Annotated in this window: 70 protein-coding genes and 3 pseudogenes (1 of these 73 running past the window's edge); 23 read left to right on the top strand and 50 right to left on the bottom strand. The window is 43.5% G+C overall.

The window, feature by feature from the left end:
- The 3 genes from JMX07_RS07100 to JMX07_RS07110 form a co-directional block, all read right to left on the bottom strand.
- On the bottom strand, positions 1-478 hold the 5' end (the start) of the coding sequence (locus JMX07_RS07100; RefSeq protein WP_201607102.1) for a DUF3482 domain-containing protein. The gene continues 1,193 nt to the left of window position 1, outside the view; the window shows 478 of its 1,671 coding nt (coding positions 1-478); it begins with the start codon at positions 476-478; its stop codon lies beyond the left edge, outside the window.
- Positions 479-729: 251 nt separating this feature from the next.
- Positions 730-1,713, bottom strand: a complete 984-nt coding sequence (locus tag JMX07_RS07105) for a sterol desaturase family protein (RefSeq protein WP_201607105.1) — start codon at positions 1,711-1,713, stop codon at positions 730-732.
- Positions 1,714-1,919: 206 nt separating this feature from the next.
- Complete coding sequence (locus tag JMX07_RS07110; RefSeq protein ID WP_201607106.1) at positions 1,920-3,326, bottom strand: DUF2868 domain-containing protein; 1,407 nt, start codon at positions 3,324-3,326, stop codon at positions 1,920-1,922.
- Positions 3,327-3,545: 219 nt separating this feature from the next.
- On the opposite strand from JMX07_RS07110, the gene JMX07_RS07115 reads away from it, so the two are divergent.
- Complete coding sequence (locus tag JMX07_RS07115) at positions 3,546-4,337, top strand: SDR family oxidoreductase (RefSeq protein WP_265088355.1); 792 nt, start codon at positions 3,546-3,548, stop codon at positions 4,335-4,337.
- 38 nt (positions 4,338-4,375) lie between these two features.
- Here JMX07_RS07115 and JMX07_RS07120 read toward each other — a convergent pair whose 3' ends face one another.
- The 13 genes and pseudogenes from JMX07_RS07120 to JMX07_RS07180 form a co-directional block, all read right to left on the bottom strand.
- The gene (locus tag JMX07_RS07120) at positions 4,376-5,902 is read right to left on the bottom strand and encodes a bifunctional 2-methylcitrate dehydratase/aconitate hydratase (protein ID WP_201607107.1); all 1,527 of its coding nucleotides are present in this window, start codon (positions 5,900-5,902) and stop codon (positions 4,376-4,378) included.
- Positions 5,903-6,056: 154 nt separating this feature from the next.
- Positions 6,057-6,683, bottom strand: a complete 627-nt coding sequence (locus JMX07_RS07125; RefSeq protein WP_057760177.1) for a GNAT family N-acetyltransferase — start codon at positions 6,681-6,683, stop codon at positions 6,057-6,059.
- Positions 6,684-6,754: 71 nt separating this feature from the next.
- Positions 6,755-8,608 carry an ABC transporter ATP-binding protein gene (locus tag JMX07_RS07130; protein WP_227684688.1) on the bottom strand — a complete coding sequence of 618 codons (1,854 nt, stop codon included), beginning with the start codon at positions 8,606-8,608 and terminating at the stop codon, positions 6,755-6,757.
- Positions 8,609-8,646: 38 nt separating this feature from the next.
- On the bottom strand, positions 8,647-9,891 hold the full coding sequence (gene prpF, locus JMX07_RS07135) for a 2-methylaconitate cis-trans isomerase PrpF (protein WP_201607109.1): 1,245 nt from the start codon (positions 9,889-9,891) through the stop codon (positions 8,647-8,649).
- 11 nt (positions 9,892-9,902) lie between these two features.
- Positions 9,903-11,582, bottom strand: a complete 1,680-nt coding sequence (locus JMX07_RS07140; RefSeq protein ID WP_201607110.1) for a hypothetical protein — start codon at positions 11,580-11,582, stop codon at positions 9,903-9,905.
- Between the two features lie 32 nt (positions 11,583-11,614).
- The gene (locus tag JMX07_RS07145; RefSeq protein WP_037025847.1) at positions 11,615-11,875 is read right to left on the bottom strand and encodes a Txe/YoeB family addiction module toxin; all 261 of its coding nucleotides are present in this window, start codon (positions 11,873-11,875) and stop codon (positions 11,615-11,617) included.
- 113 nt (positions 11,876-11,988) lie between these two features.
- Positions 11,989-12,237: pseudogene (locus JMX07_RS07150) on the bottom strand (type II toxin-antitoxin system Phd/YefM family antitoxin); the annotation flags it as partial.
- 232 nt (positions 12,238-12,469) lie between these two features.
- Positions 12,470-15,127, bottom strand: a complete 2,658-nt coding sequence (gene acnD / locus JMX07_RS07155) for a Fe/S-dependent 2-methylisocitrate dehydratase AcnD (protein WP_227684690.1) — start codon at positions 15,125-15,127, stop codon at positions 12,470-12,472.
- Between the two features lie 280 nt (positions 15,128-15,407).
- Positions 15,408-16,535 carry a 2-methylcitrate synthase gene (prpC, locus tag JMX07_RS07160; RefSeq protein WP_201607111.1) on the bottom strand — a complete coding sequence of 376 codons (1,128 nt, stop codon included), beginning with the start codon at positions 16,533-16,535 and terminating at the stop codon, positions 15,408-15,410.
- Between the two features lie 96 nt (positions 16,536-16,631).
- Positions 16,632-17,288, bottom strand: a complete 657-nt coding sequence (locus JMX07_RS07165; protein WP_201607112.1) for a DUF2059 domain-containing protein — start codon at positions 17,286-17,288, stop codon at positions 16,632-16,634.
- A gap of 100 nt (positions 17,289-17,388) precedes the next feature.
- Positions 17,389-18,282, bottom strand: a complete 894-nt coding sequence (gene prpB, locus JMX07_RS07170; RefSeq protein ID WP_114700000.1) for a methylisocitrate lyase — start codon at positions 18,280-18,282, stop codon at positions 17,389-17,391.
- 372 nt (positions 18,283-18,654) lie between these two features.
- Positions 18,655-19,941, bottom strand: coding sequence for an NRAMP family divalent metal transporter (locus JMX07_RS07175; RefSeq protein ID WP_379544368.1), 1,287 nt, complete (start codon positions 19,939-19,941; stop codon positions 18,655-18,657).
- A 284-nt stretch (positions 19,942-20,225) separates the two neighbouring features.
- Entirely contained in the window at positions 20,226-21,251 is a 1,026-nt protein-coding gene (locus JMX07_RS07180; RefSeq protein ID WP_179799186.1) for a LysR family transcriptional regulator, read from the bottom strand.
- A gap of 234 nt (positions 21,252-21,485) precedes the next feature.
- Here JMX07_RS07180 and JMX07_RS07185 point away from each other — a divergent pair, with 234 nt between their 5' ends.
- Together JMX07_RS07185 and JMX07_RS07190 are read left to right on the top strand one after the other, a co-directional pair.
- Positions 21,486-22,505, top strand: coding sequence for a hypothetical protein (locus JMX07_RS07185; protein ID WP_201607113.1), 1,020 nt, complete (start codon positions 21,486-21,488; stop codon positions 22,503-22,505).
- Positions 22,506-22,667: 162 nt separating this feature from the next.
- Positions 22,668-23,120 (top strand): hypothetical protein, encoded by a 453-nt coding sequence (locus JMX07_RS07190; protein WP_201607114.1) that lies wholly within the window; start codon positions 22,668-22,670, stop codon positions 23,118-23,120.
- 154 nt (positions 23,121-23,274) lie between these two features.
- On the opposite strand, the gene JMX07_RS07195 is transcribed toward JMX07_RS07190, so the two are convergent.
- From JMX07_RS07195 to JMX07_RS07230, 8 genes are all read right to left on the bottom strand, one after another.
- Positions 23,275-24,108, bottom strand: coding sequence for a TauD/TfdA family dioxygenase (locus JMX07_RS07195; RefSeq protein ID WP_201607122.1), 834 nt, complete (start codon positions 24,106-24,108; stop codon positions 23,275-23,277).
- A gap of 77 nt (positions 24,109-24,185) precedes the next feature.
- Positions 24,186-24,434 (bottom strand): gamma-butyrobetaine hydroxylase-like domain-containing protein, encoded by a 249-nt coding sequence (locus JMX07_RS07200; protein ID WP_201607123.1) that lies wholly within the window; start codon positions 24,432-24,434, stop codon positions 24,186-24,188.
- Between the two features lie 257 nt (positions 24,435-24,691).
- Entirely contained in the window at positions 24,692-27,472 is a 2,781-nt protein-coding gene (ppc, locus tag JMX07_RS07205; protein ID WP_201607124.1) for a phosphoenolpyruvate carboxylase, read from the bottom strand.
- 160 nt (positions 27,473-27,632) lie between these two features.
- Positions 27,633-29,090, bottom strand: a complete 1,458-nt coding sequence (locus JMX07_RS07210) for an alanine/glycine:cation symporter family protein (RefSeq protein ID WP_201607125.1) — start codon at positions 29,088-29,090, stop codon at positions 27,633-27,635.
- A gap of 67 nt (positions 29,091-29,157) precedes the next feature.
- Positions 29,158-30,645 carry an aldehyde dehydrogenase gene (locus JMX07_RS07215; RefSeq protein WP_201607126.1) on the bottom strand — a complete coding sequence of 496 codons (1,488 nt, stop codon included), beginning with the start codon at positions 30,643-30,645 and terminating at the stop codon, positions 29,158-29,160.
- 52 nt (positions 30,646-30,697) lie between these two features.
- A complete protein-coding gene (gene dapA, locus JMX07_RS07220; protein WP_201607127.1) occupies positions 30,698-31,561 on the bottom strand; it encodes a 4-hydroxy-tetrahydrodipicolinate synthase in 864 nt (287 codons plus the stop codon).
- A 100-nt stretch (positions 31,562-31,661) separates the two neighbouring features.
- Complete coding sequence (locus JMX07_RS07225; RefSeq protein ID WP_201607128.1) at positions 31,662-32,924, bottom strand: NAD(P)/FAD-dependent oxidoreductase; 1,263 nt, start codon at positions 32,922-32,924, stop codon at positions 31,662-31,664.
- Positions 32,925-32,996: 72 nt separating this feature from the next.
- A complete protein-coding gene (locus JMX07_RS07230) occupies positions 32,997-33,986 on the bottom strand; it encodes a proline racemase family protein (protein WP_201607131.1) in 990 nt (329 codons plus the stop codon).
- A gap of 234 nt (positions 33,987-34,220) precedes the next feature.
- On the opposite strand from JMX07_RS07230, the gene JMX07_RS07235 reads away from it, so the two are divergent.
- The gene (locus tag JMX07_RS07235; protein WP_201607134.1) at positions 34,221-35,045 is read left to right on the top strand and encodes a helix-turn-helix domain-containing protein; all 825 of its coding nucleotides are present in this window, start codon (positions 34,221-34,223) and stop codon (positions 35,043-35,045) included.
- A 15-nt stretch (positions 35,046-35,060) separates the two neighbouring features.
- Here the strand turns inward: JMX07_RS07235 and JMX07_RS07240 are convergent, their stop codons facing one another.
- Both JMX07_RS07240 and JMX07_RS07245 read right to left on the bottom strand, forming a co-directional pair.
- Complete coding sequence (locus JMX07_RS07240) at positions 35,061-36,326, bottom strand: tyrosine-type recombinase/integrase (protein ID WP_201607137.1); 1,266 nt, start codon at positions 36,324-36,326, stop codon at positions 35,061-35,063.
- A gap of 1,242 nt (positions 36,327-37,568) precedes the next feature.
- On the bottom strand, positions 37,569-38,060 hold the full coding sequence (locus JMX07_RS07245; RefSeq protein ID WP_227684692.1) for a hypothetical protein: 492 nt from the start codon (positions 38,058-38,060) through the stop codon (positions 37,569-37,571).
- Positions 38,061-38,262: 202 nt separating this feature from the next.
- Between JMX07_RS07245 and JMX07_RS07250 the strand changes: the two genes are divergently transcribed.
- Complete coding sequence (locus tag JMX07_RS07250) at positions 38,263-38,931, top strand: hypothetical protein (RefSeq protein ID WP_201607140.1); 669 nt, start codon at positions 38,263-38,265, stop codon at positions 38,929-38,931.
- Between the two features lie 224 nt (positions 38,932-39,155).
- On the opposite strand, the gene rhuM is transcribed toward JMX07_RS07250, so the two are convergent.
- From rhuM to JMX07_RS07265, 3 genes are all read right to left on the bottom strand, one after another.
- On the bottom strand, positions 39,156-39,293 hold the full coding sequence (rhuM, locus tag JMX07_RS13670) for a RhuM family protein (protein ID WP_320158004.1): 138 nt from the start codon (positions 39,291-39,293) through the stop codon (positions 39,156-39,158).
- Positions 39,294-39,367: 74 nt separating this feature from the next.
- A complete protein-coding gene (locus JMX07_RS07260; RefSeq protein WP_201607142.1) occupies positions 39,368-40,111 on the bottom strand; it encodes a zinc-dependent peptidase in 744 nt (247 codons plus the stop codon).
- 82 nt (positions 40,112-40,193) lie between these two features.
- Entirely contained in the window at positions 40,194-40,766 is a 573-nt protein-coding gene (locus JMX07_RS07265; RefSeq protein ID WP_201607143.1) for a TetR/AcrR family transcriptional regulator, read from the bottom strand.
- 118 nt (positions 40,767-40,884) lie between these two features.
- Here JMX07_RS07265 and JMX07_RS07270 point away from each other — a divergent pair, with 118 nt between their 5' ends.
- Together JMX07_RS07270 and JMX07_RS07275 are read left to right on the top strand one after the other, a co-directional pair.
- Complete coding sequence (locus JMX07_RS07270) at positions 40,885-42,324, top strand: NAD(P)-binding protein (protein WP_201607144.1); 1,440 nt, start codon at positions 40,885-40,887, stop codon at positions 42,322-42,324.
- Positions 42,325-42,357: 33 nt separating this feature from the next.
- The gene (locus tag JMX07_RS07275) at positions 42,358-43,458 is read left to right on the top strand and encodes a DUF2855 family protein (protein WP_201607145.1); all 1,101 of its coding nucleotides are present in this window, start codon (positions 42,358-42,360) and stop codon (positions 43,456-43,458) included.
- A 173-nt stretch (positions 43,459-43,631) separates the two neighbouring features.
- Here the strand turns inward: JMX07_RS07275 and JMX07_RS07280 are convergent, their stop codons facing one another.
- Entirely contained in the window at positions 43,632-43,901 is a 270-nt protein-coding gene (locus JMX07_RS07280) for a hypothetical protein (RefSeq protein WP_201607146.1), read from the bottom strand.
- A gap of 221 nt (positions 43,902-44,122) precedes the next feature.
- On the opposite strand from JMX07_RS07280, the pseudogene JMX07_RS13725 reads away from it, so the two are divergent.
- The 3 genes and pseudogenes from JMX07_RS13725 to JMX07_RS07295 all read left to right on the top strand — a co-directional run.
- Positions 44,123-45,700: pseudogene (locus tag JMX07_RS13725) on the top strand (circularly permuted type 2 ATP-grasp protein); the annotation flags it as partial.
- Between the two features lie 854 nt (positions 45,701-46,554).
- The gene (locus JMX07_RS07290; RefSeq protein ID WP_201607149.1) at positions 46,555-47,340 is read left to right on the top strand and encodes a transglutaminase family protein; all 786 of its coding nucleotides are present in this window, start codon (positions 46,555-46,557) and stop codon (positions 47,338-47,340) included.
- Between the two features lie 42 nt (positions 47,341-47,382).
- Positions 47,383-48,123, top strand: coding sequence for a peptidase (locus JMX07_RS07295; protein ID WP_160021730.1), 741 nt, complete (start codon positions 47,383-47,385; stop codon positions 48,121-48,123).
- A gap of 50 nt (positions 48,124-48,173) precedes the next feature.
- Here JMX07_RS07295 and uvrA read toward each other — a convergent pair whose 3' ends face one another.
- The 5 genes from uvrA to yghU form a co-directional block, all read right to left on the bottom strand.
- The gene (gene uvrA / locus JMX07_RS07300) at positions 48,174-50,741 is read right to left on the bottom strand and encodes an excinuclease ABC subunit UvrA (RefSeq protein ID WP_201607152.1); all 2,568 of its coding nucleotides are present in this window, start codon (positions 50,739-50,741) and stop codon (positions 48,174-48,176) included.
- 195 nt (positions 50,742-50,936) lie between these two features.
- Positions 50,937-52,181, bottom strand: coding sequence for a DUF819 domain-containing protein (locus tag JMX07_RS07305; RefSeq protein ID WP_201607155.1), 1,245 nt, complete (start codon positions 52,179-52,181; stop codon positions 50,937-50,939).
- Positions 52,182-52,458: 277 nt separating this feature from the next.
- Entirely contained in the window at positions 52,459-54,129 is a 1,671-nt protein-coding gene (locus JMX07_RS07310) for a DEAD/DEAH box helicase (protein ID WP_201607158.1), read from the bottom strand.
- A gap of 604 nt (positions 54,130-54,733) precedes the next feature.
- A complete protein-coding gene (locus JMX07_RS07315) occupies positions 54,734-56,026 on the bottom strand; it encodes a DUF1176 domain-containing protein (protein ID WP_227684693.1) in 1,293 nt (430 codons plus the stop codon).
- 279 nt (positions 56,027-56,305) lie between these two features.
- A complete protein-coding gene (gene yghU / locus JMX07_RS07320) occupies positions 56,306-57,127 on the bottom strand; it encodes a glutathione-dependent disulfide-bond oxidoreductase (protein ID WP_201607162.1) in 822 nt (273 codons plus the stop codon).
- A gap of 342 nt (positions 57,128-57,469) precedes the next feature.
- Here yghU and JMX07_RS07325 point away from each other — a divergent pair, with 342 nt between their 5' ends.
- A complete protein-coding gene (locus JMX07_RS07325) occupies positions 57,470-58,846 on the top strand; it encodes a DHA2 family efflux MFS transporter permease subunit (RefSeq protein WP_201607164.1) in 1,377 nt (458 codons plus the stop codon).
- A gap of 181 nt (positions 58,847-59,027) precedes the next feature.
- Here JMX07_RS07325 and bfr (JMX07_RS07330) read toward each other — a convergent pair whose 3' ends face one another.
- The 3 genes from bfr (JMX07_RS07330) to JMX07_RS07340 all read right to left on the bottom strand — a co-directional run bounded on the left by bfr (JMX07_RS07330) (position 59,028) and on the right by JMX07_RS07340 (position 60,638).
- Positions 59,028-59,507 (bottom strand): bacterioferritin, encoded by a 480-nt coding sequence (gene bfr, locus JMX07_RS07330; RefSeq protein ID WP_057760255.1) that lies wholly within the window; start codon positions 59,505-59,507, stop codon positions 59,028-59,030.
- Positions 59,508-59,575: 68 nt separating this feature from the next.
- Entirely contained in the window at positions 59,576-60,064 is a 489-nt protein-coding gene (bfr, locus tag JMX07_RS07335; RefSeq protein WP_201607172.1) for a bacterioferritin, read from the bottom strand.
- A gap of 382 nt (positions 60,065-60,446) precedes the next feature.
- Positions 60,447-60,638, bottom strand: a complete 192-nt coding sequence (locus JMX07_RS07340) for a bacterioferritin-associated ferredoxin (protein WP_101205900.1) — start codon at positions 60,636-60,638, stop codon at positions 60,447-60,449.
- A 388-nt stretch (positions 60,639-61,026) separates the two neighbouring features.
- On the opposite strand from JMX07_RS07340, the gene JMX07_RS07345 reads away from it, so the two are divergent.
- A complete protein-coding gene (locus tag JMX07_RS07345; RefSeq protein WP_057760261.1) occupies positions 61,027-61,356 on the top strand; it encodes an ArsR/SmtB family transcription factor in 330 nt (109 codons plus the stop codon).
- Positions 61,357-61,522: 166 nt separating this feature from the next.
- On the opposite strand, the gene JMX07_RS07350 is transcribed toward JMX07_RS07345, so the two are convergent.
- From JMX07_RS07350 to JMX07_RS07370, 5 genes are all read right to left on the bottom strand, one after another.
- Positions 61,523-62,245 (bottom strand): sulfate/molybdate ABC transporter ATP-binding protein, encoded by a 723-nt coding sequence (locus JMX07_RS07350; RefSeq protein WP_082624600.1) that lies wholly within the window; start codon positions 62,243-62,245, stop codon positions 61,523-61,525.
- A gap of 96 nt (positions 62,246-62,341) precedes the next feature.
- Positions 62,342-63,292, bottom strand: a complete 951-nt coding sequence (gene cysW / locus JMX07_RS07355) for a sulfate ABC transporter permease subunit CysW (protein ID WP_201607174.1) — start codon at positions 63,290-63,292, stop codon at positions 62,342-62,344.
- A gap of 1 nt (position 63,293) precedes the next feature.
- Positions 63,294-64,178, bottom strand: a complete 885-nt coding sequence (gene cysT / locus JMX07_RS07360) for a sulfate ABC transporter permease subunit CysT (RefSeq protein ID WP_201607176.1) — start codon at positions 64,176-64,178, stop codon at positions 63,294-63,296.
- Between the two features lie 223 nt (positions 64,179-64,401).
- Complete coding sequence (locus tag JMX07_RS07365; RefSeq protein ID WP_201607177.1) at positions 64,402-65,493, bottom strand: sulfate ABC transporter substrate-binding protein; 1,092 nt, start codon at positions 65,491-65,493, stop codon at positions 64,402-64,404.
- Positions 65,494-65,761: 268 nt separating this feature from the next.
- Positions 65,762-66,889: a sulfate ABC transporter substrate-binding protein gene (locus JMX07_RS07370; protein WP_201607178.1), complete on the bottom strand. Its 1,128-nt coding sequence runs from the start codon at positions 66,887-66,889 to the stop codon at positions 65,762-65,764.
- 672 nt (positions 66,890-67,561) lie between these two features.
- On the opposite strand from JMX07_RS07370, the gene JMX07_RS07375 reads away from it, so the two are divergent.
- The gene (locus tag JMX07_RS07375; RefSeq protein WP_201607179.1) at positions 67,562-68,092 is read left to right on the top strand and encodes a hypothetical protein; all 531 of its coding nucleotides are present in this window, start codon (positions 67,562-67,564) and stop codon (positions 68,090-68,092) included.
- Positions 68,093-68,226: 134 nt separating this feature from the next.
- Here JMX07_RS07375 and sat read toward each other — a convergent pair whose 3' ends face one another.
- Positions 68,227-69,489, bottom strand: a complete 1,263-nt coding sequence (sat, locus tag JMX07_RS07380; RefSeq protein WP_101205906.1) for a sulfate adenylyltransferase — start codon at positions 69,487-69,489, stop codon at positions 68,227-68,229.
- A gap of 343 nt (positions 69,490-69,832) precedes the next feature.
- Between sat and JMX07_RS07385 the strand changes: the two genes are divergently transcribed.
- Genes JMX07_RS07385 through JMX07_RS07395 form a run of 3 tightly spaced genes read left to right on the top strand, consistent with a single transcriptional unit; the run spans position 69,833 to position 72,798 of the window.
- Positions 69,833-71,518 carry a nitrite/sulfite reductase gene (locus tag JMX07_RS07385; protein ID WP_201607180.1) on the top strand — a complete coding sequence of 562 codons (1,686 nt, stop codon included), beginning with the start codon at positions 69,833-69,835 and terminating at the stop codon, positions 71,516-71,518.
- A complete protein-coding gene (locus tag JMX07_RS07390; protein WP_201607181.1) occupies positions 71,511-72,101 on the top strand; it encodes a DUF934 domain-containing protein in 591 nt (196 codons plus the stop codon). The genes JMX07_RS07385 and JMX07_RS07390 overlap by 8 nt, the downstream gene beginning before the upstream one ends.
- Before the next feature lie 58 nt (positions 72,102-72,159).
- Complete coding sequence (locus JMX07_RS07395) at positions 72,160-72,798, top strand: phosphoadenosine phosphosulfate reductase family protein (protein WP_101205909.1); 639 nt, start codon at positions 72,160-72,162, stop codon at positions 72,796-72,798.
- A 73-nt stretch (positions 72,799-72,871) separates the two neighbouring features.
- Here JMX07_RS07395 and JMX07_RS13675 read toward each other — a convergent pair whose 3' ends face one another.
- Positions 72,872-73,300, bottom strand: a complete 429-nt coding sequence (locus JMX07_RS13675) for a WG repeat-containing protein (protein WP_201607182.1) — start codon at positions 73,298-73,300, stop codon at positions 72,872-72,874.
- Entirely contained in the window at positions 73,248-73,844 is a 597-nt protein-coding gene (locus JMX07_RS07405) for a WG repeat-containing protein (RefSeq protein WP_201607184.1), read from the bottom strand. Before JMX07_RS07405 ends, JMX07_RS13675 begins: the two co-directional genes overlap by 53 nt.
- Before the next feature lie 246 nt (positions 73,845-74,090).
- Here JMX07_RS07405 and cysG point away from each other — a divergent pair, with 246 nt between their 5' ends.
- The 3 genes from cysG (at position 74,091) to JMX07_RS07420 (ending at position 81,483) form a co-directional block, all read left to right on the top strand.
- Complete coding sequence (cysG, locus tag JMX07_RS07410; protein WP_201607186.1) at positions 74,091-75,731, top strand: siroheme synthase CysG; 1,641 nt, start codon at positions 74,091-74,093, stop codon at positions 75,729-75,731.
- 152 nt (positions 75,732-75,883) lie between these two features.
- Positions 75,884-77,509 (top strand): exonuclease SbcCD subunit D C-terminal domain-containing protein, encoded by a 1,626-nt coding sequence (locus tag JMX07_RS07415; protein WP_201607188.1) that lies wholly within the window; start codon positions 75,884-75,886, stop codon positions 77,507-77,509.
- An 83-nt stretch (positions 77,510-77,592) separates the two neighbouring features.
- Positions 77,593-81,483, top strand: a complete 3,891-nt coding sequence (locus JMX07_RS07420) for an AAA family ATPase (RefSeq protein ID WP_201607189.1) — start codon at positions 77,593-77,595, stop codon at positions 81,481-81,483.
- A gap of 119 nt (positions 81,484-81,602) precedes the next feature.
- Here JMX07_RS07420 and JMX07_RS07425 read toward each other — a convergent pair whose 3' ends face one another.
- Positions 81,603-86,450 (bottom strand): NAD-glutamate dehydrogenase, encoded by a 4,848-nt coding sequence (locus tag JMX07_RS07425; protein WP_201607190.1) that lies wholly within the window; start codon positions 86,448-86,450, stop codon positions 81,603-81,605.
- A 458-nt stretch (positions 86,451-86,908) separates the two neighbouring features.
- Between JMX07_RS07425 and purD the strand changes: the two genes are divergently transcribed.
- Both purD and JMX07_RS07435 read left to right on the top strand, forming a co-directional pair.
- The gene (purD, locus tag JMX07_RS07430) at positions 86,909-88,225 is read left to right on the top strand and encodes a phosphoribosylamine--glycine ligase (protein WP_201607202.1); all 1,317 of its coding nucleotides are present in this window, start codon (positions 86,909-86,911) and stop codon (positions 88,223-88,225) included.
- A gap of 449 nt (positions 88,226-88,674) precedes the next feature.
- Positions 88,675-90,069, top strand: coding sequence for an ABC1 kinase family protein (locus JMX07_RS07435; RefSeq protein ID WP_201572515.1), 1,395 nt, complete (start codon positions 88,675-88,677; stop codon positions 90,067-90,069).
- 136 nt (positions 90,070-90,205) lie between these two features.
- Here JMX07_RS07435 and JMX07_RS07440 read toward each other — a convergent pair whose 3' ends face one another.
- Positions 90,206-90,880, bottom strand: coding sequence for a DUF938 domain-containing protein (locus JMX07_RS07440; RefSeq protein WP_201607191.1), 675 nt, complete (start codon positions 90,878-90,880; stop codon positions 90,206-90,208).
- 189 nt (positions 90,881-91,069) lie between these two features.
- Between JMX07_RS07440 and JMX07_RS07445 the strand changes: the two genes are divergently transcribed.
- On the top strand, positions 91,070-91,261 hold the full coding sequence (locus JMX07_RS07445; protein ID WP_201607192.1) for a DNA gyrase inhibitor YacG: 192 nt from the start codon (positions 91,070-91,072) through the stop codon (positions 91,259-91,261).
- Between the two features lie 40 nt (positions 91,262-91,301).
- Positions 91,302-92,483 carry an aspartate aminotransferase family protein gene (locus JMX07_RS07450; RefSeq protein ID WP_201607193.1) on the top strand — a complete coding sequence of 394 codons (1,182 nt, stop codon included), beginning with the start codon at positions 91,302-91,304 and terminating at the stop codon, positions 92,481-92,483.
- Positions 92,484-92,638: 155 nt separating this feature from the next.
- On the opposite strand, the gene JMX07_RS07455 is transcribed toward JMX07_RS07450, so the two are convergent.
- Together JMX07_RS07455 and JMX07_RS07460 are read right to left on the bottom strand one after the other, a co-directional pair.
- The gene (locus tag JMX07_RS07455) at positions 92,639-93,538 is read right to left on the bottom strand and encodes a LysR family transcriptional regulator (RefSeq protein ID WP_201607194.1); all 900 of its coding nucleotides are present in this window, start codon (positions 93,536-93,538) and stop codon (positions 92,639-92,641) included.
- Positions 93,539-93,771: 233 nt separating this feature from the next.
- Positions 93,772-94,396: pseudogene (locus JMX07_RS07460) on the bottom strand (DNA polymerase III subunit gamma/tau); the annotation flags it as partial.

A 94,396-nucleotide genomic window follows, 5' to 3' on the forward strand; every position in this document is an offset into this window, starting at 1 on the left:
CATCACGGCGACTGGCAGTGTTGTCCTCTAGCCAATCCATAAGCCCTGAAGCATCTTCCAGACCAGGTGTATCGTATAGTGCAACTAAGACTTCGCCAGTTTGGCTATCTGTCAATTGAGCCTGCTCGACATGCCGTGTGGTCGCAGCTTCGTTTTTGACTTCACCAAAATATACGTCTCGCAATAACGTGCGCAGTATAGAGGTTTTACCCGTATTGGTATGACCGACGACCGCCAATTTAAGCGGTTCACCACTGGTGATGGTTTTTTTTGTCATCTTTGACGCTGGTGCTGTCGTTGCTGATGCTTCGGTTGATACAGGTTGATTATCCTGAGTAGCTATTGACTGAGCTACTGTGTATTTTGATGTATTGTCTGAAGGAGTGCTTGAAACATCAGGGGTCGTCTCATAAGCTTTGTCCGCAAAGAGCCCCACAGGCTTGTTCTTCTCATGATCATTTTTATTGTCGTTATTCATAATATAGTAGCGTCTTATATTTATTTATGGCAGAAACACACAGTAGCCATTTATTGTAAAACAAATCTGATTGGGTATCGATTATGAATGCGTATTGTCCATATCATAGATCGTAATCTACGCATTTTTGATCATGATATAGTCGGTTCAATATACTTTGGATACAAGGAAAAGGAAGACGAATGAAAGCACTACAAATAGTAGGCTAAGCGAGACTGACACCGTATCCAATTTATAGAGAATTGACTATATTAGACAGCACTAGGTGGACGCAGTAGTACTTTTAGCTTTTTCTTGAACCCTTTGGCACGAAAAAACCGCTGCCACATACGGTAAAAGACGCCAAATATCAGGCTGATGATATTGTCATGGCTGGCTTCACCAACCGCACCGTATTTGACAGGATTGTTGATAGTATCTTCTTCTACATAAGTGCCGAACCAACGATCAAAAATAATGAGAACGCCGCCGTAATTTTGGTCAATATATTCGTTATTGGTGCCATGGTGGGCGCGGTGATTGGATGGGGTATCAAAGACATACTCCACCCATTTGGGAAATTTACCAACGGTTTCGGTATGGATAAAGAATTGATAAATCAAATCTAACGCATAGAAGAAAAATACCCAGACAGGATGCACGCCCAACATCATCAGTGGGACAAAGAATAACCACCAACCCGTCACTGAGTACAGCAGGCTTTGACGCATGGCAGTGGATAGATTCATATGGTCATCTGAATGGTGCACGACATGCGCTGACCAAAACCAACTCATACGGTGTGACGCGCGATGGAACCAATAATAGCTAAACTCAACCGCGACGAATATAGGTATGGCGGTAAGCCATGTCACCTCAATAGTAAATAAGCGATATTGATATAACCATAAGCAGATAGGTATGACGATAAGCGCTTGGACAATCAATTCAAACCCTAGATAAGAGCCGCCCAAACTAAAATTGGTCATCGCACGGCGCCAACTAAAGCTTTTACTATTGCCACGCTTGGACTGATACAGCCATTCTGCTAAAAATAACAAGAAAAATGGGCCACCAGCCAGCGGTAGCAGCCACTCCTGCCAATACGCAGGTAGAATGCTTGCCAGCATTGGCTGCCACGACTCTGGCGCAGCCGTTAAGATACTTTGGTTTAACGCCTCTCGGTAACCATCCAATAGTTGACCATACTGACCTAGGGTCATAAGGGGGCTGTCTAAAGAGATATCTGCTGCCATCTTGGGCTCCTAGCCACTATAAAACATCCTTGTCGTCTTGATATGACGTCACAGCTATCAAAAAACTGCTTTAACCGCTGTCATATGAATGACTCTACTCATTGATGATAAATAGAACCACTCATCTATGATATTTATTTATTGTATATCATGCTAGTCATAATGATAAGTTTAAGAAATATTATAGGATTACACCTTAAAATTTATTAAGCATCAATATCAACCAAGCCAATCTTTCGTGCAGAAAGAGCCGTTTGCCACTGTTGATAGCGAACGGCTTGTTTGTCTAATGGCTCATCATCGTTACGTGCGTCATTCAAGTCAGCAGCAGATGCAGATTTGGTATCGCTAAGCAGCTGTACAATAAGACCATCTTTTGCGTGAGCAGCGATTTGATCGAGTTTGCGTAGCGTACCGCGGTCGGGTAATGCGTTGCTATGAATGCCAAGTAAAACTTGCACCGGATGCGCATCTAAGTAGTTTTTAAGCCGTGTCATATCATCACGGTCATCGACGATACCAAAATCCTCAACTTCGCTTGATTGTTCAAAACCATGGTTGCTGCCATCAAGCCCTGACTGCCACCATTCGTCCTGATTTGCAGGGTATTCAAGCAGCGCAACTAACTTTTTGCCCATACTGACCGTCGCTTTTGGGGCGATAGGGGCTAGCGCTTCTATAAAGTCATCAGCATCTACCACGTGCCGCTGCCAAAAGTTTAGGATTTTTTGATAATACGGCTGTTTGATATCCAAACGCATTTTTTTGCGGCGGAACATCAATGCACAGAACGCCCATGCTATCGCTCGCGGTACAATACCGTACATCAGCAAGCTACCGACCAGTAATCCTGCCCATTGCCTTGCAACAGACAGTGGCATGGCTTCAGTGACAAGCCTGCTCTGTGCGATTGCCGTACTGTCTGGCACACCAAATCCTACCATACTCGGTAGCCAGCCTAATACTTGAGTCAAGCTCACCAGTGCCTGATCAGAGAGTAATGTTGACTCCCAGCTAAAGCTATACTGACGTACAACCAGCAAAAATATAATCGCAAGCAGCATACCGGTCAATGTCGCAAGCCATAACTGATGGCTAAACCGTCCCAAATACCAACGCATACCGCTGTGCTGCAACTGGCGCTCATACAGATCGACGGCAGCCTTAGTCACATCATCTTTACCACGTATGAGATAACTCGGACTGACAAAGCTCGCAAACCAACTGGGCGCTTGCTGATCTCGATTGATAAGGGTCATGACGAGCCAGCCACCAAGCATAATGGTATGAAAACCAAGTAGACAGACCAACACGTAAAAGAAATTCACAACATTAGACTGCAATAACGTAAACAACCCCAAAAAACCTGAGATACACCACACCACGCTCATAATGATCATGATGCCCTTTATACGGCCGTCAATCTTACCCAGTACATGCGCAAGCGCCCCGTTACTGTCTATACGTGATGCACGTCGATGCAGTTTTTGTATAGGCGTACCATCCTCGCCCTGTAGCTTTTCTGTTATTAATAACGGGTCAGTGGCAAAAACGTGCTGATCGGTCTCTAAAGCACGTACCAGCTCGGTCAGTTGGTCTTGGGGTGATAGCATAATGCGATAATATCCGTATGAAGGCGTCAATATAAGAGATAGCAATCTAAAAACACGCGTTTTAATCGTTATAGATTATTGTAGCGTATATAGAATGAGGATGACTTGTATTATTTTTACCACAGTAAACGCTCATAATATCGGCCAAAATAAATATACAACACCAAATCTTGTCAAAAAGCGTATTAAAGAGACATATCAAAAAAGGGAAGGTGCCATATGAATAACGAAATGAATAATAAAACCTATCTTATCATCGGTGGAACAGGCGGCATTGGTCAAGCCATGGTGCAGCAGCTAATACAAGGAGCGGCGGCTAATCAAACGGACAGTCAATCTAATCAAAGCCATCGCAGACAAGTCTTCGCCACTTATCATCGCAATGAGCCAAACATTGAAGCAGAAAACCTGCACTGGCTCCCGATGAACGTCAGTGATGAGGACAGCATTAAAAAAGCTGCCGATACCATCAAACAGACAGTCGGTCACGTGGATTGGGTAATCAACTGCGTAGGATTATTGCATACAGAGACAGCGCAGCCAGAAAAGGCCTTGCGACAGATGGAAACGGAGTTCTTTTTGCAAAATATGCAAATCAATGCCCTAGCAAGTTTGCTGATAGCCAAACACATCAAACCATTACTCGCCAAGGCTAATCGCAGCGCCAATCATCCTGCTGTTTTTGCGACCGTATCAGCCCGCGTCGGTAGCATCACTGACAATCAGCTAGGCGGCTGGTATAGCTATAGAATGAGTAAGGCGGCTCTTAATATGGGGATGAAAAACTTAAGTATCGAATGGAGCAGATCACTTAAAGATATGTGCGTGGTGGTCATGCAACCAGGCACTGTCAACACTCAGCTGTCCGCGCCGTTTCAAGGCAATGTCGCTGATGGACATCTGTTCTCGCCAGCGTATAGCGCGGAGTGCTTATTGGAAGTGCTCTCAGGTATGACTGCTACCCAGTCAGGCAGTTTTGTCGATTGGGCTGGAGAGTCAATACCTTGGTAGCCGTTAAACTGACGCTAGCGTACTAGTAAGCCATCAATCTAATACGCTTCAAACAGTGACATAAACTCATTCACAGGCGTCTGCTCCAGTTTTTCTTGATCGTCGCACAACTCAATGATCTGCTGACAGCGACTTTCAATAAAGCGAGTGGCCAGACTGGCGCGGAATTTAGCTTCCAGCACAGGGATGCCCTCAGCGCGGCGGCGTTTATGGCCAATAGGATACTCTACAGCCACTTTTTCTGTACTGCTGCCATCGTTAAAAAATACTTGAATGGCGTTGGCAATAGAACGCTTACTTGGGTCATGATAATCTTTTGAATACTGCGCGTTTTCTTCTACAAACATCTTGCTGCGTAGCTCATCGATTGACAAATGCTGTTCGTGATAGTCATCCTCGTAGTTCTCTGCCATCAGATCGCCTGTCAACAACGGCACAGCCACCATATACTGTAAGCAATGATCTCGATCGGCTGGATTGGCAAGGGCGCCTTCTTTTGAGATGATGCGAATCGCTGAGTCATGGGTGGTCAGGACGATTTTTTCGATATCGTCAATTCTGTCTTTGATGTGTGGGTGTAGAATGACCGCGGCTTCACAAGCGGTCTGAGCATGAAACTCAGCCGGAAAGCTTATTTTAAATAAGATATTTTCCATCACGTAACTACCAAAATCCCGCTGGAATTTAAAGCGACGATCGCCTTCAGGCTTGGTCGCTAGATCCTTATTGGTATGACTAAATAGCACATCATAGAATCCCCACTGCGGTGCGGTTAATGCGCCAGGAATACCCATTTCACCGCGCGCCGTTATATCTACCAGACGTACCGCACGACTGGTTGCATCACCTGCCGCCCATGATTTTCGGCTGCCAGCATTGGGTGCATGCCGATAGGTGCGCAGTGCCTGACCATCGACGATGGCTTGTGAAATCGCTGCCATGATGCGCTCACGTGGCAGCTGATAAAGTTTTGCGACGATGGCAGTTGATGCTAACTTGACCAAAAATACATGATCGAGCCCCACACGATTGAATGAGTTTTCGAGTGCCAGTATACCTTGAATCTCATGTGCCATGATCATGGCTTCAAGCACTGCTCTCATGGTCAATGGTGCTTGTCCTTGGCTGATATTTTTCTGACTAATATAGTCGGCGACCGCCAAGATACCACCCAAGTTATCAGAAGGATGGCCCCATTCTGCAGCAAGCCACGTATCGTTATAGTCAAGCCAGCGCACCATGCAGCCAATATCAAAAGCGGCTTTGATGGGGTCTAGTCTATAGAAGGTGCCAGGGACGCGAGCGCCATGCGGCGTTATTTGATCGGGGCAATCAGGCCCCAAGTGCTTGGTGCACTCAGGGAAGCGCAGCGCCAATAGACCGCAGCCAAGTGTGTCCATCAGACAGTGGCGTGCAGTATTCCACGCATCAGTAGGGTTTGGGGACTGCTCGTCTATTGAATAGTTGAGAACGTAATCGGCAATTTTTTGAATTTCATCGTCATATTCTGGACGGACGTTACTCTCTACCGTCACATCATTTTTATTTGAATTAGTATTTGACATGGTTGGTTCCTCATCCTGAGTGTGCTACTTCCTTGACTGAGACTGAGCTGATTATCTCAGCCATCCTTTTAAAGGAATCATCATTTAAAAGTAGCATACTCAATATGGAACAACCAATTTGAATTATGTTAAGAATTAATACCTTACAAGCGGTCTAAATCATTAAGTACAACAGACCTAAAACAAACAAAGCGGCCATGATAAACAGCAGGAAACTTAAAACTTTGGTCGTAGTTGACGCAGTATCCGTACTCTCTTTTTTGATTTTGTTTTTCTTAGCAACGTATAGCACCATTTTTACATGTTCGATATTGTCCTCGAGGTAGTGCTCGCCTTCAGGCACAAAACCTAACGACTCATAAAAACTAAGTAAGTAAACCTGTGCCGAGATGATAATCGGACGCTTTTTACCGTACTTTTTTCGGCACTGTGCAATAGCCTGATTCATCATTTGCCGTGCTAGACCATCACCTCTATGCTCCGATAGTACAAGCACTCTACCGATGGCAGGCATCGCGGTGTGGTTGGTCTTAATCGCAGGATCAGCTACTGATAGGTTGGATTTTAGCTTATTAAACTCAGGTGGAATGATACGGCAATAGCCAACCAATGCTGCATTTTGATGAGCGATTAGGTGCAAACAATCAAAATCAACTTCATCCATATCTTGATAGGCACAGTTTTGTTCGACGACAAACACTTGCGAGCGCGCCTTTAAAATATGATAAAGATCAACTGAGGTCAGCTCGTCAAAGGTTTTTAAAGAAAATTCACAAGTCATAGTGGGCTAGCTTCTGGCAATAGGCAGTAAAAGATTGGCATTATAACGATTTAGGCAGTCATTAACCATTCCTAACCGTTTAGGGTCTGGCTGATTTTATCTAAGTTTAGGCTATCAGACATAGCGCTAAAGATTTCAAAGTATTTGCCGCGTTGAGCATAAAGTACCTCATGTGTACCTGTCTCAACCACTTCGCCATTTTCTATCACTACGAGATCGTCGGCATCGATAATTTGAGCGATATTGTGCGAGACCATAATAACGGTACGGTCTTTTTTGATCAGATCTAGGCTTTTTTTGACCTGTTGGCTGGCAATGGCATCGAGGCTGGCTGTCGGCTCGTCCAAAAACACAATAGGTGGGTCTTTTAAAAACATCCTTGCCAGCGCAATCCGCTGCTGCTGACCGCCTGACAAGGACTTGGCAGTGCTCTCATAGCCATCAGCTAACCCTATGATCTGCTCGTGGATAGAGGCTTTTTTTGCAGCCACGATGATGTCATCTTCGCTGGCATTCATATCCCCATAGCGGATGTTTTCACTAATCGTACCCGAAAAAATATGATTGCTCTGTAGTACTAGGCCGATGCGCTGACGCAATTCGTGGGTATCACAGTCAGCCAAATCATGCCCATCTAGACAAATCGTACCAGCGTCTGGCGCGTAAAACTTGACTAATAGATTGATAATCGTGCTCTTGCCAGCGCCAGAAAGGCCAACCAACGCGGTGATACGATTGGGCTTGATAGTGAAGCTGACGTTTTTTAGCGCTTGCGTTCCATTAGGATAGGTAAAATCAACGTTTTTAAGCTCGATATGACCTTTGAGGTTTTCGCTACTGATGCCATCGATGTTTTCGACTTGTTTATCGTCTTCTAAAATATCGAAAAAACCTTCGGCATAGGTCAATGCATTATTAATCTGGTCGTAGATGCGGTGTAATTGACGGATAGGAGCGGCGACATTTTGAAATAGCATGACATGAAATAAAATCATGCCAATGGTCATCTCACCTTGTAGCACAAAATAAGCGGTGAGAAGGATGATAACCACCACACCAATCTGCTCGATAAAGGTTTTGATGGCATCATAAATAAAGCCAATACTACGAATGCGTAATTGGTTGTCAGTCATTTCTTTTTGAATGGCTAGGTGTTTCTCAGCCTCGATAGATTCACGGACAAAGGATTTCACCACGCTGATCGAATTAATCAAAGAGATCACCAAACCGCTTTTTGCTTCTCGAAACCCGCGCATCTGCCGACGAAAACCTTGCAGACGGCGTGCTTGTTTTTGGCTGATAAAGAAGTAAATGGGTATGATAATAAGACCCACCATGCCAACCCAAAAATTGGTCGAAAACATGATGATAAGTGCCACGATTGCGTTGGCAAATAGCGGTAGCATGTCGATAAAGAAGTTTTGCACTAGGCTGGTTAAACTGCTGACCCCGTAATCAATACGGGTTTGCAGTTTGCCACTGTCATTTTCCCTACTGGTATAAAACGCCATCCGATAGGTAAGGATGCGCTCAATGATTTTTTGAGACAGGTCGCGAGACAAGTTGATACGAATTTTTTCACCAAAAAAACGCTGACCAAAAGAGATGAATATCGACAGTATCTCTTTGGTCAGGAGGACCGCACTAATAATCCCTAGCATGCGCAGACCAGCCTGCCATGGATCAGCAAGCGTGGAAATTTCGGTCAAGGTATCGACGGTATAACGTAGTACAAACGCATTAACCTGAGCGGTAAAGGAGCCTAGGACGGTCAGCACTAAGGTAGCAATGATAAGTACGCGGTAAGGTTTAGCAAATACCGCCAGTTTTTTTAGAATATCCCACAGTAGCGCCCGCCGTTCTTTTTTTTCGACGGGAGGCTTTTTATCTAGCTGTACACGGCGGGGTTGGGGAGATGTTGGCATAAAACTCTATCGCAAATTAAAATACGCCATAACTACGCTTAAAACGCATCCGCTGGCACAAAAACTTCACCAACCATGATACGCCTTGCTGAGCGGCTCATCGATACTTTTTTGGCTTGCCAGCGTCCATCGACCAGTTCAGTCTTACCACCTACGAGTAATGTACCTGATGGATGGCCAAAACGTACCTCTGTCAGCTCGCCAGCGCCTGCTGCTTGATTGACGAGTGTGCCTTGTGTGGTTGCCGCAGCGGCGATAGCAACTGCTGCTGTACCCATCATGGCGTGATGCAATTGACCCATACTCATGGCACGTACGACTAAGTCAATCTCTTCTGCATCGACCGACTTACCACTAGAGGCGGTATAGCTCTGTGCTGCACCTACCCAAGCGACCTTAGGAATATGCTGGCTGGTCTGTGCCTCGCTCACGTCTTTGAATAATCCCATCGCAACGCCGCCTGTGGCACGGATTTTCTCAAGTTTGGCAAGTAGCTCACCATCGCTATTGATGTCGCCTTGTAATTCAGTACCCGTAAAGCCTAAATCTTCTGCTTTCATAAAGATGGTTGGGATACCTGCGCTAATGAAAGTAGCTTTGACGCTATCAGCCTCTAGACCGCAGCCTGACACATCAAAGTCATCGACCAAGTTACCAGTAGGGAACATGTCGCTGGTGGCATCTACAGGATCGATAAACTCAATTTTGACTTCAGCCGCTGGGAAGGTTACACCATCTAATTCAAAGTTGCCCGTCTCTTGAACTTGTACTTTATCATTCGCGTCTTTATAGACTGGAACATGCGCAATAATCGTTTTACCGATATTTTCTTGCCAAATGCGCACTTCACAAATACCGCTATCTGCATTGTCATCGATGCTATGAGCAATTTTGTCAGCATCGACCAGACCCATATTAATGGCGCAAGCACCAACCGCTGCGGTTAAGTTGCCACAGTTACCCGCCCAATCAATCATAGGCTTGGCGATATTAACTTGTCCGAACAGATAATTCACATCATGGTCTGGTCTGTCAGAGGTTGATAAAATAACCGTCTTTGAGGTACTAGAGCTACCATTGCCGAGACCATCGATTTGCTTGCCGTAAGGATCTGGGCTGCCGATGACCCGTAATAGGAAGTTATCACGTGACTTGCCAGTGACTTGGCAACGCTCAGGTAAATCAGATAACTTAAAGAACGTACCTTTGGAGGTACCACCGCGCATATAGGTAGCAGGAACGGATATTTGCGTGGCGAAAGAGAGTTTTGATTGGGAAGTCATTTTTATTCCTTTTATTGATCTTTTTTACTTACTTTAAATAATAACCCGACAGGTGATTTTTTAACCGCTTCATCCTCAGCTGAAATGTCTTTATATGTTTTTGGTATGTCTTTTAGCTTAGGTGGATCTAGAAATTGACCTGCTATAATTGCACCCATTCCCCATGACTCAGTTCCAGTTAAAGCTGCTGCTACTTCAATTCCTCCCATCACAACCCATGAACCGATATCGTGACCTGCAAACTTCCATTTTTTTTGTCTAAGTTCTTCTAGCTTTTTTCTATGCATACTTAAAGAATTATCGATATTCTTATGCAATTGATCACGAGTTGCATTGAAATTCGCTGGGTTGGTTTCAATAAGCTCATGAATACTATCACCCAATATATCTCGTATCTCAGACAAAGCATCTTGCTTTCTTAACTCTATCAATGATTCCGGCGGTATATTTCCAATCCAAGGCATATCAGTATGAGATAAATCGTTTAAGCCTTTTAGAATGTGCAAGCCATCAATTGAATAATGATTTTCAGCTCTAACAGCATCGTACTTTAGTTTCCAGTCAAAGTACTGCCAAGATGTTGGAGCTTCGATTATAGGTACTCCTGAAAGTTGACTAGATTTGATCAATAGCTCATTACTAATCGCCATTCTACTAAATATTTGAGAGTGAAGGATTTCGCCAGGAGTTATACTCTCAACAATGCTTGTAGGTAATGTATCTCTATACTTACTAAAATTATCCTTAAAAGAACCGTTCCAATCAGTATCGAAAAGAATAAGGTCTTTCTGTTTGATATAGTTTTCTAGTTTCTCTATGGTATCCAAACTCTTGGAGAATTCTGCAAGGTCTTCTTGATTATCGAAATTAAAATCAAATATTTCTTGAGCATGAATTAGTGTATCAGCTTGTCCTAATGTTCTAATTACCTCTCTTCCATCATCTTCAAGATTTTGCATATCTGGTAAAATAGCAACTATAGGATATATTAAATCTATACATGCTAGTTCTTTGTATTTCAGAACATTTAAACCATGTTTGATAAAATAATACACCCTAGTTGAATTGTCAGAAGTTTCGAATACATACTTAGATCGTACGAAAGGATCTGGTAAAACAAGGGTATCTGTGTAAATGCCACATTTGGAAGCTATATTTTCGTTATATGAGGGAAATAGATCACCACCGTATATTCCATTCAAATTATCAATACTATCCTCCAGATGCCAACAACCAACATCACCAATATTTTTCCAGAATTCATATATATTATTAGTAAAGTCATTGATCTGTGGTGCTACATTGTTGATAAGTTGATCATTGGATGAGTAAAACGAAGCCACTTGATGTGCATTTACATTTTCTTCAATCATTTTATTGAAAATAGGCTTAAACCAATTTTCTATTATTTGGAAATAAGTATTTTGAATATCGAATAATGAAAATTGCTTTTTTAGTTTATCTCTTTCATCGAAATGACTTATCATTAACGCCATAGATCTTATACGACTGTCAACAGTATCTAGTAAAATGTCACCATTCTCTGAATATTGGATATTCGCAATACTGTTTTGGAAACCGTCAACTAAATGAGGAGCAATTTTAATCTTACCATCGTTTAGTTTTTTCCTAAGTACATCTAGTCTAGCTTTTAAATTACTCTCATAATCTTCTTTGCTATGATCATTCATATTTATGCTACTCTTTAAACATTTTGAGCTTATCAATAATGATAGCGACAAGAGATAATCGTCAGATAATTATCATCGACGGCATATACCAATCGATTGGCGTCATCGATGCGTCTTGACCAAAATCCAGATAGATTTTCTTTTAGGGGTTCAGGTTTGCCAATGCCTTCAAACGGATTTCGCTTACATTCGGTGATGAGTTTGTTAATACGTTTGAGTGTTTTTTTGTCTTGTGTTTGCCAGTACAGGTAGTCTTTCCACGCAGCGTCTGTCCATGCTAGTTGTTCACTCATTGTTAGACCCTTTGTATTGATTAAAGCCTTTGAGTTCAAGCACTTTCAATATCGCCATCCGTATGCTCATTATTATCGCTGCTACCATCACCTTTATCACTATCTTCTGCTGTATCTATTAGCTCACGCGTAACCGTCTTGCCAGCTTTGTACTGGGCAATAGAGTCCGCTAAGTGCGCCGCATTGGCAGGAGATTTTAATAAATAAACGGTTTCCATCAGGCTATTGTAATAGTCTAGCGACATCACAACCGCATCATCGGCGTCACGGCGGGTTACGATAGTGGCGTTGGCATCATCGTTTACCGTATCTAGGACGGATTTTAGGTGCTTTCTGGCTTCTGAAAAACTAACGACTCTCATAGCTTACTCCTTTTATGACACTCTGCATAACTTGTACAATATATAGTACATATTACGCCATTGGTGAAGTAAACTCAATATTTAGCTACTATCTAACTAATACTTAGGAGTAAGTGACAAAACTCAGTGTATAGAACGCAAAAGCAAATAAAAGCCGATGTCATATAAAGTTATACAACATCGGCGATTTTTATACTTTACTGCTTATCACGCTGAAACCTACAGGATAGCCTTAGACGATATCAAGCGTACCTTCGATAAACTCTTTAGCAAAGCGTTGTAGCATACCGCCAGCATTGTACATTTTCACTTCATCAGCCGTATCTAAGCGGCAGATAATAGGCGTCTCAGTAATACTACCATCGGCACGATGAATTACTAAGGTCATCAATCCGCCGGCCGAGACTTCACCTGTGACATCAAAGGTTTCCGTGCCATCGATATTTAGCGTGTGGCGAGTCACGCCTTCCTCGAACTGTAGCGGCAGCGCGCCCATGCCCACTAAGTTTTGACGATGGATACGCTCAAAATCTTCAGCGACAACGGCTTCCACACCAGCGAGACGGACGCCTTTGGCCGCCCAGTCACGGCTTGAGCCTTGACCATAGCCATCACCTGCGATGATGATCAGCGGCTGCTCACGGTTCATGTAGGTTTCAATCGCTTCCCACATGCGCATGACTTGACCTTCTGGCTCAACACGCGCCAGTGAGCCTTGGATAACTTCACCATCTTCATCGCGTACCATCTCGTTCAATAGTTTAGGGTTGGCAAAGGTGGCACGTTGCGCGGTTAAATGGTCGCCGCGATGGGTCGCGTATGAGTTGTAGTCCTCAGCAGGCAAGCCCATAGTGTCCAAATACTCGCCAGCTGCGGACGTACCAAGAATAGCATTTGATGGCGACATATGATCGGTTGTGATGTTATCACCTAATACGGCAAGCGGACGCATACCTTTTAGTTTGTTCATCGCTGCCATTTGACCTTCCCAATACGGCGGACGGCGAATATATGTGGTCATTTCACGCCAGTCATACAATGGGCTTAACGCTTTGCCCGTATCTTTTTTGGCCTCATCAAACATTGGGATATATACGGCATTAAACTGCTCAGGCTTAACAGCAGAAGCAACAATGGCATCCACTTCTTCATCATCAAACCAGATGTCTTTTAGATACACATCATTGCCGTCTTGGTCTTTGCCCAATGAGTCTTTTTCGATATCAAAACGAATGTTACCAGCGATGGCATAAGCGATAACCAGTGGCGGCGATGCCAAAAATGCTTGCTTGGCGTATGGGTGAATACGACCGTCGAAGTTACGGTTACCAGATAGCACTGCCGTGGTGAACAAATCATTGTCGATGATTTCTTTTTCGATGTCAGGATCAAGTGCACCGCTCATGCCGTTACACGTCGTACAGGCAAAGCCAACCACGTCAAAGCCAATCTCTTGCAACTCTGGCATCAGGCCTGCTTCTTCTAAGTACATCTTGACCGTTTTTGATCCGGGTGCGAGTGACGATTTTACCCAAGGCTTGCGTAATAGTCCCTTGGCATTGGCGTTACGAGCGACAAGACCTGCGGCCACCATGTTGCGAGGGTTTGATGTATTGGTACAGCTGGTAATAGCAGCGATAATAACCGCGCCATCCGGCATCAGACCGTCTTTTGGTTCAGGTAGCTTTTGATCAGGCGCGTGGGCGATGCCTTTGGCTACCAAATCCGTAGTTGATACACGGGCATGTGGACGCGACGGACCTGCCATATTACGACCAACTGATGACAAATCAAACTCAAGGACGCGTGCGTATTCGGCTTTTTCCATACCGTCAGCCCACAGGCCCGTTTGTTTGGCATACTGCTCAACCAGTTTAATCTGTTCCTCAGAGCGACCCGTCAGACGCAGATAGTCAATGGTTTGCTCATCGATATAGAACATCGCAGCAGTTGCGCCATATTCAGGCGTCATGTTTGAGATAGAGGCGCGGTCACCGACACTTAGCTGGCGTGCACCGTCACCGAAGAATTCGATATAAGTAGAGACCACGCCTGCATCACGTAAAAATTCCGTCATCGCCAGTACGAGATCCGTACCAGTAATGCCTTTTTGCAGTTTGCCTGTTAATTTGACCCCAACGTAATCAGGTAGGCGCATATAAGAGGGGTTACCTAGCATGACGCTTTCGGCTTCTAGACCGCCCACACCGATTGAGATCACACCTAGGGCATCGACCATCGGCGTGTGACTATCCGTACCGACCAACGTATCGGCAAACGCGACTTCTTCACCCGCTTTATTGTGTACGACTTGTACAACAGGTGACATTTTCTCTAGGTTAATCTGATGCATGATGCCGTTACCAGGCGGTACGACGTTGACATTGTCAAAGGCATACTGGCACCAGTTGATAAAGTGAAAACGGTCATCGTTGCGGCGCTCTTCAATCGCACGGTTCTTCTCAAAGGCGTCGTCTTCGAAGCCTGCGTGCTCAACGGCCAATGAATGGTCAACAATAAGCTGAGTGGGCACGATAGGGTTTACCTTGGACGGATCACCGCCTTGCTCAGCGATAGCATCACGCAAACCTGCCAAATCAACAAAGGCCGTCTGACCCAATATATCATGACAAACGACGCGGGCAGGGTACCACGGAAAATCAAGATCTTGCTTGCCTTCGATATGCTGCTTTAGTGCTGCCGTTAAATCCTCAGGTGGGCAACGGCGCACAAGGTTTTCGCACAATACTTTTGAGCAGAATGGTAGCTTGTCATAAGCACCCGCTTCGATACTCTCGACAGCTTCGCGGGTGTCGAAGTAGTAAAGGTCAGTATCAGGAAGTGGTTTTTTGAATTTGTCATTCATGGGTTGTACTAGGGCGTTGTCCATAAGTCACCTTTGGCGGTTGGCTAATTATAATAAGTAGTTAAGCGTTGATACTGGGTAAAAATTCATTCCTTTAGCAAAATCATCGTTTGCTTTTGTAGGCTTTGCTAAAGAAGCGATATTGAAAAGGTATGGTTTATATAAAGGGTAATAAGCGTATGACGATTAAACCTAAAAAACTCATAGCAAGGCTCAATCATCATACCTGTATCAGCTAGCACTGCCGCTAGCTGATAAGATTACTTAGCAAAAATCATCTTAATAATTGCTAAATAACAGCCGTTTAACGCGCACTCATCTCTGGTACTGGGCGTAAGTCTTCACCGGTATATTCCGCACTTGGGCGAATGATACGGTTGTTAGCACGTTGCTCAAACACGTGAGCTGCCCAACCAGTCAGACGTGAACAGACAAAGATAGGGGTGAATAGCTTGGTTGGAATACCCATGAAATGATAGGCAGAAGCATGGAAAAAGTCAGCATTACAGAATAGCTTCTTCTCACGCCACATCACTTCTTCACAGCGTACCGATACTGGATATAGCACTTCATCACCAACGTCCGCAGCTAGCTTCTCAGCCCAGCCTTTAATCACCACGTTACGTGGATCTGACTCGCTATAGATCGCATGACCAAAGCCCATGATTTTGTCTTTACGAGCCAGCATACCCATCATCTCTTCTTCAGCTTCATCAGGTGAGTTAAAGCCTTCAATCATATCCATCGCCGCTTCATTCGCTCCACCATGCAATGGACCGCGTAGTGAACCGATGGCACCAGTAATACAAGAATGAATGTCAGATAAGGTAGATGCACACACACGAGCGGTAAAAGTCGAAGCGTTAAACTCATGCTCTGCATAAAGGATAAGCGAAACGTTCATTACTTTTTCGTGCAGCTCGTTTGGTTTTTCGCCTTTGAGCAAATGCAAGAAATGACCGCCAATAGTGGCATCATCTGTATCGGTCTCGATACGTACATTGTCATGGGTAAAGCGATACCAATAGTTGATAATCGACGGGAAGGCAGCCAGCATACGGTCAGTTTGATCGTTTTGCTGAGCAAAATCCGTTTCGGTCTCAAGGTTGCCAAGCATAGAGCAGCCAGTACGTAGCACGTCCATTGGATGCGCATCAGCTGGGATACGTTCAAGCACATCTTTTAACGCTTGTGGTAGGCCGCGCAGGCTTTTGAGTTTGGCTTGATAGGCGTCAAGCTCGCTTTGAGTAGGCAAGTTGCCGTATAACAGCAAATACGCCACTTCTTCAAAAATACATTTATCTGCCAGCTCTGATACATCATAACCGCGATAGGTCAGACCAGAGCCTGATTTGCCAACGGTAGATAGAGAGGTTTTACCAGCGACTTGTCCACGTAGACCTGCGCCTGAAAGTTCTTTCTGTGCTGCCATGTTTACATTCCTTTTGTTGGTAGCTTTTTTGAGTGAAAACGGTGTTTCTGATAATAAATTTATTGGTTAATGACTGACTATAGCGCCAGTTTAGCGTTATGCAGGCTGTTCAGGTTGTGGACCGTCTAAATCGACGTTACAACGCTCAAATTCAGCTTCAATTGGGCCATTTAAGACTTCCATTGCGCTGCCTTCGCCTTCTGCATTATTGATTTTCATATACTTGGCACCCAGTGGTGACTCCATAAATGTCTGAATCTCAGTCATTTCTTCTGGGGTAGGGTCAGCCATTGGCGTTGTCACTTCTTCGCCATTCATGACGCGTAGTTGCTCATTGCCAAAAGCAAGCAGTTTTTTCCCTACATCCGACGTATAAAAATCATCTAGCTCTTTTAACTCTGCATCGGTAAACTGACTCTTATAAAAACGATCGACCTCGGCTTTACCCAAATCTTTGTCGCGTGATTCAAGGCAGCTGACTTGCTCTTCACTGAGCGCGCCACTATTGATGATTGGTGCAAACAATAGGCTGTTGACGGTATCTAACGTAATCGTCGTCATGATCAAGTCGTTTTGAGCATCAGTCTCTGATGGTGAAGCCTCGCTTTCACTAACAACAGTTTCGCTCGTATCACTGGCAGTATCGTCGACGGTTTCTGGTGTTTTATCACAGCCCGTCATGAATAACAGCGCCGCAAGCGTGCTACTAAGTAGTGAGGATTTGACAACCGTATGAGCAGTAAAAAATGGCATAAATAACCTAAAAGTAGATAAAGACGGATTTTGAAACGATAAAGTCCACAGAGGTGGTTTACCGTTTCGGCGTTGCTAATTGCCAGTTATTAGTTGTTAACTACTTATTATCAGCAAATAGCTTGTCTAGTGTCTGCTCAAACTCATGATAGTTCAAGAAATCATAGAGCTCCATACGAGTCTGCATGGTATCGACGACTTTGTCTTGCGTGCCATCGTCTAACAAATGCTGATATACATTCAATGCCGCTTTATTCATAGCGCGGAAAGCAGATAGTGGATATAGCACCATCTCGACACCCACACTATACAACTGGTCAGTGGTATATAGATCTGTCTGACCAAACTCTGTCATGTTTGCTAGTACCGGAATATCCAACACATCAGTGAACTTACGATACATCTCGATATCGGTCAGCGCTTCTGCAAAGATCATATCTGCGCCCGCTTCTTGGAAGGCAACGGCACGTTCAACAGCAGCGTCCAAACCTTCTACTGATAGGGCATCTGTACGAGCCATCACTACAAAGTCAGGGTCAGTTTTTGCGTCCAACGCCGCTTTTAGACGATCAACCATCTCTGAGATACTAACGATTTCTTTGTTGGGGCGATGACCACAACGTTTCTGCGCCACTTGGTCTTCGATATGTACTGCCGCGACGCCTGCTTTTTCCATTTTTCTGATGGTTTGAGCGATGTTAAATGCGCCACCAAAGCCCGTATCGATATCGACAAGCAGTGGGGTATCGACTGCATCAGTGATACGGCGAGCATCTTCTAGTACGTTATCAAGGCTGGTCATACCAAGATCAGGCAAGCCAAATGACGCATTGGCCACGCCAGCACCAGAGAGATACAACGCTTGATGACCAACTTGGGTCGCCATCATCGCTGTATAGGCATTGATAGCGCCTGCAATCTGTAATGGCTGGTTGTTATCATTTTTTTGAGTGAGAGCACTGCGAAAGCGCGCGCCTGCTGAAGATGAAGTCATATGATTGTCCTTACATGGAGGGAAAATATTCTAATTGTTGTAGCTGATTATACTCAATTATTCGTGCCTGAAAAGTTTGAGTTCTCAATTAATATTTAATTTAAATAATAATTGTATGTAGTATTTTTAATAGTATTCATAATTCAAATAGCATTATGCATTTATTGGTAATTTCTTATGATAAGTATTCATATTGCTTAAAATCACAGCTTTTAGAACCTTCTATTTTTTTACATTTAGTTACAATTACTAAAGCTACCTTGCCTTATTGATATAATTACACTCATTAAAAAGCCCCAATATCTAGGCTATTAGGGCTTTATTCTATTCGAATAGAATGATTAAGCGATGAGTCTTATATTAATCAAAAGGTTAAGCAAATAAACCTGCCATATTGGCCAAGAACAATAACGCGAAGCCTGCCAAGAATATTAGACCCGCGATAGACAGAGCATTCATACCTGCTGACAGTTTCTTATGCTTTTTAACCAATGAGTAGTTTAACCAACCAAAAATAGGCGCAGAGACGAACGCCGATATCATGGCAAACTTAAGCATAGCGCCTAGTTGTCCTGTGAAGAAAGTGATAATTACTAGACCACCACCGATGGCATAGGTCGTCCAAAAAGCGATTTGCTTTTTATTGATCTCGCTTTCACCTTTTAGCAGGCGCCAGCATTCAGCATTAGCGCGTCCATAGCCATCAGCACAGGTAATGGTCGTGCCGAACATACACATAAAGGCGACGAAAGCGACCAGCAATCTCGACCATTCACCAATGGTTGCGGTATACATATTGATCAACTGGTTGATATAAGCACCGCCGACCAACTCAATCTCTTGTCCTGATCCGTACTGGACAAACACGCCTAACGATAAGAAGAACAAGGCCAATATCGCTGAGACTGCATAGCCAACATTAAAATCTAACAAGCCTTGGCTATGCGTGGTGTGATCCGCTTTGACTTTGGCAGAGGTCCACATAGAGGTAATTGCAGCAAACTCAAGCGGTGCTGGCATCCAGCCCATGAGTGCTACGATGAATCCCAACGTGGCTAAATTCCAAGGAGAAGCCGCCACAAAATCTACTGCCATAACGGTTGGCTTGCCAGCTGCAATGATAACTGCAGCAACGGTAGCCGTGGTAAGCGCAATCATAATCCACTTAGTCACGCCATCGAGCAACTTATAATGCCCTGCAATCAAAAAGAACCAAGAGACCGCGACGATAATGAGAGATAACGCCATTGTCGACAGACCAAGTGAGGCTGGCAACATAAAGCCCAAAATTACGGCCGCAATAAGTGAAACCGCACCCGTACTAATAACCGCTGACAAGATAGAAAGAATAAAATATACCCAAAGATATACCTTTGAGCGTTTGGCATAGCCTGCAATCAAACTCTCGCCAGTATCGTAGACGTAGTCAGTTGCAAAGCGAAAAAACGGGTACTTAAACACGTTGGCCAATACAATCATAATAGCCAATTGCCAGCCATAGATAGCACCCGCCTGTGTTGATGAAATCAAATGCGAACCACCAATGGCAGCAGTCGCCATCAAAATACCTGGGCCAAAGATGCGCCAGCTAAAGCCCTCTTGTTGCGAGGCAACGCTATCGTCAGGGGCGCTTGGGTTATTGAGTTGTTGTGTGGACATGAATACCTCGAAATGGTTAAAACAGCAAATTATCACTTACCTGTGTCAGCTTGCCAATGATCATGAAAGAACGTCCTATAAACCGTCTGAATATAAAACGATTTACATCGTATCGACTTTATCACACCAACACTGTCTAGGAGAATGATTATTCTAGTTAGTATTACTATTTGTTTGCATTGCTATTCTTGTTAGTTAGCATACTTATAAAATAATATCAATATTTAAAATGAATTATTTTTGGCGGTTCTTTATAACACAATATTCAACGGATATCTGCCCATTTAGGCCTGTGAGACAAAATTTTGCTGCCGATAAGTAATGCCGCGCTGTTCGTAGACGTGATAAATGGCTGTGAGCAAGTCAGGTATTTTGGGATGTACAAAGTCTTTGAGGGTGTGTAAATAAATAGGGGAGGTGACATTTTCATGAACCAAACGTTGGTAGCTGATCTGTTCCGTACGTACGGTTTGCAAGCTGGCAGGCACCAATGTAATGCCTTCTCCTGCCGCGACCAGTCCCAATGCGACCTGCAAATCACTGACTGTCGTGGTCATAAAAGGTGAGATGCCATACTGGGCAAAAAGATGTAGTAAAGGCTCAGTAATAGGCTCGCTAGATGCTGCTTCATGAGTAGCAGCACGGTTGACTCTATTTGTAGATAACTTGTCGTTCGCTTGGGTCACTGCCTCTGTCGTCACCGTGGACGATACTGGCAAATGTGTTTGATGATATAAAATTAAGCGATTGTTCGCTAGGTCTATCAAGCGTTGCTTACGTACATTGGCAAGCGGGTGTGATTTTGGTAATGCCACCACGTAGCGTTCATGACGTAGCAGAATCTGCTGAATCCATGGATCTTGGTGTGCAAATCGGCCAAAACCAACATCAATCTCACCAGACTTGAGGGCATCCATTTGTTGATATGAGCTAATGTCTTTTAAATTAACGTCGATATCAGGGCTGAACTGTTTAAGCGTGGCAATGATTTCAGGCAACAGGCCATATAGCACTGAGGGCACAAAACCTATATTTAAAACGCTGCTGGGTGCTGATAGACGCTGAGTCATACTAGTCACCGTATCAATCTCGGTCAGTATGGTGCTTATTTTATCGTAGAAAAAACTGCCCGCTTCAGTCAGATGTAGTGGCCTGTGGTAGCGATCAATAAGCACCACGCCCATGTCAGTCTCTAGCTGTTTTAGCAAGCGACTCAGGGTCGGCTGTGACAGTCCTGTCTTGGTGGCGGCAGCGCTAAAGCTGCACAAATCTGCAACCGCGATAAATGCATTGAGCTGTTTTAAATCCATACTATTGAGCCTGTCATAGTCTATGCTATCTCTACATAGAACAGTTCTTAAGATTGGTTTATCATATTATTTAGAATAGTTCTTATCAATATTAGCGCTATCCCATAAATTGTGCTTGAAGATAATAGGTCGAGCAACTATATTGTTGGCTAATAACACTGTTACACTATAGTAAGAAAATTCATTCTAGCAATCATTTAACACCAGTAGAGAAAACTGGTTTGGTATTATTCTATGAGCGACGAAAAAGAAGACGCTGGCACCGATTTTGAAGGAAAATTGGATAGAATTATTGACCAAAAGTCGCGTAAGCGTAATAACAATGATATCTATGAACGCTTTATTAATCGAGTTCATGGTTCTGAAGAGAACGATCAGGCTGCGTTTGAAACACTAGAAAGTGCAAAGAACCTTGCCGCTTTCGAACCCTTGAGCACAGAAGAGTTGCAGCTGTTTGAAGATCAAAGCAGTGAACAAGAATTATTACTAGAAACAGAAGATGCTACAGCAGAAAACACCACCTCTAAAGCCTCAAATACAAGTACATTATTTGAAAATGTATCTGAAAATCATGTGCTGAATATCGCTAATGATAGCGACAGTATTAGTATTGATGTCAATGATGTCAGTTCAGATACAGAGGCCCCAGAATATATAGATCGCAACAATATAGATAGTAGTAATCAAACAGAGTCACCCTCTACGATTGACCATAGTGAATCTGTCATAACTGAGATATCAGATGATGATTCTTTAAACATCCCTTTAAAAATTGAGGATGTGTCTGAATCAGCTATCGAAGAGCCAGTCATAGACAATAAAGTGATCAAAAGCAAGAAATCTCTCATGATGGCTATGGCAATTGGTTTAATCGTATTGGTTGCTATTGCATTAATGCTTGTATTTTCAGGAGTCTTATCTACTTCTGCGGTTGATAGTATAGACAACAGCACTGATGGTAATGTAGAGATAGACAGTACACCAGCTGTTAGTGCTGATCCAGTACTGTCTACTGACAGTCAAACAACTACGGATGGCGTTGACCCTGTAAGTACGCAACCAGCCACTACTCAGCAAGATACTTTGGGCAACAATAGACAGGACCTGCCAGCTGTTAGTGAATCAGTGTCAACTTCTGAAGCTCCTACATCAGAGAATGATGCCGCAGTTATAGCTACTGAAGAAGCTGCCATAACTTATGAAGATTTTAGACAAGAGTCGCAGACTACCTTGTACCGCGAAACCAATGATTAAATGGTTTACGTTTTATACCATTTCAGACAGTTAGATAACCGTCTATCAATTTATTCGAGGCGTTCGTACTAGAAATTGTTGCAACACAATATCAAATTCGTATCATTATGTAAAAGGCATGGTTCTGTGCCATTGATGATATGAATTATATGGTACGTAACTATGAACGACTCAGAAAACGTGAATAATGATATCGAGCCAAAAAGCATCAGACCCCGTAGTCTTGTTCTTGCTATTATCAGTGTCATCTGTATTGTTCTAATATCTGCCTTCTATATGTCTAACCGTATCTCTTCCACGCTATCTCAAGCGTCGACGACTAATAACGGTTTAACAGTCAGCAATATTACTAAAGAAGCTAATGCTAATCAGACTGTACAACAGCATTCGAATAGCCAAAATCAACCTAGCAGACCTATAGTTATTGACGGTCATGAAGATGACACCGCCATTAGCTATCATGACTTCAAGCAAGAAGCGCAAAATGTGCTGTTTCGTGAGGAAGAAAAGATCATACAAGCTAAGTACAGTACACATGGTCTTACGCCTGCTGTCAGCGCTGCAGATTTTAAGATAGAAGCACATAAAACCTTATATCGTGAATCCAGTTATTAGAGCTGCTATTAGCGCTATAAAATTATATTAACAGCTATAAATCAGTAAGTGACTAACATTAAGCCCCATTACTCTTCTCTCATGTTTAGAGAAGAGTAATGGGGCTTTTTTTGTGGGCTTAATGCTCCATGCTTTAGCTAGCTTGCAGGTCGTGTTAAGCCAGTTGCTTTTTAAGCGTTCGTAAACGGCTTTTAAATTCTGAGCGGTCAACATAACAGCCTTTGAGACGACGCTCGCCCACATTTTCATCAAATGCGTTACGCCCATGCAGGACTCGGCGGTTATCAAAAACGACCATTTGACCCGCTGCTAATTTTAATTCAATCTTATAGCGACTGTCTTTTAGTCGGGCCATTAGCTCTCGATAAGCAAGGTAGTAGTCGTACATAACGTCACTTGGTAAATCGAAAACATCTGCAAGATGGGCGTTGTATTTGATTTCTACAATATTGCCAAAGTTGTCTAGATTGATGACAGGGGGGTGCTCACGGATATCATGGGCAGTGTCATGAAAACGAAAGGGGATGGCATATTCGGCCAGCAAGCGAAAATATTCAGGCTGCTCTTCTCGTAACCCTTCTAACACCTTTAACCCATCTACGAAAGTAGATTCGCCGCCTATGCTTTCATTACTCAAAAAATGCAAAAATTGATAGCCTGGAGGCAGTTCCTGATTTGGCAAGTCGGTATGCAAAGGTAATGAGAGCGAGGTATAAGCCAAATTAATCGGCGACTTTTCTGATATCACATCGAATGTCATACCGAAATTAGTCTGCCGCAGATAATCGACTCGCATGGCGGTCTGTACGCCAGCATCAGAGTCATCTGGCATATTATCAATGATAGTAAGCCCATATTTATCCAGCGCACTCATCCACTCATATAAAGCACTGTCACTGGCCATGATGCTCTGTTGGTCATACATCGGAATGTGGTCAATAAACGTGCCATCCCAACTTTCATAAGGACTGCTATGGTCCTTGGCCAATGCACTAGAATACCCAAACTCACGTAACCAGTTTTGTTCAAAGTGGCTGATATGTGCTTGTTCTGACCATTCAATCGTTAGCGTTGTCTCATCAAAAGAGACAGAGAGTGGATGGATATCTTTTGAGACACTTCAAAACTACGCTCGCCAGTGTGCGGATGAAAAGCCGATGGGCAGTTATCACGCAGCCAAATATAGTGATACGTACTATTAATACCATCATTCCAGCGTATTTGAATAGCGCGGTCAATGAGCGCAACGGACTCTATTTGGTAGTCATTTTCTATTGAGACGTCTAGAGATGGTGTTGATTGAGGCGTTTCCATTGGAGCAGACCCTACATATACATGAAGTAAAAATATATTTTACGGTATCTTGTTCGGATCGGTTATTCAAACAATGAATTACGAATCACCTAATAGGCAATATCAATCAACGCAGTACTAAACTGCGATTGATATCTGGCGAGATATTTTTTGAAGGGTTTTGAATAATATTAAGGCTTCGCGAACGAAGCCTTAATATTTGCGACAATTGGTATAAGCTTTTTATTTATCCGAAAGCTAATTATCGAAAAGCTACCTTAACCAGTATTTCGTAACCCTGCAGCTAGCGCATTGATACTACGGATTAATGGATCTTCTACATTAAGGTCGCCATGTGCCGAATCGTTCGGGGTGTCCTGTTGTCTAGCACGCTTCAACAGCTCAATCTGGATATAGTTAATCGGGTCTAGATAAGCGTCGCGCCATTGCAGAGATGAGGCAAGGTTTTGCTGATTGGATAATAAAGAGTCTTGCTCAAGCAGAGAGTTTAATCCTGAATTGGTCAGCGTATATTCATCGGTGACCGCTGTCATGATCTTTTCGCGTAACGGCTCATCATCACACAGTTGACTATAAGCCTCGGCAATATTCATATTGGCTTTGGTAAAGGCCATCTCGATATTACTGATAAATACGCTAAAAAACGGCCAGTGCTTGTTCATCTCTTTCATCAATGCTTCGTCTTTTTTGACACTGTCTAATGCACTGCCTACACCGTACCAAGCAGGTAAGGTAAAGCGTGCCAATGACCAGCCAAATACCCAAGGAATCGCGCGTAATGTGGTTTTACTTGGTAGACCTTTTTTGCGATGGGCAGGACGCGAGCCAATGTTTAGTAAAGAAATTTCTTGTACTGGGGTGACCTCGGAGTAGAATTTATAAAACCCTTCGGTATGATCGGTCAGCTCGCGATAACGTTGCTCACCCTCATTTGCTAAGCGTGCAAACAGCGCTTCATAATCTGGCAGCTCAGCAGGTTGCACCACAAACCTTGATGAGCAGGCCTTGAGTGTACCCGTGATGCCCATAGTGAGCTCAAATACAGCGGTATCCGTATTGGCGTATTTGGCATAGAGCACTTCACCTTGCTCGGTCACTTTAACCTGACCATGTAGCGTGCCAGCTGGCTGTGCAGCAATGGCTTTATGCGTTGACCCGCCACCACGGCTTACAGAACCACCGCGACCATGGAACAATCGTGTTTTGATACCATATTGCTCAGCAATGTTATTGATGGTTTGCTGTGCGCTATAAAGCTGCCATGCCGAGGTAATAATGCCGCCATCTTTTGATGAATCTGAATAACCTAGCATGATCTCTTGTGTGTTATCGGTATTTTGTAGCAATCCGCGATACAGTGGATTATCTAACACGGCAGGCAAGATTTTATCAATATTTTTGAGATCTTCGATGGTTTCAAACAACGGTGCGACTGGTAAATCAGCAGATAACTGTCCTTCGTCATCAATGCTGCATAGGCCTGCAAACCGCATGAGTAGCAACACTTCTAGTAGCTGACTAGCATTGTTGGTCATTGAGATCACATAGCTACCAAAAGTAGCCTGTCCCACCAGTTTGCGTAGTGTAGCGACCGAATTCATCAGTGACAATTGCTCACGCGTTTTATCTGTCAGATTATCAGTATAGATGAGCGGTGTACCTGGTTTTTCTAGCAAGCGTGTCAACCACTCTTGGCGTTCGGCTTCGCTTAGCGTTTGATAATCAGGCAGGTTGGAGGCACTGGCAAAGATATCGGCAATGACTTCGCTATGGTATGACGACTCTTGACGGATATCGAGAGCAGCTAGATGAAAGCCGCAAGTTTTGACCAAACGAATGACATCTAGTAGTAATCCTTCGGCGTGTGCCGTATCGTGTGTATTGACACTTTGACGGATAATGCGCAGGTCTTCTAGTAATTCTTCTGGATTGGCATAGGCATCTTTTTCAGCTTCGATATCCGTGCCTTTGCTTTGGATGCGGCGATTAGTGGCTTTAACTTTAGTCAGAATGATAGAGAGCAGGCGACGATATGGCTCATTGCCATAGTCATCGAGGTTATAGTCAAACACACGCTGATCAAGCTCATCATAACTTTTGATTTTGGTATAGACGTCAGGTGAAACGGTGACAATGGTGTCACTATGAATCAGCTGTCGACGCAGTTTTTTGAGTAGCACTTGATAGTGACGCAGCACGGTATCAGCATGCATCAATACAGCAAGTTCTGTGGTCTCAAAAGTCACAAAAGGATTGCCATCTCTATCGCCGCCAATCCATGAGCCAAAGCTCATAAATGCGGGTAGTGGATAGTCTGTGAGCTCTGGATAGATATCGACAATGGCTTTTTTGATATTACGATATACTTTAGGAATCGCATTGAACAAACTGGCATTAAAGTAATGTAGACCATTGTTAATTTCATCATATACCAATGGCTTACGAGTGCGCACTTCATCTGATGACCATAACAGATCAATCGTTTGTGCAGTTTGCTCTTTGGCTTGCTCGTAAGCAAAGCTGTTTTCAGTTAGGTCATTTAAAGCATCGCTGTGAGTGAATAGACTTTGTAAGATATTCATCGTTGTACGGCGACGCGCTTCGGTAGGATGTGCGGTAAACACAGGCGTAAACTTTAGCTGATCAATCAGCTCTTGCATTTGAGCAGGCTCGATATTGCGCTCACGACACTCGAGCAACGTACGACGAAATGATCCTTCCCAGCTTTGCTCAGATTGCATACGCTGCGCATGACGCTGCTCACGCAAATAATTCTCTTCACTTAGATTGGCTAGGAAAAAATAGATAGAAAAGCCGCGTATGACATTTTTTAAGGTTTGATTGTCCAAAGAAGCAATAAAATCGATAAGCTGCTGTTTGTGTGCCTCATTCGGCTCACGACGCTGTTGAATAAATCCCTTACGTAGCTTCTCAATCGTATCTAGCGTTTGTTCACCAGATTGGCGAGAAATAGCATCGCCTAGCAATGAACCTAACAAGCTGGTGCGTTTACGTAGTACGTTGTTATCTAGTGTCATCTTCAACCTTCCTATCAAATAAATGGATACAATACTATGGCTATCTGATACATAATATCCTTATAGTTTTTTGCAATTTAACATAAATAGGTGAGGCCTGCTTGATGTTGATAACAACTTTTTTACTAGTAGATACTGGCAGACCTCTAATGCACTATTATTAGAGCGATTTTTTGTGACCATGCTCATTGCTATATTCTATCCAAAAGTCCGCATTATCCACTCCAGCCTTTCTAGGGTCAAAGACAGGGTTTATACCTAATTTCATCTGCTCGTCGTAGTCTTTTAGAACTTTTAGAGCAACTTTACTTAGCAGTAAAATGGCAATGAAATTCAGGTAGCACATACTGCCAAACCCTATGTCACCTAACGCCCACATCATACCGATTGACTGAACACTACCAGTGAAACAAACGATTAAAAATACCAGTTTGAGTACATGCTTGAGAATGGGGTAGCGCAGTTTATTGTCCAAATAGACCAACGTAGTTTCGGCGATATAGTAATAAGCAACCAAACAGGTGAAGGCGAATAAAAAGATAGCAATCGCAACAAAACCACTTCCATACTGGTTAAAGACAGTGGAGACAGCCGCTTGGGTAAATGCCGTGCCAGCTTCAACACCAGGCATATTATCAACTAGGGTTACACCTTCGGGGGTCACCACGTTATACATGCCAGTTGATAGGATCATCAACGCTGTTGCAGTACAGACAAGCACCGTATCGATGTAGATAGAGAAGCTTTGCACTAAGCCTTGTTTAGCAGGATGTGATACTTCGGCTGCCGCTGAGCTAAAGGTCGCCTCACCAGCACCCGCAACGTTTGAGAAAACAGCACGGCGTACGCCCCAAGAGATTGCGGTCCCAACCATACCACCAAACACTGCATCCATGCCAAAAGCACTCTTAAAGATAAGTGCAAACATTGCAGGGATATTTTGAGCGTTAAATGCCAATACAATCACCATCATGAGGATATAACCGATTGCCATGACAGGTACGACTTTTCCTGCAAAATTAGCAATACGCTTTACACCGCCAAAAATAATGATACCTAAGAGTACGACTAGGATAATTCCTGTTACAACGGGCGGTATATTAAATGCTGTATTAAAAGAGTCCGCAATGGTATTGGCCTGAACACCAGGCACTAACACGCCGTAAGATAGACAGGTCACGATAGCGACGATGATAGCAAAAGGTTTTAGCTTTAATCCTCTTTCAATATAGAACGGGGAGCCGCCACGATATTGATCACCGACCTTATGTTTGTATACCTGCGCTAAGGTAGACTCAATAAAAGCGCTAGCACCACCTAACACACCCATGAAAATCATCCAAAATACCGCGCCAGGGCCACCTGCTGCAATGGCTGTTGCAACCCCAGCGATATTACCCACACCAATACGTCCTGATAGCGCCATACAGAAAGCTTGGAAGGAGCTAATCCCTGCTGATGAACTTTGTTTGTCGAACAACAGCCTAATCATTTCTTTGAAATAACGGATTTGCACGGCACGAGTCATAATCGTAAAATATATGCCGATACCTAACGCAAGATAGACCAGGGCGTCACTCCAAATATACCCGACGATAGTATTGATGATATTTTCCATAACTTTACTTCCTTGTAGTGTTTTCGGTTATGCTGACTTGGGCGTGGATAGCGGACAATGTCAGTTTTTAGTTCACCAACCAGATAGTTTTGGTTTGGGTATACTGGGACAACGCCTCTAAGCCATTGTCACGACCGCCGAAGCCAGATTGTTTATAACCACCAAAAGGTGTCGTAATATCGCCCTCAGAAAAGCCATTAATCGAGACGGTACCAGCTTTAATAGCGGATGCCACGCGGAATGCGCGATGGATATTTTGTGTATAGAAGGATGCAGCAAGCCCATAATTACTCTGATTGGCGAGCTGAATAGCTTCCTCTTCGGTTTCAAAACTAGTGACAGCTAAAAGCGGACCAAAAACCTCTTCTTTAAACAGCGTCATGTCTGGGCTGACATTATCAAAGACGGTAGGCTCGATATACCAGCCACTACCGAGTTCATCGTGGATACGTCCACCTGCGATCAAACGAGCACCCTCCGTTTTTGCAGTATTGAGATGTGATATTACTTTCTCAAAATGCGCTTTTTCGATCATTGGGCCAATAGCGACCTCGGGATCATAAGGATGACCAACCTTCCAAGACTGAAGACCTTCTTTTAATAGCGTTAACAACACTTCTTTTTGGCTAGAATGGACAAGTAGGCGTGAACCACAGCTACAGTTTTCGCTCATATTCCAAAAGGCAGCGGATAAAATATGCTCGATGGTTTGTTCATTGATAAGGGCATCTGCAAAGACGATTTGAGGGCTTTTGCCACCACACTCTAAGACCACTTCCTTGAGATTGCTTTGTGCAGAGTACTGTAGAAACAGTCGACCGACTTCGGTTGATCCTGTAAAAGAAACCATATCAACATCCATATGCTGACCGAGTGCCGCACCTACTTCTTCACCAAGCCCACAGACTAACTGCAACGCCGCTTTTGGCACGCCAGCCTCGTACGCCAATTGTGTTAATCGATATGCTGAGAGCGAGGTCAATTCAGCAGGTTTAACAATGACTGAGTTGCCGGTTATTAATGCGGGTGCAACTTTCCATGCATACATTTGTGCTGGGAAATTCCATGGTAGTACCGTACCCACTACACCGATAGGCTCTTGCACGACCAGACCTAGTGAGTCACTTCCCGTCGGAGCAACTTTACCAAAAACCTTATCAGCCGTTTCGGCGTACCATTCAAAGGTTTCAATCGTAGCGGGCAGGTCAGTGTTGAGACATTCCGTAATAGGCTTGCCTGCATCGACGCAATCTAAGGCAGCTAACTCATCCATATGCTCATGCATTAACTGACACCAGCGCTGCATGATAGCTTTGCGCTCTGCAGGAGACATCCGTCGCCACTCACCATGTTCAAAAGCGTCTCGGGCTGCCGCGACCGCCGTATTAACATCTTGCCGACTCCCATTAGCAATGCTACCTATGCAGGTATTATCAATAGGGCTGTAGTTAGGAAGTGTTGTCTCGGATACTGGTGCTGTGGTATCTATTAAATGGCCTGCCCAAAGCTTTTGGTTGCTGGCGAGTTCGAAGACTTGCGCTGTGGTCATACTCATTAGATTATCCTTTTCTATACAATGGTAGGAACGATAAGAATGGTGCGATGTATCAAGACAGAAGTGCTAAAAATGCCTGAGCCTCTTCTTTTGACATATCAGTCAAAGGTAGTCGTACTGACCCAACATTAATGCTCCCGTTAATGCAGCCTGCTTTGGCTTTTTGGTTATAGTTTCCAGACTCCATAGAGTGGATAGCAGGATACATGGCTGTCATCAGCTCCTTAGCATGGTTCCAATCGCCTTTTTGTGTGGCTTCAAACAATGCGACTTGTTCTGCTGGAAATACGTTAGCCGCACCAGCAATCCAGCTCTTAGCACCCCAAAAGAAGAAATCTACTGGTTGGTCATCACAACCACAAACCACTTCAAAGTTTTCAAAATCAGCCTGTAGCATACGTAATGCATGGCTAAAATCGCCGCTGCTTTCTTTGACACCTACAATATTTGGATGTTTGGATAAATGCGCGACGGTTTCAAACTCAATGCTTACACCGACGCGTGCTGGAAAATTGTACATAATGATAGGTAGGTCAGTGGCATCAGCGACGGTTTCAAAATGCGCAATAATACCGTCTTGGTCTGGTAGGCTATACGGATTGGCTGATAACATTAAGCCGTTGTAACCCAAGTTTTTGGCTTGATGAGCAAGTTCGATAGAATGATTGGTCGATAAACTGTTGATACCTGCAATCAGAGTGACTTTGCCTTTGGCAGCATCAGCGATAGTGGTCAAAACCAGTTCACGCTCTGCAGGCGAGAACGTGTAGTATTCACCCGTTGTACCGCAAGCTACGATTCCGGTAACGCCTTTTTCTACGAATACATTGACCAGTTCGGTTAACTTTTGAGTATCGATATCTCCATTAATATCAAAAGGAGTAACGATAGGGACTAAAACGCCATGAATGTTCATATAAATATCCTTATTTGGAAGTAAAAGCCGTTAGTCAGCCATGAGCTGTTAGCGACATTGTTGGTTCTATGAGTTGTCATAGAGATAAGATGTTCGATTATTATTTAAAAGACTTACGTTTGAAGCGATTTAGACGATAGGCAGTAGGATCTACCATGGCAGTATCGCCAAAATACAAAGCCGCGACCATCTGTGCGCTTACGACAGCTTGGGTCAGACCTAGATGCTGATGACCAAAGTTTAAAAAGACTGAGTTATGTCTATCTATGATGGGTAGCGAGTCTGCTGTAGAAGGTCTAAACCCCATCCATTGCGTATTGCTGTCACTATCTAGCGGGGTGTTTAGCATTGCTTGAGCTTGTTTTAACAGCATATTCGCACGGTTCATGTTTGCTGGCGCCTCAAGTCCTGCATACTCAACAGTGCCAGCCAAGCGCAGCCCTTTTTCCATCGGCGTCATAATAAAGCGGCGATCCATGCTAGAAACAGGAATGTTGAGACGCTGGCTTTCGTTAGGAAGCATCAGGTGATAGCCTCGCTCTGTATCCATTGGTACTGAGACACCTGTTAGCTGTTTGGCTAAGGCTTTGGAATGAGCTCCTGCGGCGAGCATAACCTTGTTGGCGTGAAGCTGCTTTTGTGTCGTCGTCAGACGAATACCATCAGTTATTACTTCCGCGCTCAGAACACGGCAGTTTTCATAAATTTGACCGCCAAGCGATCTAAAAATAGTGCTTAATTTATGGGTAATGGCTTCTATATTGGTGATATGACCTGTCTCTGGAAAAAACAAAGCACCCAGTTGATTGTCTTTTAACGCAGGCTCAAGATCTGTCAGTGCTGATTGTGAGAGTAGGTTGTTAGAAACCCCTAAACTATTTAAACGTTGACCGTGCTCAGTCAGTACTTTTAGACTGTTGGGCGTCTCTGCGGTTAATACAGATCCTTGTATTTGTACCCAAGAATGTAATTGCCACTCTTTGGCAAAATCTTGCCAAGCTTGAAGGCTCTGTGCATTTAATGCCAAAAGCGCTTGGTGACTGCGTGCAAATGGTTCGGTACGCATATTAAGTAATAACTTGAATGCCCATGGTGCTAAGCGTGGAAGGTAGCGCCAATCTATACGCAGAGGCCCTTCAGGGTTGAGTAGCATGGCAGGAACATGTCGTAAGATACTGGCATCAGCAATAGGGAAAACCTGTTCAGTGGCAATGTGACCTGCGTTGCCATAAGTTGCACCGCGCGCAATTTTATCGGCTTCCAAAATTGCAACTTTTACCCCACGAGACTGTAGGGTAACCGCAGCACATAGTCCGATAATGCCACCACCGATGATATGTATATCAAACACTTGTGTGTCCATGATAGTCTCGCTTTTTTGACCTTACTGAGCAGTGATTGGTTGCTTCCTACTAGAATCCATACAAACTGGTATTTATAAAGAAATACCCCATTTGAACGGATCGCTGTCTTGAACGATGAGAGAGGTCTCTGCACATACGTAGGCGTACCCTCGAATCGTGGGGATAATAGTATTGATAGGGTAGTTATGAAGAGGGCTATGATTACTAAGCACATCAATAGGCTGATAGCTGGCACTAAAGACACTGCCAATGATGCTTTGCTGATACCAAGTCTCACCAGGTGCGAGTACATTATCTGCGGCTAAGCAAGCCAATTTGGCACTGGTTCCAGTACCACAAGGAGAGCGATCGTAGGCAGATCCAGGGCATAATACGAAGTTTTTGCTGTTAGTGCCGGCGAGATCGCTCTTGCCAAACAGTTCTATATGATCAATTTCGCCATTGTCAGCACCCGTGATTCCAGACTTATGAAGTGCCTCCTTAATCTGTATGCTAAATTGAGTAAGCGCCTCAACATTATTGGCTTCAATAGCTTGCTTATGATCGTTGACTAAGAAAAACCAATTACCACCCCAAGCGATATCTCCATAGATAGGACCGATATTGGGTACTTGAACTTCTACTTGTTTTTGGTAGCGATAAGAGGGGACGTTCTGGACGCTACAACTACCATCATCATGCAAGGTTGCTTTAACTAGGCCTACGCTTGTTTCTAGATAGTGATCACCAGCGGTTATTTTTTGTTGATAAGCTAGAGATGCAATAACGCCGATAGTGCCATGGCCACACATACCTAAATAGCCATGATTATTAAAGAAGATCACGCCAGCCGTGGCACGAGGATCAGAAGGCGGGCACAAAAGCGCTCCGACAAGCACATCATTACCACGAGGTTCTAAAATAATGCTTTGACGCAAATGATCGAAATTCTGTCTGAAGTCTTGAAGTTTTTCTTGAATAGTTTGTCCACTAAGCTCAGGAAATCCTGCATATACCATACGAGTAGGTTCACCGCCAGTATGCGAATCAATAATCTTAAGAGTGAAAAGCGTATCAAACATGACTGCCTACCTGATTCATCCGTGAGTTAATATACTGTTAGCGTTATTCATAAATGAACAAGGCGTAAATATAGAATGACGTTTTTCAGAAAAGCAGTCTTGATGTTTTTATATGAATAAATGCGCATTTCTGCACAGGTTATAAAGATATTTAGGAGTATAAATATTGTGTAGCACCCTAAAATACCTGAAAAGCTCAACGACAAGCTTGAGATGCTATATGGGAATATACCGATGCGGCCGTTAGTATTAGAAACACCTACAAAACAACTGTCAAAACACCTACAGGCTTATCAACCAGCCAATTTCGATGAGTTTGTTGGCAATATATCATTATTGATGCCTTTGTTTGATACTATGAAAAATGTGGTTTTTTTTGTTAAAGATGACCAAGCATGCTATCGACTAGTCAGTAAAACGCTCATTAGACGTAGCGGGCTTAAAAACAAAAAAGCACTAATAGGACTGACTACAGAGCAAGTATTTTTGAAATCTCAAGGCAAGGATTATCTCAATCAGGATCTGAGAGTGTTAAAGGAAGGCAGGGAGATTATTGATAAACTAGAACTTCATAGCTATGCATCAGGACAGCTAGGATGGTGTATCACGCAAAAAATCCCCGTCTATGATGTAAAAAATCATATTGTAGCAATGGTAGGTATATCAGTAGATATTGATGAAGATAACGAGCGGATATTACGCAAACACGCTCGATTGGCAAGCGTAGATCAATACGTACGAGACAATCTTGATCAAAAGATTAATATTGGTCAATTGGCGAAATTGGCAAATCTTAGTCAATCGCAATTGGAGCGTACCTTCAAAGCAGTGCTCAATATGTCACCCATTCAGTTTGTACAAAAAATGCGCCTAGAGCATGCCATTCGACTACTAGCGAATCATAAGCTAACAGTAACTCAAGTCTCCTTAAACTGTGGATACGGTGATCATAGTGCCTTTAGTCGACAATTTAAGCAGTTTACTGGGATGTCTCCTGTGAACTTCCGTAAAATACATTTCAAAGAAGCACAAATAAGTGCAAAAAAATATGGTTTTTGACTCTAAAATAGTTCTCTAACGACTCCGAAGCTCATCTATATAATCTGCCCAATCTTGCATCATCTGCACCCTAGTGTCGATTTCATCAAGTCTGTTGTAAGCCCCGCCATGTGTGTCTTTTATCCTGTGACCTAGCTGTAACTCTGTGACGATGTCAGAATAGCGTAGCTCAGGCTGTTCCATGAGCAAAGTTTTAGCGGATGCTCGAAATCCATGCGCACATTGCACGTCTTTATATCCAAGTCGGTGGAATATCTGCACCAACGTCGCCTTACTGATATAGGCGTTGCTTGAACCGCGCATCGACGCAAATACATATTCCTTATGCCCAGTAATTGATTGGATGTTTCGTAATCGCGTAATCACTTGCGTGGCCAAGGGAACAACTAAGTGCGAGACCATATCGTCACGACCTTCGCCTTTAGTCGGGGAGAATGCCCATGTATTGTTGTCCCAATCGATGTCACCCCAACGCATTGAGCGCAGATCGATGCTACGTACAAACACGTAAGGTAATAAGTTCATCGCCTCTAATGTAATCTTACTTGCACCTCTAAAATTCGACATATCCTTTAAGAGAGTCGCAAATTGGTCTGGCTTGGTGATGGCAGGCAAGTGATTGCCTGAATTGGCAGGTGCAAGCTCACCACGGGTATCAATTGCCACATTTCTATCGCACAACCCTCGAGCAACAGCGAATGAAAATACCTTTTCAGTATACAGACGAGTGCTTGCACCAACGAAAGTTGCTTGGTTTTTATTGTTTTGAATCGACTCACACACACTCAGTATCATCTCGCTAGTGATATCGTCCATTCTTAAATCACCAATTTCTTGGCACATATATCCTAGACATAAATCCCAGAACTTAAGGGTTGACTCACTGTATGACGGTTTTTTAGATTTACTTTGAGTGCGACCTGCTGTTTTGTGTTCTCGCCATGCTTTGGCAATTTCAGAAAATGGTGCGTTTTTTAGGTGAGTATATTTATTGGTTTGCTCTTTTTGCTGGATAGCTTTAGGGTCAGAGCCTTTTGCGACCATATCAAGAATGGTGTCTGCTTTATATTTAACCTCATGGAGACTGACATCCTCAATCTTACCCAACATCATCCTAGGACGTTTGCCCTCGATATGCGGATGGGAATAACGTAAGTAGTATTCCTTTTTGCCATTTGGATAAATACGCAGACTTAAGCCAGCTACACCTGAGACACTGACAGAATAATCTTTGTCTCGGCATTCGAGCTTATTGATATCGTTTGCAGTGTCGATAGCCATAATATATATCCGTCATATGATAATTAAAGTTAATGATAGGTTTATGGTTGATGACTTATAAAAAGTCTATTCTGTAGAAAAACATAGAAGTATTGGACACTGTCATGGACACTGGTATTCATTAGTGTTTTTAGTAAAACCTTATAGAGTAATAGTTTTAACACTTAATCATCCCCAAGGTTCACTTGGGGATGATTATAGTATAGAATAAAGAGAGGGAGTAAGCCATGTGTTTATTGATATATATGGCGTTTGAGGCAATAAACCTCAGATAGATTAAAAGCAAAAACTCTGTTTACTATGGTTGATAGAGTTCTTCAGTTTATTTACACAAAAAACCATGCTCCTGTACGTGCACAGAATATAAAAATCAGGGTCATAGTACTGTTCTGTGCAAATTTGGAGGTAGCAACTTAATGCTTTAGATTAAGATATTTCAGTAAGAACGAGAGATGTTAGAAAATACCAATGAATGTCTCACTAACCAGGAAGGCTCTTTTGGTGACTCTAAATGAAAACGTATTACAACGTAGTTAGCTATGATAATAGCAGCTATAAGGTGTATATAGACTTGGACTTACTGAGATGCCAAATAGGAGCATTGTCAAAGCTCGTATACGTTCTTATCAATGATATAGAGTAATAGGCATCCAGAAGGGTTTTTGCTTTTACTTTGAGCTGATTGTCATTTGGTGGCGAATACTTCTGTACCTAATGTAGTTCAAGCACATTCGCATTAATAAGGAAGTCGGCTAAGCTACCAACACTCGATTGATGAGTAATTTGGTTATTAGGTGATGATTAGGAATGACAGATTATTCAGAGGGATTGTTGTGCCGTATGAAGGTAGTAAACTTAGCAATGATGAGTAGAACAAGTTTATCAAACAGTTTAACTAGCGACATGGTTTAATACGTTAAGCTCAATTACAAATACAATAGGGTCAGTGATAGCTCTGTACATTGACTCCTTAAGATAGCTTAGCTAGTAAATGTATTAGTGTTACTGAAGGTGATTTTATGAATAGGCAGTACGTATGAGAATTAATAGATCATCAACCAATCTTGATAAAGATTTATCATATAATCATAATCCCATGAACTTATTGTACGGTAGCCTTAGTTTAACATAATATACATTATGCGAAAACAAACCAACGGTTTTAGTGGTTAGGCGTAAAATAATTTAAACTATGTAATTCTTATACCTTAACTCAGATTTGATATTAGCTATAGACTTTTACTAACGACAAGTTTCAAGTAAATGCTTCCGCAACGTTTTGCCATCCTGATCTAAAACCACATCTGCGACTTGGCAAGTTTTATCATTATTATCACATGACAACTCATAATAAACATCGCTACCTTGCGCCAAGCTAACCTGAACCAATCCTTGAGCAGTGATTGAAAACTTTTTGTCTTGCGTATAGTCAGGATCTTGCGAGTTCCAAAGTACATCGTAATCTATATTGCAGGACGTCTGAGTTTTATCAAAATATGCTTGCTCAAGTTGCATCGCTGCTTGCAAATCAGCATCGGCGTATTGCTGCAGCACTACAGGATGACTCATACCTTGGTCATCAATATCTTGTTGGTACATTTTCGTGATGGTCGCAATCTTCATATCAGCCATGGCATTTTGTTTCTGATCTACTTTTGATACATCCGCTATAGCGTGACCGACAGGCATCAGTCCTATGGTCAATAGTAATGTCAGCGATTTATATGTTGGCATGGTGTTCTCTGCGAGCTTTTGTCCTATAAGTGTTACCGACTATTACATCATACCTATATTCGGACTCTGCTGTATTATCGTATCATTCAGGTTTACTTACCAAAATATCGATTACATAGCATTTTTATGGTATTTTTTACTGGTTCCCATGACAATTTATAGTGATGTTTCTTTCGCTAATAACTGTGCTAAGGATGATTTTATGATGACATTACCTGCTTTTTTTAAGGAAAAATCTGCAACATTAGTCTCTAGCAGCCTTCTGTTATTCACGCTAGCTGCTACGGGTTGTCAGTCTGCTTCTGAGTCCAGTGAAGCCATTGTATCTCAGCCAACCAGTAGCTCATCAACACCTAGTAATGCTGATATCAGCCAGCAAACCCTTAGGCAGCAAGCGTTACGTATACAGCGCGCACTGGCAAATAAGGACTTTTCTAGAATCACTAATGATATCCATCCAACACGTGGCGTTCGTTTTTCGATGTACGCTTATGTACGGCCTGAGTCAGATAAATTCTTTAGCCGCGGGCAATTTGCACAGTATTTACAGCAGTCCAACATCCAATTCACTTGGGGCGAAAAAGACGGTACTGGCGATCTGTTGGTCATGCCGTTGCCTACTTATTTGGATACTTGGGTGGATGGCAAAAAGTTTAATAACGCTAGCATCAATGTCAATGAATTAAAAAATAATGGTAATTCTATCAATAACTTAAAAGAAACATACCCAACATCAGATGTTGTAGAGTTTTATTATAAAGGCACTGATGAATATGATGGTATGGACTGGCGGGTATTGCGCTTAGTATTTGATGAGTATCAAGGCAAGCGGTATCTAGTCGCCATTATTAATGACCAATGGACGGTTTAAGGCGTAGAGAAAGATTGCCCGACAACTTTTATAAGACTTGTTTAAATGGGCAGCCTACTCTATCTGGTGATAAATGCTATATATATTCGAGAAAATATATATAGCAGCTTGTGTTACGTGATCTTTGGTATGGTTTTTAATGACAAGCTTCGTCAGTTTTAAGCTCGGTGCTTTGGGCAATTTTTTTGATTAATTTTAGCGCTTGTTGTAGCTCGCTTGAGTTTTTATAGAAGCGCTGTTGATTGAGCGTATAGCCTTGTACTAAGTAGTCGCTGAGTTGCCCAACGCCTAAATTGCACGCCTTGAGGAGATTTGATTCGATAGCCTACTGATATAACCACGTCTAAGTCATAAAAAGTCACCGGACGGTCTGAATTTGCAATATGCTTATGCTGTCTTAAATACAGTTTACTGTCACCATCTCTATAAATATCATTTATAACGGCGTCTGCCGAAAGAATTTCACCATAATCTGATAAATATCCGGATAAGCATCAACCAGCTTTTGCGGTGTTTCAAAAAACACTTCACTCAAAACCGCAAAAAACTCAGCAGGATTGGTTGCGCCATAACGATCAAGTCCTGACTTGCGATGTGTCTGAAAGTCCTCAAAATCGCGGCTCATAATCTGTGTCCAGTTTGCAGGATCCATATTAGGTTGCATGGGCGGAAAGCCATTGGCACGGCCATTCATCATATCGAGCTTATGAACAAACTCATGAATGACAACGTTATGCCCGTCACGTTCGCCTGAGTGCTTGGCATCTCTCCATGAAAGAATAACAGGCCCTCTCAGCCATGCTTCTCCGCTACGGTGTTGACTGCCTTCGTGGACGATACCAAACTCATCTACCGTGGTGCTGTTACTTTTGTACGAGCCAGGATAAATGATGATGGATGACCAACCAGCATACCAATCAAGGCCTAAGTTTAAGATCGGCAAACATGCTTGCAGTGCAATCGACTGTCTGACAGCATTCGTAATTTCAAAGCCTTGTGCACCAGTGATAGATTTATCAGCTAAAAATAATGTTGCTAACTCAAATAAATGTTTCATCTCGTCAACATTTAATCTATCAAGTATCACGATACGCTCAGCCGCTTGCATCCAGTCAGCCTGAGTAAATTCACTGTTGTCTAGTATGCGCTGTTCACGCCAGTCTTTTATGATGCCAAACATAATTTGCTATCCTTAACCTTACGATATTGAAATAACTCAGCCTAGCATGCACTCACTTGCCACAAATATGCCAATATCGTTACTAAGAAGACTTTATGGCATCTAACTGCACTTCTACCACTCGTAGCGCCATTGATTTCCAGTCCAAATTTATATCATCAGTAAACACCATGTGGTGACTGATACTCACGTACCCATGTACGATTGCCCAAATATCTAGCGCTATTTGTCTGCGCTCCTCAATAGTCGCACCATCTGGTAGATACGAGCCAGCCACCCGTACCAGTTTTGAAAATGCACTGTCTCTGGCTGCAACTGCTTCTTCAGAGGGCTGATATCCTGCATCAGATTCCCCAAAAATCAGCCGATAGTGTGCCTCGTGTTGCTCGCCTACATTGAGATACCCTAGGCACGCCTCTAGCACTTGCTCTTTGTTTGCCTTACCTTCTGGAATGACATCCATGGCTTCACGGACGAGATTAAATCCTTCTATGTACAGCGCATCTAGTATGCCTTGCTTACCTTGGAAGTGACTGTATATACCGATGGTGGACAGTCCTGCCCGCTTGGATATGGCGCGTACACTCAAGGCGTCCCCACCCCCTTCTAAGAAAAGCTCAGATGCAGCGTTTAGTATTTTGGTTCTGGCATCCATTAGATTCTCACTATGTCTTGACAATTATAACAGTGTTATTCTAGTATATAACACTGTTATGCACAAACAATTATGAATTGATTGTGTTGATAGAAACTCAACTTAGAGTAAGGACACTATGAGTATTCAACAGCTAGAAACGGATTATCTAATCATTGGTAGTGGCGCGGTGGGCATGGCTTTTGCCGATGTGCTGCTCACAGAAACAGATGCTAATATTATTATCGTCGATAAACATCATAAGCCAGGTGGTCATTGGAACGATGCCTATTCGTTTGTCACCTTACATCAGCCGTCATCTTTTTATGGCGTTAGCTCACGTGAGCTTTGCGGCGGTATGATTGATAAAATTGGCTTAAACAAAGGCTTATCTGAGCTGGCGTCAGGCGCAGAAGTCATGGCGTACTTTGATAAAGTCATGAAGCACACGTTTTTACCAAGTGGCCGCGTGAAGTACTTCCCGATGTGTGAGTACCAAGGCGACGGCAAGTTTTCATCATTACTGTCTGATACCAACTATGAGGTTAAGGTCAACAAGAAAATCATTGATGGCACTTATTTTAAAACCTCAGTACCAGCTACCCATACCCCAAACTTTGAGATTGCTGAAGGTGTTAAGTTTGGCCCGTTAAATGACTTGCCGAGTCTAACCAAACCCCGTGATGGTTACGTGATTATCGGCGGTGGAAAAACAGGTATTGATGCGGTTTTATGGCTACTAGAGAATCAAATTGACCCAGACAATATCACGTGGATTATGCCAAGAGATGCTTGGCTGATCGATCGTAAAAATACCCAACCCTCTCGTGATTTTTTCACCCATACTATTGGAGCACAGGCTACTCAGGCAGAAGCGATTGCTGAGGCAGAAAACATCGAAAACCTGTTTGATCGTTTAGAAAAAGGCGGCGTATTAATGCGCATTGATCCAAATGTGCGCCCGAAAATGTTCCATGGCGCTACCATTAGCAGTGAAGAGCTCAAGCAGTTACGCCGTGTTAAAAACATTGTACGTAAAGGTCGCGTGACCCGCTTAGATACTGACAAGATTTATTTTGGTGAGGACAGCATTTCTACCACCCCCAACACCATGCATATCGACTGCTCTGCACGGGCAGTACCAGTGACAGAGACGTACGATGTATTCAAAGGTGATACCGTGGTGGTGCAAACCGTACGTACCTATCAACCTGTATTTAGTGCCGCATTTATCGCCCACATCGAGGCTAATTATGATGATGAAACTATCAAAAATGAGTTGTGCCAAGTGGTGCCAATTCCAAATCATGATACGGACTTTTTGGTTGGCCTTGTTAAACAAATGCAGAATCAGATGCGTTGGTCAAAGGAGCCTGTGCTACGTGAATGGATGATCAACAATCGCTTAGATGGCTTCACCAAATTGGTACGAGCCAGCGAAGACATGCCACCTGAAGAGCTTGCTATTCTTAAGCTTCTAAAAGAAGCAGGACCAAAAGCCGCTGCAAACATGCCTAAGCTCATGAGTGAAATCATGCAAATTACGGCAGCGCGTCAAGCCAAAACTGCTAATGCTTAATCTGATAACTATAAAATAAAAAAGGAAATAACCATGCAAGAATTTCAGACCAATAAAGCAAACTTAACCCAAGCTCGCCTGCAAGAGACGCCTGCACATACCCTAGGCAATGGCGAAGTACGTGTCAAAGTCGACCGCTTTGCCTTTACCGCCAACAACATTACTTATGCAGTCATGGGTGACCAATTACGCTATTGGCAGTTTTTTCCGCCAAATGGTGACGAGCCTGAAAAATGGGGTATTATTCCAGTATGGGGTTTTGGCGATGTTGTTGAGTCCAATAGTGATGCACTACCTATCGGTGAGCGCTTATTCGGTTACTTCCCGCCCGCCAATGAGTTAATCATAACACCCAAGCGAGTCACCCAAACCAGTTTACTTGATGATAGTGTCCATCGTGCCGAGCTACCACCTGGCTACAATATATATCAGCGCGTCAATCATGAACCTGGTTATGATCGTGCCAATGACGATCAGCGCATGCTGTTGTTTGTCTTGCATCTTACCTCATTCTGCTTGCATGATTTATTGAAGCGCAATGACTGGTTTGGTGCAGAGCAAGTATTGATTATCAGTGCCTCTAGCAAGACCAGTACTGGCTTAGCATATGGTCTAGCTGATGATAAAAATACACCGCACGTTATCGGTCTCACCTCAAACCGTAATATAGATTTTGTTCAGTCAATTGACGCTTATAACAGTGTGCTTAGCTATGATACCCTTGAGCAAATTGATGCAACTAAGCCGACGGTTATTGTAGATATGTCAGCCAATACTGACGTGCTTAGTCGTCTACATAGACACTTAGGCGATAACATGCGTTACACCAGCAATGTCGGTATCACACACTGGGACGAACCACGTCATGCTGAAGGTATCATTCAAGCGCGTAGCCAGCAGTTTTTTGCGCCCAGTCATGTACAGCAACGTATGAAAGAATGGGGCCCTGAAGAGTTCAATAAACGCTCTATGCACTACATCATGAATAGCACCACAAAAACTAGTGCGTGGTTAAAGATTCAAGAGCTTGATGGAGTCAATGGCTTACTAGAGGTTTATAAAGATATCTGCGAAGGTAAGATAGCCGCTGATGAAGGTTTGGTAGTCGTCATGGGTGATAATGAAAAAGACTAGGCTATAAAACTGGCTATAAAATTTATCGACTATTTGTCATTAGCAAAATAAAAATAAAAAAGCAGAGAGCCTAGTCAATAAGCTCTCTGCTTTTTTTGAGCGTTATATACTGACTACAGACATACACCTTACTCATAATTTTTAAACCTAAAAACTGTGGTTTACATTGCGGTTTAACGTACCCACCCTTCGTCTTTTAGATAATCATGCAGCCCTTCAGCGAACTGTCTATAGCCTGCAGCATTGGCATGAATTTTATCAGATTTCAATGCATCATCTGACAGTACAGTGGACCAGCCATCAGAATACAGAGGTATGCCTTCAGCTTCCGCAATATCTTCATACAGTGGATTATCACTTGCCTTACCAAACAAAGCACTGGTACTGATAGTAACTGACAACCCTATACCTGCCAGCATTAAAAACCTACTACGTAGCTTCACGTCTTCTCTCCTACTGTTTCTATTGAGTTAAACTTATTGGAATTAGGTTCAAGTTTTTAAAAATCTATTATTTAACTCTTGTTGTATATTGCTCAGTAACCGTTGTATAGTCCATACAGGAGATAGACTACCTGTTGGGCGCAGTACAAGTGCTACTCTACTTAGCATAGACAGTGTATTCATCATAAAGTATAACTTTACCAAGGATACGTGAGGTATTTATGAATAAAACAGCATCTCAAAGTCAGTCTAAGGATGGAAACCCAGACAAAGAAAAATCTGCAAATCAGAGTCAGTCCATTAAAGCAACCAGTACCGATACCACAAGTCCTGTGTCAACACCGATCGAAAATACCTTAACAAAAGACACTTTAGAAAAACCTGAGAAAAAACCACAAATTTTCGATGAATTGCAGATAAGTAAGGGTAAGTATCGCCCAGTGGCACAAGCTGTTGGCCATTGGCTTGATAACATCAACATGGATGCCCTCAATTATCTAAACGAACAAGCAGAAAATATCTTTTACCGTAAAGGGGTTACCTTTACCGTCTATAGCGATGCCAAAAACATCGAGCGTATGATTCCGTTTGATATCATTCCACGCATTATTGCCGCGAGCGAATGGAAACAAATAGAAGCAGGCTGTAAACAGCGTATCACCGCTCTCAATGCATTCTTACATGATATTTACCATGACCAAGCCATCATGAAGGCGGATATTGTCCCTGCCAGCTACGTCTATGCCAGTGGCTGTTATGAGCCATGGATGATGGGCATTGAGCTCGACAAACCTATCTATTCGCACATCAGCGGTATTGATTTGATTCGAGACGAGACAGGTAAATTTTGTGTGTTAGAGGATAACTTGCGTACCCCATCAGGCGTCTCATATATGCTTGAGAGTCGCAATATATCAGAGACACTATTAGCTGATATATTTTCTGACACCCCTATTATGGGTATTAGTGATTACCCTAGCCGTCTCAAAGCCTGTCTTGCCAGCTCAACATCCAAATATGATCCACAAGTCGTCATTTTAACGCCAGGTCGCTTTAATAGTGCCTATTATGAGCATGCTTTCTTGGCGCATGAGATGAATGTGCCACTCGTCCATGGGTATGATTTGGTCGTTGAGGACAGCAAAGTCTATATGCAAGGAATTCGCGGCAAGGTACAAGTCGATGTGATCTACCGCCGCATTGATGATCCCTATATTGACCCGTTAGCCTTTAAATCTGACTCCATATTAGGTGTATCAGGGCTCATGAGTGCTTATCGCGCTGGCAACGTGGTGATCGTTAACGCCCCAGGTACGGGCGTGGCCGATGATAAGAGTCTCTATCCTTTTGTACCAGATATGATCAAATTCTACTTAAATGAAGAGCCTATCTTACCTAATATCGAGACATACCAGTGCCGTAAGCCTGATGATCTCAAATATGTGCTCGATAATCTAGACAAGCTGGTGGTAAAAGAAACGCAAGGCTCAGGCGGCTACGGGATGCTTATTGGTCCAACGTCGACCAAAAAAGAAATCGAAGAATATCGCCTGCGCTTGCTTGAAAACCCAGCCGGTTTTATTGCTCAACCGACTATCTCACTATCTACCAATCCTACTGCCGTAAGCGATGGTATCGCACCGCGTCATATTGACTTGCGCCCCTTTATCCTCAGTCATGGTGATGGCACAGTAGATATTGTACCCGGTGGTCTGACACGAGTGGCCATGGTTGAAGGCTCTTTGGTCGTCAATTCATCACAAGGCGGTGGTATCAAGGACACTTGGATTATTGATGACAGTGATTTAGACAACCAGCAAACCGACAAGTGCTCGCCTTTATCCTCAATAGGTGTCAATGCTTCAGGGCACGCGAACTACTATGATCGCGTCCAACCCTTAGAAACAGGTTACGAGAGTTTAGATGATGCGCCCATGATACTGCTACTCTCTACCGCCAGCCACTTGATATGGCTAGGCCGATATAGTGAGCGTCTGTATTACTACGACGATGTTATGAAACAACTCGTCAAAGGCGATCTAAAAAAATCACAGATCAGACATTTAATTAGCCATTTAGGGTTTGCCGTTGATGGTGAAGTGTCACTTACCACCATGAAAGCACAAATGATGGCTGATTTGGAACAAAACATCATACCCAATATCGTGCAATCGATTGAGGATAATGTCCAAGAGGCCAAAGGTGTCATTGGTAAAGATACTGCTGAGTTATACAACTTGATCAAGCGTTTATCGAGTGCTGGCACGTATCGAGCGGCGACCTTGCAGCTACACGCGTGTAACGCTGCGATGAAACAAGAGAATCCGACAGTGACTTGCTTCTGGCAATTGGGGCGTCACTTTGAGCAGCTTGAGCGTGCCGTCTTGTTGGGAGAGGATTCAACAGAGATCAGTTTTGAATTCAGACATTGGATTAATGAGTTGCCGGAGAATACGCGCTGGCGTGAGCTTATCCGCTTGACCAACCAGATGATCAGGTCAAAGAAATTTAGTGATTTTGCGCTGATTAGCAAGGAGTTCAATCTCATATTGCGTCAAGGTGTATAGAAGGTGTCTAGCCAAAAACCAATAACAACGGCTCATGAGACATATGGAATAAACAGAAAGTAGAAAGATGCTATAAGGAAAATGCCATGAAACTTCAAATCAGTCACCAAACCAACTATTATTACGATGAGCTAGCGCAGCGCAGTGTACAGTATATACGCATGACCCCCATGCAAATGCCGCATCAGACCATTCATAAATGGGATGTCATGCTCCCTAAAGTGGCGACTAACCAAAAGGACGGCTTTGGTAATGCATGGCTCACGCTCAGTCGTAACGAGGCACATAACAACTTACAAATGCAGGCGTCGGGTATCGTTGAGATCAACACCGAAACCGAACGTTTAGAGGATATGGATCATGTCCCCTACCTGCTATTTACCGTACAAACCCCGTTGACCAAATGCTCACAAGAGATGCGAGAATTTGCAGCACCATATCTGAAAACCCCTACTCATGACAGCTTAAAGGCGATGGCGAATGCCCTTATTATGAAAATGCCTTTTGTTAAAGACGTCACACATGTGGGCACAACTGCTGCTAAGGCGTTTGCGACAAGTGCCGGTGTGTGCCAAGACCATACGCATGTATTTTTAGGTATCTTGCGCGATCAACAGATTCCAGCGCGTTATGTGTCCGGTTATCTGTATGACGATACCGAAAATCACATGGCCAGTCATGCATGGGCTGAGGTTTGGCTGGATGGTTACTGGTATACTTTTGATATCTCAAATCAGGCATTTACCCCAAACTCACATGTGTATGTGGCTATTGGACGAGATTATCTAGATACGGCGCCTGTTCGCGGCGTGCGTATGGGCGGCGGTTACGAAAATCTTTACAGTTTGGTATTAGTCAAAAAGCTATCATAGCGTTTGCTATTTTTTATTACGTTTATTCATCAAGGGTATTTTATGACTTATTGTGCTGCCATTCGTCTAAAAGACGGTATGGTCTTTGCCAGTGACACGCGCACGAATGCCGGTGTTGATCACATATCGACATTCAGAAAGTTGTATCAATACGGCGTTGAAGGCGAGCGCTTTATGGTGCTACAGACAGCTGGTAGCTTAGCGACATCGCAGGCAGTGTTCAATAAACTACAAAGCGACATTGACCAGCGTGCTGAGAGTAACCTCAATACAGTAGCGACGTTGTTTGATGCCGCGCAAATGGTTGGTGAATGTATGCGTGATGTTATGAACCATGCAAAAGCAGTCGCTAACTCTACTCGCGATGGTGCATTTACCAGCTCGTTTATGCTTGGTGGTCAAATAAAAGGACAGCCACCTGAGCTATACCTGATTTATCCTGAAGGCAATTGCATCAAAGCCACTGAAGATACGCCCTTCTTTCAGTTAGGTGAAAGCAAATATGGCAAACCTATTTTGGATCGTTCTGTCAGCTACAACACGGATGTAAGACACGCGGCACGTGCGCTGATGCTGTCATTTGATTCTACGATTCACTCAAATCTATCAGTCGGTATGCCGATAGATTTTGTACTTTATGACAATGACAGCCTAGCTCTGCCCAACGGCCGACGTATTGATGAGCGTGATGAGTACTTTAATACGATTCGTCATCAGTGGTCAGATGCGTTACGTCGCACGTTAGTTGAATTGCCTAAATGTCCTGATGGTTATTGGGGATAGTCCTTCCACCTTCGAACCCAATTTGAAGACTTGTCTTCACTTCAATAAAATCATACCAATAAAAACGGTGCGGTGCGACTGTCTTTTGATTGGGCCACGTCATGTGGTGTACCTTGAGCGACGATTACCCCGCCCGCACCCCCTGCCCCTGGTCCGATATCAATGATCCAGTCACTATTGCTCGCCACTTGCATGTCATGCTCAACCATAATAACGGTATTGCCCGCATCAACGAGACCGTTCAGCTGCGTCATAAGCATAGACACGTCAGCAGGGTGTAGGCCGGTGGTTGGCTCATCCAATATGTATAGTGTGTCGCCTCGCTGCGTGCGTTGCAGCTCGGTGGCAAGTTTAATACGTTGCGCTTCACCACCCGACAATTCGGTGGCAGGCTGACCCAGACGTAAGTAACCAAGTCCAACTTGTAGCAACGCTTCTAATGCACGCAAAATAGGTGCTTCATCAGCAAAAAACTCATGTGCCGCTTCAACTGTTAAATTCAAAACTTCAGCGATGTTTTTGTCTCGATAAGTGATTGCTAACGTTTCCTCATCATAGCGTTGACCATGACATACCTGACAAGGTGCATAGACGCTTGGTAAGAATAATAATTCAACACTGACAAACCCTAAACCTTCGCAATTTGGGCAGCGGCCTTTAGTCGTATTAAATGAGAACCTGCCAGCATCATAGCCTTGCGCTTTTGCTTGCTTGGTCGCTGCAAACAGCTTGCGTACATCGTCAAACAAGCCCGTATAGGTTGCCAAGTTAGATCGCGGTGTACGACCAATTGCTTTTTGATTGATATTAATAAGCCGACGGACGTGCTCCATGCCAGCGACGATCTCACCGCCAGTTACTGACTCAAGCTCCTGCTCAAGTAAGTCCGCCTCACCGACAGGCGCTTCTGTAACTGTCTTCTGCCCCAACGCTTCACTGACAAGCTCTACCAATGCTTGGCTGACGAGACTTGATTTGCCTGAGCCTGAGACCCCTGTGACGCTGGTCATCACCCCAAGCGGAAACTCAACATCTAATCCTGTAATATTATTTCGCTCAATGTTGGCAAGCTTAAGCCAGGCTGCCGGCTGCCTTGTGTTAGATTTTGACTGTGCGTTAGACGTAGCATTGGCAAATAGATATTGACCAGTATGCGACTGCGTAACTTTACGAAGTCCATCTACAGGGCCACTATAGACAATCTCGCCACCATGCGTGCCTGCCTTTGGCCCGACATCGACTACCCAGTCGGCATGTCTGATGACACTCACATCATGCTCAACGACAAACACCGAATTACCAGTGGTAATCAGCTCATCCAACGCACCTAGCAATGCTTGAGTATCAGCAGGATGAAGACCTGCCGATGGCTCATCAAGGACATATACCACGCCAAACAACTGCGAGCGAATCTGGGTTGCCAGCCGTAGTCGCTGTAGCTCACCAGGAGAGAGAGTCGGTGTGGTACGCTCAAGCGAGAGATAGCCTAACCCTAACCTTGTCAGCGCTTCAACACGAGAGAGAATATCACTGGCGATACGCTGGGCGACGATGGCTTTTTCGCGGTTTGGTGTGTTATCGCCTACCTTAGTACGAGCGGTTGCTTCTAATTTTTCCGCCATTTCAGTCAGTGTTAACTGTGATAGCTCACCGATATCGAGTCCTGCAAACTTAACCGATAGCGATTCTTTCTTTAGTTTCTTGCCATGACATTCAGGGCACTCAGATATCTGCATAAACTGCGAGACGCGTTTTTTGGTACGCGGGCTCTGAGTGGTAGCAAAAGAGTGCAAAATGAAGTTTTTGGCACTGGTAAAAGTACCCATATAGTTTGGCTTTTCGCCCTTCTCAATCGCATCGCGTGTTTGTTCGATGTTGTATTCAGGATAGACAGGTACCGTCGGTGTATCATCTGTAAACAAAATCCAATCACGTGTTTTTTTCGGCAGTGTGTGCCATGGTTTATCGATATCATAGCCTAATGTGGTCAATATACGACTGAGGTTTTGTCCTTGCCACGCTGGTGGCCAAGCCGCAATTGCCCGCTCGCGTATACTCTTAGTGTTATCTGGCACCAACAGCTCTTCAGTGACCTCAAATACGCGGCCGATACCTGAGCAAGTCGGACAAGCGCCATCTGGCGTATTGGGAGAGAATGCATCGGCATATAGTATTCCTTGACCCGCCGGATACTCTCCTGCGCGTGAGTAGAGCATACGCAGACCATTGGATATCGTCGTTACACTACCCACAGATGAGCGCACTGAAGGCGTACCCCGCTTCTGCTGCAAAGCAACGGCTGGTGGCAACCCCTCTATAGAATCAACATCTGGCTCATCGACCTGATCAATGAGCCGTCTTGCATAAGGGGATACCGAATCAAGATAGCGGCGTTGTGACTCGGCAAACAACGTACCAAATGCTAATGACGACTTTCCTGAGCCTGAGATACCGGTAAAGACCACCAAAGCATTGCGAGGTAAATCAACATCAACGTTCTTCAAATTGTGTACACGCGCGCCTCTGACCTGAATATTGTCTTGATCAGGGTTATAAAGGGCATTTTTTACTGTGTTTGTTTTACTTGTTTTTTCTTCTAATTTTTTTGGGTTCGCCATAGCGTTATTGTTCCTATGAATCGTTGTTTATTCCTAATTAGCAGAAAGGTTAACACGTACTTATGCAAGGCTGTGGCTAGGCTTACGTATCAATAGCATAGATAGACAAAACGATAACTCAAGTCATCCAATCATTAATAATAAAAAACCCGCATCAAGGCGGGTTTTGTTTAGCAAGAACTGAAAATTTAGACATTAAGACACAACCAAGCGCATCAATTGGGTGCTGATATAACCACCAAATGTCCCTACTGCGTAACCTAAAATACCCAAGAACACGCCAACAGGCGCTAGCGATGGATGAAAAGCTGTGGCGACAATCGGTGCAGAAGAAGCACCGCCCGTATTGGCATTAGAGCCAACTGCCAAAAAGAAGAACGGTGCTCGAATGATTCTAGCAACGGCAAATATGATAACGACATGGATGCTCATCCATAGTAAACCGATAAGCAATAGTCGCCACTGTGAGACGATTCCAGCCAGATTGATTTGCATACCAATCGCGGCGATTAATACAAAGATAAATACCGTGCCGATTTTTGATGCGCCAACATGATCTAACCTACGTATCTTAGTAAACGAAAATATAACACCTATTACCGTAATAATTACCACCATCCAAAAGAACGAGCTGGCAAAGCTATATTGAACGGCCCAACTATAAGGGGCAAAGAAATCTGCAATCTGGCCACCGACAAAGTGCGCCACTCCGACCATCGCAAAGCATAAGCCAAACATCACCATCAAATCATTGATAGTGGCTGGGCGGGCATGATCACGCTCATAGCTCTCGACTGCTTTGACGACTTTATCAATACTACTCGTATCAGCTCGCAAAAAGCGGTCTATCTTATCGCTATGTTTTGCCATTACTAAGATAGCTAACAGCCACAGCGAGGCATTGGTGGTATCGACCAAAATCATCATACCAAACAAATCATCACTGACCCCAAACAGCTCCTTCATCGCTGCTTGGTTGGCCGCGCCGCCAATCCAACTACCTGCTACAGCAGAAAACCCACGCCATAAAGTATCATCGGTAAACATGGCAGGCGATACCCACTTAGCGACTCCCAAACTGATTGGACCACTGATGACAATGGCAATACTGGCAGCAAAAAACATCGCGATTGCTTTCCAGCCTAAGCCCAGTATTTTAGGCACATCCATGGACAAGGTCATCAACAGCAAACTTGCTGGCAGTAAGTAAGTGGCAGTAAAACCATAAATCTGCGAACCAATACCATCGGCAAACACGCCTAAGCTATTTAGAGTGGCTGGTATAAAGCAGCAAAGCACAATACCAGGCAATATGGCATAAAATCGACGCCAAAATTTACCCGGTAAGCCTTGGGTATAAAAAACCAGACCAATAATGGCCATGATGATGCCAAAGGCTAATGGCAAATTATCAATTGCTAAGTTTGAGGTGGCAGGCATCAAGGCGCTCCAAGAGTTACAACGGGCAAAAGTAAATCAGTATAGACAAGGCAAAAAACTCCTGCAAGCAGCCATCGACTATTAGCTAGGATTTGCCGAGTAGTATTTGACGGAATAAATAGCAAGGTAACGGTTAGGCAAGTAAGGGCATAAAGTAATCATGGCGCAATATAAAACAGGTAAACACAAAAAAGCCAGATAACAAGTATCTGGCTTTTTCAATGCTATCTTTAGACGATTAATGAATCAATGATTTTAATCGTCAAATATAGCTGTATTACGAGTTGTTACCACGGTTGCCGCCGTTTGGACGACCTTGGCCACGGCTGTCAGAACGACCAGCTGGACGACCTTGGCTGCCGCTTGGACGACCGCGACCAGTTGCAGCACGCTCACCACGTGGAACGCCATTGCTATCACCGCGGCTTGGGCCACCAGTGCGCTTGCCTTGATACGGCTTGCCACCTGAACGCTCATTTGGTTTGCCTGACGTGTCACGTGGCTTACCTTGATAACCGCTGTCATTGCTAGCGCGTTGACCAGTTGGAGCGCTGTCGCTTGAACGACCACGACCTTGACCACCACCGCTAGATTTACCAGCATAGCCACCGCCTGAACGACCACGGCCTTGACCGCCACCGCCGTTAGAACGACCACGACCACGACCACGACCATTACCTTTGTTTTCGCTAGGTACGTAAGTTTTCTTAGGCTCCATACCTTCGATGATACATACTTCCATTTTGCGATCTAGATAACGGTTGATAGCGTTAAGCTGTGGACGATCATCCATGCTACATAGGCTGATAGCAACACCAGTACGACCAGCACGACCACAACGACCGATACGATGGACGTAATCTTCAGTCTGACGCGGCAAGTCATAGTTGATAACGTGCGAGATAGCTGGGATATCTAGACCACGAGCAGCAACGTCAGTCGCTACTAGGATTTTTACTTTACCATTACGCAAGTCTTGAACGATACGGTTACGCTTGCTCTGTGGCAAGTCACCATGTAGGAAGCTTGCTTTATGGCCTGCTTCTTGTAACTGTTTAGCCAGTTTTTCAGTGCTACGTTTGGTAGCAGCAAAGATAATGATTTGTTCCATATCTTGTTGGCAAACGATTTTGTCAAGTAAACGGTTTTTGTGATCAAAATCATCACAGTAGTACACTTTTTCTTCGATGTGTGCAGATTCTACTTTGATTGATACGCGCTCAGGGTTCTTAGTGAAACTGGCAGCGATTTTACCTACTGGGCCATCCCAAGTTGCTGAACACATGATCGTTTGACGATCGATTGGCGCTGCACGAAGGATGTCACTGATGTCATCAGCAAAACCCATGTCTAGCATACGGTCAGCTTCGTCAAGTACCAATACTTCTAGGTTTGACAAATCAACGCGACCTGCATTGATATGGTCAAGTAGACGACCAGGAGTTGCAACGATTACTTGAACGCCCTTTTTCAAAGCAGTGATCTGACCGTTGTATGGTGCGCCGCCAACTAGTGGTACACAAAATAGACCGCGCATATCTTTAGAATAAGTGCGAACGCTGTCATGTACTTGCTGAGCAAGTTCACGCGTTGGCGTTAGGATAAGTGCTTTGGTTAGTTTGTCAAAGCTAGTAGCACGGCTCAAACGGTCAAGTACAGGGATAACGAAAGCCGCTGTTTTACCACTACCCGTTTGCGCTGACAATAAAAGGTCACGACCGGCTAGAGCAAAAGGAATGGCTTGTTCTTGAATAGGGGTTGGATTGGTATAGCCACTGCGATCAAGGGCAGTAAGAATTGGCTTAGCAATGCCAAGATCAGTAAAAGTGATTTTGTTTTCTTCAGTGGCGTCAGTAGCAGCCGCTTGAGTATTGTTATCAGTATTTGGAGTGTCAGTGCTTTCGATGATGCCGTTTTCAGCGGCGATTGCAGATAAGATGTCAGTCATAAGAATCCTTGGTAAGTATAAGTTGCTGTAAATTCAGCAAACTTGATGCATACCACTGATAACCGTTCACCACGCTGCTCTTATTAGCATTACCGAGCAATATAAAATTGTCGATAATTAGAAACCAAGCCAATAGAGCTTAGCGTCTTTATAATAAATGCGTTCGTGCTGTCTGACGTATTTTGGTGGTAGTGCCGAGTGTCTTATCCTTGCTTGATATACGCTCATTATCAATGCTTTGTCCAAAGCAGATAAAGGCAAACAGCAACCAATCTAGACCCTAGTTATAGGCCAGTAGATAAGATATGAGTCAAAAATAACGGATATTTTTAAAGGTTATTTAAGTACACAAAATCATCGGCAACAATTACTTATGGTCATCCTAGACCCAAAATCGCAGGCGATGTTATCAATCTCATAATTCACGAAAGCCTAAGCTAACGTGGCGACGCAGTATAGCACAATAAAAAAAAATATGTACCTATTTCTTCAATTACGGAGTAAATAAGCACTAACAGTGTTGATAATAAACAAGTTTAGTTGTTTTATTTAATAACTACAGCAGAATTGAATAACTAAAGCAAATGAGCTACTCACTATTTATCTATCGTACTACTTTGACTTCTGTTACATAAGTAGGTAGCTGCCATGCCCCGCCCGCCTCGATTAAGCGGCAAAGTCCAGTGGTGCTTTCATGGCTCTTTTCAAATGCACGGCCCGTCCATAGCCAATCGGTTTTGCTCATGCAATCACCGATGCCGCGACCTTTTTGTACAGAGGTAAGCTTGCCTTTATCGTAGCCAGTAGCATTGGTCGTAACCAACGTTGGCTTATAAGGTTTACTGTCATTGATCACCCAAACTCCTGCTCCAGCGTTATAAGCGCCTGTCCAGCACTCATGCTGTGCCAACAGCTGAGAGCCATTTAGACGACTGATACGCCAAGGTGATTTGTCTGAAAGATTGGGACAAACGCTGTCTGCATCTTTCATTGTGCCTTTTACCAACGCTGCCAACTGAGAGGACCTCATTACAAACTTTTTGTCATTACCATCGTCCGCTTTGGCGCTTGGAACGATGAACTGCAGTACTGGCGCGGCTTTGGGAGGTAATATACCGCCACTAGATTTAGCAGCATCGTCATTTTTGATAAAAGCACTGGATGTACCAACGCGACCTTGGAACTCATCGGCTTTTAGCATAGCAGCACTGGCACCTTTGTCAGAGAGCTGCCAACGTGAATTGCGCAAGGCCAACGTAATCTTGCTAGATTTGGTCAAAGCTTCTAACAATGCAGTTACCTGCGCTTGAGTAAGCTCAGCGTTACCTGCAGCGGCTGAATATGGCTTCGTCTCACCATAATCCTTGTCATTAATAAACAACGAGATGCGATGACGATTACCAAGCTGCATTAAGGCTTTAGACGAGCTGTCCTTTGCTCCGCCAAGCTTTACTTTACCATCCACGCCAGCATTTGCACCTGCACGGCGTACGAGCAATATAGAAACCGGAAACTCACTGTTATTCTCTGCTTGATACCCTGCCAGCCGGCACGTACGCGTATTATCACAAGCGACTTGCCAGTCTTGACTAGTAAACTCAGTCGATGTATTGGCCATACTGGTGGTACTAAATAAAGCGGTACTAAGCGCTGCAAGTACAGGCAGTAATATTTTATTTTTTATCATATAGGTGGATTGTTCTTTTATTTTTTTAGGTATGTTTTCTGAATAATACTCTACAGTGATGTTTTTGGGATTTTTATTAGACTGGGCACTGTTTTTATAGCTATTGTCATCATACTTATTATCGTCATAGATAATGCCTGACCTACTAACACCAGTTAAATCAGCGCCTCTTGATAGCGACATATCGTTTATATAATTATTGTCTTTCATAATCATCACCTTTCAGTAGAAGAAGTATAAACACCTGTCTATTGTAATGGTGCTCGGCTATCTTAACGCACTAGTGTTTCTATCTGTTGTACTAATGTATCATTGTGTAAAGACAAAGGGAAGACCTAGCATACATTATATTCATTTTTATGAATATAAGTAAAAAGGCTGATAAGCTAAAGGCTGATAAGCTATTTGCTTATCAGCCTTGCTGCTCTGTTTAAGGTTTATTTATGCTTAAACTGTACTGTTAGATCTAAGCTTTACTGAGTACTTAGTTTAGTCGATTGGTTTTAGCTCTAGCGCTACTGCACGTTTGACCGCAGGACGTTCGGCGATTTTCTTAGCCCAACGCTGCAAGTGTTTGTAGTCTTCTACTTGTAAAAATTCTTCCGCGTCATAGAGCTTACCTAGTGCCAACTGACCATACCAAGACCAGACAATCATATCCGCAATGTTGTAATCAGATTCATCATTGCCGCACAGGTACTCATTATCTTTTAAATGCGTATCTAATACATCGAGCTGACGCTTGGTTTCCATCGTATAGCGGTTGATTGGGTACTCTAGAGGTTCAGGCGCATACGCATAAAAGTGTCCAAAGCCGCCACCTAAGAAAGGCGCGCTACCCATTTGCCACATAATCCAAGACAAACAATCTGCTCGCGCTTTGCCAGTAGCCAGTGGTAGGAACTTATCAAACTTTTCTGCTAGATACATTAAGATAGCACCCGACTCAAAGAGTGCTATCGGCCCCTCTGTTGTATCAGTAGAATGATCGACCAAGGCTGGAATCTTTGAATTGGGGTTTATCTCTACGAACCCTGAGCCAAACTGCTCACCTTTAGAAATATCGATTTTATAGGCATCATATGCTGCCCCATCAATACCAAGTTCGGCCAGCTCTTCTAATAGTATGTTTACCTTAACACCATTTGGTGTATTTAACGAGTACAGCTGTAACGGAGCATCACCAACGGGCAGCTCTTTATCATAGCGAGCTCCAGACGTTGGACTATTAATACTAGCAAACTTGCCGCCGTTGTCTTTATCTTGCGTCCAAACTTTTGGTGGTACGTATTTATTATTATCTTGACTCATAATTTATCCTCGGTTTGTATTTATGACTGCCGCGAAGGTTTACTATAGCGAGAACTCATAACGATATTAAAGTCCTCTCTTGTAATCAATGTTGTGTTTCTAATGCTAAAGTAAAAGAAAATAAGCTGTTAGCACTGAGCAGCTTTTTTGTCTTGTTTCGCCTCTTTAGCTGTCTGTTAGCTACCCTTTGCATCGTTGCTTTTATATAAGTTATCTTATATCAGTTACTTTGAGTCACTTTTATTATAAGCCAGGCTTTCTTATACTACTCAGCTTGCATAGTGATCTGCTCGCAAATACGCTATTTTCTTACTTCATAACGAGACGTTCAATGGGACTCACATGGTAACGCTCACCCCGACTCAAGATAAATATCTGCCTTATGTACTAGCGGTAGCGCTATTTATGCAAATTTTGGACGCCACTATTTTAAACACGTCCTTACCGCAAATGGCACAGGCGTTGGGTGAGTCGCCACTAAAGATGCAGTGGGCTGTCATCAGCTATGCATTGACCTTGGCGATTTTTATCCCTATCAGTGGTTTTTTAGCGGATAAATATGGCACACGCCGCGTATTTTTATCAGCGGTCATCATTTTTTGTATTGGCTCATTACTGTGTGCTACATCGCAAACGCTAGATTTTTTGGTTGCCTCACGTGTGGTACAGGGTATCGGCGGTGCCATGATGACGCCTGTCGCTCGTTTGATATTGGTTAAGTCTTATCCGCGCAATAAGCTGCTCACTGTGATGAATTTCGCTGTGATACCAGCGTTGGTTGCACCGCTAGTCGGTCCAGTATTAGGCGGCTATATCGTGCAGTATGCCAGCTGGCATTGGATATTCTTGATCAATATACCGATGGGCGTGGCAGGTTTTATCATGGGCAAAAAACTGGTTCCAGCGCTATTTGAAGATACCAAGCGCCTTGACTGGACAGGGTTTGTATTGTTTGCCGCCGCTGCTTGCGGGTTCACACTGGCTGTCGAGTTTGGTTCACAGATAGGTCGCGGGGTTTATGGGTTGTTGCTTGGGTTGGCCGCAAGTCTATTGATCGGCGCGTATGTCTGGCATGCCAAACGGCGAGCAGCTCCCCTGTTTCCACTCAGCTTGTTTGATATTCGCACCTTTCGAATCGGTATTACAGGCAACTTGTTTACGCGGCTTGGTATCAGTGCCGTGCCCTTTTTGCTGCCCTTATTACTACAAGTGGTGTTTGAGTACTCACCTTCGCAGGCAGGTTGGCTACTTGCCCCGATTGCGGTTGGTGCTATAGGTATTAAACCTTGGGTTAGCAAGATTATTCAGCGGTTTAGCTATCGTAAGGTGCTGGTCTACAATACCTTGTTTATGGGTTCGCTTATCATTGTGCTAGCGCAGTTTAATGATGCCTCGCAGTGGCTATGGTTTATACCTATTCTGACCATCATGGGTGCCTGTAACTCCATGCAGTTCAGTGCGATGAATACGATTACGATTGGCGATTTACAGGGCACACAAACCAGTAGTGGTAACAGCTTAATGGCAGTTAATCAGCAGCTAGCGATTAGCTTTGGTATTGCGTTCGGTGCTGCTGTATTGAATTTATTACGTGAGCGTCTACAGATGGATACGTTAGTGGCGTTCCAAACCACTTATTGGATATTGGGCATTTTGACCATTCTCTCGGGGCTGTATTTTTTACGTTTAAAACCTGAGGATGGCCGCGGTTTATACTAGAGCGTGTCTCCAATCAAGATAAGCTTTCTATTGAGTGAGACTTTACGTACAACACGTCTCTATTCTATATAGCCGAAACGTTAAAAATAGCTTATCTATAGACAGAAAAAAGCCAGTAAGCGATTGGATTATCAATCTCATACTGGCTTTTTCTTATGACTGACATTAATAATTAATACTATTATGCGTCATCATCACTCATTTGCGATTGGATGTAGCGCTCTACACCAATACTCTCGATTAAGTCCTGCTGCGTCTCTAACCAATCTTCATACTCTTCATTGCCATCTTTTAGCGTGACTAATAGCTGGCGAGAGACATAGTCAGACTTTGTCTCACATAAGGTGACAGCATCAGTAATAATATCGAACTTTTGTCTCTCAAGACGTAAGTTGCACTCGATGATTTCTGGTACATCTTCGCCAACCAATACCTTGCCCAGTTCCTGCAAGTTTGGCAAGCCGCCTAACAGCAAAATACGAGCGATTAGGTCGTCTGACCATTTCATCTCAGCAATAGATTGCTTATATAATGAGTCATTAAGCGCCTCTAGACCCCAATGACGTGCAATACGTGCATGCAAAAAATACTGGTTGATAGCAATCAATGACTGCCCAAGTACTTTATTTAACGCGCGAATAACTTCTTTATCCCCTGTCATTACCTTTCTCCCTTAATCTCTATTATTTATGCTAAATACTGTGAATGCTATTCATACGTAGGATGATATCAGACAATATTAGGAGTAACTTCAGCCACTTGGCTTTGTAGGTAATTCGGTAGACCAATCATGTCGATGAGACGGAGCTGCTGCTCAAGCCAGTGCGCATGATCTTCTTCGGTGTCTTTCAACTGCTCAACCAACATCTCACGCGTGACATAGTCATGCTCTGCTTCGCAAAGTGCGATGCCTTCTTTTAGATGCTTTTGTACTTGATACTCTAAATCTAGGTCAAACTGCAACATCTCAGGGACAGTCGCACCGATATGGATAGCGTCGACCGACATCTTTGGCGTGCCACTCAACATCAAGATACGGCGAATGATATTTTGCGCGTGTAGCGTTTCGTCTTCCATTTCATGATGGATACGGTCGTATAACTTGCCATAGTGCCACTCAGCATACATCTCTGAATGGATAAAATATTGGTCACGGGCGGCAAGCTCACCACCTAGTAAGAAATTCAAATAATCAATGACTTTCTGGCTACCTATCATAACGCGTACTCCCCTATTTATTTTTACCGATCACCATACATCCACAATTTATTATATAAGGATAGCATAATTGGCAAACTGATCAGTAAAAATCAAAATCAATAAAATGGCTTCTAATCTCAGGTAAATATAGTAGCATACAGGCGCAGTATAGGGTGTAACGTTATGAACTAAGAATAAGATGCTAATTGAGAATCATAATTAGCTACAACTGGCATGAGACTATTTAATATAGTTCGTGTTGGTGTATGACTGAGGTTATACGGACGCTTGCACCCTGCTCCTTATGTATAATAAATAGAGTTAGATGCAAAATACTGAATATAATTTATCGTGTTAGGTCTTATTGCACTAGATAACGAGAATATGTGATTAACAGTGTTTAAACGGCGTACGCTAGATTATCGAGTTTTGCATGGTGTTCATCTAGGTAGTCATTAACCATCGGCTCACAACAGCCACAGCACGTTGCTACATCGAGCGTATCTTTTAGACCATCGAGCGTATCAACACCTGCAGCAATAGCTGCTTTGATTTGCTTTTCTTTTACGTTGTTGCAGATACATACGTACATGGATTGGCTCCTCGGAATACCACTATTCGATAATGACGGCATACGACACTTATATAAAAACTTTTGTGATAAGTGTCATTGATAGACGGATAATTTACTGTTTTCTAGCAATTAAAACTTAGTCGTTAAAATCACGTTTATCGCTTGCAGTATAATAACGATAATTATTATCATTTTCAATCACATTCGATATATTTATTCGTTGAGACAGTATCCTTGTATTACAGGCAGTTCATTTATGTAAGTGGATATAAGTGTGCGTGTAACCGAATATTGTCAAAGGTAGTGAATTGACGATGAACTGTAAATTTGCTTATTTTTTAATCGATTTTGTAGATAACTGCTGTTATATTGAACCCCTATTAACGAAGCCCATTGGAATTCACCTATGTCTGATAATAACTTTACGATACGACCTATCGATTTATTCAAAGTCCTATCTGATCCGACACGTCTAAAAATATTTCAAATTCTTTTTAAAAAAGAAGCACGTTGCGTGGGTGATTTGGTAGATATGCTTGACCAGCCACAGCCAACGATATCACGCCACCTAAACCATTTGAAAAAACTGGGTATTCTGAGCTGTGTACGTGACGGTACTTGGATGTGGTATGAGGTCGCTGATGATTTACCAGATTGGTGTCAAGATATCTTAGACATCACCTACGAGCAAATCACTCCTAGAGGCACTAGTAGAGATGTATCGGATCTTGCTTAGATACGATTGTCCGCTTAGATTTTTGGTTCTTTGACTGTACTTTATAAAAAGCGTTTAAGACCATAGATCTGCGGCAATGCTCCAGACCAAAAAAGACCTACTTTCGTAGGTCTTTTTTTTTGCTCAACTATTGGTAATTCGACCTAAATGGCGCTAGGTCAAATACTTATACAAGATCTAAGAAATCGCTGATAAAGGCGTTGGCTGGCTGGTGTATCAGCTCCTCTGACGTGCCTACCTGCTCTACTCGGCCCTGATTCATCACGACGATCTCATCTGATACCGCACGCGCTTCTTCTTGATCATGCGTCACCATGATACTGGTGATACCAAGCTCGTGGTGGATGTTTTTTAGCCATGTGCGCAGCTCTTTACGGACTTTGGCATCTAGTGCACCAAACGGCTCATCTAGCAGCAACAGCTTCGGTTTGACAGCAAGTGCACGTGCTAATGCAATGCGCTGGCGCTGACCACCTGATAGCTGATGCGGATAAGCATTGGCAACTTGTGGTAGCTGTACGAGGTCTAAGAGCTCTGCCACGCGCTTATTGATATCAGCTTTGCTTGGGCGTTCGTTTTTTGGCAATAAGGTCAATCCAAACGCCACATTGTCCGCGATGTTCTTATGGCGAAACAGTGCATAATGCTGAAACATAAAGCCAATATGGCGCTTTTGAACTGGGGTATTGGTCACATCCAGCTCATCGAACAATACCTGCCCAGAGTCAGCATACTCTAGACCTGCGATAATACGTAGCAAGGTAGTCTTACCACAGCCTGATGGACCTAGCAACGTCGTCAGCTTGCCAGTCGGCACCGTGATATTGATATTGTCTAAAGCGGTAAAATTGCCGAATTTTTTATTAACGTTGCGAATCTCAATGCTCATAATCGTATCTCTTATTATATCTTTTGTCGTATCGTGGCAAGTAGCTGAGTAGCGACTGCATCCGTAGTATTAACATCATTTATCAGATAATGGCAGTTATACCTTGCCAGTACTGTCCGCACTCGTCGATTCAGTATTGACCGTTGCGTTAGCACTCACTGGCAGCTCAGGTGCGCTGGCAAGCCGCTCAGAATTAGCAAATTTACGCTCTTGTATCTTGGTCATGACTTGCTGAATCAGTAGCGTCACTAAGGCAAGTGCAGCCAATATGCTCGATAAGGCAAACGCAGCGGTAAAGTTATAATCGTTATAGGCAATCTCAACCAATAGCGGCATGGTGTTGGTCTCGCCGCGAATGTGACCAGATACCACGCTGACCGCACCAAACTCACCCATCGCGCGGGCATTGGTCAGAATCAAACCATATAGCAGCGCCCATTTGATATTAGGCAATGTCACATGCCAAAATGTCTGCCAACCAGTCGCACCTAATGTTAGCGCTGCTTGCTCTTCAGAGTCGCCTTGAGTCTGCATCAATGGGATCAGCTCACGTGCAACAAACGGAAAGGTCACAAACAACGTCGCCAAAATGATACCAGGTACTGCATATATGACCTGAAAACCCATACTCTCAAGCCAGCCGCCGATAGTAGAGTTCAGTCCAAACAGCAGCACAAACATCAAACCTGCAACCACTGGCGATACCGAAAATGGTAAATCTAGCAAAGTAGTGACCAGCTGCTTACCTTTAAACTGGTAACGCGTGACAAGCCATGCAATTGCGATGCCCATTACCATATTAATTGGTAAGACAATTCCTGCCGTGATGAGCGTCAGCTTGATGGCTTGTAAAGCTTCAGGGTCTACTAATGAAGCAATATATAACTGCCAACCATTTTTAAAGGCTTCGTAAAACACAGCCAGTAATGGAATGACCAACATGACAATCATGAATAACACTGCAATGGCAATAAAGGTGCGACGTATCCATGGGGTATCTTTGGTCGCAGCGTTGCTTTGGTAGTCGTAGCTATTAGATATTTGCATATTAGCGAGCTCCTACACGGCGCGACAGTTTCCACTGCATGATATTAATGGTGAGCAAGATGACAAATGATATGAGTAGCATAAATAATGCCACCGCAGAAGCTCCTTGAATATCAAACTGCTCAAGTTTACTGATAATAATGAGCGGCAAAATCTCAGACTGCATCGGAATATTACCCGCGATAAAGATAACTGAGCCATACTCACCAGTGGCACGGGCAAACATCATACCTGCGCCCATCAGCAAGGCTGGCAATAGCTCTGGCAAAATCACTTTACGAAAAGTCGTTAATCGATTGGCGCCCAATACCGCAGCGGCTTCTTCAAACTCAACCGACAGCTCAGCGAGTACTGGCTGTACTGCACGGACGATAAAGGGGAAGCTCACCACAACTAAAGCTAGCCAAATACCTATTGGCGTAAAGGCAACCTGAATATCGAACTTGGCAAACCATTGACCGATCAAGCCATTAGGCGCATATAAAGTGGCAAGCGAGATACCTGTAACAGCCGTTGGTAGTGCAAATGGTAAATCGACCAAAGCATTAATCAGTGACTTGCCCCAAAACTCATAGCGGACAAGTACCCATGCGACCAGTGTGCCAAATACCATATTGGTCAGCATCGCCAAAAACGACATCCATAAGCTCAGCTTAATAGCGGCAGTGACTTGTGGCTGGGTAATGGTTTCCCAAAAGCCCGTCCAACCCATCTGCGTCGTGGTATAGGCCATCATGGCAAACGGTAGTACCACCAATAACGACAAGCTAAAGACAGTAATACCCATGCTCAGACCGAACCCGGGTAGCACATTGCGCTGACGCAAGCGGGTCAGCCAACTTTTTTTATTGCCGGGCTTACTGGCAGAAGAAGATGTTGCACTCATAGTGATGTCCTATTGCCTAACTGATGGTACTTAGCGAGGGTGCTCACTGTAAGACCATTATTACCATTGTTATCAAAATTATTATTGGTCGGCTTATGATATAAAGGACATAGTGCGTACGACCATGTCCTTTATGGGGTGCTTCATGACTGACTGTACGATTAACTGAGTTAATCTGTTGCAGTGTTTAGCGCAGTAGCTGCTCTAACTACTCAGCTAGCAATTACTGTGGCGCGTTAATTGCTAATTGGTCAAACACACCGCCATCACTGAAGTAAGTGCTCATGATCTCATCCCATGTGCCAAAGGCATCGTTCGGGCGGAAAGTCTCAACTGGCGGTAATTTGTCACCGTTTTTGTCAAGCACGCTCTTAACGCTAGGACGTAGATATAGATTGGCCGCTAGTTGCTGAGCAGGCTCACTCCATAAGTAATCAAGATACGCTTTGGCAGCGTCTGTAGTGCCTTTTTTGTCTGTTACCGTCTTCACAACTGCCACAGGGCTCTCTGACTTGATAGAGTATTTTGGATAAACGATGTCTACTTGACCCGCGCCAAAATCAGTTGCTGCAAGGTTGGCTTCGTTTTCAAAAGTGACCAATACATCACCAATACCGCGCTGTACGAAAGTCGTTGTCGCGGCACGTCCGCCGTTTTCATAGACTTTGACATTTTTTAGCATGTCTTTTACGTAGCCTTTAGCTTTTGTTTCATCTTTATTAAAAGCATGTAGACCATAACCGTATGCACCTAAGAACGCATAACGACCGTTACCCGTCACCTTTGGATTGGCCATGACAATCTCAACACCGTCTTTGGTCAAGTCTTCCCAGTCTTTGATATTTTTTGGATTATCTTTACGTACCAAAAATACGATCGTGCTGGTAAACGGCACTGCGTTGTCTGGGAATTTGCTTTCCCAATCTGACTCAACCAAGCCTTTTTTCTCAAGCAGCTCAATATCAGACCCTTGGTTCATGGTGGCAACATCGGCTTGTAGACCGTTGGCAACAGACAATGCCTGTTTGCTTGAGCCGCCATGTGACTGTTTGATTAGGATATTGCTGTCTGGATTTTCAGCTTTGTAGTGTTCCACAAACAATGGGTTGTAGTCTTTATAGAAGTCGCGTGCCACATCGTATGAGACATTAAGCAGCTCGATATTTTGCCCTTCTGTCGTCGCTGAACCATCAGCTGAGGCCTCAGTAGTCTCACTGTTGCTACAGCCAGCTAAACCCAATGTCAAAGCAACGCCAGCAATACTCAAGGCACTAAGAGTCTTACTTTTCTGTTGATAACGAGCTACGTCTGTCATAAATACCTCAAAGATGTCTGTTGTGTAATGCAAGTATGCTAACAGCGCCATCTTATTATGTTTAATGATGAATATGCGTATGTTATTGCCAAAAGGGAATAACCAGTAAACAAAGCCAGATATATCAATAAGTTGTTAAAATAATCTACATGTATAACTGACTGTTTGTTTATTGATGGTTTTAATGCTGACATGCACCCTATCTATCTTGTCCGTGTTTTATTGAAAGCAGCTAAGATAGATAGTTCTATAAACTAAAACTTAACCACTACTTAGTACTTGCCAGCTGATCAAAACGGCCGCCATCCACAAAGAAAGCATCCATAATCTCTGCCCATGAGCCAAACACAGCCACAGGTTCAAACGTCTCAATATCAGGCAAGGTATCTTTATGAGCAGCTAGGATTTGCTCATCACTTGGACGCATATACATTTTTGCCATGAGCTCTTGGGCAGGCTTATCCCATAAGCCTTTTAGATAAGTACCAGCCGCTTCCGTCTTACCAGATTTTTCAGTCACTGCCGTTACGACCGCTACTGGGTTGGCAATCACAATCGAATAGCTCGGGTATACGATGTCAACGTTACCCTTTGCAAATTGCTGAGCCGTCAAATGTGCTTCGTTTTCTGTAGTGATTAGCACATCACCGAGACCACGCTGAGTAAAGCTGGTCGTGGCTGCGCGTGCGCCGTTGTCATAAGTGACGACATTGGCCAGCAACTTCTTGATAAAGTCATTGGTTTTTACAGGGTTTTCATTACTGCTTTCTTTGAATTGGTGCAAACCATAACCATAGGCACCCAAGAAGGCATAACGCGCCGTGCCACTGGTTTTCGGGTTCGGGATGACCACATCGACATCATTACGGGCCAAATCTGACCAGTCTTTGATATTTTTTGGATTACCGGCGCGAACCAGTAGCACCATGGTGCTGGTGTACGGCACGGCATTATTTGGTAGTGCTTGTTGCCAGTCAGCAGCGACCAAGCCTTTCTCCACCAACAGATTTATATCGCTCTCTTGGTTAAAGGTCACCACATCCGCTTGCAAACCATTGGCGACAGAGAGCGCCTGCTTACTAGAGCCGCCATGTGACTGATTGATATTTACTTTGCTATTTGGATGAGTGTTCTGATAGTCGGTACTGAATAAAGTGTTGTAGTCTTTATAAAAGTCGCGCGACACATCATAGGAGACGTTGAGTAGATTAATATCCTGTGTCCCGCCACTGGCACTATTTGCCGTGTCATCTTGCGTCGCTTCTGTTGGACTGCAGCCTGTCATTATCATCGCTGCTGCAAGCATGCCGCTGGTGGCAAGTACACGTGCTTTTCCAGACTTATTATTAGTTGATTGAATGCTAGCAATGCTGATTTGTTGGAATTTTTTTTGCATGATGCTCTCGATAAAAGTAGTAGAAGCGTTTTGTCAAAATCTTGACCATCATCACAGGGCCTACAATCTTTTGAGTTCAGTTGTCGGGATGATGCAAGCTATGCTAGCAGCATAAATAGCAAACGCTTAGTGACGAATTAGCTTATCGACTAGTGAAGTTGGCATAAGTGATACTAGGGCGTGTTGAACATTCGACCATGGCACTGACAGCGACTATTTTTTAGGCGATTCGATGTTAAAAATAATAAGTTTAGTCACTCTAAGCGCTTATTTTTAACGATGAAGCGGCAAAAAAGAGTCCTGTCCCTGCGGGCTGATGCTAAAATTGCCCCATACTGCGTTACAAATCTCGCTAAGGCATCTGCATTATCGTCGCTTTGTGCCTTGTCTGGAACAATTTTAGCGATCAGCAGTGCCTATTTGCGAATGTTCAACACGCCCTAGTAATCGTTTTGCATCATTAAGAATAAAATGAGTTGAATAGTTGCTGAAAGGTTTATTAAGTAGACTATGATTTGGGTAGGCTGTACCATTATTTGTACGTTATAAAGTTTGCTGTATTAATGATACTTTCATTATCCCAATACTATGCGAACCTTACTTTTCTACTTGACCAAAGGCCCTTATATGAATACTTCATACCGTCAATTTCATTCTATTGTAGGGCTAATAATGATGACCTCTACCCTAGCGGCTTTTTTAACAGGCTGTAATAGCATGTCGCCTACTATGCATAGCGATAGCCACAGCACGGTTAAATCAGTTGCCAGTACAACATCTGCTTTGCCAGCTATTCAAAGTAATGATTTGGGTGACAATGTCTCAGCAGACAAATTTTCAACAGATAAGGTTTCAGCGGATTACGCTACTGCCGACTACGATAAACGAGCACAAGGCTATGATTGGGTTGGCGTGATGGTACGAGCAGATGATGATCGACAGATTGACATTAAAGTTCGCTCACGCAGCGATATCAAAAAACCTACTTGTTACTTCGATGGTAAGGCGACATTGATGGGCCAAGATACTGCTCACGGTACGATTTTTCAGGCAAAAGTAAATGACAGTACGGCTTTTTTTCAATTTAAGGATGACAAGCTCATCATCGACAGCCCAGACAAGTATGCACTGAACTATTTTTGCTCAGGTGGTGGCTCACTTGCTGGAGAATATAAAAAGCTGGCAGCAGGTTTAGATATTTAAGAGACAGCGCTAGTATGCGTTAAGTTGTTTTCCATTTTAAAAATAGTGATAAAAACAAAAAGGTGCCAGACTATAAGTCTGACACCTTTTTTACGACTGGCTTAGTACAAGTTTTTTATACTGATGATCAGTTTTTATACGGCAGATGCACCCGTTAATTTAACCTCAGCACGCTCTTCTTTTGCGATGCCAGCATAGTAGTCACGCAAAATCTGTAATACTTCTGGGCGACTAAAGTTATCTGGTACATCTTCATCTTCCGATAGTGCTTTACGCAGCTTAGTACCTGACACTTTAACGTGCTCAGACGCGTCATGTGGGCAAGTCTTGTCAGAAGCCATCGCATTACAAGCATTACACCAGAACGTCCAGCCAATTTTGAGCGGTTGGGTGATAAGATCATCTTTACCAACGTGTTCAAAAATAGTTTGCGCATCAAACGCACCGTAGTAATCGCCGACACCCGCATGGTCACGACCGACAATCAGATGGCTACAGCCATAGTTTTGACGGAATAGCGCATGTAATAATGCCTCACGTGGGCCAGCATAGCGCATATCCAACGGATAGCCTGCTTGTATAACGGTATCTTGTCTAAAGTAGTTGTCGATCAAGGTTTTGATGGCTTCTTGACGAACTTCTGCTGGGATGTCGCCAGGTTTCAATGCGCCTAATAATGAATGAATCAGTACACCATCACAGATTTCAATCGCAATCTTGGCCAGATACTCATGTGAGCGGTGCATTGGGTTGCGCGTCTGGAATGCCGCCACTGTTTTCCAGCCTTTAGCATCCAAAATTGCGCGTGTTTCTGCTGGCGTTTTGTAGATTTCTGGATATAGTGCTGGGAACTCACCTTCGCTTAATACTTCAACGCTACCGGCAATATTGATGGCTTCTTGGCTCAATACTTGCTGTACGCCCGGATGCTCTGAATCCGTGGTCGTGAATACTTGCTGACACTCATGTTCTTTATCGATGGTATAAGTCTCTTCTACTGTTAAGATGCCCATAACTTCGCCATCTTGTGCGACCAAGGCTACTTTGTCGCCTTGACTCAAATTATCCGCAGTCTCTTTTGGCGCAGACAAAGTGATAGGAATTGGCCAAAACAAACCTGCGTTTTCACCGCTTTGCAAACGCATATTATCAACCACGCCCTGCCAGTCCGCTTGATTCATAAAACCATTTAACGGAGTGAAACCACCAATACCGAACATGATTAAATCGCCACGCTCACGTGAGCTTAAGGTGATGGTCGGCAATGTGCTGGCAAGCTCTAATGCTTGATCGCGTGCTGCACCGTTTAATAATAGTGGCTTAAGCTCTGCACTACCGTGTGGAGGAACCAGCTTTGATTTGAATTGGGATTGGGTTTGGCTTTGAGTTTGAGACATATAGTTATTAAAACCTCTTATAAAAAGAATGGTTGGAAGAGATGAGCAAAAATGCAAAAGCGATTAAATGTACAAAACTGAGAAGAAAGCCGTCGCTAGATAATAAGTAGCGTACTAGCGACTGGGCATTAAATTTGATACGCATAGGCTACCTAACTTTCGTTATGAAAATTTATGCTGTGTTTGGATATGGATATGTCTGAAAGGAATTTATGTTTCTGGCTACAAGCTTATATGATGTATAGCTGAATTATTTACATTGCGAACGGCAATAAAACCTATTACACACGCAAATCATTTTCGTCGCTGATTTTAAGATTAAAAACAAAACTGAGATTACGTCATGTATCAATATAATTACGCTGACCAGACTTTGGTAGAGGAACGAGTTGCCCAATTTCGCGACCAAACCGAGCGGTTTTTGGCAGGTGAGCTTGCCGAGGAGCAGTACTTACCACTGCGATTGCAAAACGGCTTGTATATCCAGCGTTATGCGCCTATGCTCCGTATCGCCATTCCTTACGGCTTGCTTGCCAGCTATCAGCTACGCAAATTGGCTGAGATTACCCGTAAGTATGATAAAGGCTATGGGCACATGACCACCCGTACCAATATTCAGCTGAACTGGCCAAAACTAGAAGAAGTGCCAGACATTTTGGCTGAGCTTGCGACAGTACAGATGCATGCCATCCAAACCTCAGGTAACTGTATCCGTAATACGACAACGGATCCTTATGCGGGTATCCATAAAGAAGAAATTGCTGACCCACGCCCTTATTGTGAGATTATCCGTCAGTGGTCAACCTTTCATCCTGAGTTTGCTTTTTTACCACGTAAATTTAAAATTGCAGTGATCGGTACCGAAGCGGATCGTGCGGCAACGCAAGTACATGATGTGGGTCTGCACGTCGTTACCAATGACGCAGGCGAGCTTGGCTTTGAAGTGATCGTTGGTGGTGGCTTAGGACGTACGCCTATTATTGGTAAAACGATTCGCAAGTTTTTACCGCGCGAGCATTTACTCAGTTATCTTGATGCGGTTTTGCGCGTCTATAATTTGCATGGTCGCCGTGATAACAAGTACAAAGCCCGTATTAAAATTTTGGTCGACAGCTTAGGCGGCGATCAGTTTGGCAAATTGGTGGAGGCTGAGTGGGAGGTGCACACCAAAGACGGTCCGCTGACCTTGACGGATGACAATTTTGACACCGCTGCCAGCTATTTTAGCATGCCTGATTATCAGTCATTTGATGCGCTCGCAGTACAATCAGAGTTGCAAGCACAATTGGCAGACAATAAAGATTTCGCTGATTGGTATAAGCAAAACACCGTGGCACATAAGGTGGACGGTTACCGTGCGGTAGTGATCTCTTTAAAAGCCGGACTGGTGGACGGTCGTTATGTGCCATCAGGTGACTTGAGTAATGCGCAAATGGATGCGCTTGCCGATTTGTCTGATCGTTATAGCTTTGGTGAATTGCGCGGTACGTATCAGCAAAATCTGGTATTCGCTGATGTGCAAACCAATGAGCTTTATGAATTGTGGCAGCAGCTATCAGATTTGCATTTAGCACGCGCCAATATCAACACCTTAACCGACATGATTGTCTGCCCAGGTTGGGATTATTGCTCACTGGCCAATGCGACTACGCACAATATCGCTGAGCAAATCGAAAAGCAGTTTGATGATTTAGATTACTTGTATGATCTTGGTGATATTCGCCTAAACATGTCAGGCTGCATGAATGCTTGCGCCCATCATCACACAGGTGATATCGGCATCTTGGGTGTGGACAAAAAAGGCGAGCACTGGTATCAGATTAGCCTTGGCGGTAACTCTAGTAATGACGCCAAATTGGGCAAAATCTTAGGAAAAGCGGTGCCAGCGGATGATGTGGCCAGCACGCTACAAACCATTTTAGATGTGTATCTCGATATACGCGGCACTAACGAACAAGATGTTGAGGGTTTTGGTGACGTGATTGACCGCGTTGGTATCGCCCCCTTTAAGGAGAAGGTCTATGGCTAATCATCATGTGCTTGATAGCCATGGCGCAGACATCAGTGGCGAAGATAATTGGCAAGCGCTAGCGACAGCGCAGCTGCCTGACGGTATCGCGTTATCAAGCCTGACCTTACTTGAGCTGTTACACAAACAAGAAAAAGTTGATGTACTTGTCCCACTAGCAGATTTATTAAATGCTGATGGAAAACTGGCAAACGGTTTGCTAGAGCAAGTATTGGATATCCTCAAGCAGCACAGCAGCCGATTGGGTGTGTGGATCACATCCAACACCGATGCTGATGATCTGTCTGATGTAAAAGAATTTTTATTGACGCAAGACTTGATCGTCATTCATGTCCCAAGTTTTGTGGATGGTCGCGGTTTTAGTTTTGCACAGACCCTGCGTCAGCTTGGTTATGAAGGTGATATTCGCATGGCAGGCGCGTTTGGTCGTGATCAAATCGCTTATTTGCTGCGCGCTGGTGCTACTAGCTTTGTACTCAATGAGCATGATGCTAAATCTGATATTAGCCAAGCCTTCACTGCCCTAGCCAGTAGCTATGATGGTCGAGACGCTTCAGCATTACCGATGTTCTCAAAAAACTGATTTTATTATTCACTATCAAATCGCTATTTTTATATTAACAATTATTAAGGAATGTATTATGAGCCAATTACACCCAAACCTAGATATCGACCAAGCAAACCAAGATTTGCAAGGTAAATCACCTGAGCAAATCGTTGAGTGGGCATTGACGCAAGCCAAAAACCCAATCATCACCACCAACTTCCGTCCTTATGAGTCAGCGATCTTGCATTTGGTTGCCAAGCAGCGCCCTGACATCACGGTATTGTGGGTAGATTCAGGCTATAACACCGATGCGACCTATCAGTTTGCCAACAAATTGATTCGTGATCTTGATCTCAACGTCGTGACGTATATTCCAAAACAAACCGCTGCCCATCGTGACGCCACCATGAATGGCATCCCAGGCATTGACAACCCGCAACATGGCGAGTTCACTGAACAAGTGAAACTTGAGCCATTCCGCCGCGCCCTTGCTGAGCTAAAACCAGATGTGTGGTTCAATGCTATTCGTAAAGACCAAACTGAGTTCCGCCAAGGTCTTGATGTACTTAGCTTATCAAAAGACGGCGTACTAAAGGTAGCGCCATTGTTTGAAAAAACAGATGCTGATCTAGACGTGTACTTAGATGAGCACAACTTGCCAAACGAGCATGACTACTTTGATCCAACGAAAGTAGAAGAAAGCCGTGAGTGTGGCTTGCATACTCAGCTGTAATTTCAGCTGTTTATGAATTTGAAAAGCCCTTTCTTTTATTTAAGAAAGGGCTTTTTTCAGTTTTTCATTGGACTTAAAACTTTTTTTCTACACGTTTACCTTGTCTATTAATGTAGAACCATTCACCATCTTTTTTGACATAGGCGGTACCATCTTTAAAAGGATCAATAAATGGAATGTCATCATAGTTTAATTCAATTGCTACATCACCATTTTTGTCAATAAATCCATGCTTACCGTTATCATAGACAAGTGCTAATCCGTTAATGAAGGGGAAGACCATTGCATAGTCTAGCTCTTTGACTACTTGATTCGACCTATTAATGATCATAAACTTATCATCATTATTAACGACGGCTAAACCACCTGAAAACCAAGTCACACTATAATATTCAATGGGTATCACGATATTATTTAGCCTATCTATAAATCCGAACTTTTCATTTTTTTCAACCGCTGCTAGGCCTTCTGTCTGTAAAGGAAATAGTAGAATCATATTCATAAGGAATAACTAACTTATTATTAATATCAATGTATCCATACTTCCCTTCGTTCTCAACTGCAGATAAACCCTCATTAAAACCCATTAAATCATCGTACATTATCGGAATAATTATCTGTCCCTGTTTATCAATGACTCCTCTTCTATTATCTATCCCAACCACAGCTAAACCATATTCAAATGGATAAGTAAGGCTGTATTTGAGAGGTATAACAACTTCACCCTGCATATTAATGTATCCGGATAAGTTGTCCTTATGAACACTTGCTAGACCTTCTACAAAAGCAATTGGAAAGTCATACTGTGTTGGTATTTTTATCACACCTTGCTTATCGATGAATCCATACTTACTACCTTTTATTACGGGCGCGAGTTCACCATCAAACTCACAGTGTTCATCAAATACAACCCCATTTGGTAACTTATAACCTTCAGCCAACGCGCATTCTGCTAGTACATCTGAACTAACTAGCAACCCTAAAATAAGTCCGAAAAAGACAGTACTTGATTTTTTTAGTCTATTAAACGTATTGTTTTGACTCATTATGATGCCTTCATAATTGTTCTGAATTAAAAAATATAAAATTATGCCCTTCTAAACCTCTAGTACGCCTATCATATCTCATAAAATCTATTCCCTTTCTAACAAAAAACCATCATTAACATGACAAAAACGAATATACTAATGCCAATTCACTAGGTGAGAGTGTGCCTGTGATACCTCATAATGGCGACATTCCTTATATCTTTTCTACCTTTTATAATAAACAATTAAATATATGGTGACATTATGAACACCTTCCCGCTATTTTTTAAATTAGAAGACCGTAAAGTGCTTATCGTGGGCGGCGGCGAAGTGGCACTGCGTAAAGCGGACTTGCTCAGCCGTGCAGGCGCCTGTATCACTATACTTGCACCCGATATCAGCCACGAGCTACAAGCCTTACTCACTGACAGCAAACATGAATTTATCTATGAGAACTATAATAAAACCTATATGTCAGGCGCACGGGTAATCATTGCCGCGACTGACGATGAGACGCTGAACCACCAAATTCATGCAGATGCGACTGAGCTAAACATTCCAGTCAATGTGGTCGATACCCCGCATTTATGTGACTTTATCTTTCCAGCCATTATCGATCGCAATCCCATTGTGATTGGTATCTCATCAAATGGTAAAGCGCCAGTATTGGCACGTCTATTACGGGCACGCCTTGAGACATTAATCCCGCAAGGCTATGGAAAATTAGCCAAGCTGGCAGGTGAATTCCGCAGTGAGGTAAAAGCCAAGATACCAACGCTTACTGGCCGTCGTCAGTTTTGGGAGCGCGCATTTGAAGGCCAAGTCAGTCAGCTAATGTTCGCCGGTAATGAAACTGAAGCGACTGCACAACTGCAAGCTGATTTGGATAGTACTGCCGCTGCTATCAGTAAGAAAAGCGACGATACAGACTCGGTTAGAGAGTCAGATGCCATCAAGAACGTCGCACCGGATGAGTCAGAAAAAAGCTTACCAGCCGTTGGTGAAGTCTACATTGTGGGCGCAGGCCCTGGTGATCCAGAACTTTTAACCTTTAAAGCACTGCGTCTAATGCAACAAGCGGACGTGGTGTTTTATGATGCTTTAGTCTCACCGCAGGTCTTAGACTTATGCCGCCGTGATGCTGACAAAGTATTCGTCGGTAAAAAACGCAGCAATCATACAGTTGCGCAATTAGGCATCAATGAGCTGCTCGTCAATCATGCCAAACAAGGTCGCCGTGTGGTGCGCTTAAAAGGTGGCGATCCATTTATCTTTGGACGTGGCGGCGAAGAGATCGAAAGCCTGCGGGCACATAATGTGCCATATCAAGTCGTACCGGGTATCACTGCAGCCAATGCCGCTGCTAGCTATGCAGGCATTCCGCTCACTCACCGTGACCATTCACAATCAGTGCGTTTTGTGACAGGATTTTTGAAAGCTGGTGCACCTAACAGTAACTTTAAGAGTTTCTTAAATACTGATGAGACGGTCGTATTTTATATGGGTCTGCACTCGCTGGCACGTTTGACTGAAGGCTTGGTTGACGCTGGTCGTAGTAGCGAGACGCCGATTGCTATCGTCTCTAATGCGAGTATGTCCAATCAGCAAGTATTGACAGGTACGCTTGCAACGATTGTTGCCAAACAAGAACAAGCACAATTGCCAACGCCTGCCCTTCTCATCATGGGCGACGTGGTCAGCTTGCATCATGATTTGGCTTGGTATAATTTACAAAATCAGCAGCACAGTCAAAACAGCGATGATATAGCTAAAAATTGGTTGCGTGAAGGCTCAAGAGGTGAAGCAGTAAAACAACCGATAGACCAACAAGCACATGCCCTATCAATGGTCGCAAATCTTGCAACACAGCAAGGAGATGGTCTGGAGCAATTGATTGTTGACTAGCGCTTACTGCTAACCTGCAAAACGATGAGTCTCAAATAAGAAGAAAACCCTACCAGTATATTATTGGTAGGGTTTTCTTTTGGCAACAGCGCAAATCTCAACGATTCTTGCTAGAATGAAGACTTTCTACTGCTCATAATCATAGTCTACTTATGCCCATACCTGATGCTAGCTTGTCTTCTTCTTTGACCACGCAAATGAAACCTTTGACCATATTGCATACCTCAGACTGGCACTTGGGGCGACGCCTATATGGGCGTCTTCGCTATGAAGAGTTTGAGTTATTCCTGCATTGGCTACAAGACACCATCAGCGCACAGCAAGTAGATATATTGATCGTCGCAGGTGATATCTTCGATACCATGACCCCAAGCAATAAAGCCCAAGCGCTGTATTATGAGTTTTTGGGTAAGGTCTCACGCTCCTGCTGTCAGCATGTGGTTATTGTCGCAGGTAATCATGACTCACCGACATTTTTAGACGCACCAAGCAATGTGCTTAAGTTTTTGAACGTCCATGTGATTGGCACTGCTTGTAATGACTTGGAAGATGAAGTATTGGTCTTGGGTGATGACGACAACAACAACCCTCATTGTATTATTGCTGCTGTACCCTATTTGCGCGATCGGGATGTACGTAGCAGTAGCGCTGGCGAGTCCGCAGATAGCAAAGACGCCAATGTTATCGCTGGTATTTGCGAGCATTATGACAATGTCGCAGACATTGCGAAGACTAAGCAAGCTGACTTAAACAAAACGCATCAGCGATATATTCCTATCATCGCCACAGGGCATCTATTCGCGTCTGGTGGCAAAACAACTGAGGATGACGGTGTACGCGAGCTCTATGTCGGCTCACTAGGTAAAATATCTGCCGATATGTTCAATGATGGCTTTGATTATGTCGCTCTTGGGCATTTGCACGTACCGCAGCGTGTTGGCGGTCGTGAGAGTATTCGCTATTCAGGCTCACCTATCGCGATGGGTTTCGGAGAGGCCAAACAGCAAAAGCAAGTATTGCTGGTACAGTTTGGTGCCGCAGAGCATTTTGATAACGACATTTTAGGGTTAAACGTCGCACCTGATAGTATTACTCCTCATGCTATCGATACAGCTGCTGACATTGAAGTCGCCCAAGTGAAAAAATCAGTAGATAAATTAGCAGAAAAAACCGCTAAAAAAGTGTCTAGTCAGGAACTGCCTTTCATGGATGACTTGTTTGGCTTTGATGAGCCATTAGAAGATGAGGAAGTTAAAAAATCTACTGTCGTAGAAAATACTCCTATTCAGCCTGAGCAATATAAAAGCATTCGAGAAACTTCTACTGACGCCGTGAATAGCAATAAAATTCTACATCGCGATGACGCTAATCAGATGCAAGTAGTATCCCTACCCATTCCAAAGTTCCAACAATTGGCGCAAATATCTGGTGACCTAACCACAATTGAACAAACCATTCAAGCGCTTACACAATCGGACTCTATTTGGCTAGAGATTGTCTATACAGGTGACGAAATCGTCAGTGATTTGCGTGAGCAAGTGCAAGCAATGGTAGAAGGGTTGCCATGTGAAGTGCTTAAGATAAAAAACACTCGTACTTATAATAAAGTCCTCAATCAGCAGCAAACATCTGAGAACTTGCAGGACTTAAATGAGATGGAAGTGTTTGAGCGCTGTTTGACGATCAATGACATACCTGACTCACAAAAAGACTCATTGCGCGATGCCTATGGCCAGATACTTTATAACTTACTTCATGAAGACAAACAGGCGGAATGATATAAGCGACATATCATGACCACACTTCCTTATCTTCCTCAATTTTTCGCAGTTGCGGCTATTACTAATATTAAGACTTATCCATGCGCCTAATCGAACTCAGACTAAAAAACCTCAACTCCCTAAAAGGCGAATGGCATATTGATTTTGCTGATACTGCCTTTACCAATGAAGGTATCTTTGCTATCACTGGGCAAACAGGTGCTGGCAAGACCACCATATTGGATGCTATTTGCTTAGCGCTATATGGTGAGACGCCAAGGATTAATAGTATCAGTAAGAGCAGTAATGAGGTGATGACGCGGCAGACGGCAGAGTGTTTCGCTGAAGTAGTGATTGACTTAAATGGTGAGCAGTATCGCTGCCGCTGGGGCCAGCGCCGTGCTTACAATAAAGCAGATGGCAATCTGCAAGATGCGACTCATGAAATCGCTAAGATAAACGTTGATGACTCGTCAAAAGAGGATGAGCTGTTAGAGAGTACCTTAAAGCATACCAAAAACAAGATCATTGAACTGACTCGGATGGATTTTCAACAGTTCACTCGCTCTATATTGCTAGCTCAGGGCAGTTTTTCAGCATTTCTAAAGGCAAAGGCTGATGAACGCGCAGATATTTTAGAGAAAATCACTGGCACTGATATTTACGCTACCATCTCAACACAGGTTCATGATAAGAAACGTACCGAGGAAGAAATTCTTAATAAGCTGCAATACGGTTTAGACGGGTTGATGCTTTTAAATACCGATGAAGAAAGTCAGTTAAAATCGGACTTGCAGTCATATCAAAGTGCTCAAAGTGAACAGCAGCAGACCATTCAAGATTTGGCCGAAAAGATAAAGTGGCTAGATAGCATCACAGAATCAAAAGAAAAACTGAATACTTATCAAAATGATCTAGCGCAGGCTCAGCAGGCTCAGCAAGACTTCATCCCTAGTGCCAAACGCTTAATCGCTGCTAATAAAGCGTTGGAGATTGATAGTCAGTTTGGTGAGTTATCATCTACCCGCAAGCACGTTAACGAATTAAGCCGAGAAAAAGCGCAGCTCGAATATGACTTACCTAAGCAGCAAGCACTCACAAAAAGCGCTCGCACACAGCTAGAGAAGCAACTAACACAGCGTCAAGATGCAGAAAACACAATGCAAATTGCACGGCCTAAAATTCAGAAAGCACGTGACCTCGACAACGAGATTGACCAGCAACGTCGCGCTTTAAACGATACACGTGTCAGACATGATACACTTCAGGCAGACGCTGAGCAACTGCTTGAAAATATTGCCGCGCAAAAAAGCATTGCCATAGATAAAGAAAACCAAAGCGCGCAATTGACCGAAAAACTTACCGGTACGGATAATTTAAGCTATTTAGACGGCGATATTGCCATTTTTGATGAAAAGTGCAGTCGCCTAAAAGCGGTAATACATCAAAATTCAGTGCTTTCGCAAGACAAGATACGCCAAACACGTGAATTAGAAGAATACAAAACCGCATTGGTAGTACAACAGCAACGCCAACAAGCACAAAGTGATAAAAATGAAGTCACCCAAAAGCAATTAATCGCACTAAAAAAAGCACAAAGCGAGCTGATTCAAGCGCAATCGGTCACACAGATGCGTGAGACACAAGAGCAGATAGACAGCACTAGCCAGCAGCTCGATCAGCTGCGCTTTCATGACCAGCAGCGCCGTGACCTTAACGCACAAGTGATACAAATCACCAGTCACATCGAGCAGCTAGAGAGTGAAATCAATGGCTATGAAAAGTTGATTACAACGAAAAAAGCAAGCCTCAAAAGTACGCAAGAAAAGCACCAAGACAAATTGAATCAGCTACAACTACAACAAAAGGTTGCGGCGCTAGAGAACTATATTGCCGATTTACAAGACGGTACACCTTGTCCTCTATGCGGTGCGCTTGAGCACCCTTACGCTCAAAATCACCCGCACCTTTTACCCGATGACGAAAACTCCCAATTAGCGCAGTATATTAGTGTTTTAGATGAACAAATTACCGAGCTGAATAAAAGCATCACTGCCCAGCAGATTGAGCAGGCAAGTAAACAAAGTACGCTTGCGAGTAAAAAAAATCAGCAAGCTGAACTCACTGCGCAAATACAGCAGCATGATACCGCCATAACAGAACTGCTGTATGTCATCAGCCAGCAGATGAATGATGAAAACTTAGCTGACAGTACTATTGCCAACTTGATACAACCGTTACTGGCGTTGGGTAGTGATAACGATATCTTGCCAGTGCTTACCGCCAGCAAAAAAAAATTAGCGATATATAAAGACCGTATCAAAGATTCGTTAGCACTCTACGACAGACTTCTTGAAGATATGAGCCGTTTGCGTAAGACGCTAGAGACGGCGTCACAAGACCAGCAAGTACTAGCAAATGATATCACTGAGCAGAGATACAAAATCACCATTACCGAAAGTAATATAACGAGTATTGATAATAAAATCACAGAGAACTTTGCTGAACTACAAACGCTCATTACCGCCATTTTGCAGCGTATTGACCCTTATGCTGCCAGTAGCTATCCGACAGAGGCGCTGAGCACCTTGCAACGTGCGCCCGAGAACCTACAGTTGTTATCGGCTAGCATTAAACAGCAAAAAATTCTGAGCAATGCAGATTATGATAGTTATCTTGAAGAACTACGTCAGCAGCGCCGCGCCCTCGTACAGCTAAAAGACGCTTTCGCTGAAGATAAGGACAAACAGCAGACAATACAGAGCGACCTTGAACGCATAAAAGCATATATTGAGAATAAAGAAGCACAGCTAAAAAAAGATACCGATTCGCTTAACAGTCTAATGCAAGCGAAGAATAAACAAATAGCTGCACTAACCCAGTTTCAAGACGAACGCGCAGAGGTTTTTGAGGCGGCCGACCTAGAAGCAGCTGAGCGTACGCTTAGAGACACTCTAGAGCAAGCACAAGAGGCGCACAGTGTTGCCCAACGACAACTGGATAAAGAGACGTATAATTTGCAACAGCTCATAAAGCAGCAAGAAAACTTAGCCAATCGTATCGAAGCAGCTACGCAAACCTTAGAAACGCAACATACTGCATTTAATAACACACTTGCCACCTCTAGCTTTGATACGGAAGCAGAATTTTTGGCGGCGCACCTGCCCATAGATGAGCGTAACGCACTTAGACAGCAGCAACAGCATATCGATTATGCCCTAAAGCAAGCGCAATCTTTATTGGATGCAACACAAAAAACACTTGCAGATAAACAAGCCAATCCGCTGACAGTAGACGATAGAGAAACGCTTACCCAACAGCAATCACAAGCCCAAGATGAATTTAACAAACGAATTGAGTCAATCGGTGCAATCAGTCAGCGTCTAAAGGACAATGAAGACAAAAAAACCACCCAACAGGCACAGCTTGATGCTATCACTGCTCAAAAGGACAAACTGCAAGTTTGGCAACAATTGCATAAATTGATTGGTTCATCTGATGGCAAAAAGTTCCGTACTTTTGCTCAAGGGCTAACCTTTGACCTTATGGTCACTCACGCCAATACGCAGCTGCAAAAAATGAGCGATCGCTATTTGCTGGCCCGTGATGATAATAGTCCACTTGAGCTGAATGTCATTGATAATTATCAGGGCGGTGAAATTCGCAGCACTAAAAACCTCTCAGGCGGCGAAGGTTTTATCATTAGCCTAGCATTAGCACTAGGGCTATCACAGATGGCCAGCCAAAATATACGTGTGGATTCGCTATTTTTGGATGAAGGGTTTGGTACGTTGGATGAGGAATCTTTAGACATTGCACTTGATACGCTGACCAATCTACAGCAAGAAGGCAAACTAATCGGGGTGATATCCCATGTTCAGGCGCTAAAAGATCGCATTTTAACCCAGATTAAAGTCGAGAAGCTCTCGGGCGGATTTAGCCGAATTAGTGGCCAAGGGTGTCATAAAGTCGTCAGTGAAAAAATATCATAAGTTAGGTTAATCACTTTACTACTTAATACTTTTAAACCTTTTCTTTTAGGCAATAAAAAACCACCGAACATTAAGGACGGTGGTTTTTTTTGAGACAGTTTGGGAGTGATATTACTTCATTACTTAGTAACTAAACCACTAAGCTCACTCATCAATACGGACAACGTTGAAAGACCGATTTGACCTTCTTCATCGTTGCTATGCAGCTCATCCAACTTATTCATCTCTGTAGTGACTGCAGCAAGCTGATCGACGTGTCTTGCTCTCCATTCACTAAATGCTTGCTTAGCATCTGGTTTTGAGAGTACCGCATCCATCAATAGACGCAAGCTGCGTGACAGCTCGTTCACTAACGCATGGCGAGCACGGCGATCCCAATAATCTTGCTGTGGTAGGCTGGCAATATTTTCCATCATCCAGTCTAACTGCAACACTTGGTAGGCTTCAAAGTATAAAGTTGCAATCTCATCGACAGGACGCTCGTATTGCTCAGCAAGCAATGCAGCATCAAGCGCATCGACATGGTACGGTAGCATCGCAAATAGCGTAGCGTCATTATCAGACAGATCCTTTTGCATCAAGCGCTTGGTGTCTTCTTGCAGATATTGAGCAAACTGCTGCTCGATAAAACCACTTGGCTTAGTCAATTTTTCAACGCTTTCACTGAAGCGGCTAATCATATCAGCGACTTGCAGATTTTGACCGAAGGCATTGATGAACCAGACCACACCGCGCTCAAGTGAATCACGTAGACGTAGCTCAAGGTTCAGCAGTAACGTCGCCTCAACTTGATTGTCTAGGGATTCAAGTGCTTTCCAAGCGCGCGATACATTGAATACATCACGGCTAATCGCATAACCACGTACGATAGTGGCTAGTGATTGATCGGTTTCCTCAAAGAGACGGAATAGCGCTTCAATGCCTAAACGGTTGACCACACTGTTGGTCAAGTAAGTACTGATAATCTCGCGATGCAAACGGTGTTCAGTCATCTCATCAAAGAAGCGTGACGCAAGCTCATCTGGGAAGTACTTACGTAGCTCATTGATAAAGTACGGATCATCTGGTAAATCAGATAAGAGTAGATTGTCATAAACCCACATCTTGCCATAGGCCAAGACAACTGCCAGTTCAGGATTGGTCAGACCAGTATCCGCTTTTTGACGCTTCGCAATCTCTTCATCTGATGGTAGATACTCAATCGCACGATCCAGACGCCCTTCACTCTCTAGCATCTGAATAAAGCGCTGATGATCGCTCAGGTTTGCTGCGGCACGGATATGGCTCAGCTCAATCGCTTGTGGTTGCAAGTAGTTTTGACGTAATACCAGTTCTGCTACGGTGTCAGTCATACTCTCAAGCAGCTCATTACGTTGCTTGAGTGTCATGTCGCCTTGCTCGACCACTTTGCCAAGTAGAATTTTGATATTGACTTCATGATCCGAACAGTTAACACCGCCTGAGTTGTCGATTGCATCTGTATAGATACGTCCGCCCGTTTGAGCGTACTCGATACGACCTTGCTGAGTTAGACCTAAGTTACCACCTTCACCAACGACGGCTGCACGTAGCTCATTACCATCGATACGTAGCGAATCATTCGCACGGTCGCCCACGTCAGCATGCGTTTCGTTTGCACTTTTGACATAAGTACCGATACCACCATTCCAGATAAGATCGACAGGTGCTCGTAGTAACGCACTGATCAAATCGTTTGGTGCAAGGCTGTCTTCACTGATATCGAAGAGCGACTTCATCTCAGGACTGATAGCGATAGTTTTGTCTTGGCGTGAGAATATACCACCACCTTGACTGATTAATGATGCTTCATAATCTGCCCATGATGAGCGTGGCAATTCAAACAAGCGTGCACGCTCAGCGTATGAGGCGGCCGTATCTGGATTAGGATCAATAAAGATATGTAAATGGTTGAAGGCAGCAACTAGTTTAGTATGCGCTGATAGCAACATGCCATTACCGAATACATCACCACTCATGTCACCAATACCGACAACCGTAAAGTCATCACGGTTTTGGATGTCCATACCGCGCATACGGAAGTGACGTTTGACCGACTCCCATCCACCGCGAGCTGTGATACCCATTGCTTTATGGTCATACCCTACTGAGCCACCTGATGCAAAGGCATCATCTAGCCAGAAGTTGTACTCTGCTGCTAACGCGTTGGCTATGTCAGAGAAGGTAGCTGTACCTTTGTCTGCTGCGACAACCAAGTACGGGTCGTCCTCATCATGGCGTACCGTGTTGGCTGGCGGGACAATGTTACCATCTACAATATTGTCTGTGACATCAAGCATGCCGCGTAAGAATGTTTGATAGCAAGCGATACCTTCTGCTTGGAACGCCTCACGACCATCAGCCATGCTCTTGGTTTTTACAATAAATCCGCCTTTAGAGCCTACAGGGACGATTACTGCGTTTTTGACCATCTGTGCTTTGACAAGGCCAAGTACTTCAGTACGGAAATCTTCCATACGATCTGACCAGCGCAGACCACCACGAGCGACTTTGCCGCCACGTAAATGTACAGCTTCGACGCGTGGTGAATACACAAATATCTCAAACATTGGCTTTGGTTTAGGCAAGTTTGGAATGTCTGCTGCCAAGAACTTAAATGACAGACGATCTTTGCGCTGACCATCACTATCGACTTGATAGAAGTTGGTACGTACCATCGCATTGATCAAATCTAAGTACCAGCGCAAGATACGATCTTCGTCTAGGCTATCAACATCTGCTAACGCCGCTGTGATTTGCTCTTGAATGGTAGCAGCCTTTTCTTGACGCGTATCGAGGCTATACTTAGGATTCATACGTGCATCAAACAAACTACCTAACGCGACACTGATATCACTGTTTTTGACCACAGTTTGCTGAATATAAGCACTCGAGAATGGCGCACGTGCTTGCAGCATGTAGCGAGACAATGCACGCAATACGACGACATCATAAGTATCGAGCTTGGTCGTTAGTACCAATTCATTGAATGAATCGCTTTCAACGCGACCTGCCCAGATTTGCTTGAGACTGTCTTCGAACTGACCACGAACGACTTGCATATTGACCGTATCGACATGCTCTAAGGTCAGCTCATATTCTTGCATCCAGATAGGCTGCTCTGGCAAGTCAAACTCATAAGTCTGTGCTGAGATAACTGACACACCAAAGTTTTCAAGTATTGGTAGCACTTTTGACAAGATAACCGGTTGCTCGCGACCGTATAGCTTTAGGTGGAGCTGGTTACGTGCATCGCCTGTCGACTGGTATAAGTGCCAAAGCATCGGTTGCTCTGCGGTTAGTCCCGCCAAACGCTTAGTGTCTTCAACTGCAGTACGAGCATCAAAACGCTCTTGGTAGGCAGCAGGAATATAGTTTAAGAAACGACGATTTAAAGCATTGGCTTGTTGCTCGCCTACATTGTCGAGGAGCATTTTTTGATAATTATCATCCCATGATTGCATGAGTGCTGATAATTTGGCTTCAAGTGTGGCGATATTGACGTCGTTTACTTGACCAGGTACGGTACGCACGTGGACATGCACACGAGCATGCGCAGATTCATTGAACTCAGTAGTAAACCCTGAAGACATACCGTTATAGGCGTCTTTTAGGACGTTTTGTACTTTGATACGTAGCTCGGTGTTGAACTTATCACGCGGGATATAGACCAAGCACGAAACAAAACGCTGATAATGGTCAATACGGCTAAATAGACGTAAGCTCTTCTTGTCTTGTAGTTGAGTAATGCCCGAAACAATTGGATATAGCTCTTCGACGCTGGCTTGGAACAAATCATCACGCGGTAAAGTGTTAATCACATGCATCATCTTGTGATGAGCATGACCGTCACGTGGTAAGTCCGCCATCGCCATAATCTTATTGGCTTTTTCGCGCAACAGCGGTATTTGCTGTACAGTGAGCTGATAGGCTTGTGACGTAAGCAAACCGATAAAGCGGTATTCACCAATTAGGTTACCGTTATCATCGAACTTATGAATGCCCAAAAAGTCCATATATACTGAACGATGCACAGGTGATACACGGCTTGATTTAGATAGCATTAATACGCGTGGCTCAGTCAATAATTGCTTTAATCCTCTAGGCAACTGGCTAAAGCTTTCTGATAGCTTGTCTTTTTCAGAACCACGTAATAGACCCAGACCACTGTTACCAATCGCAAATAAATCCAAATCGGTCGGCTCAGAAGTCACTTCGATAGACTGACCACCTTCCAAGCGGTATTCACGATACCCTAAGAATATGAAGTGATCGTCTAAGATCCAATCTAAAAATGCTTGGATTTCTTGTTGTGAGTAGAATACTTCTGGTAGCGGCTTCGTTGAAAGCTCCGTTTTGATGTCGTTCAACTGCGCACGCATCTGTTTCCAGTCGCCAACGACCGTATCAAGCGTGTCAATTTTTGACATAAGCATCTGTTGAAGTGCTTCCAAGTCTTCGTTGTCTTGGTAAGCAATTTCACAATGAATCAATGACATATGTGAAGTGGCACTTTCATGTGCGCCTTCGATATGGGTGATATCACCATTTTCATCACGCTCAACACTGATAATGATGTTGTAAGTACGATGAACATCGATACCTTCAGCTTCTAGGCTCATCAAAATCGTATCAACTAAGAATGGTCTATCATAAGCTGCGATTTGAATGACAGTGTGCGAGCTATGAAAGTGCTGCTCTTCTGCTGCTGGGTTTAGTACTGTCAGCTGCGGCTTGCTGCCGTCGTAAGCTTTGAGTAGTGTAAAGTGATGTAGCGCCATGCCCGCCAAGTCAGCATTACTAATCGCCTCTGCAGTTTCTTGATGCAGCGGCTGATAATAGCTATGAATAAAATGATCAAATAGTGATTTGTCTTTTTGTACATAACTGGTAGCAATATCGCTTATCTGACTAATGCGCTCTTTTGCGATACTGAGGGAGTTTGGCATTTCCTGCGTCCTTTTTTTATAGATTTGGTTTAACATTTATTTATTTAAGTTTATCGATTTAGATTGACTACTGTTACTGCATATTCATCATTGGTGCAACGGTGCAGTATTTCCATTCACGCGACTTATTTTATTTTTATAACAGTTAGAAACTTTCTCCTTTTTTGCTCTTATTTTTTATTAATATGTAGCCATCAGAATTTAATACTACCAATATAGTGAAGTGTAACGCACATAAGGCGCGAGCTAAAGTGTACAACATCATTTCATGAATCAGCGATGTGTCGATAACCTTTACTAATGAGACAATGCATTTTTAGACATCGATATGGATGATTCGGTGCTGGCAGACGGATACTCATGGTAATTGAAGGCGTTTTTTTGTTAGAATATGCCAACATATTTAAGAGCGTACGACTCGCTCACTATTAACTTTAATGCTAAGGGCAAAAGGTATGATGAATATTTTGGTGGTTGGCTCAGGTGGTCGCGAACACGCACTGGCATGGCAATGTGCAAAAGATGACAATGTAAAAAATGTCTACATCGCTCCTGGTAATGCTGGCACCGCCCTTGAGCCTAAATGCCAAAACGTTACGCTAGAGTCTACCGACGCTGACGCAGGCGAGCATAGTGCGGTTATCGCGTTTTGTCAAAATAATGATATCGACATGGTAATTGTCGGTCCAGAAGCGCCTTTGGTTACGGGTATTGTTGATGCTTGTCGTGAAGCAGGTATCAAAGCATGGGGCCCAACAGCATACTGTGCACAGTTAGAAGGCTCAAAAACTTTTGCTAAAGAGTTCATGGAGCAAAACAACATTCCAACCGCTGCTTATCAAGGTTTTACAGACGCAGTCGCTGCCAAAGCCTATGTCGATGAGCAAGGCGCGCCTATCGTTATCAAAGCAGATGGTCTTGCTGCAGGTAAAGGCGTCATCGTTGCTGAAACGATCGAACAAGCACATGAAGCTATCGACGATATGTTAGCGGATAATAAGTTTGGTGATGCTGGCAGCCGCGTGGTTATCGAGCAGTTTTTACAGGGTGAAGAAGCCAGCTTTATCTGTATGATTGATGGTGATAACATCTTGCCAATGGCAACCAGCCAAGATCACAAACGTGCTTTTGAAGGTGATACTGGTCCGAATACTGGCGGTATGGGTGCCTACTCCCCTGCTCCAGTTGTTACCAGCGATGTCCATACCAAAGTCATGCAGCAAGTGATTCAACCAGTAGTTGATGCCATGAAAAACGCAGGCCATCCTTATACTGGATTCTTATACGCTGGTCTTATGATTGATAAGGCAGGCGACCCGTATGTCATCGAGTTCAATTGCCGCTTTGGTGATCCAGAAACGCAGCCTATCTTAATGCGTTTGCAGTCATCAATGGTCGATTTGGTCGCACAAGGTTTGGCAGGTCAATTACCTAGTGAAGCCAAATGGGATGCGCGCCCTGCTCTAGGTATTGTCGTTGCATCAAAAGGCTACCCTGAAACTTCATCTAAAGGTGATGTGATTGCTGGCTTGCCAGAACTAGATCCTAACAACGACGAAGCTGTTAAAGTTTTCCATGCTGGCACGGCATTTTCTAACGATAAGGATAAAGAAGTCGTCACAAATGGCGGGCGCGTCTTATGTGTGACTGCGCTAGCAGATAGTATTTCTGATGCTCAGCAAGCCGCATTAGCAGTCACTGCTGCTATTAGTTTCGATGGTGCGCAGTATCGCCGTGATATTGGTCACCATGCCATCACTCGCGAAAAGGCTTAGCAGCTAAGGCATACTAAAAAACATATTGAGTAATGTCTTAGGCAATATTTTAGATAATGCGAAGGTTTCGCTCAATATGTTTGATTAATAATACCTCTGTATTTTATAGCTCCATATCATTATTCGACCTAGCATCATGCTAGGTCTTATTTTTTAGTATCTTTTTGACACTTAGCTATTGGCTATAAATAGATTTCACTAAGTTTTAATAACCAGTGAACTTGCTAGAAAACTCTAGGTATTTATGAATCATACTCAAATTAGTAAGCACCTATTTATCAATAGTTACCACTAGATATTAGCTTACAAAGTAACTATCAATGGCCAGCTCAGGCTCATAAAACCAACGCGCTTTATATGATACAATTTTGTACCTGTGCATCACGTCTCCCTTGTATTGTAGGTTTCGAACCCGCAAATCAATACCAATTGGATGAATGATTATACTTATGGCAAATGATACGTCTAAACCTTTTAGCAACAAGCAATCAATCGATAGCCTAAAAACCTCAGGGTTTGATCGTCGTATGTCGATTGCAAAAACTTCTTTGAATATTGGTCGTCGTTGGGCGGGTAATAGCGTGTCTGGTATGTTCTTAAACAAAGAGGCACGTACTGCACGTAATCAGGCGTTTATGGAAACTCAGGCAAATTATCTGGCATCAGAGCTGGGTAAATTGAAAGGTTCGGTCGTCAAGATTGGTCAAATGCTAGCGATTTATGGTGAGCACATACTGCCGCCAGAGATCACGCGCGCTTTGCAAACCCTTAATGATGATACGGCGACATTGACTTGGCCAACGATTGAACAAACATTACGCCAGTTACTGGGCAACAAACTAAACGAGCTAGACATTGATCCTGTCCCCATCGGAACCGCTTCTCTTGCTCAAGTGCACCGTGCGACCGTACTCGCCACTGGCGAACAAGTTGTGTTAAAAATTCAGTATCCGGGTGTGGCAGATGCTATCAACTCTGATCTTGCATTGTTCAAAAGATTATTAAAAGTAAGTAATATCGTCCCTCAAACACGCGCACTCGATGCTTGGTTTGAGGAAATACGTGACCTACTCCATCACGAAGTCGATTATGAAGCGGAAGCGGCTACGACAGAGCGTTTTTACGAGCGTTTAATCGATGATCCGCGCTATATCGTACCTAAGATTAATCGCACTTATTCTAAAAAACGTCTGCTATGTATGTCATACGAGCCAGGTATCACTGTGGTCTCAGAAGCACTACAATTATTACCTCATGAACGCCGAAATGCCATTGGTCAAGCGGCCATTGAAATCATGATGCAAGAGATTTTTGTATGGGGTGAAATGCAGACCGATCCTAACTTTGGTAATTATTTAGTGCGTGTGAGCGAAAACGAAGAAGATATTGATAGATTGGTTTTGCTAGATTTTGGAGCGATTCGTCAATTTGATGGCAACTTATTAACGATTGCCCGTGGTCTACTACGCGCAGGATATCGCCATGATCAGCAAGCAATGAGCCTTGCTATGAAAGGATATGACTTTTTCGATAGCATGAGTAATAAAGTTCGTTCAGATATTGCCTCATTATTTTTGCTTGCTACCGAGCCTTTTAGTGACCCTGAGAAAAACGCTAATATTCCTAGCGAATGTTTGGATGAGCAGAATCGCTATATTTGGGCTAACAGTAAACTACATTCACGCTTATCTACTACGGCCACACGCGCAATGCAGTCTTTTGAATTTAATCTACCACCAAAAGAATTTATGTTTATTAGCCGCAAGTTTATCGGTGCATATACCTTTTTGACTGTTTTAGATGCGCACACCAACTCTAACAGCCTCGTAAAACCTTATTTATAAACCGTGCAAATTTTGAGCCGTCTTTTAGTGACGGCTTTTTAATGTTTTAATTTTATCTGCTTAGGCTATTTTATATCTAATACTATTACCTTTATCGTAGAGCACTGACATAAGCTTTGCATGTTTACTTAGGCTATTATTTTTCGCTTATAGCACTTACCTGCCAATCATCAAATCTTGTCTTATACCACTTTGGCTTACGAATACTTAGCTCCCAACACACTTCTTGTCGGGCAAGGTATTTCACTTCGAAATGAGTGCGCTGACTGGTCGCTGGTACTCGAGAACGTGTTGATGGTAGACACCACACTTTAGTTGCTTGGTATTCTGCATTGTCCATATAGGATTCGATATTAGTGACTAATATCACTTCTCCGCCCACATGCAAGCGTGATAATAAAAACTCAAAAAAAGGCATATTCAGCCATTGCTGATTTGGATTGTGCTGTTCAGGATTGGGATAAAGAATGAAGATTTTAGCCAAGCTATTCGGTTTAATGGCATGCACTGTCCATGCAATCGCATCCGCATGAATCGCATCTAGGTTTGATAGATTTTGTAAAGTGGCTAATTTTGAGAATGCTTCAAATTTATTACGCGTGCGTTCAATGGCTATCAGATGCTTGTCAGGATTTTGTGCGGCAAAGCTAAGTGCATGCTTACCCTTCCCTGCCCCAATCTCTAGCATTAACGGTTTTTCATTTTTATTGTCATTAATAATATTTGGAATAATAAAGTCACGCGGTGCTGACAGTTTTTGTGGTTGAAAGGCACGCTCTTGCTGATGCGTGAGATCAATATTGTCGGTCATCTACTATCCTTAAAGCATTTGTCTTTTGTCATTATTCGGCCCCATGCTATTATATAGTCAATCCAATTGAATAGTAATACAGCGACAGCAAGTACGCCTCGTTTCGTCGTAATTTAAATGACGGATGCGTTTTATGCTTGTGTCGTATGCAACCTATACTAATAACATTTAGGACATTGCTCTTTTCTTATGACTGACTCTACTGCAAATACGCCCCCAAAGACCTACCCTTGTCCACGTTGCGGTGCCCAGACAGCTTGGCAAGACAATAAATATAAGCCGTTTTGTAGCAGTCGCTGCAAGCTGATCGACTTAGGTGCTTGGGCAAACGAAGATTACACCTTACCTGCAGAAACCACGCCTTTTTCTGACGAGCTATAACCCACACTCTCACTCAATTATTATACCAAGGATGTTTTACATGTCTGCTACTTACCTGATGCCCACTTATAATCGTCAACCAATCAGCTTTACACGCGGTGCAGGCAGTTGGCTCTATACCAAAGATGACACGCCTTACTTAGATGCCTTGACTGGTATTGCGGTATGCGGCTTAGGACACTGTCATCCACAAGTCACTGACGCGATTCAGCAGCAAGCAGGTACGCTAATTCATACGAGCAACTTGTTTGGCATCGATTGGCAAGAGCGTGCTGGAGAGATACTATGTACCACCGCCCAAATGGACAGCGTGTTTTTTGCCAATAGCGGCGCCGAAGCCAATGAAGCTGCATTAAAACTGGCACGTTTATACGCGTACAAACAAGGTTTTAAACGTCCAAAAGTTATCGTCATGGAGCAATCGTTCCATGGTCGTACGTTATTATCTTTGTCAGCTACTGCAAATCCAAAGGCGCGCGAAGGGTTTTATACACTAGCTGAAGACTTTATTCGTGTGCCATTTGGCGATATCGAAGCTGTCAAACAAGCTGCTCAAGAACATGATGATATCTGCGCTATCTTTGTAGAGCCGATCCAAGGCGAAGGCGGCCTGAATACTGCAGCTAATGGCTTCACTTATCTTGAAGAGCTGCAAGCGGAATGTGACGCTCATAACTGGCTATTTATGCTGGATGAAGTGCAAACAGGTAACGGCCGTACGGGTAAATACTTTGCTTATCAACACAGCAACGCTCGTCCTGATGTATTGACGACGGCCAAAGGTCTAGGTAATGGTTTCCCAGTTGGTGCGTGCATGGTCCGTGGCCGTGCTAATGGTCTGTTTGGTGCTGGTAGTCATGGCTCTACTTATGGTGGTACACCATTGGCCAGCCGTGTGGTGCATAGCGTATATGACGTGCTAGCAAATAGTAATATTATGGAAAACGCAGTGACTGAGGGTTTATTCATTAGAGAAAGTATCGTTGATACATTTGGCCAACATGGCGTTAGCAGTCGCGGTGCAGGTATGATGATTGGTATCGCGCTACCTGAAGACATGGATTGTAGCCAACTGGTGGATCGTGCCCGTGATGAGCAAAAACTAATCATCAACGTGACGGGTGGTCATGTTGTACGTTTGCTACCGCCGCTTAACATGAGCCGTGATGAAAGCACACAAGTCGCTGAGCGTTTAATCAACCTATTAAAGCCATCATTTTAAAGCAGGCTTCAATATTAGTAATAGACAATAAAAAAGCCTATAGATGATTCATTATCTATAGGCTTTTTGCTAACTGCTTATTGCTAACTGCTAACTGCTTATTGCTAACTGCTAACTGCTAACTGAAAACGTTTCGTGCGTAGTGAGAACAACACTTAATTCGCATGGAAGTACTTTTTCAATACTTCTAGACAACGAGTAATTTTAGCTGGCTGTTGGTCGCGATTTAAAGTGACCGCATATAGCACAAAGCTTGGTAATTGATAGCCAGTCAACACTTCTACTAGTTCTCCACTTTCAAGCTCTTTTTTGACGTCCATTTCTAACATTCTAATCAACCCGTGACCTTCTTTAGCCAACGTCGTTGCCATAAACACGTTGTTGGTATAGATACGTGAGTTCATTTTGACACGCGTTTTTTTGCCAGTTTCAGTCTGAATCATATCGATCTGATTGGCATCTTTCATGATTTCAATACAGATTAATTGATGCTCAGCCAAATCTTTAGGCGTATTTAGCTTACTGTGCTGACGCAAATACTGAGGTGAGGCAACCAATAGTTGGCGCACATCGGTCAATGGATGACTGCTCAAACTAGAATCATTAATCGATGGGCTCATGCGAATAGCAATATCAATACGCTCATCAATCATATCAATATAATGATTGTCAGCTAGATAGGTGACGCTAAGATCATCATGTGCCGCCATCCAAGTAGAGAGTGCTGGCAGTATATGATTAACACCAAGCTCAGGAGTGGTCGATACACGCAAGCTACCTGCTAGCTCATCACGCAATTGATTAACTTTGATACGTCCTTGCTCCGCTGCACTGACGACATCTTTTGCCGCTTCATAAAAGCTCTCGCCAGCTTCTGTTAAGCTTAGCTTACGAGTTGAGCGATGTAGCAACACCACGCCAAGCTCGTTCTCTAGCGAACGAATTTGCTGACTGACTGCACTGGTTGTAATACCTAGCTCACGTGCTGAGCCACTAAAAGAGCCATGTCCGACCACACTGGCGAACACAGCCATACCGCGTAAATTATCCAACATATTCTCACCTAAACGTCATTTCAGTTTTTAATATAACTTAACCATTATAACGACTTTACATTCATCTTATCGTTATCAAATGGTTCTCTCTTGTTTGATAAATATATTTTGACCCGTAATAAAAACGAAAATATCAAGGTGATATATTGCTATCACCTTGATATTTAATATAAAACTACGTTCAATATATAAATATACTTTTAGATATCTTGAGCAATCATTGCTCCAAAATCTCAATACAGCTGTACTTTACCCATTTTCCCTTCACCGCGTTCAGTTAAATACTGCATTACTGGTGTTTTTAGTAATTTCGTTTCAGCAACGGTTTTCGCTTGCTCTAAACGTTTTTTCTGTCGGCGCTCTGGGGTTTTATCTTCGGTCTGCATGATACTACTATCAATTTTCAAGTCAATGTCAGCTTGCGTAAATTGCTGTTGTAGCTTAGCTGCCAATTGCTGAAAAGTGACCTGCAAATGCTTACTATCAACACTGGTCAAAAACGTGGCTTTGCCATTACATTGACCAGTCATCGTACCTTGTCGTGCCAATGCTAGCTCATCTTGTGCCAATACCTCGCTTTCACGAGCCGTCTGTAACCAGTAGTCCCACTTTTCTGGGTTCCACTCGCCTGTCAGTTCTTGAGGTGGACAACGCAGCAACGTACGTGGATCTTCATCAGAGTGGGCTGTTAATTGAGAATCATTTGCGCCAGGCTCAACAACTGGTTCAGGCTCAACAACTGGTTCAGGCTCAACAACTGGTTCAGGCTCAACAACTGGTTCAGGCTCAACAACTGGTTCAGGCTCAACAACTGGTTCAGGCTCAACAACTGGTTCAGGCTCAACAACTGGTTCAGGC

It is taken from the genome of Psychrobacter immobilis (assembly GCF_904846235.1).
In the GTDB taxonomy this organism is placed as follows: domain Bacteria; phylum Pseudomonadota; class Gammaproteobacteria; order Pseudomonadales; family Moraxellaceae; genus Psychrobacter; species Psychrobacter immobilis_C.

What these genes read in the sequence shown, in the direction of transcription:
- JMX07_RS07425 (WP_201607190.1), bottom strand. Translation starts at nt 86,450, where the DNA reads ATGCCAAACTCCCTCAGTATCGCAAAAGAGCGCATTAGTCAGATAAGC.
- JMX07_RS07230 (WP_201607131.1), bottom strand. Translation starts at nt 33,986, where the DNA reads ATGTTTGATACGCTTTTCACTCTTAAGATTATTGATTCGCATACTGGC.
- sat (WP_101205906.1), bottom strand. Translation starts at nt 69,489, where the DNA reads ATGTCTCAAACTCAAAGCCAAACCCAATCCCAATTCAAATCAAAGCTG.
- cysT (WP_201607176.1), bottom strand. Translation starts at nt 64,178, where the DNA reads ATGAGTGCAACATCTTCTTCTGCCAGTAAGCCCGGCAATAAAAAAAGT.
- JMX07_RS07305 (WP_201607155.1), bottom strand. Translation starts at nt 52,181, where the DNA reads ATGCCTGCCACCTCAAACTTAGCAATTGATAATTTGCCATTAGCCTTT.
- JMX07_RS07290 (WP_201607149.1), top strand. Translation starts at nt 46,555, where the DNA reads ATGAAACTTCAAATCAGTCACCAAACCAACTATTATTACGATGAGCTA.
- JMX07_RS07370 (WP_201607178.1), bottom strand. Translation starts at nt 66,889, where the DNA reads ATGCAAAAAAAATTCCAACAAATCAGCATTGCTAGCATTCAATCAACT.
- JMX07_RS07130 (WP_227684688.1), bottom strand. Translation starts at nt 8,608, where the DNA reads ATGCCAACATCTCCCCAACCCCGCCGTGTACAGCTAGATAAAAAGCCT.
- JMX07_RS07420 (WP_201607189.1), top strand. Translation starts at nt 77,593, where the DNA reads ATGCGCCTAATCGAACTCAGACTAAAAAACCTCAACTCCCTAAAAGGC.
- yghU (WP_201607162.1), bottom strand. Translation starts at nt 57,127, where the DNA reads ATGAGTCAAGATAATAATAAATACGTACCACCAAAAGTTTGGACGCAA.
- JMX07_RS07105 (WP_201607105.1), bottom strand. Translation starts at nt 1,713, where the DNA reads ATGGCAGCAGATATCTCTTTAGACAGCCCCCTTATGACCCTAGGTCAG.
- prpB (WP_114700000.1), bottom strand. Translation starts at nt 18,282, where the DNA reads ATGACTTCATCTTCAGCAGGCGCGCGCTTTCGCAGTGCTCTCACTCAA.
- JMX07_RS07270 (WP_201607144.1), top strand. Translation starts at nt 40,885, where the DNA reads ATGAGTATTCAACAGCTAGAAACGGATTATCTAATCATTGGTAGTGGC.
- JMX07_RS07185 (WP_201607113.1), top strand. Translation starts at nt 21,486, where the DNA reads ATGAGCGACGAAAAAGAAGACGCTGGCACCGATTTTGAAGGAAAATTG.
- JMX07_RS07245 (WP_227684692.1), bottom strand. Translation starts at nt 38,060, where the DNA reads ATGCCAACATATAAATCGCTGACATTACTATTGACCATAGGACTGATG.
- JMX07_RS07200 (WP_201607123.1), bottom strand. Translation starts at nt 24,434, where the DNA reads ATGGAAACGCCTCAATCAACACCATCTCTAGACGTCTCAATAGAAAAT.
- JMX07_RS07450 (WP_201607193.1), top strand. Translation starts at nt 91,302, where the DNA reads ATGTCTGCTACTTACCTGATGCCCACTTATAATCGTCAACCAATCAGC.
- purD (WP_201607202.1), top strand. Translation starts at nt 86,909, where the DNA reads ATGAATATTTTGGTGGTTGGCTCAGGTGGTCGCGAACACGCACTGGCA.
- JMX07_RS07440 (WP_201607191.1), bottom strand. Translation starts at nt 90,880, where the DNA reads ATGACCGACAATATTGATCTCACGCATCAGCAAGAGCGTGCCTTTCAA.
- acnD (WP_227684690.1), bottom strand. Translation starts at nt 15,127, where the DNA reads ATGGACAACGCCCTAGTACAACCCATGAATGACAAATTCAAAAAACCA.
- JMX07_RS07435 (WP_201572515.1), top strand. Translation starts at nt 88,675, where the DNA reads ATGGCAAATGATACGTCTAAACCTTTTAGCAACAAGCAATCAATCGAT.
- JMX07_RS07365 (WP_201607177.1), bottom strand. Translation starts at nt 65,493, where the DNA reads ATGACAGACGTAGCTCGTTATCAACAGAAAAGTAAGACTCTTAGTGCC.
- JMX07_RS07260 (WP_201607142.1), bottom strand. Translation starts at nt 40,111, where the DNA reads ATGTTTGGCATCATAAAAGACTGGCGTGAACAGCGCATACTAGACAAC.
- JMX07_RS07180 (WP_179799186.1), bottom strand. Translation starts at nt 21,251, where the DNA reads ATGGATTTAAAACAGCTCAATGCATTTATCGCGGTTGCAGATTTGTGC.
- JMX07_RS07375 (WP_201607179.1), top strand. Translation starts at nt 67,562, where the DNA reads ATGATGACCTCTACCCTAGCGGCTTTTTTAACAGGCTGTAATAGCATG.
- JMX07_RS07145 (WP_037025847.1), bottom strand. Translation starts at nt 11,875, where the DNA reads ATGAGTGAACAACTAGCATGGACAGACGCTGCGTGGAAAGACTACCTG.
- JMX07_RS07445 (WP_201607192.1), top strand. Translation starts at nt 91,070, where the DNA reads ATGACTGACTCTACTGCAAATACGCCCCCAAAGACCTACCCTTGTCCA.
- JMX07_RS07250 (WP_201607140.1), top strand. Translation starts at nt 38,263, where the DNA reads ATGATGACATTACCTGCTTTTTTTAAGGAAAAATCTGCAACATTAGTC.
- JMX07_RS07225 (WP_201607128.1), bottom strand. Translation starts at nt 32,924, where the DNA reads ATGGACACACAAGTGTTTGATATACATATCATCGGTGGTGGCATTATC.
- ppc (WP_201607124.1), bottom strand. Translation starts at nt 27,472, where the DNA reads ATGACACTAGATAACAACGTACTACGTAAACGCACCAGCTTGTTAGGT.
- JMX07_RS07190 (WP_201607114.1), top strand. Translation starts at nt 22,668, where the DNA reads ATGAACGACTCAGAAAACGTGAATAATGATATCGAGCCAAAAAGCATC.
- JMX07_RS07295 (WP_160021730.1), top strand. Translation starts at nt 47,383, where the DNA reads ATGACTTATTGTGCTGCCATTCGTCTAAAAGACGGTATGGTCTTTGCC.
- dapA (WP_201607127.1), bottom strand. Translation starts at nt 31,561, where the DNA reads ATGAACATTCATGGCGTTTTAGTCCCTATCGTTACTCCTTTTGATATT.
- JMX07_RS07415 (WP_201607188.1), top strand. Translation starts at nt 75,884, where the DNA reads ATGCCCATACCTGATGCTAGCTTGTCTTCTTCTTTGACCACGCAAATG.
- JMX07_RS07165 (WP_201607112.1), bottom strand. Translation starts at nt 17,288, where the DNA reads ATGCCATTTTTTACTGCTCATACGGTTGTCAAATCCTCACTACTTAGT.
- JMX07_RS07140 (WP_201607110.1), bottom strand. Translation starts at nt 11,582, where the DNA reads ATGAATGATCATAGCAAAGAAGATTATGAGAGTAATTTAAAAGCTAGA.
- JMX07_RS07385 (WP_201607180.1), top strand. Translation starts at nt 69,833, where the DNA reads ATGTATCAATATAATTACGCTGACCAGACTTTGGTAGAGGAACGAGTT.
- JMX07_RS07390 (WP_201607181.1), top strand. Translation starts at nt 71,511, where the DNA reads ATGGCTAATCATCATGTGCTTGATAGCCATGGCGCAGACATCAGTGGC.
- bfr (WP_201607172.1), bottom strand. Translation starts at nt 60,064, where the DNA reads ATGATAGGTAGCCAGAAAGTCATTGATTATTTGAATTTCTTACTAGGT.
- JMX07_RS07455 (WP_201607194.1), bottom strand. Translation starts at nt 93,538, where the DNA reads ATGTTGGATAATTTACGCGGTATGGCTGTGTTCGCCAGTGTGGTCGGA.
- JMX07_RS07405 (WP_201607184.1), bottom strand. Translation starts at nt 73,844, where the DNA reads ATGAGTCAAAACAATACGTTTAATAGACTAAAAAAATCAAGTACTGTC.
- JMX07_RS07275 (WP_201607145.1), top strand. Translation starts at nt 42,358, where the DNA reads ATGCAAGAATTTCAGACCAATAAAGCAAACTTAACCCAAGCTCGCCTG.
- JMX07_RS07235 (WP_201607134.1), top strand. Translation starts at nt 34,221, where the DNA reads ATGCGGCCGTTAGTATTAGAAACACCTACAAAACAACTGTCAAAACAC.
- JMX07_RS07325 (WP_201607164.1), top strand. Translation starts at nt 57,470, where the DNA reads ATGGTAACGCTCACCCCGACTCAAGATAAATATCTGCCTTATGTACTA.
- JMX07_RS07175 (WP_379544368.1), bottom strand. Translation starts at nt 19,941, where the DNA reads ATGTCCACACAACAACTCAATAACCCAAGCGCCCCTGACGATAGCGTT.
- JMX07_RS13675 (WP_201607182.1), bottom strand. Translation starts at nt 73,300, where the DNA reads ATGAATATGATTCTACTATTTCCTTTACAGACAGAAGGCCTAGCAGCG.
- cysG (WP_201607186.1), top strand. Translation starts at nt 74,091, where the DNA reads ATGAACACCTTCCCGCTATTTTTTAAATTAGAAGACCGTAAAGTGCTT.
- JMX07_RS07215 (WP_201607126.1), bottom strand. Translation starts at nt 30,645, where the DNA reads ATGAGTATGACCACAGCGCAAGTCTTCGAACTCGCCAGCAACCAAAAG.
- JMX07_RS07110 (WP_201607106.1), bottom strand. Translation starts at nt 3,326, where the DNA reads ATGCTATCACCCCAAGACCAACTGACCGAGCTGGTACGTGCTTTAGAG.
- prpF (WP_201607109.1), bottom strand. Translation starts at nt 9,891, where the DNA reads ATGACTTCCCAATCAAAACTCTCTTTCGCCACGCAAATATCCGTTCCT.
- bfr (WP_057760255.1), bottom strand. Translation starts at nt 59,507, where the DNA reads ATGACAGGGGATAAAGAAGTTATTCGCGCGTTAAATAAAGTACTTGGG.
- JMX07_RS07350 (WP_082624600.1), bottom strand. Translation starts at nt 62,245, where the DNA reads ATGAGCATTGAGATTCGCAACGTTAATAAAAAATTCGGCAATTTTACC.
- JMX07_RS07240 (WP_201607137.1), bottom strand. Translation starts at nt 36,326, where the DNA reads ATGGCTATCGACACTGCAAACGATATCAATAAGCTCGAATGCCGAGAC.
- cysW (WP_201607174.1), bottom strand. Translation starts at nt 63,292, where the DNA reads ATGCAAATATCTAATAGCTACGACTACCAAAGCAACGCTGCGACCAAA.
- JMX07_RS07120 (WP_201607107.1), bottom strand. Translation starts at nt 5,902, where the DNA reads ATGTCAAATACTAATTCAAATAAAAATGATGTGACGGTAGAGAGTAAC.
- JMX07_RS07315 (WP_227684693.1), bottom strand. Translation starts at nt 56,026, where the DNA reads ATGAAAGACAATAATTATATAAACGATATGTCGCTATCAAGAGGCGCT.
- uvrA (WP_201607152.1), bottom strand. Translation starts at nt 50,741, where the DNA reads ATGGCGAACCCAAAAAAATTAGAAGAAAAAACAAGTAAAACAAACACA.
- JMX07_RS07115 (WP_265088355.1), top strand. Translation starts at nt 3,546, where the DNA reads ATGAATAACGAAATGAATAATAAAACCTATCTTATCATCGGTGGAACA.
- JMX07_RS07210 (WP_201607125.1), bottom strand. Translation starts at nt 29,090, where the DNA reads ATGGAAAATATCATCAATACTATCGTCGGGTATATTTGGAGTGACGCC.
- JMX07_RS07345 (WP_057760261.1), top strand. Translation starts at nt 61,027, where the DNA reads ATGTCTGATAATAACTTTACGATACGACCTATCGATTTATTCAAAGTC.
- JMX07_RS07395 (WP_101205909.1), top strand. Translation starts at nt 72,160, where the DNA reads ATGAGCCAATTACACCCAAACCTAGATATCGACCAAGCAAACCAAGAT.
- JMX07_RS07310 (WP_201607158.1), bottom strand. Translation starts at nt 54,129, where the DNA reads ATGACTGACATCTTATCTGCAATCGCCGCTGAAAACGGCATCATCGAA.
- JMX07_RS07340 (WP_101205900.1), bottom strand. Translation starts at nt 60,638, where the DNA reads ATGTACGTATGTATCTGCAACAACGTAAAAGAAAAGCAAATCAAAGCA.
- JMX07_RS07125 (WP_057760177.1), bottom strand. Translation starts at nt 6,683, where the DNA reads ATGACTTGTGAATTTTCTTTAAAAACCTTTGACGAGCTGACCTCAGTT.
- JMX07_RS07265 (WP_201607143.1), bottom strand. Translation starts at nt 40,766, where the DNA reads ATGGATGCCAGAACCAAAATACTAAACGCTGCATCTGAGCTTTTCTTA.
- prpC (WP_201607111.1), bottom strand. Translation starts at nt 16,535, where the DNA reads ATGGCAGCACAGAAAGAACTTTCAGGCGCAGGTCTACGTGGACAAGTC.